123 protein-coding genes, 1 tRNA gene, 3 riboswitches and 2 other annotated features (1 of these 129 running past the window's edge) are annotated in these 115,343 nt (G+C 38.0%); of the genes, 63 read left to right on the top strand and 61 right to left on the bottom strand.

The window, feature by feature from the left end:
• Positions 1-360 carry the start of a ribosome small subunit-dependent GTPase A gene (gene rsgA / locus CIL03_RS08135; protein WP_094885337.1) on the bottom strand. 702 nt of this gene lie to the left of the window's left edge, so 360 of the gene's 1,062 nt are visible here — the first part of the coding sequence; it begins with the start codon at positions 358-360; its stop codon lies off the left edge, out of view.
• A gap of 279 nt (positions 361-639) precedes the next feature.
• On the opposite strand from rsgA, the gene CIL03_RS08130 reads away from it, so the two are divergent.
• Entirely contained in the window at positions 640-1,626 is a 987-nt protein-coding gene (locus CIL03_RS08130) for a diaminopimelate dehydrogenase (protein ID WP_094885336.1), read from the top strand.
• A gap of 47 nt (positions 1,627-1,673) precedes the next feature.
• On the opposite strand, the gene CIL03_RS08125 is transcribed toward CIL03_RS08130, so the two are convergent.
• The 3 genes from CIL03_RS08125 to CIL03_RS20370 all read right to left on the bottom strand — a co-directional run bounded on the left by CIL03_RS08125 (position 1,674) and on the right by CIL03_RS20370 (position 4,523).
• Complete coding sequence (locus CIL03_RS08125) at positions 1,674-2,546, bottom strand: GNAT family N-acetyltransferase (RefSeq protein WP_094885335.1); 873 nt, start codon at positions 2,544-2,546, stop codon at positions 1,674-1,676.
• A 30-nt stretch (positions 2,547-2,576) separates the two neighbouring features.
• The gene (gene abc-f, locus CIL03_RS08120; RefSeq protein ID WP_094885334.1) at positions 2,577-4,205 is read right to left on the bottom strand and encodes a ribosomal protection-like ABC-F family protein; all 1,629 of its coding nucleotides are present in this window, start codon (positions 4,203-4,205) and stop codon (positions 2,577-2,579) included.
• Between the two features lie 222 nt (positions 4,206-4,427).
• On the bottom strand, positions 4,428-4,523 hold the full coding sequence (locus CIL03_RS20370) for an RAxF-45 family protein (protein WP_420855401.1): 96 nt from the start codon (positions 4,521-4,523) through the stop codon (positions 4,428-4,430).
• A 187-nt stretch (positions 4,524-4,710) separates the two neighbouring features.
• Here CIL03_RS20370 and CIL03_RS08115 point away from each other — a divergent pair, with 187 nt between their 5' ends.
• On the top strand, positions 4,711-6,456 hold the full coding sequence (locus tag CIL03_RS08115; RefSeq protein ID WP_094885333.1) for a methyl-accepting chemotaxis protein: 1,746 nt from the start codon (positions 4,711-4,713) through the stop codon (positions 6,454-6,456).
• A 71-nt stretch (positions 6,457-6,527) separates the two neighbouring features.
• Here CIL03_RS08115 and CIL03_RS08110 read toward each other — a convergent pair whose 3' ends face one another.
• Genes CIL03_RS08110 through CIL03_RS08100 form a run of 3 tightly spaced genes read right to left on the bottom strand, consistent with a single transcriptional unit; the run spans position 6,528 to position 8,450 of the window.
• Positions 6,528-7,094 carry a DNA-3-methyladenine glycosylase I gene (locus CIL03_RS08110; protein WP_094885332.1) on the bottom strand — a complete coding sequence of 189 codons (567 nt, stop codon included), beginning with the start codon at positions 7,092-7,094 and terminating at the stop codon, positions 6,528-6,530.
• A 1-nt stretch (position 7,095) separates the two neighbouring features.
• A complete protein-coding gene (locus tag CIL03_RS08105) occupies positions 7,096-7,938 on the bottom strand; it encodes a sulfurtransferase (RefSeq protein ID WP_094885331.1) in 843 nt (280 codons plus the stop codon).
• Positions 7,939-7,940: 2 nt separating this feature from the next.
• The gene (locus tag CIL03_RS08100) at positions 7,941-8,450 is read right to left on the bottom strand and encodes a GNAT family N-acetyltransferase (RefSeq protein WP_338061884.1); all 510 of its coding nucleotides are present in this window, start codon (positions 8,448-8,450) and stop codon (positions 7,941-7,943) included.
• Between the two features lie 110 nt (positions 8,451-8,560).
• On the opposite strand from CIL03_RS08100, the gene pepT reads away from it, so the two are divergent.
• From pepT to CIL03_RS08085, 3 genes are all read left to right on the top strand, one after another.
• A complete protein-coding gene (pepT, locus tag CIL03_RS08095) occupies positions 8,561-9,790 on the top strand; it encodes a peptidase T (RefSeq protein WP_094885329.1) in 1,230 nt (409 codons plus the stop codon).
• A gap of 659 nt (positions 9,791-10,449) precedes the next feature.
• Complete coding sequence (locus CIL03_RS08090; protein WP_094885328.1) at positions 10,450-10,797, top strand: CotD family spore coat protein; 348 nt, start codon at positions 10,450-10,452, stop codon at positions 10,795-10,797.
• A gap of 452 nt (positions 10,798-11,249) precedes the next feature.
• On the top strand, positions 11,250-12,287 hold the full coding sequence (locus CIL03_RS08085) for a D-alanyl-D-alanine carboxypeptidase family protein (RefSeq protein WP_165767919.1): 1,038 nt from the start codon (positions 11,250-11,252) through the stop codon (positions 12,285-12,287).
• A 66-nt stretch (positions 12,288-12,353) separates the two neighbouring features.
• On the opposite strand, the gene CIL03_RS08080 is transcribed toward CIL03_RS08085, so the two are convergent.
• The 5 genes from CIL03_RS08080 to CIL03_RS08060 form a co-directional block, all read right to left on the bottom strand.
• On the bottom strand, positions 12,354-12,887 hold the full coding sequence (locus CIL03_RS08080; protein WP_094885327.1) for an HD domain-containing protein: 534 nt from the start codon (positions 12,885-12,887) through the stop codon (positions 12,354-12,356).
• 196 nt (positions 12,888-13,083) lie between these two features.
• Positions 13,084-13,536, bottom strand: coding sequence for a DUF2269 family protein (locus tag CIL03_RS08075; RefSeq protein ID WP_094885326.1), 453 nt, complete (start codon positions 13,534-13,536; stop codon positions 13,084-13,086).
• Between the two features lie 205 nt (positions 13,537-13,741).
• A complete protein-coding gene (locus tag CIL03_RS08070) occupies positions 13,742-14,443 on the bottom strand; it encodes a metallophosphoesterase (protein WP_094885325.1) in 702 nt (233 codons plus the stop codon).
• 387 nt (positions 14,444-14,830) lie between these two features.
• Positions 14,831-15,085: an amino acid decarboxylase gene (locus tag CIL03_RS08065; RefSeq protein WP_094885324.1), complete on the bottom strand. Its 255-nt coding sequence runs from the start codon at positions 15,083-15,085 to the stop codon at positions 14,831-14,833.
• Positions 15,086-15,194: 109 nt separating this feature from the next.
• On the bottom strand, positions 15,195-16,232 hold the full coding sequence (locus tag CIL03_RS08060; RefSeq protein ID WP_094885323.1) for a PTS sugar transporter subunit IIC: 1,038 nt from the start codon (positions 16,230-16,232) through the stop codon (positions 15,195-15,197).
• A 407-nt stretch (positions 16,233-16,639) separates the two neighbouring features.
• Between CIL03_RS08060 and CIL03_RS08055 the strand changes: the two genes are divergently transcribed.
• Complete coding sequence (locus CIL03_RS08055) at positions 16,640-17,200, top strand: nitroreductase family protein (protein WP_094885322.1); 561 nt, start codon at positions 16,640-16,642, stop codon at positions 17,198-17,200.
• Positions 17,201-17,753: 553 nt separating this feature from the next.
• Here the strand turns inward: CIL03_RS08055 and ddlA are convergent.
• Positions 17,754-18,857: a D-alanine--D-alanine ligase gene (gene ddlA, locus CIL03_RS08050; protein ID WP_094885321.1), complete on the bottom strand. Its 1,104-nt coding sequence runs from the start codon at positions 18,855-18,857 to the stop codon at positions 17,754-17,756.
• A 302-nt stretch (positions 18,858-19,159) separates the two neighbouring features.
• Here ddlA and CIL03_RS08045 point away from each other — a divergent pair, with 302 nt between their 5' ends.
• Positions 19,160-19,582 carry a cupredoxin domain-containing protein gene (locus tag CIL03_RS08045; RefSeq protein WP_165767918.1) on the top strand — a complete coding sequence of 141 codons (423 nt, stop codon included), beginning with the start codon at positions 19,160-19,162 and terminating at the stop codon, positions 19,580-19,582.
• A 51-nt stretch (positions 19,583-19,633) separates the two neighbouring features.
• On the opposite strand, the gene CIL03_RS08040 is transcribed toward CIL03_RS08045, so the two are convergent.
• The 3 genes from CIL03_RS08040 to CIL03_RS08030 are packed head-to-tail and all read right to left on the bottom strand — an operon-like array spanning position 19,634 to position 23,088.
• On the bottom strand, positions 19,634-20,302 hold the full coding sequence (locus CIL03_RS08040) for a response regulator transcription factor (RefSeq protein ID WP_094885319.1): 669 nt from the start codon (positions 20,300-20,302) through the stop codon (positions 19,634-19,636).
• 5 nt (positions 20,303-20,307) lie between these two features.
• Positions 20,308-21,681 (bottom strand): sensor histidine kinase, encoded by a 1,374-nt coding sequence (locus CIL03_RS08035; protein WP_094885318.1) that lies wholly within the window; start codon positions 21,679-21,681, stop codon positions 20,308-20,310.
• Between the two features lie 45 nt (positions 21,682-21,726).
• Complete coding sequence (locus CIL03_RS08030; protein WP_094885317.1) at positions 21,727-23,088, bottom strand: VWA domain-containing protein; 1,362 nt, start codon at positions 23,086-23,088, stop codon at positions 21,727-21,729.
• Between the two features lie 190 nt (positions 23,089-23,278).
• Positions 23,279-23,524, top strand: a binding site (T-box leader).
• A 50-nt stretch (positions 23,525-23,574) separates the two neighbouring features.
• Positions 23,575-23,883: a binding site (T-box leader), on the top strand.
• A 64-nt stretch (positions 23,884-23,947) separates the two neighbouring features.
• On the opposite strand from CIL03_RS08030, the gene trpE reads away from it, so the two are divergent.
• The 7 genes from trpE to trpA are packed head-to-tail and all read left to right on the top strand — an operon-like array spanning position 23,948 to position 30,341.
• Positions 23,948-25,351: an anthranilate synthase component I gene (gene trpE, locus CIL03_RS08025; protein ID WP_094885316.1), complete on the top strand. Its 1,404-nt coding sequence runs from the start codon at positions 23,948-23,950 to the stop codon at positions 25,349-25,351.
• On the top strand, positions 25,335-25,937 hold the full coding sequence (locus tag CIL03_RS08020) for an anthranilate synthase component II (protein WP_094885315.1): 603 nt from the start codon (positions 25,335-25,337) through the stop codon (positions 25,935-25,937). Before trpE ends, CIL03_RS08020 begins: the two co-directional genes overlap by 17 nt.
• Positions 25,921-26,946 carry an anthranilate phosphoribosyltransferase gene (gene trpD / locus CIL03_RS08015; RefSeq protein WP_094885314.1) on the top strand — a complete coding sequence of 342 codons (1,026 nt, stop codon included), beginning with the start codon at positions 25,921-25,923 and terminating at the stop codon, positions 26,944-26,946. Before CIL03_RS08020 ends, trpD begins: the two co-directional genes overlap by 17 nt.
• The gene (gene trpC / locus CIL03_RS20065; RefSeq protein WP_240508026.1) at positions 26,947-27,732 is read left to right on the top strand and encodes an indole-3-glycerol phosphate synthase TrpC; all 786 of its coding nucleotides are present in this window, start codon (positions 26,947-26,949) and stop codon (positions 27,730-27,732) included. It abuts the gene before it with no gap.
• 3 nt (positions 27,733-27,735) lie between these two features.
• A complete protein-coding gene (locus CIL03_RS20060; protein WP_240508025.1) occupies positions 27,736-28,374 on the top strand; it encodes a phosphoribosylanthranilate isomerase in 639 nt (212 codons plus the stop codon).
• A complete protein-coding gene (gene trpB / locus CIL03_RS08005) occupies positions 28,352-29,557 on the top strand; it encodes a tryptophan synthase subunit beta (protein ID WP_094885313.1) in 1,206 nt (401 codons plus the stop codon). The genes CIL03_RS20060 and trpB overlap by 23 nt, the downstream gene beginning before the upstream one ends.
• Positions 29,550-30,341, top strand: coding sequence for a tryptophan synthase subunit alpha (gene trpA / locus CIL03_RS08000; protein WP_094885312.1), 792 nt, complete (start codon positions 29,550-29,552; stop codon positions 30,339-30,341). Before trpB ends, trpA begins: the two co-directional genes overlap by 8 nt.
• 76 nt (positions 30,342-30,417) lie before the next feature.
• On the opposite strand, the gene CIL03_RS19810 is transcribed toward trpA, so the two are convergent.
• A complete protein-coding gene (locus CIL03_RS19810) occupies positions 30,418-30,576 on the bottom strand; it encodes a hypothetical protein (RefSeq protein WP_165767917.1) in 159 nt (52 codons plus the stop codon).
• Positions 30,577-30,662: 86 nt separating this feature from the next.
• Positions 30,663-31,262: a TetR/AcrR family transcriptional regulator gene (locus tag CIL03_RS07995; protein ID WP_094885311.1), complete on the bottom strand. Its 600-nt coding sequence runs from the start codon at positions 31,260-31,262 to the stop codon at positions 30,663-30,665.
• A gap of 409 nt (positions 31,263-31,671) precedes the next feature.
• A riboswitch (TPP riboswitch) is annotated at positions 31,672-31,778 on the top strand.
• Between the two features lie 136 nt (positions 31,779-31,914).
• On the opposite strand from CIL03_RS07995, the gene CIL03_RS07990 reads away from it, so the two are divergent.
• From CIL03_RS07990 to CIL03_RS07975, 4 genes are read left to right on the top strand one after another with little or no spacing between them, the layout of a single operon-like run.
• A complete protein-coding gene (locus CIL03_RS07990) occupies positions 31,915-32,523 on the top strand; it encodes a YkoF family thiamine/hydroxymethylpyrimidine-binding protein (RefSeq protein ID WP_094885310.1) in 609 nt (202 codons plus the stop codon).
• Entirely contained in the window at positions 32,507-33,094 is a 588-nt protein-coding gene (locus tag CIL03_RS07985; RefSeq protein ID WP_420855398.1) for an ECF transporter S component, read from the top strand. The genes CIL03_RS07990 and CIL03_RS07985 overlap by 17 nt, the downstream gene beginning before the upstream one ends.
• Positions 33,091-34,761 carry an ABC transporter ATP-binding protein gene (locus CIL03_RS07980; RefSeq protein ID WP_094885308.1) on the top strand — a complete coding sequence of 557 codons (1,671 nt, stop codon included), beginning with the start codon at positions 33,091-33,093 and terminating at the stop codon, positions 34,759-34,761. The genes CIL03_RS07985 and CIL03_RS07980 overlap by 4 nt, the downstream gene beginning before the upstream one ends.
• Complete coding sequence (locus CIL03_RS07975; RefSeq protein WP_094885307.1) at positions 34,742-35,521, top strand: energy-coupling factor transporter transmembrane component T family protein; 780 nt, start codon at positions 34,742-34,744, stop codon at positions 35,519-35,521. The genes CIL03_RS07980 and CIL03_RS07975 overlap by 20 nt, the downstream gene beginning before the upstream one ends.
• 202 nt (positions 35,522-35,723) lie before the next feature.
• Here CIL03_RS07975 and CIL03_RS07970 read toward each other — a convergent pair whose 3' ends face one another.
• The 3 genes from CIL03_RS07970 to CIL03_RS07965 are packed head-to-tail and all read right to left on the bottom strand — an operon-like array spanning position 35,724 to position 36,509.
• A complete protein-coding gene (locus tag CIL03_RS07970; RefSeq protein ID WP_338061880.1) occupies positions 35,724-36,068 on the bottom strand; it encodes a hypothetical protein in 345 nt (114 codons plus the stop codon).
• 16 nt (positions 36,069-36,084) lie between these two features.
• Positions 36,085-36,246: an HAD family hydrolase gene (locus CIL03_RS20340; protein ID WP_338061879.1), complete on the bottom strand. Its 162-nt coding sequence runs from the start codon at positions 36,244-36,246 to the stop codon at positions 36,085-36,087.
• A 41-nt stretch (positions 36,247-36,287) separates the two neighbouring features.
• Positions 36,288-36,509, bottom strand: coding sequence for a heavy-metal-associated domain-containing protein (locus CIL03_RS07965; protein ID WP_094885306.1), 222 nt, complete (start codon positions 36,507-36,509; stop codon positions 36,288-36,290).
• A gap of 315 nt (positions 36,510-36,824) precedes the next feature.
• Here CIL03_RS07965 and CIL03_RS07960 point away from each other — a divergent pair, with 315 nt between their 5' ends.
• Positions 36,825-37,127, top strand: coding sequence for a DUF2642 domain-containing protein (locus CIL03_RS07960; protein WP_094885305.1), 303 nt, complete (start codon positions 36,825-36,827; stop codon positions 37,125-37,127).
• A gap of 13 nt (positions 37,128-37,140) precedes the next feature.
• Positions 37,141-37,356 carry a hypothetical protein gene (locus tag CIL03_RS07955; protein ID WP_094885304.1) on the top strand — a complete coding sequence of 72 codons (216 nt, stop codon included), beginning with the start codon at positions 37,141-37,143 and terminating at the stop codon, positions 37,354-37,356.
• A gap of 213 nt (positions 37,357-37,569) precedes the next feature.
• Here the strand turns inward: CIL03_RS07955 and CIL03_RS07950 are convergent, their stop codons facing one another.
• The gene (locus tag CIL03_RS07950) at positions 37,570-38,508 is read right to left on the bottom strand and encodes a Gfo/Idh/MocA family protein (protein WP_094885303.1); all 939 of its coding nucleotides are present in this window, start codon (positions 38,506-38,508) and stop codon (positions 37,570-37,572) included.
• Between the two features lie 137 nt (positions 38,509-38,645).
• Between CIL03_RS07950 and CIL03_RS19970 the strand changes: the two genes are divergently transcribed.
• The 3 genes from CIL03_RS19970 to CIL03_RS07940 are packed head-to-tail and all read left to right on the top strand — an operon-like array spanning position 38,646 to position 41,346.
• A complete protein-coding gene (locus CIL03_RS19970) occupies positions 38,646-39,569 on the top strand; it encodes a glycosyltransferase (protein ID WP_206207679.1) in 924 nt (307 codons plus the stop codon).
• A 15-nt stretch (positions 39,570-39,584) separates the two neighbouring features.
• Positions 39,585-40,265 (top strand): N-acetyltransferase, encoded by a 681-nt coding sequence (locus CIL03_RS19965; protein WP_206207678.1) that lies wholly within the window; start codon positions 39,585-39,587, stop codon positions 40,263-40,265.
• A gap of 58 nt (positions 40,266-40,323) precedes the next feature.
• Positions 40,324-41,346, top strand: coding sequence for a D-glucuronyl C5-epimerase family protein (locus CIL03_RS07940; RefSeq protein WP_094885302.1), 1,023 nt, complete (start codon positions 40,324-40,326; stop codon positions 41,344-41,346).
• A 128-nt stretch (positions 41,347-41,474) separates the two neighbouring features.
• Here CIL03_RS07940 and wecB read toward each other — a convergent pair whose 3' ends face one another.
• Complete coding sequence (gene wecB, locus CIL03_RS07935; protein ID WP_094885301.1) at positions 41,475-42,557, bottom strand: non-hydrolyzing UDP-N-acetylglucosamine 2-epimerase; 1,083 nt, start codon at positions 42,555-42,557, stop codon at positions 41,475-41,477.
• Positions 42,558-42,815: 258 nt separating this feature from the next.
• Between wecB and CIL03_RS07930 the strand changes: the two genes are divergently transcribed.
• Complete coding sequence (locus CIL03_RS07930; RefSeq protein WP_094885300.1) at positions 42,816-44,054, top strand: glycosyltransferase; 1,239 nt, start codon at positions 42,816-42,818, stop codon at positions 44,052-44,054.
• A gap of 231 nt (positions 44,055-44,285) precedes the next feature.
• On the opposite strand, the gene CIL03_RS07925 is transcribed toward CIL03_RS07930, so the two are convergent.
• Both CIL03_RS07925 and CIL03_RS07920 read right to left on the bottom strand, forming a co-directional pair.
• Complete coding sequence (locus CIL03_RS07925; protein WP_094885299.1) at positions 44,286-45,266, bottom strand: NAD-dependent epimerase/dehydratase family protein; 981 nt, start codon at positions 45,264-45,266, stop codon at positions 44,286-44,288.
• A gap of 26 nt (positions 45,267-45,292) precedes the next feature.
• Complete coding sequence (locus tag CIL03_RS07920) at positions 45,293-46,048, bottom strand: SDR family NAD(P)-dependent oxidoreductase (RefSeq protein WP_094885298.1); 756 nt, start codon at positions 46,046-46,048, stop codon at positions 45,293-45,295.
• Positions 46,049-46,504: 456 nt separating this feature from the next.
• Here CIL03_RS07920 and CIL03_RS07915 point away from each other — a divergent pair, with 456 nt between their 5' ends.
• From CIL03_RS07915 to CIL03_RS07895, 5 genes are all read left to right on the top strand, one after another.
• Positions 46,505-47,698, top strand: coding sequence for a glycosyltransferase (locus CIL03_RS07915; RefSeq protein ID WP_165767916.1), 1,194 nt, complete (start codon positions 46,505-46,507; stop codon positions 47,696-47,698).
• A 28-nt stretch (positions 47,699-47,726) separates the two neighbouring features.
• Positions 47,727-48,953 carry a glycosyltransferase gene (locus tag CIL03_RS07910; RefSeq protein ID WP_094885296.1) on the top strand — a complete coding sequence of 409 codons (1,227 nt, stop codon included), beginning with the start codon at positions 47,727-47,729 and terminating at the stop codon, positions 48,951-48,953.
• Positions 48,954-49,008: 55 nt separating this feature from the next.
• Entirely contained in the window at positions 49,009-50,016 is a 1,008-nt protein-coding gene (locus tag CIL03_RS07905; protein WP_094885295.1) for a glycosyltransferase family 4 protein, read from the top strand.
• A gap of 141 nt (positions 50,017-50,157) precedes the next feature.
• Positions 50,158-51,459 carry a nucleotide sugar dehydrogenase gene (locus tag CIL03_RS07900; RefSeq protein ID WP_094885294.1) on the top strand — a complete coding sequence of 434 codons (1,302 nt, stop codon included), beginning with the start codon at positions 50,158-50,160 and terminating at the stop codon, positions 51,457-51,459.
• A gap of 19 nt (positions 51,460-51,478) precedes the next feature.
• Entirely contained in the window at positions 51,479-52,603 is a 1,125-nt protein-coding gene (locus CIL03_RS07895; protein ID WP_094885293.1) for a DegT/DnrJ/EryC1/StrS family aminotransferase, read from the top strand.
• Positions 52,604-52,687: 84 nt separating this feature from the next.
• Here CIL03_RS07895 and CIL03_RS07890 read toward each other — a convergent pair whose 3' ends face one another.
• Positions 52,688-53,971 carry a glycosyltransferase family A protein gene (locus CIL03_RS07890; protein WP_240508023.1) on the bottom strand — a complete coding sequence of 428 codons (1,284 nt, stop codon included), beginning with the start codon at positions 53,969-53,971 and terminating at the stop codon, positions 52,688-52,690.
• Positions 53,972-54,029: 58 nt separating this feature from the next.
• Entirely contained in the window at positions 54,030-54,653 is a 624-nt protein-coding gene (locus CIL03_RS07885; RefSeq protein ID WP_094885291.1) for a CotY/CotZ family spore coat protein, read from the bottom strand.
• A 104-nt stretch (positions 54,654-54,757) separates the two neighbouring features.
• Between CIL03_RS07885 and CIL03_RS07880 the strand changes: the two genes are divergently transcribed.
• The gene (locus CIL03_RS07880; RefSeq protein ID WP_094885290.1) at positions 54,758-54,943 is read left to right on the top strand and encodes a hypothetical protein; all 186 of its coding nucleotides are present in this window, start codon (positions 54,758-54,760) and stop codon (positions 54,941-54,943) included.
• Positions 54,944-54,955: 12 nt separating this feature from the next.
• Here CIL03_RS07880 and CIL03_RS07875 read toward each other — a convergent pair whose 3' ends face one another.
• Positions 54,956-55,138, bottom strand: a complete 183-nt coding sequence (locus tag CIL03_RS07875; RefSeq protein ID WP_094885289.1) for a hypothetical protein — start codon at positions 55,136-55,138, stop codon at positions 54,956-54,958.
• 130 nt (positions 55,139-55,268) lie between these two features.
• Between CIL03_RS07875 and CIL03_RS07870 the strand changes: the two genes are divergently transcribed.
• Positions 55,269-55,604, top strand: coding sequence for a thioredoxin family protein (locus CIL03_RS07870; RefSeq protein ID WP_094885288.1), 336 nt, complete (start codon positions 55,269-55,271; stop codon positions 55,602-55,604).
• Positions 55,605-55,631: 27 nt separating this feature from the next.
• Complete coding sequence (locus CIL03_RS07865; RefSeq protein WP_094885287.1) at positions 55,632-56,180, top strand: nucleotidyltransferase family protein; 549 nt, start codon at positions 55,632-55,634, stop codon at positions 56,178-56,180.
• Between the two features lie 5 nt (positions 56,181-56,185).
• Here CIL03_RS07865 and CIL03_RS07860 read toward each other — a convergent pair whose 3' ends face one another.
• Genes CIL03_RS07860 through CIL03_RS07835 form a run of 6 tightly spaced genes read right to left on the bottom strand, consistent with a single transcriptional unit; the run spans position 56,186 to position 61,361 of the window.
• Positions 56,186-57,520, bottom strand: a complete 1,335-nt coding sequence (locus CIL03_RS07860) for an ABC transporter permease (RefSeq protein ID WP_094885286.1) — start codon at positions 57,518-57,520, stop codon at positions 56,186-56,188.
• Positions 57,517-58,209 (bottom strand): ABC transporter ATP-binding protein, encoded by a 693-nt coding sequence (locus CIL03_RS07855; protein ID WP_094885285.1) that lies wholly within the window; start codon positions 58,207-58,209, stop codon positions 57,517-57,519. Before CIL03_RS07855 ends, CIL03_RS07860 begins: the two co-directional genes overlap by 4 nt.
• 16 nt (positions 58,210-58,225) lie before the next feature.
• On the bottom strand, positions 58,226-59,443 hold the full coding sequence (locus CIL03_RS07850) for a hypothetical protein (protein WP_094885284.1): 1,218 nt from the start codon (positions 59,441-59,443) through the stop codon (positions 58,226-58,228).
• A 15-nt stretch (positions 59,444-59,458) separates the two neighbouring features.
• Complete coding sequence (locus CIL03_RS07845; protein WP_094885283.1) at positions 59,459-60,289, bottom strand: hypothetical protein; 831 nt, start codon at positions 60,287-60,289, stop codon at positions 59,459-59,461.
• Positions 60,286-60,975: an ABC transporter ATP-binding protein gene (locus tag CIL03_RS07840; RefSeq protein ID WP_094885282.1), complete on the bottom strand. Its 690-nt coding sequence runs from the start codon at positions 60,973-60,975 to the stop codon at positions 60,286-60,288. The genes CIL03_RS07845 and CIL03_RS07840 overlap by 4 nt, the downstream gene beginning before the upstream one ends.
• Entirely contained in the window at positions 60,972-61,361 is a 390-nt protein-coding gene (locus CIL03_RS07835) for a GntR family transcriptional regulator (protein WP_094885281.1), read from the bottom strand. Before CIL03_RS07835 ends, CIL03_RS07840 begins: the two co-directional genes overlap by 4 nt.
• A 308-nt stretch (positions 61,362-61,669) precedes the next feature.
• On the opposite strand from CIL03_RS07835, the gene CIL03_RS07830 reads away from it, so the two are divergent.
• Together CIL03_RS07830 and CIL03_RS07825 are read left to right on the top strand one after the other, a co-directional pair.
• A complete protein-coding gene (locus CIL03_RS07830) occupies positions 61,670-62,440 on the top strand; it encodes an exodeoxyribonuclease III (protein ID WP_094885280.1) in 771 nt (256 codons plus the stop codon).
• A 72-nt stretch (positions 62,441-62,512) separates the two neighbouring features.
• A complete protein-coding gene (locus CIL03_RS07825; protein ID WP_094885279.1) occupies positions 62,513-62,905 on the top strand; it encodes a hypothetical protein in 393 nt (130 codons plus the stop codon).
• A 41-nt stretch (positions 62,906-62,946) separates the two neighbouring features.
• On the opposite strand, the gene nagZ is transcribed toward CIL03_RS07825, so the two are convergent.
• Complete coding sequence (nagZ, locus tag CIL03_RS07820; RefSeq protein ID WP_094885278.1) at positions 62,947-64,629, bottom strand: beta-N-acetylhexosaminidase; 1,683 nt, start codon at positions 64,627-64,629, stop codon at positions 62,947-62,949.
• 133 nt (positions 64,630-64,762) lie between these two features.
• Between nagZ and CIL03_RS07815 the strand changes: the two genes are divergently transcribed.
• Complete coding sequence (locus tag CIL03_RS07815) at positions 64,763-65,158, top strand: VOC family protein (RefSeq protein WP_094885277.1); 396 nt, start codon at positions 64,763-64,765, stop codon at positions 65,156-65,158.
• Between the two features lie 46 nt (positions 65,159-65,204).
• On the opposite strand, the gene CIL03_RS07810 is transcribed toward CIL03_RS07815, so the two are convergent.
• From CIL03_RS07810 to CIL03_RS07795, 4 genes are all read right to left on the bottom strand, one after another.
• Positions 65,205-66,152, bottom strand: a complete 948-nt coding sequence (locus CIL03_RS07810; protein WP_094885276.1) for an MBL fold metallo-hydrolase — start codon at positions 66,150-66,152, stop codon at positions 65,205-65,207.
• A 104-nt stretch (positions 66,153-66,256) separates the two neighbouring features.
• Positions 66,257-67,561, bottom strand: coding sequence for an alpha/beta hydrolase family protein (locus tag CIL03_RS07805; RefSeq protein ID WP_094885275.1), 1,305 nt, complete (start codon positions 67,559-67,561; stop codon positions 66,257-66,259).
• 138 nt (positions 67,562-67,699) lie between these two features.
• The gene (locus CIL03_RS07800; RefSeq protein WP_094885274.1) at positions 67,700-69,052 is read right to left on the bottom strand and encodes a tripartite tricarboxylate transporter permease; all 1,353 of its coding nucleotides are present in this window, start codon (positions 69,050-69,052) and stop codon (positions 67,700-67,702) included.
• A gap of 2 nt (positions 69,053-69,054) precedes the next feature.
• A complete protein-coding gene (locus CIL03_RS07795) occupies positions 69,055-69,324 on the bottom strand; it encodes a hypothetical protein (protein ID WP_094885273.1) in 270 nt (89 codons plus the stop codon).
• Positions 69,325-69,509: 185 nt separating this feature from the next.
• Here CIL03_RS07795 and CIL03_RS07790 point away from each other — a divergent pair, with 185 nt between their 5' ends.
• A complete protein-coding gene (locus CIL03_RS07790; RefSeq protein WP_094885272.1) occupies positions 69,510-70,127 on the top strand; it encodes a spore coat protein in 618 nt (205 codons plus the stop codon).
• 215 nt (positions 70,128-70,342) lie between these two features.
• Here CIL03_RS07790 and CIL03_RS19805 read toward each other — a convergent pair whose 3' ends face one another.
• On the bottom strand, positions 70,343-70,519 hold the full coding sequence (locus tag CIL03_RS19805) for a hypothetical protein (RefSeq protein WP_165767915.1): 177 nt from the start codon (positions 70,517-70,519) through the stop codon (positions 70,343-70,345).
• A gap of 18 nt (positions 70,520-70,537) precedes the next feature.
• Complete coding sequence (locus CIL03_RS07785; RefSeq protein WP_094885271.1) at positions 70,538-72,490, bottom strand: aconitate hydratase; 1,953 nt, start codon at positions 72,488-72,490, stop codon at positions 70,538-70,540.
• 134 nt (positions 72,491-72,624) lie between these two features.
• On the opposite strand from CIL03_RS07785, the gene CIL03_RS07780 reads away from it, so the two are divergent.
• The 3 genes from CIL03_RS07780 (at position 72,625) to CIL03_RS07770 (ending at position 74,270) form a co-directional block, all read left to right on the top strand.
• Positions 72,625-73,422: a TIGR00266 family protein gene (locus CIL03_RS07780; protein WP_094885270.1), complete on the top strand. Its 798-nt coding sequence runs from the start codon at positions 72,625-72,627 to the stop codon at positions 73,420-73,422.
• Positions 73,423-73,498: 76 nt separating this feature from the next.
• Positions 73,499-73,672 carry a YfhD family protein gene (locus tag CIL03_RS07775; RefSeq protein ID WP_094885269.1) on the top strand — a complete coding sequence of 58 codons (174 nt, stop codon included), beginning with the start codon at positions 73,499-73,501 and terminating at the stop codon, positions 73,670-73,672.
• 154 nt (positions 73,673-73,826) lie between these two features.
• Complete coding sequence (locus tag CIL03_RS07770) at positions 73,827-74,270, top strand: YueI family protein (RefSeq protein ID WP_094885268.1); 444 nt, start codon at positions 73,827-73,829, stop codon at positions 74,268-74,270.
• Between the two features lie 41 nt (positions 74,271-74,311).
• On the opposite strand, the gene CIL03_RS07765 is transcribed toward CIL03_RS07770, so the two are convergent.
• Complete coding sequence (locus tag CIL03_RS07765; protein WP_094885267.1) at positions 74,312-75,802, bottom strand: BCCT family transporter; 1,491 nt, start codon at positions 75,800-75,802, stop codon at positions 74,312-74,314.
• Positions 75,803-75,996: 194 nt separating this feature from the next.
• Here CIL03_RS07765 and CIL03_RS07760 point away from each other — a divergent pair, with 194 nt between their 5' ends.
• From CIL03_RS07760 to CIL03_RS07730, 7 genes are all read left to right on the top strand, one after another.
• Positions 75,997-76,245: a DNA alkylation repair protein gene (locus CIL03_RS07760; protein WP_094885266.1), complete on the top strand. Its 249-nt coding sequence runs from the start codon at positions 75,997-75,999 to the stop codon at positions 76,243-76,245.
• Between the two features lie 174 nt (positions 76,246-76,419).
• Positions 76,420-77,319 (top strand): ABC transporter ATP-binding protein, encoded by a 900-nt coding sequence (locus tag CIL03_RS07755; protein ID WP_094885265.1) that lies wholly within the window; start codon positions 76,420-76,422, stop codon positions 77,317-77,319.
• 21 nt (positions 77,320-77,340) lie between these two features.
• Complete coding sequence (locus CIL03_RS07750; RefSeq protein WP_094885264.1) at positions 77,341-78,087, top strand: ABC transporter permease; 747 nt, start codon at positions 77,341-77,343, stop codon at positions 78,085-78,087.
• Positions 78,088-78,119: 32 nt separating this feature from the next.
• Positions 78,120-78,569 (top strand): LytTR family DNA-binding domain-containing protein, encoded by a 450-nt coding sequence (locus CIL03_RS07745; RefSeq protein WP_094885263.1) that lies wholly within the window; start codon positions 78,120-78,122, stop codon positions 78,567-78,569.
• 1 nt (position 78,570) lies between these two features.
• A complete protein-coding gene (locus CIL03_RS07740; protein WP_094885262.1) occupies positions 78,571-78,981 on the top strand; it encodes a DUF3021 domain-containing protein in 411 nt (136 codons plus the stop codon).
• Positions 78,982-79,054: 73 nt separating this feature from the next.
• On the top strand, positions 79,055-79,579 hold the full coding sequence (locus CIL03_RS07735) for a type 1 glutamine amidotransferase domain-containing protein (RefSeq protein WP_094885261.1): 525 nt from the start codon (positions 79,055-79,057) through the stop codon (positions 79,577-79,579).
• A gap of 105 nt (positions 79,580-79,684) precedes the next feature.
• On the top strand, positions 79,685-81,664 hold the full coding sequence (locus CIL03_RS07730; RefSeq protein WP_094885260.1) for an acetoacetate--CoA ligase: 1,980 nt from the start codon (positions 79,685-79,687) through the stop codon (positions 81,662-81,664).
• A gap of 61 nt (positions 81,665-81,725) precedes the next feature.
• Here CIL03_RS07730 and CIL03_RS07725 read toward each other — a convergent pair whose 3' ends face one another.
• Positions 81,726-81,890 (bottom strand): hypothetical protein, encoded by a 165-nt coding sequence (locus CIL03_RS07725; RefSeq protein WP_165767912.1) that lies wholly within the window; start codon positions 81,888-81,890, stop codon positions 81,726-81,728.
• Between the two features lie 192 nt (positions 81,891-82,082).
• Here CIL03_RS07725 and CIL03_RS07720 point away from each other — a divergent pair, with 192 nt between their 5' ends.
• Entirely contained in the window at positions 82,083-83,003 is a 921-nt protein-coding gene (locus CIL03_RS07720; RefSeq protein WP_094885258.1) for an SDR family oxidoreductase, read from the top strand.
• Between the two features lie 14 nt (positions 83,004-83,017).
• Here the strand turns inward: CIL03_RS07720 and panF are convergent, their stop codons facing one another.
• Both panF and CIL03_RS07710 read right to left on the bottom strand, forming a co-directional pair.
• Entirely contained in the window at positions 83,018-84,451 is a 1,434-nt protein-coding gene (gene panF, locus CIL03_RS07715; RefSeq protein WP_094885257.1) for a sodium/pantothenate symporter, read from the bottom strand.
• Positions 84,448-84,717, bottom strand: a complete 270-nt coding sequence (locus CIL03_RS07710) for a YhdT family protein (RefSeq protein WP_094885599.1) — start codon at positions 84,715-84,717, stop codon at positions 84,448-84,450. The genes panF and CIL03_RS07710 overlap by 4 nt, the downstream gene beginning before the upstream one ends.
• Positions 84,718-85,157: 440 nt before the next feature.
• Between CIL03_RS07710 and CIL03_RS07705 the strand changes: the two genes are divergently transcribed.
• Positions 85,158-86,246 (top strand): hypothetical protein, encoded by a 1,089-nt coding sequence (locus CIL03_RS07705; protein ID WP_094885256.1) that lies wholly within the window; start codon positions 85,158-85,160, stop codon positions 86,244-86,246.
• Positions 86,247-86,293: 47 nt separating this feature from the next.
• Here the strand turns inward: CIL03_RS07705 and CIL03_RS07700 are convergent, their stop codons facing one another.
• Both CIL03_RS07700 and CIL03_RS07695 read right to left on the bottom strand, forming a co-directional pair.
• Positions 86,294-89,995 carry a 5'-nucleotidase C-terminal domain-containing protein gene (locus tag CIL03_RS07700; RefSeq protein ID WP_094885255.1) on the bottom strand — a complete coding sequence of 1,234 codons (3,702 nt, stop codon included), beginning with the start codon at positions 89,993-89,995 and terminating at the stop codon, positions 86,294-86,296.
• A gap of 195 nt (positions 89,996-90,190) precedes the next feature.
• Positions 90,191-90,514 (bottom strand): DUF4870 domain-containing protein, encoded by a 324-nt coding sequence (locus tag CIL03_RS07695; protein ID WP_094885254.1) that lies wholly within the window; start codon positions 90,512-90,514, stop codon positions 90,191-90,193.
• 141 nt (positions 90,515-90,655) lie between these two features.
• On the opposite strand from CIL03_RS07695, the gene CIL03_RS07690 reads away from it, so the two are divergent.
• Positions 90,656-90,728 (top strand) — tRNA-Ala (locus CIL03_RS07690).
• A gap of 147 nt (positions 90,729-90,875) precedes the next feature.
• Positions 90,876-91,814, top strand: a complete 939-nt coding sequence (locus tag CIL03_RS07685; RefSeq protein WP_094885253.1) for a DUF4030 domain-containing protein — start codon at positions 90,876-90,878, stop codon at positions 91,812-91,814.
• A 137-nt stretch (positions 91,815-91,951) separates the two neighbouring features.
• Here CIL03_RS07685 and CIL03_RS07680 read toward each other — a convergent pair whose 3' ends face one another.
• Positions 91,952-92,461 (bottom strand): hypothetical protein, encoded by a 510-nt coding sequence (locus CIL03_RS07680; RefSeq protein ID WP_094885252.1) that lies wholly within the window; start codon positions 92,459-92,461, stop codon positions 91,952-91,954.
• 52 nt (positions 92,462-92,513) lie between these two features.
• On the bottom strand, positions 92,514-93,434 hold the full coding sequence (locus tag CIL03_RS07675; RefSeq protein WP_094885251.1) for an aminoglycoside phosphotransferase family protein: 921 nt from the start codon (positions 93,432-93,434) through the stop codon (positions 92,514-92,516).
• A gap of 155 nt (positions 93,435-93,589) precedes the next feature.
• On the opposite strand from CIL03_RS07675, the gene CIL03_RS07670 reads away from it, so the two are divergent.
• A complete protein-coding gene (locus tag CIL03_RS07670) occupies positions 93,590-94,366 on the top strand; it encodes a DUF4181 domain-containing protein (protein WP_165767914.1) in 777 nt (258 codons plus the stop codon).
• An 80-nt stretch (positions 94,367-94,446) separates the two neighbouring features.
• Here CIL03_RS07670 and CIL03_RS07665 read toward each other — a convergent pair whose 3' ends face one another.
• Both CIL03_RS07665 and CIL03_RS07660 read right to left on the bottom strand, forming a co-directional pair.
• Positions 94,447-94,773: a hypothetical protein gene (locus tag CIL03_RS07665; protein ID WP_094885249.1), complete on the bottom strand. Its 327-nt coding sequence runs from the start codon at positions 94,771-94,773 to the stop codon at positions 94,447-94,449.
• Positions 94,774-94,814: 41 nt separating this feature from the next.
• Positions 94,815-95,795, bottom strand: a complete 981-nt coding sequence (locus CIL03_RS07660; RefSeq protein ID WP_165767913.1) for a LytTR family transcriptional regulator DNA-binding domain-containing protein — start codon at positions 95,793-95,795, stop codon at positions 94,815-94,817.
• A gap of 171 nt (positions 95,796-95,966) precedes the next feature.
• Positions 95,967-96,083, top strand: a riboswitch (TPP riboswitch).
• A gap of 85 nt (positions 96,084-96,168) precedes the next feature.
• On the opposite strand from CIL03_RS07660, the gene thiW reads away from it, so the two are divergent.
• The 5 genes from thiW (at position 96,169) to thiE (ending at position 99,715) form a co-directional block, all read left to right on the top strand.
• Positions 96,169-96,654 carry an energy coupling factor transporter S component ThiW gene (gene thiW, locus CIL03_RS07655; protein WP_094885247.1) on the top strand — a complete coding sequence of 162 codons (486 nt, stop codon included), beginning with the start codon at positions 96,169-96,171 and terminating at the stop codon, positions 96,652-96,654.
• A 1-nt stretch (position 96,655) separates the two neighbouring features.
• Positions 96,656-96,758, top strand: a riboswitch (TPP riboswitch).
• 70 nt (positions 96,759-96,828) lie between these two features.
• A complete protein-coding gene (gene tenA, locus CIL03_RS07650) occupies positions 96,829-97,515 on the top strand; it encodes a thiaminase II (RefSeq protein ID WP_094885246.1) in 687 nt (228 codons plus the stop codon).
• Positions 97,515-98,336: a bifunctional hydroxymethylpyrimidine kinase/phosphomethylpyrimidine kinase gene (gene thiD, locus CIL03_RS07645; RefSeq protein WP_094885245.1), complete on the top strand. Its 822-nt coding sequence runs from the start codon at positions 97,515-97,517 to the stop codon at positions 98,334-98,336. The genes tenA and thiD overlap by 1 nt, the downstream gene beginning before the upstream one ends.
• Positions 98,317-99,111 (top strand): hydroxyethylthiazole kinase, encoded by a 795-nt coding sequence (thiM, locus tag CIL03_RS07640; RefSeq protein ID WP_094885244.1) that lies wholly within the window; start codon positions 98,317-98,319, stop codon positions 99,109-99,111. The genes thiD and thiM overlap by 20 nt, the downstream gene beginning before the upstream one ends.
• Positions 99,092-99,715 (top strand): thiamine phosphate synthase, encoded by a 624-nt coding sequence (gene thiE / locus CIL03_RS07635; RefSeq protein WP_094885243.1) that lies wholly within the window; start codon positions 99,092-99,094, stop codon positions 99,713-99,715. Before thiM ends, thiE begins: the two co-directional genes overlap by 20 nt.
• Positions 99,716-99,839: 124 nt before the next feature.
• Here the strand turns inward: thiE and CIL03_RS07630 are convergent, their stop codons facing one another.
• Positions 99,840-100,577: a MerR family transcriptional regulator gene (locus CIL03_RS07630; protein WP_094885242.1), complete on the bottom strand. Its 738-nt coding sequence runs from the start codon at positions 100,575-100,577 to the stop codon at positions 99,840-99,842.
• Positions 100,578-101,295: 718 nt separating this feature from the next.
• Positions 101,296-102,777 carry an MDR family MFS transporter gene (locus CIL03_RS07625; protein ID WP_094885241.1) on the bottom strand — a complete coding sequence of 494 codons (1,482 nt, stop codon included), beginning with the start codon at positions 102,775-102,777 and terminating at the stop codon, positions 101,296-101,298.
• 476 nt (positions 102,778-103,253) lie between these two features.
• On the opposite strand from CIL03_RS07625, the gene CIL03_RS07620 reads away from it, so the two are divergent.
• Both CIL03_RS07620 and CIL03_RS07615 read left to right on the top strand, forming a co-directional pair.
• Positions 103,254-103,667: a hypothetical protein gene (locus CIL03_RS07620; RefSeq protein WP_094885598.1), complete on the top strand. Its 414-nt coding sequence runs from the start codon at positions 103,254-103,256 to the stop codon at positions 103,665-103,667.
• A gap of 105 nt (positions 103,668-103,772) precedes the next feature.
• Positions 103,773-103,976, top strand: coding sequence for a hypothetical protein (locus CIL03_RS07615; protein ID WP_094885240.1), 204 nt, complete (start codon positions 103,773-103,775; stop codon positions 103,974-103,976).
• A 147-nt stretch (positions 103,977-104,123) separates the two neighbouring features.
• On the opposite strand, the gene CIL03_RS07610 is transcribed toward CIL03_RS07615, so the two are convergent.
• From CIL03_RS07610 to CIL03_RS07595, 4 genes are all read right to left on the bottom strand, one after another.
• On the bottom strand, positions 104,124-104,306 hold the full coding sequence (locus CIL03_RS07610; protein WP_094885239.1) for a DUF5957 family protein: 183 nt from the start codon (positions 104,304-104,306) through the stop codon (positions 104,124-104,126).
• A gap of 1 nt (position 104,307) precedes the next feature.
• Complete coding sequence (locus CIL03_RS07605; RefSeq protein ID WP_094885238.1) at positions 104,308-104,703, bottom strand: DUF6220 domain-containing protein; 396 nt, start codon at positions 104,701-104,703, stop codon at positions 104,308-104,310.
• Positions 104,704-104,864: 161 nt separating this feature from the next.
• A complete protein-coding gene (locus CIL03_RS07600; RefSeq protein ID WP_094885237.1) occupies positions 104,865-105,548 on the bottom strand; it encodes a response regulator transcription factor in 684 nt (227 codons plus the stop codon).
• A 2-nt stretch (positions 105,549-105,550) separates the two neighbouring features.
• Positions 105,551-106,639 (bottom strand): sensor histidine kinase, encoded by a 1,089-nt coding sequence (locus tag CIL03_RS07595; RefSeq protein ID WP_094885236.1) that lies wholly within the window; start codon positions 106,637-106,639, stop codon positions 105,551-105,553.
• Positions 106,640-106,843: 204 nt separating this feature from the next.
• Between CIL03_RS07595 and CIL03_RS07590 the strand changes: the two genes are divergently transcribed.
• Together CIL03_RS07590 and CIL03_RS07585 are read left to right on the top strand one after the other, a co-directional pair.
• Positions 106,844-107,635 (top strand): polyphosphate polymerase domain-containing protein, encoded by a 792-nt coding sequence (locus tag CIL03_RS07590; protein ID WP_094885235.1) that lies wholly within the window; start codon positions 106,844-106,846, stop codon positions 107,633-107,635.
• Entirely contained in the window at positions 107,604-108,281 is a 678-nt protein-coding gene (locus CIL03_RS07585) for a DUF4956 domain-containing protein (RefSeq protein ID WP_094885234.1), read from the top strand. Before CIL03_RS07590 ends, CIL03_RS07585 begins: the two co-directional genes overlap by 32 nt.
• A 162-nt stretch (positions 108,282-108,443) precedes the next feature.
• Here the strand turns inward: CIL03_RS07585 and CIL03_RS07580 are convergent, their stop codons facing one another.
• The 3 genes from CIL03_RS07580 to CIL03_RS07570 form a co-directional block, all read right to left on the bottom strand.
• The gene (locus tag CIL03_RS07580; protein WP_094885233.1) at positions 108,444-109,991 is read right to left on the bottom strand and encodes a BCCT family transporter; all 1,548 of its coding nucleotides are present in this window, start codon (positions 109,989-109,991) and stop codon (positions 108,444-108,446) included.
• A 235-nt stretch (positions 109,992-110,226) separates the two neighbouring features.
• Positions 110,227-111,057, bottom strand: coding sequence for an STAS domain-containing protein (locus CIL03_RS07575; RefSeq protein WP_094885232.1), 831 nt, complete (start codon positions 111,055-111,057; stop codon positions 110,227-110,229).
• A 140-nt stretch (positions 111,058-111,197) separates the two neighbouring features.
• The gene (locus CIL03_RS07570) at positions 111,198-112,019 is read right to left on the bottom strand and encodes a squalene/phytoene synthase family protein (RefSeq protein WP_094885231.1); all 822 of its coding nucleotides are present in this window, start codon (positions 112,017-112,019) and stop codon (positions 111,198-111,200) included.
• A 363-nt stretch (positions 112,020-112,382) separates the two neighbouring features.
• Here CIL03_RS07570 and CIL03_RS07565 point away from each other — a divergent pair, with 363 nt between their 5' ends.
• From CIL03_RS07565 to CIL03_RS07555, 3 genes are all read left to right on the top strand, one after another.
• Positions 112,383-113,537: an MFS transporter gene (locus CIL03_RS07565; RefSeq protein ID WP_094885230.1), complete on the top strand. Its 1,155-nt coding sequence runs from the start codon at positions 112,383-112,385 to the stop codon at positions 113,535-113,537.
• 128 nt (positions 113,538-113,665) lie between these two features.
• The gene (locus CIL03_RS07560) at positions 113,666-114,010 is read left to right on the top strand and encodes a PadR family transcriptional regulator (protein WP_094885229.1); all 345 of its coding nucleotides are present in this window, start codon (positions 113,666-113,668) and stop codon (positions 114,008-114,010) included.
• Positions 113,997-114,755 carry a DUF1129 family protein gene (locus CIL03_RS07555; RefSeq protein WP_094885228.1) on the top strand — a complete coding sequence of 253 codons (759 nt, stop codon included), beginning with the start codon at positions 113,997-113,999 and terminating at the stop codon, positions 114,753-114,755. Before CIL03_RS07560 ends, CIL03_RS07555 begins: the two co-directional genes overlap by 14 nt.
• 277 nt (positions 114,756-115,032) lie before the next feature.
• Here the strand turns inward: CIL03_RS07555 and CIL03_RS07550 are convergent.
• On the bottom strand, positions 115,033-115,343 hold a 311-nt coding region (locus tag CIL03_RS07550; protein WP_133087817.1), incomplete at its 5' end, for an RNA-guided endonuclease InsQ/TnpB family protein.

Below are 115,343 nucleotides of genomic sequence, written 5' to 3'. Positions count from 1 at the left end.
ATTCAAGTCATAATTCAGTGAATTGACAATAAAAACGGTATCTATATTAGATGCTACGATTTGGGCGTCTGTCCTCGTTCCGGCAGCCTGGCGCACAAACTGGCTTTTACGGGGCAGCACCTGTTTAATTACTGCCTTTTGTTCATCCTGCAGCTTCTGCACCTCTACCCAATCACCTACTGCCGGAAAATCAAGTGAGGTCATTGCTTGGTTCAGGAACTTCCCACTCAAATGGGCCAAATATTCTTCAACGCCATCTGCTATTCGATAGCTGTTTTTTTGAACCGTAATAACACGTGCTGCGTTTTCTTTTTCAATTTGGATGGAGTCGTCCCATCCAAGCTTTTCAATATAATCCAATACTATTTTCCTCCTAGTTTTTGGAGGAAAAGTCAACGTTAAACCGACTGTTCCTCCATTTTGATTCCAGTGCTTTGGTTAAATAAAATTTGATTAAATACAGTCATACTGCACCACTCCTTCCAAAATGAATGAACTTCAGTTATAGTTTACTACAATTCATATAGCAGATACCATCTTTTTTTGATATTTTAGAAAATAACTCGTGAGAATTGCACATAAAAATTAAAAAAGGTAGTATTAAAAAATAGAAACTTTATCTTAAGTGGAGGGGAAAAAATGGCAGGAAAAATAAGAATCGGTATTGTAGGATATGGAAATTTAGGCAGAGGTACCGAGGCGGCTGTTATGCAGCAATCTGATATGGAGCTTGTTGCTGTTTTCACACGAAGGAATCCTGACAGTGTACAGGTAATCAATGAAGGTGTAAAGGTAGTACATACTGATGAGGCGAAAAATTATACTGATAAGATAGATGTAATGATTTTATGCGGCGGTTCTGCTACGGACCTCCCGGAACAGGTCCCTCATTTTGCTAAAATGTTTAATACAATAGACAGCTACGACACCCATGCAAAAATTCCTGAGTACTTCGCTTCTGTTGACAAGGTCGCACAGGAAAGTGGAAAAACAAATATTATTTCAGTCGGCTGGGATCCAGGGATGTTTTCCATCAATCGGGTAATGTCTGAGGCACTTTTGACTGAAGGTGAAACCTACACATTTTGGGGCAAAGGATTAAGCCAAGGCCATTCGGATGCGGTAAGAAGAGTGGAAGGTGTTAAAAATGGTGTTCAATATACAATCCCTTCCGAAAAAGTGATTGAGCAGGTAAGAAATGGCGAAAATCCAGCAGTATCCAAGAATGACCGCCATGTCCGTGAATGCTATATTGTTGCAGAAGATGGTGCAGATCAGCAGAAAATTGAACAGGAAATAAAAACAATGCCTAATTACTTCGCAGATTATGAAACAACAGTTCATTTTATTTCAGATGAGGAATTGAAACAAAACCACTCCGCTATGCCACATGGTGGATTTGTCATTCGCAGTGGTAAAACTGGAGAAGGCAATAATCAGATTGTTGAATACAGTTTAAAACTGGACAGTAACCCCGAGTTTACTGCTAGTGTACTGACAGCCTATGCACGTGCTGCTCACAGATTAAATAAAGAAGGACAAAAAGGTGCAAAAACTGTTTATGATGTTGCACCAGGATATATTTCACCGAAGTCAGCTGCAGAACTGCGCAGAGATTATTTATAATAAATCAAGGAATCCCGTGTTTGTAAGGATTCCTTGTTTTTATATTATCACTCTTTTGTAAAATAATGCAGCCTGTGCTCTACCTGGAATCCTGCCGATTGGTACAATTTAATCGCACCTGGATTATCATCCGCTACACACAATGTAATTGTATTAATCGAACCAAAGCTAAACAGCCATTTCACAGCTGCAGTTAAAAGTTTCCTTCCATAGCCTCCCCCACGCATCAAAGGATCAACTGCTATAAATTCTATGGAAGCATCACCAAACTCTGGATCTGCTTCTGCATAAACATAGCCTGCCAGTCTTCCTGAATCTTTCATTACAAACACCTTTTGCGTATCGTTTATTCTCTCAATTATTTCCTGTCCATCATAATAAGTGTCCGGGAAAGCAATATCATGCAAGGATTTAAATAGCTTATGATCTGCTTCCATCAACTCTTCATGCTGACCATCATAAGTCAGAGCCTGAGACTCAGTGATTGAGAGAATGATTTGATCTGTTTGTTGTTCAAATTGAAGTATCTCCGCAAATGAGCTTACAAGTTTATTTTCGAGATTCGGAAAAAGAATGAAGTGTTTAACAGCACCTGGCAATAACTCCAGAAGCTTCTCCCACATTTTTAGTGCGACATCAACAGCCTGTGATTCGTCAACAAAGGGGCCCCAAACTTCAGCACTTCCATCCCCCAGGTCAACATCTGCACCAATTAATCCAACTAATTCTCCATTTACAGTTGCACCTATAAAGCTATCTTTGTAAGTAATGTCCTCCAAATCTTCCTGAATCGATTTGGAGATTTCCTGTATATCTGTACCACAAAATCCAATATGATGTGTTTTCTTCTGGTTTAATCTTGAAATGAAATTTGCTGCATTTGTTATCGCGAGGTCTTTTCCGCTTATTAGTTTAAACATATTCTGCTCCTCTCAGGTTTTTATAATTGCTTAGATCTCTATCCACTTCTCCCGGATAAACGTATAATTCCCTTCATATCTTTTTAGAGTCTTACCTGAAAGCAGATACGTAACAGGGAAAATTCTGTCCAGGAAATACCGGTCATGGGAAACAGTTATAATTGTTCCGTCAAATTGTTCCAATGCCTCTTCCAGAACTTCTTTAGACTCAATATCTAAATGGTTGGTAGGTTCATCTAGGACTAATAGATTATGGTTCTGATGAACAAGTTCTGCCAATCGCAAACGCATCCGCTCTCCACCACTTATACTGCTAACCTTCTGAAAGACGGAACTCCCATAAAAAAGAAACTTAGCTAAAATTCCTCTTGCATCCCCTTCAGTAACATGTACATACTTCCTGAATTCATCCAGAACAGTTTGATCACCATCCATCTCCAGCATATGCTGGGAAAGAAATCCAATCGACAGGCCGCTCCCCAGCTTTACTATTCCTTGATCTTCCGTTACCGTCCCTAATATCATTTTTAATATCGTCGACTTACCAGTGCCATTTTCACCAATGATCGCAATCCGTTCTTGAAATCTAACATGTAAATTCAAATGATCAAACAACTTTTTATCCTTGTATTGCTTACTGACCTCTTCCATTATAACGACATCTTTCCCACTGCGTTTGTTCATATGAAAGTCGAGGCTGATCTTTTTTTGTTCCAGAATTGGCCTCTTTAATGTCTCTATTCTGGCTAAAGCCTTTTCCATACTTTTCGCACGTCGGTGTAATCCATCATTTGGGGGATTTGCCTGGTTCGCCCACTCTTTTAACCGTTTGATAGTTTCTTTCATTTTTTTAATCTTCTTTTGCTGATCCTGATATTGCTGAAACTCCTGAAGCAATCGTTCTTCCCGTTCTTTTACATAATTCGTATAGTTTGTATGGTATCTAATTAATTCACCTTGATCTATTTCTGCAATTGATGAAACTGTTTCGTCTAAAAAATAGCGATCATGTGAAACGATAACTACTGTTCCATCATACTGATTTATGAAATTTGTCAGCCATTCTATTGCCAGAAAGTCTAAATGATTTGTCGGTTCATCAAGCAATAATAAATCCGGCGCTTTCAATAACAGTCTTGCCAGGCCAACCTTTGTCCGTTCGCCACCACTTAATTGCTGCCATTTTTTAAGCGCCAATTCCTCCATCTGCAAACCGCTCATGATCCTTCTTACCTGTGCATCGATTTCATAGCCGCCATCCTTTTGAAACTTTTCCTGCAAGTCACCATATTTTTCTATATACCTGCTTAGTTTCTCCGGATTTGTCTCGCTTGCCATTCTCCTTTCCAAGTCTGTCATTTTTACCCGCAAATAATTTAATAAAGTAAAAACATCAAAAAGTAATGCCTCCACTATTTTTTCATCTTCAACATCTGGGCTTTGTTCAAGCAATCCAGTGGTCAATCCTTTTTTCCAAGTAACCTTTCCTGCTGAAGGTTCCGTTTTTCCTGCTATTAAATCTAGCAGGCTTGATTTTCCTTCACCATTTCTTCCAATTAAACCAATTCGTTCGCCATGTTTAATTTCACAAGTAATATCATTAAAAATTGTATTTGCACCAAAGGTTTGTGCAACATTCTGTATACTGCATATAATCATTTTCCTCTTCCTCCGATATAGAAGAGACCATCTTTCCTTTCAGTGCATAAAAAAAGACGCCAAGAGATAAACCCCTGACGTCCACTATTAGAAAACTTGGCATTCGCCAGGCCTTTGGGCGATGCCTTAGTTGCACTTATGCAGAAAGAAATATGGATATACTTTCTTTACTGCAAAATATATTCCGATAGCAGGCAGATGTCTCTTACTGGTATTTTTCCATTAATTTGTATTAAAAAAGGGCAGACTTCCCCCTTGGACAAAAATAGTGGAAAAAATCGCATAACGAATACAGAGATATTCTCTGAATTTTGTCATGCTACCAGTATGATTCATCTAACCCACCTCCTCATTTCAATTAATTTTATTTTATTGGAATTTAGAGATATAGTCAATATCCAGAATTATATTATTTTCAGTTTTTACAAAAATAAAAAAATAGTTCTTAATTCTTACAAATATATGCCGATATAAGAAAAAAGACTTTCTATTTCGGGGGATACATATGAGAAAAAATAAAATAAAAAAACTGAAAAGCCGGAAAGCTTTATTCAGCTGGAGAAATATTAGGATAGGTCCGAAATATTTAACAGGATTTTTTGCTTCAGCCGTACTTATAATAATTGCAACTGTTGTCGTATTTCTTCAATTAAATGCGGGTCAAAAAGGAATAGACGCTGTCGAGCAGCAAAGCAAGCGCTTCAGTGATATGGCGGAACTTGCTTCAATCGTTCAAATAAAAGATGTCCAAATTGCCGATTATCTGCTGACAGGCAGCACAAGATATGTGGATGCATTTACCGAATATCAGCAAGAATTTGATGCGTTGACAGAAAAACTGGCATCAACTATGAATTCAGAAAAGCAAACATCATTATTTAATACGATTATCGAAAATGACAACAAGACAAATGATCTATTTTTTGGCGAAATTAGTGAAGCAGTTGAAAGTGATCAGCAGTATATGGCTGCTTCCATAAGAAATCGTTCTTCTGAATTAAGATCTGAGACTGTAGGATTTGTAAATGAATTAATGCAGGTTATTAGAAATGAACAAGCGGATACCGTACAAAACTCAAAAAGCAGTATAAATTCTAGTATAATTATTTTAACTATAGCCAACATTTCTGCTATTATAATTGGGATCATACTTATGATTTTAATCAGCCTGAGAATTTCATCAGGGTTAAAAAATATAGTAAACACAACATCACAACTGGCTGAAGGAAATTTAAAGGTTAAATCTGTAAACTATGAAGGAAGAGATGAGATTGGCCAATTAGCATCTGCTGTTAACCAGATGAAGGATAATATTCATGGTGTTCTTTATAAAGTCGCCTCTGCTTCAACTTCTGTACAGAAGAAAAGTGATGAATTAAAACAATCAGCAAATGAAGTAAAAGAAGGTAATGAACAAATAGCAACGACGATGGAGGAAATTTCTACAGGCGCGGAAACTCAAGCCAATAGTGCTTCTGACCTTGCTGAAAGTATGAATGATTTTGTACAAAAAGTTCGAACTTCGGAACAAAATGGTCAGGTAGTTTCCGTTAGCTCAGATGCGGTTCTTTCTTTAACTGCTGATGGTACAGAGCTTATGAAAAAATCAGTAGACCAAATGAAGCGAATTGATTCGATTGTTGCTGAATCCGTACAAAAAGTTCAAGGATTGGATAAACAATCGGCAGAAATTTCCAAACTAGTACTTGTTATCAAAGATATTGCCGATCAAACAAATTTATTATCATTAAATGCCGCAATTGAAGCAGCAAGAGCCGGTGAACATGGAAGAGGATTTGCCGTTGTAGCTGACGAAGTAAGAAAGCTTTCTGATCAGGTAGCATCTTCCGTTGGAGAAATTACTTCTATTGTAAAAAATATTCAGTCCGAAACAGATCAGGTGGTTGGTACCTTAAACAAAGGCTATAGTGAGGTTCATGCAGGGACTACCCAGATCGAGGAGACAGGAAGAAGCTTTGAAACAATAAATGATTCTGTTACAGAAATGATTAATAAAATTACTTTAATCTCAACAAATCTTAAGGATATCACTGAAAATAGTGTGAATATGAATAATCTGATTGAAGAAATTGCTTCTGTATCAGAGGAATCTGCTGCTGGGGTTGAACAAGCCGCTGCTTCTGCACAGCAAACCTCAAGCTCCATGGAGGAAGTTTCCTACAGTGCGGATGATCTCGCAAAACTAGCTGAACAGCTGCATGAGGAACTAAAAGCATTTAAGTTTGTATAGAACAGTGAAAAGCAGCTGCCGGATTTGAGCCGGCAGCTACTTTTCTTTATGCTGCAGATTTCTCAACAATTTCATTGGTTTCCAGGATGTAAATAGCAATTCCTGATATGATCATTAACCATGCCTGTCGCCTGCATAAATGCATAACAAATCGTCGGTCCGACAAATTTAAATCCTCTTCTTTTCAAGTCTTTGCTCATTTGCTCTGATTCTTTTGTGGCGGCAGGTACTTCTGCGTGTGTTTTCCAATCATTTACAATTGGTTTTCCATCAACAAATTGCCAGATATATGAATCAAAACTGCCGTATTTTTCCTTCACCTGTAAAAAGGCTTCAGCATTCGTGATGACCGAACGAATTTTAAGCCTGTTTCGGATAATACCTTCATTTTGAATCAGTTCTTCAAATTTCTCCTCATCATATTTATAGATGATTCCAGGATCAAAACCATCAAAGGCTTTCCGGTAATTATTTCTTCTTTTAAGAATTGTAATCCAGCTTAACCCTGCTTGGGCGCCTTCCAGTGACAGCATCTCAAACAGTTTTCGGTCATCATGGGTCGGTCTTCCCCATTCATTATCATGGTAATCAATATAAATTGGATCCCCTGTGACCCATTCACAACGCTTTTGATTCATTCTACTCTTCCTTTGTCTCTACTTTATTATCTTCATAAGAAATCCAATCACTAAAACTGCCTGGATACAGCTTTACATTTGAATAACCTAATGATTTTAATGCAAGGATATTCGGGCAAGCGGATACACCCGATCCACAGGAAACAATGATTTCTTTGTCCTTTGGCAGGGATGAGAAATTTTCCTCGAGTTCTTCTTTTTTCTTCCAATTGCCATCACTAGTTAGGACATCCTTCCAAAAGAAGTTTTTTGCACCAGGGATATGCCCTGATTTTCCATACAAAGGTTCTGTTTTTCCAAAGTACCTTTCTTTCGCTCTGGAATCAATTAAAAGTGCTTGTTCTTCACCAAGCTTTTCCTTCAATTCTTCAATGTCCACGATATTGTCTTCGTGAAACTCAGCCCTGAATTCCTTAGCCTCAAGCTCCGGAATTTCATCTGTGGCTTTGTTTCCTTCTTCAACCCAGCGATTGTAACCGCCGTCTAATACATATACTTTTTCGTGCCCCAGACTATCGAGCAGCCACCACAGGCGGGCAGAAAACATGTCATTGGCCTGATCGTAAATAACTACTGTCGTATCATGGTCAATGCCGATTTTCCCCATCTTCGCCGTGAACATTTTCATATCCGGAAGTGGGTGGTTTCCCCCATGCTTTCCTGGGGGACCGGATAAATCCTTGTTCAAATCCATATAGACTGCTCCGGGTATATGATTATCTAAATACGCTTTTCTTCCAGCATCCGGATCATTTAATTGAAACCTTACATCCACGATCACTGTATTATTTTGATTATTTTCCAGCCTTTTTTTAAATCGGTTAACACTAATTAAGTAAGTCATTCTTACGCCTCCAGTAATTTGCTCATAAAATATTCATCATAGTATCTCTCATACATATACAGGGAATTTCTTTTCACACCTTCTATTTCAAAACCTGCTTTTTCATATAATTTAACACCTGCAATATTTTCAGTAATTACTGTTAATTCTAAACGATGTATATGTTGTTTTAAAGCCCAACACTCGAGTTTTTCAAATAACCCTGTGCCAATACCCTGCCTTTGAAATGAAGCTAGTATTCCAATTACGATGTAAGCACTATGCCTATTTTTAATTGCTGTTCCACCGATTGCATAAAGATAGCCGGCCAAGTGATTATCTATCTCTGCAACCAAAACTGCAGAGTTTCGCTGACCAGTTAGTTCTTCAATCATTTTCTTCATACTTTCAGGAGTTGGATTTCTCTCCCCTGCCCCATAAAGCATGTAATTACTTTCACTCTCCACTTTCTTCATTAATTGTGCTAAATCACCGGCATCCTCCAGATCTGCTTCTCTAAACAAAATAATCACTCCTTCCATATATATTCGATACGTACATTCTAATTCCTTTTCTAAAATTTTTCGTATCCCGATATATTTGTAGTAAAATAAAGTTAAAAACATAGGAGATGATGACGACAATGAAAGAAGACATAATCAGACGCTTTACTACATACGCAAAAATAGATACACAATCCAGTGAGGCCAGTGAATCAACACCATCAACCCCCGGTCAGTTTGAACTGGCAAATTTACTTATTGATGAATTAAAGAAAATCGGGCTGGATGATGCTGCAGCTGATGACAATGGATACGTTATGGCAACACTTCCGGCAAATACAGACAAGGACGTTCCAACAATTGGATTTCTGGCACATGTGGATACAGCCACCGATTTCACCGGTAAAAATGTTAATCCGCAAATAATCAAAAATTTTGATGGAAATGATCTTGTTCTGAATAAAGAGTTGAACGTGATATTGTCTGCAAAGGATTTCCCTGAGCTTCCAGGCTACAAAGGTCACACCTTGATTACCACAGATGGGACAACATTGCTTGGTGCAGACAACAAAGCTGGAATCGCAGAAATTATGACGGCAATGGATTATTTAATCAAACATCCTGAAATCAAGCATGGAAGAATTCGTGTGGCTTTTACTCCTGATGAGGAAATTGGCCGTGGTCCACATAAGTTTGATGTAGACCGGTTTGATGCCTCCTATGCTTATACGGTTGATGGTGGTCCGCTGGGTGAATTACAATATGAGAGCTTTAACGCTGCAGCCGCCAAGGTCATTTTCAAAGGAAATAGTGTTCACCCAGGAACTGCAAAAAATAAAATGGTTAATTCAGGGAAAATGGCTGCAGAATTTATTAATAAATTTCCGAAACAGGAAACACCTGAGCACACGGAAAAGTATGAAGGATTTTACCATTTAATTTCAGTTAACGGAGATGTGGAAAGAACAGAAACAACGTACATTATTCGGGACTTTGACAAAGAAAGCTTCAAGAAGCGAAAACAAACAATCGAAAAATTCACAGCAGAAATGAAAGAAGCCTACGGCGAGGACAGTGTCGAACTGGAAATGGCAGATCAATACTATAATATGAAAGAGAAAATTGAACCTGTTAAGGAGATTGTTGATATTGCCCATCAAGCAATGAAAAATCTTGATATCAAACCAGATGTAAAACCTGTACGCGGCGGAACCGACGGATCCCAGCTTTCTTACATGGGACTTCCAACACCGAATATTTTTACAGGCGGAGAAAACTTCCACGGTAAATTTGAATATATTTCCGTTGATAATATGGAGAAAGCTGCAAATGTGATTGTGGAAATTTGCAGGTTATTTGAGCAAAAGTAAAATCGCTCTAAAGGCTATCTTTTTGGAAAGTATCCTAAAGAAGACTATGGGATTAAAGTAAAGTTTGATCAAAAATGGATTCTTTACAGTTAGATTAAAGTTCCATTTTTGATCATTTTTCTATCTATGGTTTTCATTATCATGACCTATTCCTGAATAGAATTCGTTATGTTTTTTCCTTAACAATTTGAAAAGTCACGCCGAATTGATCCGTTCAATTTCCGAATGCTGGGCTAAAAGAAGTTTCCCCCAATGTTTGATTTACTTTACCGCCTTCTTGTAAATCATCAACTTTTAACAAAGCGTGCGCCACATGTTCCGCTATTACATTCTTAAGTTCACTTTACCATAAAACTATGGAAGAGAATTCCTCTAGCAGTTATCTTGAATATTGACGCAACATTAGATTCACCTTCAAAAGGGCAACATTATTCCGTTGCCAATATAAGAGACGCGCTTATTCAAACTGTATGCCAGATACTCCCACATCTTTAACTTCTTGTAAATTTAACTTTATTTTTATTCTTCACTTTCTTTTTACTAACTGTTCATCAAACCAGTGCAAAATGCACATTTTTTTCCAGTTAGTGATATCAACTAGGACAAACTTTTTTATGCTGCATACAATATACCATTAAGCGGGAAAGGGGGGATAATCTATGAAACAACATCGTTGCAAATCATGCCAGAATAATAATTCAGTTTCGCCTGCTCAAGACAAAATGATTGTAAATCCTACTAAACGGGTGAAAAATATTAGAACAAATCACCGCGTTGTAAAGAATATCCATCCAACTGAAGTAGTAAATGTTAATCGAACCGTCATTAGGAATGAGAATTATTTTCCAGTCACTAATTCTGATGTAAATGAAACAGTTGTGGAGAATTATAATTGTGGAAGTGATGTAAACTCTCCAAATTGTCGAAGAGTTAGTCCGGCAAATAATAATAACAATAATAATAACCAGCATCATAACTGTAGGTGTAAAGGATGGAGTTGGATATAACCTAAAAAACCGCCGCAAATACAATGGCTCTAGCATTCTCTTTCCTATAATTTTCATTATAAGTAGGTACCATTTTTTGGGACAAACCACCATACAAAAGAAAAGGATGTTCTGCCCAAATACCGTCAATTAATTAAACACTTCCCATGATAAAAGCGCCTTATGCTAATGCATATAGGCGTTTTATTGTATCAAGTTTGTTGTTAGGAAATGGTGAATTGTAATTTCATTCTTAAAATGCGGAAAATCGATGGACAGACAATCCTTTATCCGTGATTGAAAGGATAACTTCCCCTTTTTCCACGGTTAAAGGGACACACTAAATTACACCACATAAGATTAACACTACAATGAATTTTCTGGCGACTTATCAAACATAAAATAACCATTGCTCTTCTTATTATATCTATGAGAAAATAGAGATTGCGAATATACACGAGGAGAGTACCAAATTGTTTAAAAAAGGGATAACTACTATTCTTGCGTTGTTTCTTATCTTATTCTTTATCACAGCATGCAGTAAAGAAAATACGGATGAGACCGGTACTCAAGATACAAATACATCAAATAATGAACCTGCCCCAACTGAATCTGAGGAACCAGCAGAAGATGAAGCCATACAGATTCCTGAAGCAGGATTACAAAAAAAAGATAGTGGCGATATGGTACAAGTGCTTCAAGAAGCATTAAATCATATTGGCTATTCATTTGAGATAAATAGTTCTTTTGACGAAACAACCACCTGGGCTGTTACCGATTTACAGCTGCAGCATGAAATGCAAGCAACAGGTGTCTACAATGAACAAACAAAAAGCCTTCTGGAAGAACTTCTGGCAGCCGGTGAATCGATTAAGCCCGGAGCTGGTCTGCCGAGGGAAACGGAAGCCAGTACAACAAACGATGGCGTAAATATTCTTTTTAACCCATATGATCAGCTTGCACTTGTAAATAAACAACACGCATTGCCGGCAGATTATGTTCCAGAGGATCTTGTTGTTCCTGATATCCTCTTCCCTTTCAATGAGGACCTGCCAAAGAAAAAGATGCGTAAAGTGGCAGCAGTGGCATTGGAAAAATTGTTTCAGTCAGCAGATGAAGCCGGGCTCAAATTATATGCCCAATCTGGCTATCGCTCTTATGATACTCAGGTAATGCTTTTCAACTCTTATGCAGAAAAAAACGGTGAAGAAGCTGCCAATCTATTTAGTGCACATCCTGGTGAAAGTGAGCATCAATCGGGGTTAACGATGGATGTGACCAGTTCGGATGTTGACTTTATGCTAACAGAGGACTTTGGAGAAACAGATGAAGGAAAATGGCTGGTTGAACATGCGGCTGAATATGGCTTTATTATTCGCTATCCCAAAGGAAAAGAAGATATTACAGAATACCAATACGAACCATGGCATTTACGCTATGTTGGTACAAAGGCTGCAAAGGCAATCATGTCTGAAGAAATTACTTTAGAGGAATATTTAGAATCAGATTAACAGATAATCCTGTCCCGTTTTGGGCAGGATTTTTAATTTTAATAATTGTTCCATCATATCGGAAGCTTAGACAATTTTTTCTGATTCTGCCTTAATTTCCATATTGATTTGTTTGTCTAGTGCACGGATACGTTCTAGTGCTGATGTCTCTGATATTTCTTTATAATGATGATTTCCGCCTGTTTCTTCATCTGCTTCATCTGCCAATGTTACGACCTGCTGCAGCGGCTCTAATTTAAGTTCCCCCTTCGGTAAATAGGAGTCTGTATGGAGCAGGATAGCCACAGCAATTTTCTTTGCCACATGACGATCTTCACCAATACGGATTAATAGCTTATGTGCCCGGCTCGCTCCTTTAATCGCATGAATATCATTTTCTTTATACAGATCATAGTCCCATTCTCCATCCCGGTACCATGTATAGTGACCAACATCATGGAGCAGTCCAGCCTTTGTCGCGTGATCCGAATCAATATCGAATCGCTTGGCAAAAATATAAGCATATTCAGCCACAGCAACAGCATGCGCTATGCCAGATCTTTTCAAATACTTTTGTGTAATCGGGTGAGTAAAAACCTGTTCCAATGTGACTTTTCTCATGTGAAACCTTTCCTTTCTGAAATTAATTTTACTGACTATACCATGTTTTTTATACCTTTGCAATGGACAATTGCCAAATTTTTATAACCTTAAACCTGCAGACATGGTGAAAAGTGAATTTGGACAGGTGCCTGTACTTTAATTTAATATTATAAAAACGCATTTCTGCTTTGATGCCAGAAATGCGTTTTTCTATCTAAAATGGTTTTGTAATCATCAAAGCAATAACAATCAAAAATAATACATTTTCGATCCGCTCAAAAAAGAATAACTTTTTGGAAAGCATAAAATATTCTTCTGGAATTTCGTCACCTTTATATTCCTTGAGCAATGACTTAATTGGTTTCGATCTTGGTGACAGAACAATTGGCCCAAAAGCAAGGCCGGTTAAAAACAGGAATAAACTAGTAATATACCATCCTTGCGAGAAAAGATATGGGTTCAGCAGCCCCATCCACAATCCTGTAATTAACAGCAATGTGCCGCCAACCATTACAAAAATATGTAATCTGTTTCGAATGATGTATGCATGTTTCAGCTCAGTCATTGTCGTTGCTTTTGTAACAATATAAATCATTACAAATCCCGGGCCAAGACCAAGTATTGCAGAAAAAACATGAATAAAAACAAGTGTATTATATAAAGTCACGGATCCTACCCCCAAATAATAAAATCCCTTGCACCATCATCATACACTATTTAGGTATATCCTTGACTGTGACTTTCCACACATATTTTATATAAATTTCATCAAAATCGTGACAAATTTATCCCGCATCTAACAACCAATGAAAGATAAAAGATCCCCACTAATTGAAGTTTCTCTGCTTCAACAGCATCCTAAGTCTTTACCTTTACTTCTCAATGCTATGTACAGATATATCCCCATTCATATTGCACCTGAAATATCGGTTTCTTTTAACTTCTATTAATGCCAATGCAGCAGCATCGTTTTCCAGCACACTAATTCCAAGATCGCAGTTTACAAACCCTTTTTCCAATTGCACTTTGTAAGATGGATTATGTCCTCGATAAATCAGCTTCCCTTTACTCCAATTATGTACATTCTGTTCGTCAAGCTGCATTAATTCCTTCTTATTCATCCAGATAATTTCCCGCGACTGATTTTCTGTATCATTATCCAGGTCGATTCCAGCATGTGTATAAATTCCATTTTCATCCTCATAAACCAATGGCAGGGTTTCCAGCCAGGAAGCGTAATCTTCGGCCATGTCCCAGCCGTTTTCACTCCCGTAGACCTTTTTGAAACTACCTATTGTTTCATCCCCTCCAAATTCCATCCATATCGGGGATAGTTCGTTTATAAACCAGACCATCATTTCTTCATGATTTCCTGCTAAAATATGTACAGTATCCGGATAGCTTTTATTATGATCTCTTGCCCATTGCAGCATAGGTGCACTTCTGGGACCCATATTAATCATGTCACCGCCAATGATGAGCTTGTCATTTCCAGGGGAAAATTTAACATGATCTATTAATTTTTTAAACGCACAAAAATTCCCATGAATATCGCTTATAAAAAAGGTGCGCATTTCAAAAAACTCCTTTTTTACACATTATTTTAGAACAAAGGTGCAAGCGGCCGTTTAGCAACGTACAAACTGGAGCACTTTGGGACTGCACTCCGTTCGCCCCACCAAAAGATCTGCTAGTTGCTGGGCGCTGGAGCCGGACGTGGCTGATTCAGTCGTTCAGTTATCCACAGCTTGCAAATTTTATAAATTCTAAGCTATTAGAAAACTTGGCTTTTCGCCAAGCCTTAGTTGTTCTTATACTGGTTTCCATAAAAAGTTATTCATTCCTATCAGTATAAAAGTGTACTACTCTTTTACTAGTTCGTAAATGATACAAAATATCCATTTTTATGAAAATTAAAACAGCTATTCAGGAAATTTGCAACGAATAGCTGTTTTAATTCTTTATATTTCTTCCAGTTTTGCTGCGACCAGCATATAATGGGCCGGCCCAATTTCATTCACAATAACATTCAAACCAAAGCTTTCCAGCCCATTCACTAATGGCTGTGCTCGTTTTGGTACATGTATTTCAAAAATAGTCCCTATCGATGCTTGTTTTACATATTCAAAAATCTCATTTCGAGGATGTTCCCCGTTTAATATCCTTTCACGCACATCAATCACAGCTTTTTTTCCTTCAAATTTTACGTCCAGCAATATTTCCATCCCCTTTTAATAAACTGATCAATTTAATTGAAATTCAGTATTAGTATAATCGAATTAATGCAAGGAAAATGTGATGTGAATCACGATTGGATTTGTGTCCCTATTCATAATTAATTTTCATATCGCCTGGTTTAATCCAGCCTTTTTTCCGGAACCATTCAGCAATTACCAGGCTGATTAATGCTGGGGCAATAAAATGCAAAATTAAAATACTCCAAAATATACTCATCGAAAATCCCATCGATTCCAATGTCATAATCTGCCCAACAAAGCCGCTTGTCCCCATTCCAGCACCTGAAGCGTTGTTAGTCAATTCCAGCCAAACAGTGGCAAAAGGGGCAAGTACTGCTCCAGCGATCGTTGGGGGTAAAATGATTAAAGGCTTTTTTAGTATATTTGCTACTTGAAGCATGGAGGTGCCGACCCCCTGGGCTAAAAATCCGCCAATCCCATTGTCACGGTAACTTGCTGCTGCAAAGCCAATCATCTGTGCCGCACAGCCTATAGTTGCTGCACCAGCAGCAAGTCCATCCAGTGAGAGCATAATTGCAATTGCTGCTGAGGAGATTGGTGCCGTCAAAGCAACACCCATAAGGATTGCGACAAGGATTCCCATAACCAATGGCTGCTGTGCAGTTGACCAGTTAATAACCTCCCCAAACCAGAGCATAAACGTATTAATAGGCGGTCCGATAAATTTCCCTGTCAAAAAGCCAATAATTATTGTTACAAGTGGTGTAACGATAATGTCAACGCGTGTTTCTTTATACACCAGTTTTCCAAACTCAGTTGCCAGAAGTGCGGTGATATAGCTTCCTGCAGGACCGCCTAGCTCTGCTCCAAATGCTCCAGCAAATAATGCAGAAAATAACACTAATGGCGGAGCCTTCAAGCCATAAGCTATTGCAACTCCGATAGCCCCTCCCATTATTTTTGTTTCCATTGCAAAGCTTCCCATTTCTATTAATGACTCTCCAAGTATTGGAGCAAAATTGATTACGATTTCCTCACCAGCCGTTTTAATTATCAGTCCAATGATTAATGATGAAAACAGCCCTAAAGCCATATAACTTAATGCTGTAATCAAATATTCCCTAATGGAAAGTGATACCCCTTTTCTTTTGAAAAACGCTTTCATTTTTAACCTCCCACTTGTGCATAAATTCACAAATCACTTAATAATAATCCATCATTTTCACCAACTTCTATTATTACGTTATTTATCCAGCATATCAAGTGTTTTTATAAAGTAAAACTCCATTCAGTGAGGTTTCCCTTCCACCTCTACTGAATGTTAGTTGAACAGAATCAGGAAATTTACGGGCTGTTTATCCCCCACCTTCACGTTTGGGAATTCTCACGCTTGGAGGTGGGGGTATTAAAGCCCGTAAATGCGTGACAAATATTTTTGCTGAATAGTAAACTGATTGATGAGCAGGACTGCCCTATCCAATTGCTTTTTGTCAGTTAATAAGCTACAATTTAATTGATAATAGTTATCAATTAAATATATATAAATAGATTGAGCAATGGGGAGGAATATCAATGGAACAAGTAAAACAGCAATCTGAATTGGCAAGAATCATTCGGGAACGACGTGCAGTAAAAAAAGGATATAATGATAAAGAGGTAACTGAAGAAACAGTGAGAAAATTATTGGATGATGCAATTTGGGCACCAACTCACGGAATGCGACAGCCATGGCGTTTTATTTTTGTAGGGGCAGACCAGAAAGAAAACTTTGCAAAGCAAGTTGCAGCAACATATCCCGAGGAAAGGCAGCAAAATCGTGAGGCATATTTAAATGAACCTAACGCATTTCTAATCGTACTTATGGAAGAACCTGAAATACAGAAGCAATGGGAAGAAAACTTCGGTGCAGTTGCCACAATGATTCAGAATTTCTGGCTGCTTGCATGGGAAAAACAGCTTGGGGTTGTATGGAAAACAAATCCGCATATTTATGATCCTAAGGTAAAAGAAATTTTGAACGTTGGCGATAATGAAAAGATAGCAGGCTTCGTTCATCTTGGCTATTTTGATAAAAAGCCGATTAAGAAGGACCGTGTCTCGATTGATGATAAATTCACAAGATTTGAAGGATAAGAACAAAAGCGCAAGCGCCCGTTTAGAGACGTACGAACTGGACTGAGCCGTAGGAGATTCACTCCAAAGTATAAGGTTCACTAGGCTTTCACCTTATGGGCGACAAGCCAGTTCACCTAAAAGGAAACATGCCCCTTTTCAAAGGGCTATGCCGACGTTGGCGAAGCCGCTTTTAGTAGGCCCTCCTTAAAACCAGAGTCGGTGTTGACTTATCGTACGGAGGTGAAGGAAGTTCGCTAGTCTCTGGGCGCTGGAGCTGGACGTGGCAGTTTATGTCCAAGAATGAATTGCTGCAAAATTTATGCTTTCTTTACCTATAAAGAAAGTCGCGCGAACCCGATAGGAAGTTGTGCGACCCTGACTAAAAGTTGAGCGATATTCAATTATAGCATTGCTATCGCGCGACTTTTAATGGAGGCCGCTCGACTTTTAATGGTGATCGCACGACTTTCCACGAGTGTGGCACGAGTTTAACACGGAGTTCGCACGACCTCTGCAGACATTTTCTGCAAAAAATAATCGTTTGAAAACCTGGCATTCTCAAGGCTTTTTATTAGTCATCCCATACTGTACTTCTTAATGAACTATCCCTTTCATGACGCTCGATTGCAAGTTCAATCAAACGTTTGATCAAATCCGGATAGCTGATTCCGCTTATCTCCCACAGTTTCGGATACATGCTTATTTTCGTGAACCCAGGCAATGTATTTACTTCATTTACATAGATATCCCCAGCTTTGGTCAGAAAGAAATCTACTCTTGCAAGTCCCTCACACTGCAGTGTTTCGAATGCCTTGACGGCAGCTTTTTGCATTTCCTTTGTAACTTCATCTGAGAGTTCTGCAGGTATGGCAAGCTCGGCACCTTTTTCATCAATATATTTAGATTGATACGAGTAAAATTCCGTATGCGGTAAAATTTCACCTAGCTGCGAAGCCTTGGGGTCCGTATTCCCCAGCACGGAGCATTCGATTTCCCGTCCAACAATGCTTTCCTCTACGATAAGTTTATGATCATATTGAAAGGCAGACTCGATTCCTGCTTCAAATTCCCTCTTAGTGGATACCTTGCTTACACCTACGGAAGAGCCCTGATTTGCCGGTTTGATAAACATGGGTGTTCCTAAATAAGCTGCCGCTTCCTCATAGCTGACTTTATCCTTCCTAGCACTTGTATATGTCAGTCCTTTGGCTACATTTATTCCCGCATCTTTCAGAAGACGTTTGGCAATATCTTTATCCATACAAATCGATGAACTCAGAACACTTGGACCAACAAACGGAAGATTAGCCAAACGCAGCATCCCCTGCAAACTTCCATCCTCTCCTAAAGTTCCATGTACAATTGGAAAAACAACATCCAATTGTTCCAGCTGCCTAGCATTTTCAGCATGAATCATCTGTTTATCCATTTCCCCCGGGACAATTGCAATTGGATCATTCGATTTATTTAATTGAATCAGTTTTGGATTTTCAGCATTCAGCAGATAGGATGATTGATCATTTAAATGCCATTTCCCATTTTTATCAATGCCTATTAATATAACATCAAATTTCGATTTATCGATTGCTTCAACAATATTTTTGGCAGACTGTAGAGAAACTTCATGCTCTGCAGACTTTCCACCGAAAATAATTCCAACCTTCTTCTTCGCCATTTTCTGACTCCCTTTCTTAGCCTTAAAAAATCTATATATTAAAGATAGCATAAAACTGCTTGCTTTAAGAAGAAAAAAACTATTCAGGATGGACAAAACTTTTAAAAATAATGTTCATCTTTCTGTATTATTTTCTCGATAAAAAATGCACAATTACTCCCTATAATTACTATTGAAAAGGTATTTAAGAGAAAAGCCTTATTTATTTTCACCCCATTACTTAAGGTTTTTCTTATATAAACACCTTAAAAATATTTTACTTTTGCTGAAATAATGGCAAAAATAAATGGGAGGGACTTATTTTGAAGAAAAGTCTACTGGCAGTATTATTTTTTAGTTTAATTTTATTCCTTGCAGCATGTGGCGGTGACAGCAGTGATGCATCTTCTGACACAGCAGATACTGACGAAAGTGCCACTGAGGAACAAGCTGATGATACAGAAGCAGCATCTGATCAGGAAGCAAGCAATGAAGTGAATGTTGTTGCAACCAATTTTGATTTAGGTCAGGATGAATTTGTTGTAAAAGCCGGGGAAGAAGTTACTTTAACACTAACCAATGAAGAAGGAAACCATGGAATATCCATTGATGAGTTCGATGTAAACCTTCAATCTGAAGGAGAAGTAACATTTATTCCAGAAGAGCCTGGTGAATATACTATTTACTGTAATATCTTCTGTGGTGACGGCCATGGTGATATGACAGCAACATTGGTTGTAATTTAATAAATTTAAAAAGGCTGTCTCCCAAAAGTGTTAATTGGGAAACAGCCTTTTTTAAATTATCCATTTATACCCGACACCCCAAACGGTTTTGAAGTGATCGTCAATTGGAAAGCCAGCCCGTCTGATCTTATCCCTCATATTACGAACATGCGAATCAATCGTCCTGCCCTCTGTTTCTGAATCAATCCCCCAAATTAAATCGATCAGCTGTTCACGGGAAAATACCTGGTTGGAATGTTTCATTAAATGCCCTGCCATCGTAAATTCCTTTGGAGTCAGTTTAATCGGCTTATTTTTAAAGGTAAGCTCATAGCGCTCCTCATCCCATAATAAACCATTTGTTTCAATTTGATTCCCCCTTGCATTTCTGCGCAGCAAGGCTTCTATTCTTGCCAGTAATTCCCCTTCATCAATAGGCTTTGTAATATAATCATCTGCACCTAGTTTCAGCCCTTTAATGATGTCTTCCTTTTCTTCACGTGCTGATACCATAATGATTGGCACATTGGAAAAACGCCTGATTTCCCGACAAAGCTCCCAGCCATTCATCTCCGGCATCATGATATCCAGCAGTACAATATCGAATGTTTCTTCTCGTATATATTCAAGTGCTTCATTTGCTTGCTGTACTTTTATGCAATCATAATGATGCGGCCTCAGGTATAATGCAAGCAAATTCAGCATTCGTTTTTCATCATCTATCAATAAAACCTTTTTCAACAAAATCACTCCATAGGCAGCTTTATTATAACGGTAGTTCCTTTATTCAGTTCGCTTTCTATTTGTATTGTTCCCCCATGGGCTTCCACAATCTCTTTGGAAATAGCTAATCCTAACCCGGTTCCTCCACTATTCCTTGAACGGGATTTTTCAACACGGTATAGACGATCGAATAGAAATGGAACATCTTTTTCGGGTATTCCATCACCTTGATCAGAGACAGTGATTTCGGTACTTTCCGCAGATTGACATACCTCTAAATGAACAGAACTGTCTTCAGAAGAATATTTCAAAGCATTATCCAGAATATTTATCAGAACCTGTTCAAAACGCTCAGCATCAATGTATACCAATATATCATCAGGACACTGCCAGGAAAAGGCAATCCCCTTCTCTGCAAATACAGTAGTTATTCGATGTGCGATAGAATTGATCAGAACCTGCAGATGTATTTGCTTGCGTTCGATCGAAAACTTATTCTGATCCATTTTTGCCAATTCAAACAGATTCTTAATCAGCAAAGTTAAATGTTCCGTTTCTTCCCGGATAATTGCGGTATATTCTTTTATTTCATCCTTCGAGAGATCCTGCCGATTAATAATGTCCGCATAGCCCTTAATATAGGTTAACGGTGTTCTCAGCTCATGTGAAATACTTCCTAAAAAGTCATTTCTGGCGGTCTTCAAATGCTCCAATTCACTGGATAAATCAGCAATGGATGCTGCTAATTCTCCAAGTTCATCCTTTCGTTCGGTGTAAAGTTCAACACGTTGTCCACTGCTAAGCTTTTCGGTAGCATCCTTCAGTCGAATTAATGGCAATGTAATAAATCTCGACAAAATAAATGTAGTAATAATCGTTAAAACAACTGTAATAAAGAAGATTACCGCGAACTGGCCACTTAACTTTTCAATAAGTTCTCTAACACTGTTTGTATCAGCAAACATATATACATAACCAGTGGTATTTCCATTGATTATTATCGGACTGGCAGAAGCAATATACCGTTCCTGCTGCCAGTCCCCTTCTGCAATCCCCCCCGTAGACGGTTCTGTTTCATCATACCTATTTTCCATAATGCTTTTCATTTCATCATCAACCGGATCAGATGAAGTGATAATAGCACCATTTCCATCTGTAATGACTACCGTATATTCTGAAGCAGATTCCATTCGCGCAACATGTTCCAGCGTTGTCTCCTCATAGTAATCTTCCAGTACTGCACTGTGTGAATTCCCGCGGGAAAGCAAATTGTCTTTAACACTATCAACCCGATCACTCGCCAGGGTTGTATATAAAATAAAAAAGAGAAGCAACTCTATGACTAAAATGAATACAAAAAATAGAAATCCCGTTTTTAGTGATAGTTTGTTAAACATAAGCAACCTCATTATATAACTGTCATCTTTTTTGTACATCCTCTATTAATTCATTTTATTATAATACTCAGTCCACTTCTCATTGCCTGTTTCATAAAAATATCGCCATGCGTCATTTCCGTTTTCATATGCCTCCCCCCAATTTTTTGTCTGATTATCATAGCCGTAGCTCCAAATGGAAGTAGAGCGTTCATAGAACTTGCTCCAAAGATTATCCGCATTGGCCATTTCGAGTTCACTTGTCAAATAATCGATCAGTTCTTCAGCCCGCTTAAATTCCAAATCAGATTTATCCATAATAGATTTACCTGTTTTATCGGCTTGCTCCATAAGTTCCTTCGAAATTTCATCAGCTTTTTTCATTCCTTCCCGCTGCCATTCTTCCCAAGCTGATTGCATGCGATCATATTCTTTCTGCCAGTAATCATCCAGGTCCTGTTTATTGCCGGCATAGGTGAATTCACCCTGCCCTGCTTCAGCGACCTGTTTTAATAGCTTTTGTGCCTCATCATCAACCTGAAACCCAATAATATTAATTATTGGCTCCACTCCCTGTTTATTTAATTGTTCAGCTTCAGCAACCGTGTCACCATCGCATGTTTCGATTCCGTCACTTACAACATAGACTATTGCATTTGATGCAGCATCAGGGATATCCTTTTCCGATTCTTTCAATGCATTGGCAATAGGTGTCCATCCTGCCGGAGTAACCCCTTCAAGTGCATTTGAAAATTCTTTCTGGTCCATCTCCCCATTATATAATGTCTCAGTTGACTTACAAGATTTTTCTTTATCCTCGTCTGTTCCTGTTCCCTCATGTCCATATACACGCAGTGAAACGGTACTGTTTTCCGGTAAAATTTCAATAAAATCATTAATTGCCTCTTTTGCGAGTTCCATTCTGGACGTTCCATCACTTTCCGCATTCATACTCCCGCTGGCATCCAGCAAAATAGCAAAATGAGTGGTCGACATAGCAGTCTCTGCAGTTGGCTTTTCCACTTCTTCATTTGGGCTGTCCTGATCAATTTGTACAGTAGGATCAAAAGTTACAAATGTTTCTACTTCCTGATGATAGTCTTCGCGAATTAATTGTAAAATTGCCGATTCAAGCTCTTCCTCATTAACATCAACAGGCAGTTCATTCAACTTTTCCTTTGCAGCAGCCACGTCATAGTTATCCCCGCTGTACATTCCTTCTTTGATTACCAATTCTTGTTCTAAACCTTCTAATTCACGAGGCAAATCTGCTAACTGGTAGGTTTCTGCTTCTTCCTCCCACCAGTTGGTCTCCACTGTTTCTTCCTTTTCAACTGGTTCTTTTTTATCTGTTTCTGCTGGTTCCTCTTCCCCGCAGCCGGCAGCTAAAACAATACTGCTGAATAATAAAATGATTACTTTTTTCATATGTACTCCACCTCACATGGATTTTCACTACTATAATAATAGACTATTAGATTGAATAATATCAACGGATTATCGAAAATGGTCATTATTTATTTTCTTCAGAAACTAAAACTAAAAAAAGATAAATTCTCAAGAAAACACTTGACTTTTATTTCAGACTCTTCTAATATTAATTGCAATAACTTAATTAATTTGAGCGTTGACGAAGAAGAGTAATCTATTTGAACACTAAAGAGAGCTGGTGGTTGGTGTGAACCAGTGTGATACGGATAGATGAATGGGCTTCTGAGCTTCCAAACCGAACCATAAATACAGTAGGCTTTGGCGAACAGGTCTCATCGTTATACGAGACGAATATTAGGCATGATTGTCTGATATTGCTAAAGTGAGCTGTTTTCAGCTAATAAAGGTGGTACCACGGTCCCTCGTCCTTTTCGGATGCGGGGCCTTTTTGTATTCTTTTGGATTGTGTCTAAAATTTAATAAGTAAAATCGCTTGAGTAAGAGGAGTAAGCATTAGGTGAAGCGTTAAAGAGAGCTGGTGTTGGTGAGATTCCAGTACGTAGAGCAATGCTGAATGGACTTACGAGAGGTTTCCTTAAATGAAGCAAAGATTAACGTTCAAAAGCAGAGTAGGGAAACACGGAATTCCGCCGTTATACGGATAGGACATCGAGAAAAATAGGAGCATCAGCTGAATTGTCTCCTAAAGGTCTCCGTATCCGAATAAGATGAAAAGAATTTACATTAGTTCTTTTCAAAAGAGGTGGCACCGCGGATATATTCGTCCTCTATAAACACAAGTTTCAACGTGTTTATAGAGGACTTTTTTATCTTCTGTAAAAGAAAGGAGAAAATAATGAAAAACAGCCAGGCAATTCCCTATAAATTTATCAAATTGAACGCGGACACGTTAACTCCGATTGGGATTTTTCAAAGCTTAGCAGGGAATAAAAAGTTTCTATTGGAAAGCACCTTCCAGCATGTGGAAAAAGGCAAATATTCATTTATTGGATCAGGGCCTTATCAAGAGGTAATCGGGGATGGAAATAACACGATTATTAAAAACCCTGAAAGTGGCCATACAGAGTACCGTAGTCAGAACGCACTTGATTATATGAGAGAACATTTTCCAAAGCTTGAAATTGATCTCCCCCTCCCTTTTCATGGTGGAGCTGTTGGATACATCGGCTATGATACTATTCGGCAGTATGAAGATATTGGGCTTTCCCTAATGGACGACCTGAATATGCCTGACATCCATTTTATGGTTTATAAAGATGTCATCATTTTTGATCATTCAGAGGAAACAGTGTTTGCAGTCGTTACAAACCCGGATCAACAATCCGAATTTTTGCTGGATGAAAGGCTGAAATTTTTGCGAAACAACATAACCACAAAACCTGATCCAGCGGAAGAGAATCCATCCAGCATTGATTTTGAACCGGAAATGACTGAAGCGCAATTTATTGAAAAGGTCAAGATAGCCAAAGAAAAAATTCACCAGGGAGATATTTTCCAGGTAGTCCTATCACAGAAAATGAAAGCAAAAATGAATGGAGAACCGCTTTCCTTTTACCGAAGGCTTCGAAGGGCAAATCCTTCACCATATATGTTTTATATCAATTTTGAAGAATATCTGGTTTTGGGAGCATCTCCGGAGAGTTTGATCCAGACAACTGGAAGGGATGCTGTTACAAATCCGATTGCCGGCACTCGGGCCCGCGGGGAAACAGCCCAGGAAGATGAAGCACTCATAAAGGATCTTCTTGCAGACGAAAAGGAGATTGCCGAACACCGGATGCTGGTAGATTTAAGCAGGAATGATCTTGGCCGGGTCTGTGAGATTGGCAGTATTACCATTCCAACCTATATGAAAATAGAAAAATACCAGCATGTCATGCACATTGTTTCTGAAGTGAAAGGCAGATTAAAAGAGAATCAATCAGGCTTGGATGCTTTGATTTCCTGCTTGCCGGCCGGAACTGTTTCAGGGGCACCAAAAATCCGGGCAATGCAAATTATTAATGACTTAGAAGAAAAGAAACGTGGTGTTTATGCCGGTGGAATTGGCTATATCAATTTCAACCATGATTTAAATATAGCACTTGCCATCAGATCACTTGTTATTAAAGAAGACTGCGCATATCTTCAGGCCGGTGCTGGGATCGTTTATGACTCGGTACCGGTGAAGGAATATCAGGAAACACTGCAAAAAGCAAAATCCCTTATGGAGGTGTACCAAATTGATTCTGTTAATTGATAACTTTGATTCATTCACATTTAATATTTATCAGTATTTTTCCGAGGAAGGTATTGAAGTTGAGGTGATCCGGAACAATCAGTTGTCCCTTGGGCAAATTGAAGCACTTCAGCCAGAGGCAATTATTATCTCGCCAGGACCGGGATTACCCGAGAAAGCCGGAATATGCATAGAACTTGTCAAAGCATTTTACAAGGATATTCCAATTCTCGGCATCTGTCTGGGGCATCAGATTATTGGTGAGGCACTGGGCGCTGAACTAAGAAAGGCAAAACAGATCAAGCATGGAAAAACCTCACTTATTACTCATAATGGCCTGGGGATTTTCAGTTACCTATCCCAGCCTCTTGAGGTAATGCGCTATCATTCCTATGTCATTGATAAGCTGACGCTGCCGCATGAGCTGGAGATAGCAGCAACGTCATTGGAAGATAATGAAATTATGGCAATCAAACATCATTCTTACCCTGTATATGGTGTACAGTTTCATCCAGAATCGATTGGAACAAAAACAGGCAAGCAAATTATTCGAAATTTCTTAGAGGAAATTGGAAGGGAGATCCATCAGAATGAAAAATTATCTTGAGAAATTAATCAGGCAGGAAAATTTGACCGTAGAGGAAATGAAGGATGCAACAAAATACTGCTTTACAGATGCTATAACGGAATCAGAAATTGCCGCTTTCTTAACGGCATTGCAATCCAAAGGTGAAACTGCAGATGAAATAGCCGGAATGGTTGATGTTATCCGATCCCAATCAATGTTTCAGACAACAGCTATAACAAATGCAATGGATAATTGCGGTACGGGAGGAGATCAATCTTACAGCTTTAATATCAGCACAACATCTGCATTCGTCATCGCTGGTGCAGGGATAACTGTTGCCAAGCATGGAAACCGCAGTATTTCAAGTAAAACAGGAAGTGCAGATGTACTGGAGCATTTAGGTGTGTCCCTTTCATTTACAAATGATCATGTGGAAGAAATGCTGAATGAAAATAAAATTGCCTTTTTATTTGCTCCACATGTTCATAAAGCATTAAAGCCCTTTTCCAAGGTTAGAAAAGATCTGGGATTGCCAACTATTTTTAATGCAATTGGTCCATTAACAAATCCTGTCCCATTGGATTCACAGTTACTTGGTGTTTACCAGCGAGATATGGTGCAAATGCTCGGAGAGGCACTAAGAAAATTAGGTAGGCGCCGTGCAGTGGTTGTAAATGGAGCAGGGTTTATGGATGAAGCATCACTTGCAGGTGTAAATCATCTTGTCATCCTTGATGAAGGTAAACTGACACCATTTACATTGAGTCCGGAAGAGATTGATTTGCCAGTCTACCAAAATGAAGAAATCCGCGGCGGTGATGCAAAAGATAATGCAGTAATCTTACAGGGTGTATTAAGCGGGAAAAAGGGTGCTTATTTTGACACTGTACTTTTAAACGCTGGACTTGGTTTATTTGCCAACGGTGCAGCGAAAACGATTAAATCCGGCATCCAAATGGCAAGAGAAAGCATCGAATCTGGGGCAGCGATGGAAAGATTACAGAGACTGATAGAATACAGCAGAAAAATTCCTAGTGGGGTGTTATAAATGTCAATTCTTAGGAAAATCCTGGTGCAAAAGGAAAAAGAAGTCGCACAATTAGTTAATCAAACGTTTGATCAATTCTTAAACAAAAAAAATATAACCTTTAAAGAAAGAGTAAAATCTTCCCGGAATATAACGGTTATTTCTGAAATCAAACGATCCTCCCCCTCAAAAGGAGCAATTGATATGAAGGTTGATCCTGTAGCACAAGCTAAAAAATATGAGGCATTGGGTGCCGGAGCCATTTCTGTATTAACGGATAAAACCTTTTTTAATGGCTCAATGGAGGATTTAAAAGCAGTAAGAAATGCAGTCGATCTGCCTATCTTGTGCAAAGATTTTATTATTGATCCCGTTCAGATTGATCAAGCCAAAGCAGCTGGCGCCAATATTATTCTGCTGATCGCCGCAGCTTTATCCGATACCGAATTGAAAGGACTATATGATTATGCAGAGAACCGTGAACTGGAAGTTTTATGTGAAGTTCATAATGAAGAAGAGATGCTGCGTGTACTAGAACTTAATCCGGACATTATCGGCATCAACAATCGAAATTTAAATACATTTGATGTCAGTCTGGAAACAACCAAAAACCTAGCCTCCATGGTAACAAATAAAGAAACAATTCTAATCAGTGAAAGTGGAATAAAAACGCAAGATGATGTTGTGCAGGTTAGAGAAGCTGGGGCAGATGCCATATTAGTTGGGGAAACATTGATGCAATCAGCTGATTTATCCCAAACCTTTCAGGATTTACAAATCCCTGCATTTACGAAAGGAGCGAATTAGAGGATGCTTACTAAAATTTGTGGAATTAAAAACGAAGATGCTGCAATAACTGCTGCTCAGGCCGGTGCAGACTATATTGGTTTTGTTTTTGCATCTGGAAAACGTCAGATTGCACCTGAAGATGCTGCGAAAATAGCGGAATCGCTCCCCTCTTCTGTTCAAAAGGTTGGCGTTTTTGTAAATGAAACGGTGGAAAGAATGCTGGAAATTGCTGAAACAGCAGGATTGGATCTTATTCAGCTCCATGGTGATGAGCCACCTGAGGTTGCAGAAAGTCTGCCATACAAAATTATTAAAGCATTTCCGATGGACCCTGACCGTCTTACAAATATCCAGAAATACCCATGTGATTATTATCTGCTCGATAGCCCTTTCGGGAAAAACCGCGGGGGAAATGGTACAACATTTGATTGGAACTTGACCGAAAAGCTGTCACTTGATCCATCAAAATTATTATTAGCCGGGGGACTTTCCCCGGAAAATGTAACAAAGGCTATGAAACTTGTAATGCCAGCTGGTGTTGATGTATCCAGTGGTGTGGAAACGAATGGCGTGAAAGACCTCTCGAAGATTAAGAGATTTATTAAAACTGTTAAAAGCTTTGGAAAGGATGAGTCCATTGACAACATATACAATGCCTGATGAAACAGGAAGATACGGTGATTTTGGCGGCCGCTTTATACCAGAATTATTAATGCCTGCCGTAATCGAACTGGAGAAGGAATATGATAAAGCAATAAATGACCCTGAATTTATAGAAGAGCTAAATTATTATTTAAAGCAATATGTCGGCAGGGAAACCCCTCTTTATTATGCAGAAGGAATCTCAAAGGAAATCGGTGGACCTGACATTTATTTGAAACGGGAGGATTTAAATCATACAGGTGCCCACAAAATCAATAACACCATTGGTCAGGCACTGTTAACACGGAGAATGGGAAAGAAAAAGGTAGTGGCGGAAACAGGAGCCGGTCAGCATGGTGTCGCAACCGCTACTGTCTGTGCATTGCTTGATCTGGAATGTGTGGTATTTATGGGTGAGGAAGACATCCGCCGCCAGAAGCTGAACGTTTTTCGCATGGAACTGCTGGGAGCAGAGGTTCGAAGTGTATCTCAGGGAAGCGGAACATTGAAGGATGCAGTAAATGAGGCGCTTCGTTACTGGGTCAGTCATGTAAATGATACCCACTATATCCTGGGTTCTGTTGTAGGTCCGCATCCCTTCCCTAAAATTGTCCGTGACCTGCAAGCTGTGATAGGAAAGGAAACAAAAAAGCAAATCACAGAACAGACTCAGAAATTGCCAGATGCAGTTGTAGCCTGTGTTGGCGGCGGGAGCAATGCAATGGGTATGTTTTATCCATTTATCGAGGATGGAGATGTGAAGCTATTTGGAGTTGAGGCTGGTGGCGCCGGTTTGGAAACAAACAAACATGCTGCAACATTATCCAGTGGAAGTGTTGGTGTATTACATGGCACATTAACACATTTACTGCAGGATGATCATGGTCAAATTGAAGAGGCCTTTTCAATCTCTGCAGGTTTGGATTATCCTGGTGTAGGTCCCGAGCACAGTCATTTACATGATTCAAACAGGGTTACTTATACATCCATCACTGATCAGGAAGCATTGGAAGCCTTTCAATTTTTATCAAAGACAGAAGGAATTATTCCCGCACTTGAAAGTGCCCATGCAGTAGCTTATGCCGTAAAGCTGGCTAAGGAAATGAAACAGGGCGAAACACTCGTCATATGTCTTTCCGGCCGTGGTGATAAAGATGTCGAACAAGTAAAAAATGTACTGGAGGGAAAATCACATGGGTAAGGAAAAATTGGAACAGGCATTTCATAACAAGCAAACAGCCAATGAAAAATTGTTTATTCCATATATCATGGCTGGCGATGGCGGGCTGGAAGTTTTAGAAGAACGTATAACATCTTTGGAAGAATGCGGTGCTGCAGCGATTGAACTTGGCATTCCATTTTCCGATCCGGTCGCTGATGGCCCAACTATACAGGAAGCAGGAATTCGAGCATTGAAAAATGGAACAACATTGGCCGCAGTATTAGATCAGCTAAAAACCTTTCAGGAAACACGAAACATTCCAATCATTTTAATGACCTATCTAAATCCGATTTACAGCTATGGGGTAGAAAAATTTGCAGCTGACTGTCAGAATTCAGGAGTTGACGGCATCATTATTCCTGATTTGCCGATGGAAGAAGAAGGCATAGTTGATGGTGCATTAAAAGAAAATAATATCGCTTTTATTCGCCTTGCTGCAATGACTAGTCCCAAAAACAGACTCGAGGAAATCTCAAAACGAACCGAAGCCTTTCTTTATGCGGTTTCAGTGACAGGCACAACTGGTGTACGCTCCATTCATGATGAAATTGTAAAAGACTATCTCCAGCTGCTGAAAGAAAACAGTTCCGTTCCTGTACTGGCAGGTTTTGGTGTTTCCAATATTGAACAGGCTCATAGTCTTGGAGCACACTGTGATGGTGTCATTGTCGGAAGTAAAATAGTTGACCTCTTGCACCAAGGTAAAGAAGAGGAAGTCAGGGACTTAATTAAAGGAAGTATTTCTGCTGAATTTGTTTCATAGTAAAAATGCTAGAGGCCGTTTAGTGATGTATAGAAAAACCGGTTGTCTCAAATTTCAGGGAGACAACCGGTTTTCATTATCTTGCAAACGAACGAATAAAATCGTAATCTAATGCTGTTTTTTCTCTTTGAAGCTGTTCTTCATTTTTCTGGTAGTAATAATCTCTTGATTTTTGAGTGTTCAGCGCTGATAGTTTTGCATGGTTTTTTTTACTGTTCAGTTTTTTTAATTTCATGGTTTTGCACCTTCCTTTTTTGTTTTAAAATGACTAGTCAGTTTATATATATATGATATTGTATTTTCTTTGACTGTAGTTTTGTTCTAGGTCAAATATGCAAGCAATGCTGCTTCCATTTCTTTGATTCGTTTTTCCACCTTGTCTTCATTATAGCCGATTGTTGCATGCAGCCAGATTCCATCATGCAATTCCCAAAACAGCGCGGATGCTTTCTCAGGATCTGTATCCTGTTTGAATTCGCCTGCTTCTATACCCTGCATAATGATATCTTTCGTCATTCCAAACAAGATATCAAAACGATCCGTCAGAATATGCTGCACATCCGGTGAGTCGGTTGAATAAAGCCAAAATTCGATATGGATTCGCATCATCTTTTTCTTGTTTAGGTCATACGGAATATCTGAGTTAATCCAATATTTCAGTTTTTCCATTGGGCTATCAATCATATTCAAACTTGTATTAAGTTTTTTGAGAGACTCTTCTCTTTGCTTTTTCAGGAGATTTATAAATATATCCTCCTTACTTTCAAAGTAATTATAAAAGGATCCTTTGCTTAATTTTGAATAGCTTACAATATCATCTACAGTGGAAGCATAATATCCTTTTGCAGAAAAACACTCCAATGCAGCCTGAAGTAATGTTAGTTTTCTTTCTTCTTTTGCTTCATCTGAAATTCTTGGCATTTCCTGCACCTGCCCTTTTTTGTAGAATAAAACTGACTGGATAGTTTATATAAATTGTAGTCGATTTTTACACAATTTACAACCGATGTGCTCACATTTATTGTTACGATTTAATGACGGAATATAAAGTGCTTTATTATCCTTCTATTTAAAAAAACATATATTATTGGTACTGCACACCATGTATGCGCACCACAGAAATTTTTGGAAGCAGTGTTATTGCTTTTAGAACCATGCTACGTGACCTTTCTGCACAATCAAGTGGAATTTTGGATCATAGAACAATTTTTTTCACAGTTTACATCAACTCCCCGGTTTAAAAAGCAGCTTTCTAATGTGGTATTTTTAAATAAAGCCTTTACATAAATTTAATTCATGTTACGATAGACGTAGAAAAACTGCATAGCAACGTGAGCACTAGGGGAGCTGTTTTAGCGGCTGAGAAGAACTGATTTGTTCTGACCCTTTGCACCCGAACTGGGTAATACCAGCGTGGGGAAGTGTGGTCGAAACATGTATTAAAGTTTACTTTCCATAACTATACATACAATCAGACTGCATTCCCCCTCGGAATGCAGTTTTTTTATGGCAAAAAATAATGTTCGGCAAACCAAGGGCTGGCCAGGCCTCGTCGAAACAGGAGGAATTTTCTATGACAGGAGAGTCTTGTGCAAAAAGTAATATTGCTGGAGTCAGTTTTTCGATTCACCCTATGAGTGACAATTTCATTGAAATTATTAAAGGTGCTATCAATGAATCAGACATTTCAAAGGTACACGTAAAAACAGATGATGTTACAACAACCATCCGTGGAAAACTGGTTCATGTATTTGACGCAGCAAAGGCAATCTTTATACATGCGGCTAAAACCGGAGTTCACGTAGCGTTTCAGGCAACCTATTCCTTGGGATGCCCAGGAGACTCTACAGGGGATGTTTATATGGCAGAAGATGATAGTCCGTTAAACGCTGAGCAGGTAAAGGACATTAAACAGTATGCTGCGGCCAAATTTTCACTCTACCCTCTTGGCGGTGGAAATTATATGGATATTATTTATGAGCAGATTGAAGCAATGAAAAAACATGTTGCTGTCTCCCCTGCTCATTATTCGACTCGCCTCGAAGGTGATGTCATCGGAATATTTAATGGCCTGGAACAAGTATTTAAAGCGACTGTTGAGGGAGGCTCCAGCCACACAGTAATGACTGTATCCATTTCAGCAAATAGTCCTTCACATAAGGGAGATGATCCGATTGAGTAACTGGCGTTTTAAAGAAATTGTTGTTTTGACAGCATTGTCCGTAGTTTTTGCTGTTGTTTATCTTGCCTTTTTACCTGTAGGAAAAATACTTGTCGGCCTCTTTGGACCAATAGGCTATGATCTTATTTTCGGAATTTGGTTTATCGTTTCCATCATTGCTGCATATATTCTCCGGAAGCCTGGCGCAGCATTTCTGTCAGAAACTATTGCTGCAATGGTAGAAGTTTTAATTGGAAACGCTGTTGGTCCAATGCTGATTGTTTCCGGCATGATACAGGGACTTGGCGCTGAGGCTGCCTTTGCTGCCACCCGTTGGAAAAACTATTCTGTTTGGGTGCTTATGGCTGCTGGTGCCGGATCAGGTATAACCAGTTTTGCTTACGGCTATTTCATGAGTGGTTATGCTGCCCTGTCTACCGGATATGTCGTGGCAATGTTTGCAGCACGTGTGATTAGCGGGGCTCTGATTGCCGGATTATTAGGAAAAGCCTTAAGTGATGGTTTGGCCAAAACCGGTGTCCTCAACAGCTATGCTTTAGGAAAAGAATATCGAAGGAAAAATGCCTCATGAAGGCTTTTGTAGAAGTCGATCACCTCTCTTTACAGTTTGACAATCAGCCAGAAAAGAACATTCTTTCAGATGTCAGCTTCCAGCTAGATCAAGGAGAAAGCTTGTTACTGCTCGGACCAAGCGGCAGTGGTAAAAGCACATTGACTTTTTGTTTGAATGGAATTTATCCCAAGGAATTGGATGGAAATTTACAAGGGGATGTTTGGATCAATGGTAAACAAACAGCAGATTACCTCCCCGGCCAGCTGAGCCAGCAGGTCGGAGTTGTATTTCAGGACCCGGAAACGCAATTCTGCATGCTTACGGTAGAGGATGAAGTTGCTTTTGGCCTTGAGAACATTAGCTTTCCTCCTTCACTGATGGAGTCTAGGATCAACCAGGTACTGGAAATGGTTCATATGCTGCCATTAAAAAAAGAGAAGATTCACTCGCTTTCCGGCGGGCAAAAACAAAAACTGGCACTCGCCTGTGTTCTTGCCCTTGAACCAGCTTTACTTATTTTAGACGAACCAACAGCAAATCTGGACCCTGTTGCAACAAAGGACTTAATTCAAACAATTCACAATGTAAAACAAAAAAACAATTGTTCTGTTATCATCATTGAACATCAACTGGATGGCTGGACTGCAATTGCTGAAAGATGTCTGCTTCTAAATAGAAATGGTCAGATTTTTTATGATGGAACGTTACGAAATGCGATAAAAGATCAAATTCACCAGCTTGATTCAGAAGGTATTTGGCTTCCTAAAATTACGCAGTACCTATTGCAGCATGCACCAAAAGTAATACAAAATCCCCCGTTAACGATAGAGGAATTCTCTAATCAGGAATTTCTGTGGAGTCAGACGGAATGGAAAGACATGAAGCAAGTCCGTTCATTACGCTCAAATGTTTTATTGGATGCTTCAGATATTAGCTTGTCTAAAAACAACAAAAAAATTATTAAAGCTATTTCACTTACAGCCTATGAGGGAGAATTCATTGCAATTGTTGGTGCAAATGGCAGTGGTAAAACATCCCTTTCCCGGTTAATGACGGGAATACAAAAACCCTCATCAGGCACCATTCTAGTTAAAGGCAAACCAATTAAAAATTGGAGAGAATCTGATTTACGTAAAGAAATCGGCTATGTTTTTCAAAATCCGGAGCATCAATTTATAACAAATTCTGTCTTTGATGAGGTAGCTTTTGGTTTAAGGATACAGAATAAAACAGAGGAAGAAATCAAGAAAAATGTCCATTCTATTTTGAATATCTGTGGAATTCCTGAGTACGCAAATGAACATCCTTATACATTGAGTCAGGGGCAAAAACGCCGCTTAAGTGTGGCAACCATGATTATAAATAATCAGCAGCTGCTTATTTTGGATGAGCCAACCTTTGGCCAGGATGCGCACTCCAACTTGGAATTAATGAAGCTTCTGCAGGAACGCTACGCTAAGGGAACAACCATCATAATGATTACACACGACATGGAGCTCGTAAACAACTATGCAACAAGGGTTATTGCAGTGGATAAAGGAGAAATTGCAGCTGATTGCACTCCAGAGGAATTATGGAATAAAGCACCAGAAGAACTGAACCAATGGCAACTGGAAATCCCTATACCAGTACAGCTTAAAAAAAGATGGGAAAAGGGGCAAAACTATGTTTCTACATCATCTTAATCCAAGTATAAAGGCATTAACCATTGGACTGATTGTTATCTTGCTTGCCCTCATTTTTGATCCTGTTACACCATTTATTTTATTGTTATTTACAATCAGTCTTACCTTTATCGGCGGCAGGGTTGATGTAAAAAAATATCTGTTATATTTCATCCCATTTTCTATTCTTGCATTTGGAATGTTATGGACCACCATTGTTTTCGCAGATACACCGAAAAACCCGGAAGATATCATTTCCGTTTTAGGTATGGAATATCCCAGGGAATCCCTTCTGACAGCAATAGCACTTTCATTACGGGTATTAAGTGTAGCTTCTTTGTCTTTGCTGTTTATCTTCACGACAAATATTGTTGATTTTATTTTGAGTTTGATTCAACAGCTGAAACTGCCACCCAAAATTGCCTATGGAGTCCTTGCCGGCTATCGGTTTCTGCCAATGATGAAGGATGAATTAGCAGTCATTCATGCAGCACATCGAATACGTGGCGTTAATCAAGTGCTCACTTTAAAAGAAAGGTTAAAACAATATAAACGCTATTCAATCCCATTATTGGCCAGTGCCATCCGTAAAGCTGAAAGAACTGCAATTGCCATGGAATCAAAAGGCTTTACTGGAGATAAAAGCAGGACTTTCTATAGGCGCTTTACCATTACATCCAAAGATTGGCTATTCATTATCATTATGTTAGCCGCTTTTACGACAGCTGTTTATACATCAATAAAACTTGGCTACTTCAATTGGTATAATGGGGAGATATAGGATGACCAGGAGAGTCGGAATATGCATCTGTTTCATCAACTATTGCAAGAGTGTCATGCTAGTCGCTGGGCGTTGGAGCTGGGCATCTTGTAGATTTCTGAACATAGCCTTATATACGCTTTACAATTCACAAAAAACAGGCAAGCTTAGTAGCAGCTTGCCCTTTTTTTATCCAAAGGAGTATGGGTAAATTTTTCTTTTACTAGTTAGTCCCAGGTATTACTAGTTTCATTTCTTTTTCACCATCTACCCCACGCTGCTTATATCTCACCAAACGGATTGCATTTAAAATTACAATCAACACGCTAAGCTCATGAATCAGCATTCCAGATGCAAGGAATATTTTCCCTAATAATACTCCTGCCAAGAGCAATGCTACAGTTCCAACTGCAAAAAACATGTTTTGCTTCATATTGCGGACAGTTGCTTTCGCCAGTGAATGAGCATATGGAATTTTGTTAAGTTTATCAGCCATTAGTACAACATCTGCAGTTTCCAATGCGGCAGCTGTTCCCGCTGCACCCATTGCCAGCCCTACATCTGCCAATGCTATTGCAGGTGCATCATTGATACCGTCCCCCTACCATTGCAACACGGTACCCTTTAGCCTTCAATCGTTTAATATGGTTAACCTTATTTTCTGGCAGCATTTCTGCAAAAACCTGGTCGATCCCAAGTTGTCCAGCCACTTTTTCAGCGGTATGTGTATTGTCCCCTGTCAGCATGATTAATGAGCTGCTCCTACTGCCAGTGCAGCTCTGATTACCTATACAATCTTGCTTGATAGTACTGGATATCCCAGCTTTTCTATTGTTTTCTGTAACTCTTCAGCTGTTACCTGTTCTGCATCAAAGGTTGCTTTTACTTTGCTGGAGTTAAACATTACTTTTGTTTCACCTACTCCATTCATTTTTCCTAATTTACCTTCAATCTTTTTAATACAAGATGGACAAGTTAGTGGTTCTAATTGGAATTTAACTGTTTTCATTTGTCATTCTCTCCTTTGTTTTGTTCTATCTTCATTATAGATGCCTTTTCGAATCGATTCCTTAACGCAGGTCAAGATTTAGAACCTTTATTTTAAGGGTAACAGGTAGCTAAAATTTCCCGATTAGAATTTAAGGGTAGTCACATTATCTCTCTTTTCCAGCTCAGCTATTACACTATTAAAACTTTCCTGTCTATGTAAACCCTTTAATTATAGGTTGTTTCTTTAATTTCGAGAACTCTAGTGAATGTGTACAATCTGCTTGGTAGAAAAAACCATAAGTTATCGTATAACGCAAAAGAAAGGAGTGTTAATATGGCTTCATACAGGCGTTACGGTAATGCTAATCCCTTTAACAAGAAAAGCTACTATAAAGACGGGCCAGATACCAAAAGTAAATGTCATTCAGGTGATAGGGTACCATACCCGCCTTTTCCCACAACACTTAGGGAAGTATTGTTATCTTTAATAGGTGAACAGGTGGCTATCACAGTTCCCTATGGAGTGGTAGACGGTACACTGATAGCTGTACGAAGGGATTATATTTTGCTTGTTGAACCCACTGGAAATCAAGTTCTGATCCGGATTGATAAAATAGAACTGGTCAGTGAATTGTAAAGGAGGAATGTAAATGTTCAATGAAACTTTTGCCGCTGAATTAGCCAGACGCATCGGTTCATTTGTTGAAGTAACAACGGATAATAATTTGATAGAAGGAATCCTCACAACAGTCACTCCAGAATTAGTTCTAGTAATTGAGGTTACCAGTGGATACGGAGACAATGTGAAAATGTATATATCAATAGACGCAATTAACTTTGTACGTTTTCCTACGGCAGTTGTATAGTTTTACCACCATTTAGGGATAGCAAGATATAAATTACTCCGGCTCAAGTCCGGAGTTTTTTTATAACTTTTAAATGCCACTGCAGATAATTTGTAATAATAAATATAAAAAAACATATACATAGCAAGTGAAACAAATCCCCAAATTCGCTCATTGACGTGGGATAAAAAAGAATGCACGTGTTTAATTCAAAACGTGTGCATTCGAAGAAATTTAGATATTTTTATTGATTAAATCATTAATCTTCTTGATAGTCATCAGAACCTTTAACCCGTCTTCACCTGAAACAGAGGGGGCTATTCCATGTTGGATACAATTTATAAAATCCAATAATTGAACACGTAACGGCTGTACGGAATCATCAATTTGGATCGTTTGCCTAACAGGTACCTTTGCTTTAGTTGAATCCTCAATCATTGATTGCGTTATTTCGACTTCCCTATTTAGGATATCTGTTTCAATTAAAGCTTCTTCGGTAAGGATTTGAATTTTCCTGATTTTCCTTTTTGATTTAAAACTTGCGGTCAATTGTGCAGTAACTCCCAATGCTGATTTTGTAATAACCACTGCATGTTTTGTTGTGCCATCAATTGTTTTTCCAAGACCATATAATTCTACTATATCATCCTCCAGAAGTTCATATAAAATATAGATGTCATGAATCATTAAATCCTTTACAACATCAACATTTTGCATTCTCTCATCATATGGACTCATTCTATGAAAGGCGACTCCAATAATATTTTCATTTTCTATTTCCTTCGTAAGCAATTGGATTAACGGATTGAAAAGCTCAATATGTCCCACTTGAAGGATAACTCCAGCGTTACGGGCTTTGCTGATTAACTTTTTGGCCTGGATGACAGTACTGGTAATTGGTTTTTCCATCAACATGTGGACCTTATGCTGAATACATTTAATGCCGATTTCATAATGAAATTCTGTTGGTACAGCAATGCTAACGGCATCAACTGATTTAAGAAGCTCATCGACCGATTGAAACTGTTTTACGTTATACTTTTTAGCAATCGACTGCCTTTTTTCTTCATCATTATCATAGATGCCAATTAACTGGCATCGATCTTGTATTGATAGGTATGTTCGTACATGGTTTTCTCCCATATTTCCTGTCCCAATCACACCGACTCTCATATTATTTCTCCTCACTCAAAATAAATTACTAATTTATAATATGCGTCAGTATTAAAAAGAGATAGACTATCATAACGACATAATAAATTTGGCGTTTGTCTGCTGGACTAATTCTTTCTAGCTATGGAGGTGAGGAAATGATTAATGTACTGTTTATTTCCGAGGATACATCAAGAATGCTGACAAAAAACTATTTTTACCTGGAAAATGAACTGAAGAAGCTGGTAAATTTGATGATATGGCGGAAATCGGGGCATATTAGCTATATTTTAAATCAATTACCTGCCCGTCCCAATTTTATTTTATTGTTAAATGATTTAGACAGGCAAATGGCACCAATGATTAAAGGACTTTCTAACATCAATATTCCCACAGGCTTGTTTGTAAATGACGTTCACCGATTTCTAAAACTCAGAAGGGACTATATAAATAAAAACAAGATTCCATACATATTCACCGTTGTCCGAGATAAATCCCTAAGTATTTATCCAGAGTTTAAAAATAATATGGAATGGTTCCCGAATTTTTTCAGTGATGAATTACATAAGGACTATGGTCTAAAAAAGGATATCAATTTATTAATGATGGGGGCGGTTAATGACTATTATCCACTGCGGCAAAAAATAATCCATGCGTATTCAAAAGACTCGGATTTTGTTTATCATAGCCACCCAGGTTATCGAGAGTTCAGTAAAAAGGAGGAAAGTCAAAGTTTTATCGGTCACACTTATGCCAAAGAGATCAACCGTGCAAAAATATTCTTTACCACCCCCTCCATTCTGAAATACCCTGTCGCTAAATATTTCGAAGTACTTGCAGGCAAAACGCTTCTGCTCGCTCCTACTTTCAAAGAACTGGAGGATCTCGGATTTATCCCCGGATTTCATTTCGTGCAAATAGATGAAAATAATTTTAAAGAAAAAGCTTCTTATTACCTGGCAAATGAATCAAAAAGACAAAAAATTGCTGAACAGGGATACCACTTTGTTCATTCGAAGCATACTGTTAAATTACGAGCTCAACAGCTTGTAAAAAAAATCAAAACTATCATTCGTCAATAAGGAGGAGATTTTCACTTGTCTACCATTCCTGAAAGTGCACAAATAGGAAATCATGCAGTCATTGAAGAGGATGTTAAAATCGGGGAAAATGTTGTGATTGGCCATAATACAGTTATTTTAAAAGGCACCCAAATAGAAGATGATGTCACCATTGGCTGTAATTGCGTGTTAGGTATAAAACCGGCTGTAAATCCTAGAATGCGAAAGGTTTCCAAAGCTGATAGTTCACTAGTCATTCAAGCTGGTACAAGGATTGGACATTTGGCTTCCATCTATTCTGGTACTCAAATTGGAAAAAATGTATTTGTTGGAGATCACGCAAGTATTAGGGAAAATGTGAATATAGACGAGGAGTCAGTGATTGGAAGGGCAGCTATCGTCGAGTTGAATACAAAGATCGGGAAATCATGCACCATTCAAACTCAAGCCTACGTAACAGGTGATACTACATTGGAAGACCACGTTTTTATCGGTCCATGTGTATCTATGTCCAATGATAAATATATGGGAGCCGCGGCATTTTCTTTAAAAGGAGCATATATTAAGAAGGGAGCGAAAGTCGGAAATAATGCTTCATTGCTGCCAGGTATTACCATTGGCGAAAACACCATCGTCGGCGCGGGTGCGGTTGTCACAAAGCATTTAGAAGATAATATAGTTGCTGCAGGTGTTCCGGCTAGGAATATTAAATCTTAACCCCCTATTTTGGCCGTCTAAATGTGTATAAAGATCCAAATGTGAGAGGTGTAGCTACTTGGAACCAAATACAAACGATGATATTAAAGTGGTGATGCACGACCAGTTTAAGGCAACGGGAAAGAAAATAGGAGATGAATTTTTTATTCCATTTTCTTTATTAGAAAAAGGTTACAACTCTGAAAAAGAATGGATAGAAACAGAGAAAACTTTAAAGGTTCACGTGACTAAAGCAAAGTTTTTGGAAATTGATCAATATGATTATAAAGGAAATTATCTGCATTATGATAAAAACAAGGTAGAAAATTGGAATGTTGAATTTGACAATAATGGAATCCCAAAAACAATTTATTCTTTTGGAAAATACTATAACCCTTCTACAATCGCTCATTACGGCCTTCAGCATTTTAGCCTATTTTTAAAAAACAATGATACAACCAGTAAAAATAAATTCTTAATAGTCGCTGATTGGTTTTTAAATCATCAAGATCGTAAGGGCGGTTGGAGTTATTCTTTTGATCTTGATTTTTACCCCAGCAGACTCACTAAACTAAAAGCCCCATGGTATTCAGCGATAGGATTAGGGATGGCGATGTCCGTTTTGTCACGTGCATCCTACCTAACGGGTAATAGTAAATATTGCAACAGTGCATTAAAATCACAATGGATATTTAAAACACCGTCCAAAAAAAGTGGCATTCTAAGCAAATTTGAGAATAAGTTTTCATTCTATGAAGAATGTCCAACAGATCCTCCAAGCTATATTCTAAATGGTTTTATGTTTTCCTTAATTGGATTATACGATTTATATAAAGGTACAAACGATAGAACTACGAAAAAATTGTATGCAGAAGGCATTATTTCATTAAAAAGAATGCTTCCATTATACGATTTAGGAAATCGAACGGCGTATGATCTTACACATTATACAACTGATGGAGGTTACCCAAATGTAGCAAAATGGGGATATCATATTACTCATATTCATTTACTTGCTGCATTATATTCCATTGAAAAAGATCCAAAAATGAGGGAAACTTTAATAAGATGGAAAAATTATTTAAAAGGGAAAGAAAATTGACACCATAGAATTTCCAACCTAAATTCCCATCTATTCTATCTTTTTAGCTATAAGGGGTGAGATAAACTCACCCCTTATAGCTAATTGTACATTTTTTCTTGAATAGAGCATGAAATTAAGAATATATGCTATTTTTCATCAAATGCTTGCTCCAGAATCTCCTTTATTTTTTGTGCTGTTTTTCCATCTCCAAAAAGTGGAGGGTATTTCTTAGGGACTTGAATCGCCTTTACAGCATTTACTATTTTTAGTGTATCAGCGCCTGCCAAGTAGTTCCAGCCAGATTGTACAGTTTCAACCCATTCTGTTTCATCCCTAAGTGTAATACATGGAACTTGCAGCATATAAGCTTCTTTTTGTAAGCCCCCAGAGTCAGTTAAAATTACTTTTGCTTCTGAAACTATCGTCAACATATCAAAATAGTTTAAAGGTTCTACTACCTTGATATGTGGTACAGAAATTAAATCCGTTAATTTATAATCTTTTATTCTATTTTTGGTTCTGGGGTGTAATGGAAGAACGATTTCCATTTTTAATTGCTGAAGTGCTTTAAGAATCGATTTTAAACGATCGGGGTTATCCGTATTTTCTGCCCGATGAATGGTAGCAAGATGATAATTATTTTTTGAAAGCGAAAGCTCCTGTAGAATAGTGGATTGTTGTAAAGCCTGAGGTTTAAAATGAAGAACAGAGTCATACATGATGTCTCCTGTTTGATAAATCTCTTCAACAATACCTTCCCTTTTCAGGTTTTTAACCGCAGCCTGTGAGGGACAAAATAACCAATTGGAGAGATGATCTGTGACTAAACGATTAATTTCTTCTGGCATTTTTTTATTAAAACTCCGTAACCCGGATTCTACATGGGCTATTGGAATATGAAGTTTGGATGCAGCTAGGCTTCCAGCAAGGGTTGAGTTTGTATCCCCATATACTAATACAAGATCCGGATTTTCAGAAATCATAACTTTTTCTAACTCTGCCAACATTTTTCCCGTTTGTTTTCCATGAGATCCTGATCCTATTCCTAAATAGTAATCTGGTTTGGGGAGATTCAATTGTTTAAAAAAAACAGAAGACATATTATCATCGTAATGTTGTCCAGTGTGTATGATAACCTCCTCTATTTCTGAATTAGATTTTAAAACCTTAGACAACATGCTTGCTTTTATAAATTGGGGCCTCGCTCCTACAACTGTTAAGATTTTCATTTCTTTCTCCTTTCTTGGAAAAGTTTGATTTATCGCTTCGAGTCGGAAGCTTTAACATTCCTTCTAAGATTAACCATAGAATTTATGCTTTCTTATGTTAAGAAACGATTAATCCATTATATTCGTAATGTTTAATTTTTGGTTTGGCTAATAGCTATTGATTTTAGCTTTTCATCATTTTCCAAACATGATTTCATCTTAATGTAAATATCATAGAAAGTATTAACAACTAACATTATTTAAAAAAGGAGCAGTTTAATGTCTAAAAAGGTATGTATGCTCGTAGCTGAACACCCATTTTTAGATTCGAGAGTTTTCAAGAAGGAAGCAAAAAGTTTAAAAAAACTGGGATACGATGTAACTATGATTGTCCCAAGAAAAAGTGGATTTCTGTTTGATATAGATGGCAGGCCATTCAAAGATCAATTTCTAAATCAAACATTTAACCATGAAGGGATTAACATAGTGACATATAGTTATGAAGATAGTAGAAACCCATTAAATAAAGTGTTGTCCCGTACAGACCATTGGGAAAGGGAGGGGTTTAAAAACGCTTTAACAGAACTGGGAATACTGCAGGAAGCAGATATTTATCATGTACACGAATATCTATCTCTTTTTGCCGGTATTGGAGTAAAAAGGATGTTAAAGAAAAGAAACAAGGATGTAAAATTAGTGTATGACAGCCATGAACTGACTCCAGACCCCTTTGATTCAAGAATTCCAGAGAAATTAAAAAATAATTTAAAAGAAAAACTACTGATTATGCTAAAAGAGGTTGATCATATCATTACTATCTCTCACTCAATAAAATCATGGTTTTTGTCTCAAAGTCCCACAATACCTGTTGATGTTGTTTATAATTCACCGCCACTAACAAAGGATTATCAACCAAAGAGTTATCATGAAAATGGCCTGGTGGCATGTTATGAAGGAAACATTGACTATAAAAGAGGCAGTAAAGATAAAATCATTCAAATCACAGAAATCTGTTCAAAAGAAATTGATTTTCAATTTAAGGTCATTGGAGGAACGCGATATGGTGATTCTTTGAATCTTCCAGACCAACTAAAAAATAAAATCCAACAAACAGGCTGGGTGGATTATTACTCTATTAGTAAACATATGAAAAATGTGGATGTAGGTTGGATTGATTATGAGGAGCTACAGTTTTCCCTTAACCGTACTTATGCTATGCCAAATAAATTTTTCAGTTACCTAAATAATGGTATTCCAATTTTGGTTAACCGGTGCCATGAAATGGAATCCTTTATACGAACACATCGATGTGGCTTAATTATTGATAAAACCGAAGCTACGGCAAAGGACTATGCAAACGCCCTACTTTATCTCAATAAAAATAAACCTCTTCTAAAAGAAATGAGCTTGAATGCCCGAATGGTAATGGAAGAAATCTATTGCTGGGAGAAGATGGAGGTAAGGTTAGAGAAAGTCTATCATCAATTGACCAATAAAGAAGTACTGTTTTCTACTTAACAGTATGTTTCATAACTCACCCCATAAAAATGTCCCTTCCTAGAACTGCCCCCAAAAGTTAGAGGGAAAATCTAACCTTTAGGGGCAAATATTTTAAGCAATGGGGATTCACTTTATTTAACTTTTATGGACATTATATACATCCGCATTCAGTTTTAGAGCTTTCAACTTATTAGTAAATAAATTATTTCACTTATGCTTGTTGATAGTGTTCCACATATTTAACACTAATTATGGTTTATTTATAATATTTTTTGTGTTTTTAACCCAATTTACAGTATTTATTATCCCATCTTTAAAAGGTGTTTTAGTATAATGGCCGACCATCTTTTCTAACTTTTTTACCGATCCCCTATGGCTAATAACATCTGCTTTTCGAACAGGTAATCTTTGAGCCTTCCCTTTATAATTCATAACGTCCATTATCGTTTGAACTACACTCTCAATTGATAATTGCTGGTCTGTACAAATGTTTACACAATCACCGGGAGGTATAATAGGAAAAACCTTTGTTACCATATCTACAGCATCTTTAACATAAATAAAGTCCCTTGTTTGCTTACCGGATCCATTAATCACAGGAGCATCTCCATCTGCTATTTTTTTAATTGTGATGGGGATTACACCAGCTAGATCTCCTTCAAAACTTTGTCTGGGGCCATAATTATTAAAAGGTCTTACAAGAAATGCATCCAAATCAAACATTTTAACATATGACTGTAACATTAAATCAGCCGAAGCTTTTCCTGCAGCATATGTTGTCTCCGGTATAAGTGGATGTTGTTCGTCCATTGGCTGATACTGAGATGAACCGTACGCTTCTGATGAGGAGAAATGACATAACGTTTGAAATGCATTCTTTCTTTGGAGCTCTAATAGATTCTTCAAGACGAAAACATTTGTCATAAAAGCATTAGAAGGATTTAAAAAGGAATAATTTAATGCTTTAGTGGCACAGTTAAATACTATGTCAATATCATACTTTTCCATGATATAGTTGAGTGTCTCTTGATTCTCAGCATTATCCACATGAAGGACCGCACCATTTCTTAATGCATTTTTTATATTTTCTTTTTTCCCAGTAAAGAGATTATCAACAATGATAACTTGGGCTGCCCCTTCTGCTACTATTTTGTCTACCAAATGACTTCCAATAAAACCAGCCCCTCCAACAATTAAAACAGTACTGTTTACAAGTGATGGTCGTTTCAACTTTATCCATTCCCTTCCGCTAATAATTAAAAGTTTAATCGAGATTGCCCGCCATCAACAGTAACGGTAGACCCCACAATCCAGGAGGCTTTATCGGATGCTAAAAATACTGCAACATTTCCAATCTCTTCTGTCTTCCCTAGCCGACCCGCCGGAATCCTATCCCGAGCATATTTTTCCAAAAAGTCGGGATCATGAGCTAATCGGCGACTCCATTCTTTATTTGGATGGAAGATAGCACCTGGTGCAATGCCAATTACGCGAACATTATCTTTTATTACCTCAGAACTAAAAGATTTTGTAAAACTAATCAAGGCAGCTTTCGAGGCATTATAAGAAGGTAAACCACCTGCTTCTTTTCCGTATATGGAAGAAATATTTATGATTACTCCTTGCCCTTTATTTATCATCTGTTTACTAGCTAACTGGCTTAGATGAACAGCAGAGAGGAAGTTAAGATCCATTGCTTCTTCAAAAATTCTTGGAGGTGTTTTTAAAACCCCTTCGCCATGGCTTGCCCCAACATTATTAACAAGAACATCGATGGAGTTAAAATCACCTAAAAATTCACTTATCAATTGTTCTCTGGCATCATGTTTTGCTAAATCTTTTGGATAAATTTGCACACCCAAATCTTTTTTCATTTTTAAAAGTTCAGTATTACTTCTTGCTGTAATTCCAACTTGAGCTTCTTCTTTTAAGAAAGATTCAGTTATAGCCTTACCAATTCCCTTTGTTCCTCCAGTTACCAACACCTTTTTTCCTTTTAAATTTAAATCCAATTCTTATCTCCCCAGTACATTCATTGTAATCTTACTATTTATTGCAGTAGAGAAATTTTAAAAGGCTCTATCTACAAAGTTTGTTGTTTTTAATGGAAAAGTGTAGCCTTTGTAGGATTATGAATGCTCACCAACAGTATAAATATGTGAGATGCCCTTAAAAATGCATACCATTTCCCACGAAAATATAATTCTGCCGAAGATTTCCTTGTCCCGCTCGGAAGTATAAGTGAGAAATTCTTGAGCAACGAGGGACTAGCTAAGAAGACTTGCAGGACCGTAGAAAGTGAGTATATTTTCACGGAGATATGATACAGCCAAAATAGCAACAAGCTTTTATAAAACACATTTACCTTATTTGTATGAATAATTCCATAAGAATGTTAATACTTTATTAGAGTAATAAAATAGTTAGGGATCATACCAATGGAAGAAATATAGATGGAGGGATTAAAATTGAAACAAAAGGTCTGTATGCTCTTATGTTATCTTCCCTTTTTAGATGCACGTATTTTTGAATGTGAGGCTAAAAGTCTTCTCAAGCATGGTTATGAGGTTACCATAATAGCCCCTCGAAAAAATGGTTATTTATTTGATATAGATGGGAAGCCATTTACGGATCGTTTTAGAAGAAAAACCTTCCATTATCAGGGAATTAAGATAGTAACCTATGATAGTGAAAAAAGAACAGAAAATCCTTTATTAGACCCCCTTTATCAATTAGGGCTAAAAGAAAATGCTGATTTTTATCAAGCTCATGAATTAAATTCTTTTTTTTATGGGAAGGAAATTAAAGTTGTATTACGGAAACAAAAGGGGAAAAACGCTAAATTAATTTATGACAGCCGGCAGCTCATACCAGATTCATTTTCATTGAATATAAATGAAGAAACAAAGCAAAAATGGAGAAGGATGCTGCTTGAAAACTTAAAAGAGGTTGATTATATCCTAACGGTGTCCGACTCTATTAAATCATGGTATTTATCTATAGATCCATTACTTTCCGTGGAGGTCATCCATAATTCTCCACCACTCACCCCAAGCTTTAAAGCAAAGGGGGAACATACTGACCGGTTTGTAACAGCACATGAAGGGAATTTATCAAAAGCAACAACCCAAAAGATTGTTTCAATTACTGATTCCATCAGCAGGGTCACCGACTTCCAATTTAAGATTATTGGTGGACCAAGGTATGGTGAGTCAATTTCGATACCAAAACATTTACAGACTAAAGTAAACCTTTCCGGCTGGGTTCCTTATCATTCTCTTCCAGCTACATTATCGGATGTGGATATCGGTTTGATTGATCTAGACCCCTCTCATTCACTTAACAATGCTTTTTCGATGCCAAGCAAATTTTTTAGTTTTCTAAACAATGGCATCCCGGTTGTTGTGAACAAATGCAGTGATATGGATAAATTTGTAAATACTCATCAGTGCGGGATTGTTATCAATCAATTAAATCCTGCTCCTGCCGATTATGTCAAAGGAATAATGCATCTTTATAAAAATAAACAACAACTAAAACAGATGAGTATAAATGCTCGAAAAGCAATGGTGGATGTATACAGTTGGATCCATATGGAGAATCGGTACATTAAGGTTTATAAGTCATTTTTGACTAACAGAACCCAATACCTTTTACGATAGGCCGATTTTGCAGCGGGGAGGATAATAAATGGGGAAAAATGTTTGTTTTTTAGTAACAGAACATCCTTTTTTGGATGCACGTATTTTTAAAAAAGAAGCCAAAAGCCTGATGAAACAAGGATATGAGGTAACCATGATCGTCCCTAGAAAAAATGGTAATCTATTTGATGTGGACGGCAGTGTCTATAGGGATAGCTTCCAATCACAGACATTTATCTATGAGGGAATCAGAGTAATCACTTATGAACAGATAAATCCTGAAAAGAATATCAAAAGCCTTCATTACAACCTTCAAACTGGAAAATTTACTCGTTTTACCGATCCGTTAACAACATTAGGGATCGCTCAACAAGCGGATTTCTATCATGCTCATGAATTTTTTTCGCTTTATTCAGGCATTGGAATCAAGCGTGCTCTAACCTCAAAGGGAAAACATATCAAATTAATCTACGACAGTCATGAATTAGAACCTGATCCATTAAGTTTACAGTCCCACAAAACAAAAGTAGTCAAAATGCAGATGCTCGAAAAAATGCTAATAGAAACAGACTGCGTCATAACAGTATCGGAATCGATTAAATCATGGTACCTCTCCATAGATCCGCAGCTCCTTGTAGAAGTGATCTACAACTCCCCACCATTGGCACCTAAATACAAACCAGTTCAAGATAAAAAATCTGATTTTCTTATTGCATATGAAGGTGTCATGAATCGAAAAAGAGGGAATTTCAGTAAATTAATGGAGGTATTGGAATTATGTAATCAAAAGTTTGATCTAAAAGTCAAAATAATTGGTGGACAGATTAACCCGAAACAGGACTTCACTCATACAATACCGCAACACTTACAAGAGAGCGTTATTTTTTCTGGATGGCTAGATTATCATACAATTCCTAATGCTTTACAGGATGTTGATTTGGGGTGGGTAGATTTAGACGCACTCCATTCCCTGAATAACCGGTTTGCAATGCCTAATAAATTCTTTAGCTATTTGAATAATGGTGTCCCTGTTTTAGTGAATCAATGTAAAGATATGGAACATTTCATTCAAAGATATAAATGCGGATATACCGTCAAAAAGATGCAGGCTACTGCTCAGGATTATTTTCAAGCGCTCCAATTTCTCCATTCCAACAAAAACAAACTCCGTGAGATGAGTCTCAATGCACGAAGGGTAATGGAATCGAAATTTAGCTGGGAACACATGGAAAAAAGACTATTCACCATTTATAAGCGGTTAGCCAAAATCATGTGAAACGTTGTAACTGGAATAATCTATTGATACCAAAATCCGGAAAGGGGAAAAACCTTTGAAAGTACTTCATATTCCTTATGGATCTCCCATGATTGAATTATGCCGAGCATTACGGACAAAAGGAGTTGATGCCACTTCCTGTCACTTTGATGAAAATAAATTCAACTTTAAACCTGATATGTGTTTAAAGCTTAATTTGCTTTCTAGACAGGAAAGAGAGAGAAAAATAAAGGACTTCTTTGAAAAAGTCATTCACGAATATGACATTTTCCATTTTCACTTTGGTGAAACATTTTTTCATGATAAAAGGGACTTAGACTTGTTGAAAAACGCAGGTAAAAAAATGGTGGTTCATCATCACGGTTCAGACATAAGATTACTGTCAGTTGCTAAAGGTTATAATAATCCCTTCATTCGTGTAAAGCCTGAATGGACAGAGGAAAGAATTTCTAAAAACATCTCCCTTCTATCAAACTATATCGATCATGCAATTGTTCAAGACTATGAATTGGAAGGATATATTTCAAATTCATATAAGTACACTCACGTGGTCCCTCATACAATCGATGTAAATCAATTTAAACCACAATATTTAGATATAGGATCGTCTAATCCCCTCATCGTACACGCTCCAACTTCACGTAACCTTAAAGGAACAGAATTCATTTTAAAAGCAGTAAATGAACTGAAGCGTTCAGGATTACCATTTCAATTTAAGTTAATTGAAGGCCAATCCTATGAGGAAACAAAACTGCTTCTTGCCCAATCGGATATCGTCATTGACCAGTTACGAATTGGTTCATATGGTTATATCAGTTCAGAGGCAATGGCTTTTGGAAAACCAGTTATTTGCTATATTAGGGAGGATTTAGTGAATAAATATCCAGCGGGGTTCCCTGTGGTAAATGCAAATCCTACCAATATAACAAATGTATTAAAAAATCTTATACAAAATCCGCAAAAGCAGAAAGAACTTGGAATAAAAGGAAGACAGTATGTTGAAACGAATCATCATATTCCTGTAGTAGCGGAGCGCTACATCAAAATTTATAACAATTTATAAAGCCCTTTACATTGAAGCAAAGTTTTTATTTTCATCTTCGAACTATTGAATGATAATGTAGAAAAAGCACAGTCACTTTGATTTTATCAACATAAATTATGACATAACCGTCTTAATTACTATAGAAATGAGGTTGATTATATGTTGATAGAACAAAGCCCATCACTACCAACTGTTGCGGTTGTTGGCCTCGGGAAAATTGGACTAACTTTAGCTGCTGTTTTTGCCAATAATGGATATAGGGTTTTCGGTGCAGACATTAACAAAGGTGTCGTAAAAACAATAAACCAGGGAAAATCCCATATACGAAATGAGCCTGGACTAGATCATTTGATACTAACTGCTCAAACAAATAAAACATTATCAGCAACTACATCAACTTCCGAGGCAGTTGCCCGAGCGGATATTATCGTTGTGATTGTTCCAGTCTTAGTTGATGACCAAAACAATATAGATTACCAATTTATTGATGGAGCGGTTCAAAATATCGCCAACGGATTAAAAAAAGGATCATTGGTAATTTTTGAAACAACACTTCCACCGGGAGACACAAAAAATAGGTTCGGGAGGAGAATAGAAGAAATTTCAGGTTTGAGATTGGGAAGGGATTTTCACCTTGCTTATAGTCCTGAGAGAGTGTATTCAAATCGGATTCTCCAGGATTTAAAGAACTATCCAAAGGTCGTCGGCGGATTAGATAAGAGAAGCCTTGAACTAGCATCAAACTTTTATAAGCAAGCAATCGGCTGCGAATTGATTGAAGTAAGTTCCTTAGAAACTGCTGAATTCTCTAAGGTGGCTGAGTGTGTGTATCGTGATGTAAATATCGCACTTGCTAACGAACTTGCCCAGTTTGCAGAAAAAAAAGACGTCAATATGTCCGAAGTAATAGTGGCAAGTAATAGTCAACCTTATTCCCATTTACATTCTCCAGGCATTGGCGTTGGGGGCCATTGCATTCCTATCTATCCATATTTTTTTATAAATAAAGGATTGAATCAAGGGCTGACCCCTTTGTCCAGAAAAATTAACGACAACATGGCTGAATATGCAATTTCTAAGATTGAAAGAGGAATAGAATCATTTGTTGATAAAAACATTTTAATTTTAGGTTTATCCTACAGGGAAAACGTAAAGGAACCGACAAAATCAACAGCATTGCTATTAATAGAACAACTTAGGAATAAAAAGGCAAATCTATTTGTGAACGACCCACAGTTTACGGAAAGTGAAATAACCAAATATGGTGTTAAACCAATATCCCTGAATGACAAAGCAGTTTCCACAATAGACGTGGTCATCCTCCAGGCATTCCATCAAGAATACTCAAAGATTGACTTCAGCCAATTTAGTAATTGCAAGTTTGTTTTGGATGGACGGAACAAATTAAATAAAGATGAAATATCCCAATTAGGTATTAAATATGAAGGGATTGGACTTTAAAGGGGGTGTGTTAAATAAAATGTCAACCAACAAGCTTAATAAGATACCAATGGTAGATTTACAAGAAGAATTAAACCTGCTGAGAAAACCTATATTAGAAATGCTCATAGAGGTTCTGGACAGCGGTGAATATATATTGGGGGAAAAAGGTGAAAAGTTAGAAAAACTAGTGGCGCAATATGTAGGTGCTTCCTTTGCACTTGGAGTTGCTAATGGTACAGATGCTTTATTATTATCGCTTCAAGCATTAGACATTGGACCAGGTGATGAAGTGATCACAACACCATTTACATTCATTGCTACTGGGGAAGCAATTGTCCAAGCAGGTGCAAGGCCAGTTTTTGTTGATATCGAAGAAGATACCTATAATATAGATCCCTCCAAAATTGAGGAAGCTATAACCCCACATACTAAAGCTATAATGGTAGTACACTTGTATGGTAAAGCCGCGAATATGAGGGAAATCATGAAAATCGCAAAAAATAATAATCTGAGAGTTATAGAAGATGCGTGCCAAGCTATTGGAACCCAATATAACGGTAAAAGGGTTGGAGCAATCGGTGATATTGGCTGTTTCTCTTTCTTTCCGTCCAAGAATCTAGGCGCATTTGGTGATGCCGGGCTTATAACAACAAATCAAAAGGAAGTCTATGAAAGGATCTATAAACTTAGGAATCATGGGTCTGAAGCAAAATATCACCATTCCCTTATTGGTATGAACAGCAGACTTGATGAATTCCAGGCAGCAATTTTACTGGTTAAATTATATTACTTGGATATTTTTCTGCATAAAAGAAAAGAAGTCGCTAAAAGATATACGGAGCAACTTACTTCATTCTTAAAAACTCCGTCAATTCCAAAAAACCGGGAACACACCTTTCATCAATATTGTATTGAATTAGATAAAAGAGATGACCTTGCCGCAAAACTAAAAGGTAATGATATTGCCTCAGCTATTTATTATCCCATCCCCCTACACCTGCAGAAGGCTTTCAAGTACCTTCGTTATAAAGAAGGTGATTTCCCTATTGCTGAGAAAGCAGCAGCCAGAGTACTGGCACTTCCTATTTTCCCAATGCTGTCATATCAAAAACAGGATCATATTATTTCAACAATTAAAGATTTTTTAAAGGATGCTCCATAGGGATTTTCTCCAGAACAAAGGCCAGTTAAGAAATTGCTCTTTACTGGCCTTTAAATTCCAATATAAAGAAATATGCTTCCTTGGTTACTTTAATGTTTTTAAAAAGTCATTCCAGTTTGCAGGATGACTTTTTGTAATACTTTCTTTGTGTTCTCGTACATTATATACTGTAAAATCACGGTACAACAATCTGGAACCCTTCTTTAATAATCGATGCAATACACTTACATCTTCATAAAGCCTCCCATCTTCAAACTCACTAACCGGAAATCCTCCTGCGCTTTTTAATGAAACTGTCCGGTAAATCCTTGGGCAAAGCGGAAAACGATATGTGAGTAAGTCCCTTTTCCCATTGATGACAGTTCCTTTCGCTATCCCTTTAAAAGCGACATCCGTTCCTAACTGTTTCCACTTTCTAAAATTCCCGTATAATACTGATGCATCATCAGGCAGAACTGATAAATGTTTTTTAATAATGGAAACAGCATCCGGATCAAGCCAATCATCAGCATCAAGCTCCAATATAAAGTCTGAAGTAACATGTGGCAATAAATCATTTAAAGCCCTTGCCTTCCCTTCATTCTTTTTATTTAATACCATTATCCGCTCCTCATTATTCCATCGCCTAAGCTTTTCTAAGGAGTTGTCTGTAGATCCATCATCCATAATCAAAATCTGTTCCAATTGTTCATTTTGCAGCAGGCATGAAGTAATGGCTGTTCCTACATACTTTTCCATATTATAATTTGAGATAATAACGGAAAGGCTTGGATGATTTGTTTTTACTTTTTCAAGCTGATATTTCTGTATAAACTCATTTCTCTTTAAAGTATTTATTGAACTATTTTTTCCTAATTGCCTAACAAAACCATTTTTAAAGGTTTTATTGGAGTTATCGATACTTGAAAGCCAGGCTGATAAAAGTGACTCTTTGAATGGGACCTCGTAATCAGGTAACAAGTTTCCCTTTTGAAGGTATGAGGTAAGAACGAGGAAAGGTCTCTGAATTGCTATGTTTTGATTGTAATAGGTCGTTCCTAAAATTGGTCTTTGATCTGATGGCAGCATGGAATCAATAACATCATATGATGATAGATAGTCAGTTTTTTCAAGAAATAATACGTATTTGCTGGTTATTTGCTGAATGATATTATTCAATGTTATCCCAATATCACTATGGTCGGCAATAATAGATTCGAATCCTTCTAACCATTCACATCCATCCGTACTGCCTAAGGGTATTTGCCTTTCCTGAATGACAATTACTTTCTCCAGCCTGGAACCGATTTGTTTTAAAGAGGTTAAAGCCTTGTTCAATATAGGCTGATTAGAATAATGAACAAGAATGACCGTTATATCTTTCAACATTATTCCTCCGTTTTTTAAGTTAAAAAGCGGGCTATATTGCTATAGCCCTTTGACCTTACTAAGCCCTTTGGGAATGATGAGAAGAGCGATCTGCGTCAGCTGGGATTGGCGTAATCGGGTCAAGGCATGTCACTGCAAGAAAATGATTTAAATTGACTGTTATGCAAATACCTGTTGCCTGAAAACCCGTTACCGGATCATCTGTCGGGAAAAATTGGGAAATTGATCCACATTTGCATCCATCCAATGCTGGCATTAATACTTCACATTGTTCTGTAACCGGCAGCAGCAATTCTAACTTGACACAATTGTCACTATCTTTAGCAAAACTTTTCGCCCGGAAGATTGGGGTCTCCACACTCCCGAAGAAATTGTTGTTTCGCTTACAATTACCCATAGGTGCTTGAAATACTCCACTGCCTATAAATGGACTGCAGGAGGAATTGCAATAAAGAATAAATGGAATGGTTGTATGCTGGGGGGCAAGATCACTTTTTCGTTTTCTCAATTGTTTAATTGCACTTTCACAACTGGATACACAGCAGTCCTCTATTACTTCGTCTTGTGCTTTAATAATTCTTCTAACAGTGTCCGTCACACAATCATCGGCTGATTCCCTTATGGGTTCAGCTTTTTCTTCGGTTCTTGGTTTATCATAATTTCTTTTATAGTACTTACCCATAAAAACTCTCCTTTTGTAGTATTTATCACTTCCACTATATGCTTATTTAAGTACAATAGGTTGTATGGTAGTCTATTTCGCAAAAAATAAGCAGGCAGTCCATTGTGCTGGAAGAATGTGCAAACAGCTCAGGATACAAGCCGGCTCAATCTGGCTTTCGCTACATAAACATGTTAGTAATCGATGCAAGTCTTGTTGAGATTACACCCATAATTATTACTCCTGGTAAGCTGGCTGATCACCGGCTTTCCACTTTCCTCCTGCCAGGACTTTACATTGTGAAAGTTTAAAGGAGAGTTCTATTAATTTTTCTTATGCTTCCTTTCACTCTCTGAACCATCTTTCGTTTTCCTTTTCTTCTTTTCATCTTTCATTTCTATTTTCAGATCCTCAAGCGGTATATCATCCACAAATTTTTGTTCTTTGGAATCGTTCATATCTTTACGTTTCTCTTTATTCGGTGATTTATTATTTTTATTGGACATTTTGTTCACCTCAGTCTTCTTTTTAAATGTTTATCCTCTACCAATTGACAATAAACATTTCTTCGTGCTTGGCAGGTTATTTGATGATATTATATTAAGTAACAAAGGACTCTATATGGAGGGTTGTAGCATGAGAGAATTTAAAGAGCTAACGGATATGGAAATGACAGAGCGTTTCATTGAAGAAAACAAGCTTTCGTTTCTTTATATATCACGACCTGACTGCAGTGTCTGTCATAGTTTGCTGCCTCAAGTACAGGAATTAATGATGAAATACCCTGAAATAAAACTTGGTCATATTAACGCAGACGATGTACAGGATGTTGCCAGTCGCTTTTCCATTTTTACAGTACCCGTTCTCCTGCTCTTCGTTGAAGGAAAAGAGTATGTACGGGAAGCACGAATTGTCCACATGGATCTATTTGATGAAAAAGTTAATAAAATTTATGAAAATGTGGTCGGATAATCACTCAAAAATTCTAAGGAGTTATTAATGAAAACTACTATCAAAAAACTTGCGATTGAACTTAATAAAAGTAATATCTTGTGGGGATTAGGCGGCTCGGCAATGCTTTCTCATTATCAGAAAATCGATTCAGTCAATGACATTGATATTCTTATCGATGAACAGGATGCTGAAGAAGTTAAATCTATTTTCCATAAAGTCGCCAAAAAGGAAAAGGCAATCAGTAAAGAACCATTTGCAACCAAATATTTTTTCAAATATAAATATGGGAATAATTTTATCGATGTAATGGGCGGCTTCCAAATCTATCATGAAAAAGGATTATATACAATGGATTTCGATCAGGATTCCATAACCAATTATATGTATCTGGATGATATTTCTGTCCCACTTTCATCTCTTGAAGATTGGTATATCCTTTATGCATTAATCCCGGGAAAACAATACAAAGCAGAGTTGATTGAAGTCTATTGGAAAGAAAATGGCATTCGAAATCCAGCTATAATAAAAAGAGCATTACAAAAGCCTCTGCCTGGCTATTTAGTAAATAACCTGCAACGTTTTGCAATGCTGTAATTAAATTAAATTTCCCGTCTCATCGCCTTTAAAACATCAATTTGCGTAGCGCGTTTAGCAGGACGCATACCCGACAGAATAGTAACAATCAGACAAATCCCAACCGAAATGAGGATTAGTGTGCCTGGAATTGCTGAAAACTGTAAGCCATCCGGAAGCTCTTCTTTAAATACCATTTCAATAATTAATGGAAGTCCAAGGTTAACTAAAAAGCTAATTAAATAAGCTGCAGCGGTGCCAATAATTGCACCGATTATTCCTATATAGCTGCTTTCCAGCAGAAAAATCTGTTTTATCGTTTTTGGATTTGCTCCAATTGCTTTCATTATTCCTATATCAGGTGCACGTTCTGTTACAGCCATTGTCATGGTATTATAAATTCCAATTGAAGCAATCAAAATAGCAATCGTTCCTACCAAAATTAAACCTGCTTTTGCAATAGTAAAGAGCATGTTAATCTGCTCCATTTCACTGACAACAGAATAAGTAGCATAATTGGCTTTATCTAACTTGTCTGATATAGCTTTAACCTCTTCCAGACTAGTTGCATAGACGTTCACTACATCAAATGAATCTTTATAGGATTTATCTAGTTCTTCCTCTGCACTAGCTGCTCCTCTTATCATACCGGTAAATGCTTCTACTTCTGATAAAATACCTTGAGAAATATAAACATTTCGATCCTGCATCCATTCTCGTGCAGGTTCCTTCAAAATCCCCACTACTTTGAGCGGGGTGGTTTGAATTTCCTCTTCATTATCTTCAAGCTTCTTAACAGTCATATCGATCGTCTTCCCAATCAATTCGTCCTTGTATCGATATTCCTCTTTCAATTCACCTTGATCATCATATAGTTCTTCTTCTGCAGATTCTTCCATCAGACTATTGGAGAAGTGATAGCCTAACACAATCTCATCCGGACTTTGTGGTAATCTTCCGTCACTTAATTCAAGTCCTGATTCAATCTCAGATGGAAAGTGAGCTACAACTGTTTGTGCTTCTGTTTGAAAGTTGTCGATAGAATACACAGGGAACTGCCGCAGCTGTATTCTTCTCGTTACAGCATTAACTCCCTCTACTGATTCTAAATACTCAATATCTTCCATCGTCAATGAGCGGTAATTTCCATTTTCCTCTTCGTATCCATGTATATCAATTTTAGTGACTACCTGATCCTCTAACGTTTCATTCACTATAGACTGTTGAAGTCCATAACCAACAGATGCCAGCACTATAAGAAACGCACATCCCATTGCAGTTGCCAGTATTGTCATAAATGTTCTGATCTTATTCTTTTTAATATTTTGCCTGACAAATTGAAATTGGTCTTTTAATTTCATCGAACTGCACCACCCTCAACGAGTCTACCGTCATTTATAGTGATGGTGCGATTCCCAATTTTAGCAACTTCCTCATCATGGGTAATAATGAGAAATGTAATTCCCATTTCGTTATTTAATTTCTGAATAAATTCCAGCAGGTCTGCTTCCGTCTCACTATCTAGACTTCCGGATGGTTCATCAGCCAGGATAATTGGTGGCTTTAGCACTAAGGCTCTTGCAATACTCACACGTTGCTGCTGTCCACCGGATAATTCCCCAGGATAGTGATCCTGAAATTCAGCTATACCAACCTTTTTGAGCATTTCCATTGTTATTTGATTTCTTTCATTTTTGTTTATTCCTTTTAATGTTAGTGCCAGCTCAATATTTTGAAATGCGGTCATACTTGGGATCAGCTGGAAGTTTTGAAAAATAACGCCTACATGGTTCAACCTGTAATCAGCAAACTCCGCTTCCGTAAAGTCGGTTACTTTCTTATTATCTATCCAAATTTCCCCATCTGTTGGACGAATGAAGCCACTGATAAGATTCAGAAGTGTTGATTTACCAGAGCCGCTCTTTCCAACAACTGTAACAATTTCTCCTTTATCTACTTCAAATGATATATCTTTTAGAACAGGTAAGGTCGCTTTCTGACCCTTCTTTCCTAAAATAAAATGATGGTTTAACTTTTTTACATGAATCAAAACTTTTCCCCCATTTTTACTGTACCATTATCTCATTCAAGAATAATTCATAGCCAGGTGGTGCAGTCTTTAGATTTTCCACATTAATAAAACCTTCATAAACTATTTCCCCTGTATCTAACTCAATTACCGCAATTCCTCCATTAGTGTCTCTGTCGCTAAATAAATTTGCTACATACATTTTCCCCTCATGGATTTTCATCAGCAATCCAAAATCTTCTTGTTCTTTTGATAAAAGATCGATGGTTTGGTTGGAATCAATTTCTTCGCTATCTATATTATAAGCAATGAGCTCACCGCCAGCTTCAGAATCCTGCCCAAAATAAACCATCTTACCAATCAAAACAGCATTATGACTTTCTCCATTTATTTCATCAGGAAGTTCAGTACTTTTCATTTGCTTTGTTTCAAGGTTGTAGGTAACTAATTCTTTTGCTACCTCTTCTGAATAAATTTCCCCACCCTCGCCTTGCACGTCTTCCAATATCGTTTTTACAAAAGCAATATATTTATTTTCTTCTCCGGATGTGTTGCTGCTGGATATCAAGTCAGTGTAAGACCAGCCAGTATCATTTTCCTCTTGATACGAAGCAATTAGATCATCACTAATCAGCTTTTGTGCAGAAACATCAAAACGATACACGTGGAATTCATTTTGATTTTTCCGTTTTACGCTTTGACGGGTTATAACTTTTAATTCTTCATCCGCCATTTGCACATTTTCCACGTAAATATAGTCATATTTATTTTTTTCCGGTACTTCAAGTTCAAATGCTTCAGTTTCACCTGACTCCTTTTCTAAAACTTCAATGTCAAATGTGAAGTCTTGATCATTGATCATCGATCCCCAATCGACATCGGCATATACCAATAGTTTTTCATCTTCATAAAACGGAGCAATATTATTTTCCTTTCCGCGCATAAAACCGCGGTATTCCTTTTGCAGCCTTTTTATTTTCGGATTGATGTAATAAGGATTGATTAAATCTAGAAGGGAATTGTTATTTGAATAAGCCGTTCCAGTCGTTTGAATCGTTACATTCTGACCTTTCTCCCCTTCACCATAATAAGAACCCTGTAGCATTAGATTTTCCACCGCTTCTTCATCACCGCTTTTAATTGTAAAAGTGAAATCAGGAAAATTATTTTCCGCTAATGCTGATTGAATATAAAATGCCCCGATAGCAAGAATACTAATGATTGTAATCGAAATTATTTTCCAGTATCGCATCACTTTCTGTCCCTCCCCTTAAACCGCTATTTTTTTCTTTAATAGGAAATGGCTTGTCCAGATGGAAACGCTGATAAGCATCAATCCTAAGATAATTTCAAGAATAAATATTTCAATTGGATATAGATAATACGTCTGCATAATTTCCATGATCAGAATAGGTGAGAAAAAGACTAAAACTGTCATCCCAACAAAAATGGCACCTAATAAAACCCCTTTTAAACGAAAGCTTCTTTCAAATAGGATCGCGGTAAAAATTATAAATACTGCCATGATTCCCGCCCCGTAATAAAGTACAAATTCGATAAATGTACTTGGGATCAGGGTTTGTAAATAGGAGTTCTGAATGATCTCTCCAGCAGTCATATCAATACGATAATCCAGTGGCACAATCCATTTTAAAATCACGCTTTCAATCGGTAATAACATCAGCTGAATTGCTACAAAGCCGAAAACCATTAGCAGAATCGACACACCCTTAGAAAGGAATATTTGTATCCGTGCTGTCGGCAGCATCAGCAGACGGTAAATAAATGTATTTTTTCCAAACCAGTCACGGTACCAAATAAAGAAAATATAAAATATCAATGCTGCAATACATAATGCAATTGGCCCCATAAACCACAAACTTCTTGTGACTTGAAGCACACTCATTAATCCTTCTGTTGCAAAAAACTCCTCTTTCGGAACTAAATCTTCATAAATTGCCTCATTTGCCCTTGAAATATAGCTGTTCGATTTGATAATTACACCGGCAATCTGCGATATAATGGTTATTCCAATTAAAGCAAGATAAATTTTCATAAAACGTCCCAGCTCAAAATTAACTAACTTCAGAAATCGAGTCATGTACGATAAACCTCCCTCATTACATCAATTACAGACTTCCCTTCATTTTCACGAACCTCTTCTGTATTGAATTCTTTTATGACAGTACCCTCATCCAGCAATATAACCTTATCAATTAAATGCTCGATATCGTTGATTTCATGTGTTGTAATAATAACCCCGCGATCCTCAATTAGGTGGGATGTAAATACCTCTGCAATTTGTTCCCTGCTGAAAATATCAATCCCTGAAAATGGTTCATCCATTAATAAAAAATCCACATCCAATGCAAGGCCAAGCAAGAGATTTACTTTTGCCGTATTTCCTTTTGACAGGCTGGAAATTTTGTCACTTCCCTTTAGTTTAAAAAACCCCAGCAATTCCGTTGCTCTCTCCTGATTCCAGCTCTCATAAAAATCCTGCATGAATTGCATTGCTTCAGCAATTGTCATTTGTGGCAGCATCGTTATGGCATCAGGAATGAAGGTGATTTTTTCATAGCTTGCTTTATTTATTTTTTCATTGTTTATCAATATTTCACCACTATTTACAGGAGTGAGTGCCATAATAGCGTTTAATATGGTTGTCTTCCCAACACCATTGATCCCGATCAGACTGGTGATTTCTCCTTTATTTGCTGTAAAGGAAACTCCATTCAACACTTTCTTTCGTCCGTATTTCTTTGAAATGTTTTTTACTTCTATCATTCATAGCCCCCCTCTTCCTTGCTTTCCATCTCGTATTTGTCCTGTATCAAACCTACAATCTCATCAAGCGATACATTTATTGGACGTATTGCTGCAACAAAGGAATCAACTGCCCCAGCAATCAGCTCCTCACGTACTGCTCCCAATGTCTTTTCATTCCTTGTGATTTTACTTGGTAAATTCCTTTCCGTATGAATCAAGCCCGCCTCCTCCATCTCTTTGTACGCTCGTTGTGCAGTATTCGGATTGATCTTCAATTTATTCGCCAACTCCCTGCGTGACGGGATTTCCTGTCCTGGTTCCAGCATCCCTGTAGCAATTTGCTCTTTGAAATGACGGACAACCTGTACATATACGGGATCCCTGTTATTAAAATTCACATTCATAAGCACAGCTCCTATTTTTCACAGATGAACATCTTACAGTGTATTAACACCTTGATACACTGTAAGCAAAAAATATGTATTAATCGATTAATACACCCTGGTATGTATTATATGATTAATACACTTTAAAAGTCAACACTAAATATTAATCGACAAAAATCAACCAGTATCTACAATTTAATTTCCCGGGAAATATTTTATGACAATTTTCTATATTATCCTCGTTATCAGCAGCAAAAAGGAAAATGCAAACAGGATTTATGCTAAAATGAACATACAAATAGGTGCAAAAGGGGAATATTGTAAGGATGAAATTAGTATCTTGGAATGTAAATGGAATACGTGCATGTGTAAGAAAAGGATTTCTGAATTATTTCCATGAAGTGGATGCAGATATCTTCTGTCTTCAGGAAACGAAATTACAGGAAGGCCAAATAAATTTGGAGCTGGAAGGCTATCATCAATATTGGAATTATGCGCTCAGAAAAGGATATTCAGGCACAGCAGTTTTCACAAAGAAAAAACCATTAAGTGTTAAATACGGGTTAGGTGAGGTCGACACACAAGAGGAAGGCCGAATCATAACATTGGAATTTGAAAAATTTTATTTAGTTAATGTTTACACACCTAATTCCAAAAGGGATCTAACAAGATTGGAATACCGGCTTGAATGGGAAGACGAGCTATACAGTTATTTAAAAGAACTGGATGACCAAAAGCCAATCATCTATTGCGGCGATCTAAATGTTGCGCATCAGGAAATCGATCTAAAAAATCATAAAACCAATCACGGAAATTCTGGATTCACTACAGAGGAAAGAGGGAAAATGACACGGCTGTTAGAATCAGGATTTATTGATACGCTTCGGCATTTTCATCCCGATACTGAAGGAATCTACTCGTGGTGGTCTTATATGAAAACAATACGTGAAAGAAATGTTGGATGGAGAATTGATTATTTCATCGTATCCAGTAGATTAAAAGATTATCTGCAGAATTCTCAGGTTCATTCACAGGTAATGGGAAGTGATCATTGTCCAATTATGCTGGAAATCGATAGGCCAGATCAGCCTGTGTAATCAGCTGTTCATCTTCCATTCATAAAGATAATTTATACTAGGCTTATAGAATGATAAAAGGAGAGAATAATTTTGAATAATTACAGCAAAATACTACTGCGTTTTTCAGCGGTTTTCGCACTTATCGGTGCCTTTTTAGGTTCGCACATGGCAGGTGCCGGCGGATACGAATTCCGAACAGTTCATGCTCATATATTAGTTGTTGGCTGGCTGTCACTATTCGCTTGGGCTGTTTACTATAAAATCTTCACACCATCAAATAAAATTCTTGCGTCGTTACATGTCTGGACCGCAATTATCGGCGCAATTGGCTTAACAAGCGGAATGTGGCTGTATTACCTGCGTCCTTTTGATCTGGGTGAAACACTTACAACTGTATTTTTTATTGTTGGTGGAACCATTTTATTGTTAAGCTTTGCATTCTTTCTGATTTTAACGTTTTTAAAAACAGAAGATGAAAAGTAATAGCTAAAGAAACCGTCACCCTATAATGGATGACGGTTTCTTTAATTAAGCACATTTTTTATGGTTTGATTAAGTTTCTTTATGTCAATGCCCTTTACTTTTTCGTTATCCAGTTCATATTTCTTTTTCAGTTCTATGATCCGGCTAACACTTTCGTCAATTCTTTCTTCAGTTATTTCTCCATTTTTCACAGCTGCTTTAATTGCATCAATTACGGACACAATGTTTTTATAGTGATGTGCTACTAAAATAATATCACTGCCAGCTTTTACAGATTGGACGGAAGCACTTCCAATATCAAAATTATTTGTGATTGCTTTCATTGTCATATCATCCGTTATCACCACTCCATTAAAATCCAGATCCTTCCGCAAGATTCCCGTTATAATTTTCTCAGACATGGAAGCTGGAAATTCAGGATCAATCTCCGGCATAAGGATATGCGCAGTCATTACAACATCAGCTCCATTTTCAATCACATGTTCAAAAGGAATCAGTTCAAGCTCCTGCAATTCCTTCAAACTCTTATTAACGGTTGGCAGCTGTAAATGGGAGTCAACTTTTGTATCACCATGCCCAGGAAAATGCTTTATAACGGATATTATATTTTGTGATTGAATCCCTTTCATTGTTTCGATTCCGAAATTGCTCACAATTTCTGGATTTTCCCCAAATGAACGATCTCCAATTACCGGGTTATCCGGGTTGCTGTTCACATCCATTACTGGGGCAAAATTAAGATTAAAACCAAATGCTTGTAACTGTTTGCCTAAGACTGTTCCGATTTCATAAGAATACTGTTTGTCATTTTTCCTCCCAACTTCTCCACTTGCAGGAAGTGAAACGAGGTCTCCTGGAAGTTTGGAAACTCTCCCACCCTCCTGATCAACACCAAGCAATACTGGCAGTGAATTTTGTTTATTCGTTTGTTTGATTTGGTTTAGCAGGTCAATCGTTGATTCTGGGCTTTCCATATTATTCTCATATAAGATAAACCCACCAATGTTATAACCTGCTATTAATTTCTTTGTTTCCTTAGTTACTTCGATTCCGGAAACTCCACCAAAAATCATTTGTCCAATCTTTTCATCCAAACTCATCTTTTGAATGATCTCATCAGTCTCAGATTTATCATCATCCACTTGTGCAACTACTGATATATGATGAACCGGTGGATTTGATTCCTTTTCAGAAGGATTTGGCAGGATCCATTTTAACTGATATTCTGTTGTAAGCTGATACACAAGTATTACTTGATCATGCGCATCATCACTATAATATCGGATATCATCAGGCTCTCCTTTAAATTGTTTAATATCCTGAAAGTGAATGCCATGTAACCTGGAATCAAACGATCTTACATCAAATATAAGATTTCCCTGATAGCCAAAGTTAATATTGTGCTTAGGATATTCCGTGTAAATACCATTCTCAGACTTCGATGTTACTTCAGGTTTTCCCCATTGTTTCGTAACCTCTTCTATTTCCGTCTCTCCTGCAATAATTGCTGCATTTGGTATTTTCCCTTGTTCTGCCAGCACATAGACTTCATTCAGCAATATTTCTGCTTCGTCTGTTTGACCTTCTTCAGATTCAGAACCGCTTTCTATTGAATCAGAGGGCTGATTCAAATCAGGGGACTTTTCAGGTTTGTCAGTCAGAAGTTGGATTCCAATAAAAATAAGAACGATAAATATAACAGCATATCCTATTTTCTTTATCATTTTAACACACCCATTAATACGATCCTTTACAAATTTGACGCTCATACCCTATATTTGTTTCAGTTTACCCATTATTTTCTTTTGGTATTTATCTAATGTAAAATAGTAAACAAACAAAAGGAGGTTAATCATAGTGAAAAAGCTCATTCCTCACATTCGTATTGAAAACTGCAAAGAAGAACTGGATTATTATCAGAAGGTGTTTGGTGGAGATATTAAAAATACGCAACTAGCGGATGGCATCGAGATGTTTAAAGGGCAGGAAGGAAAATACATTCATGCTGAATTGCATATTAGCGATCAGTGTACTATTTTTTTCGCAGATACGTTGGACAGTAAGTTCGTAAACGGCAACAATATTCTGCTTGGGCCGGAGCTTGACAGTGAAGAGGAAATTACCCATGTCTATAATAAATTGGCTGAAGATGGGGAAATTCAAATGGAATTACAAGATACCTTCTGGGGTGCAAAACACGCGATTGTCAAAGATCGCAATGGTATTTCCTGGGAGCTTAATTATACGAAATAATAAAAAGGCACCAGTACTTTATCAACTAAAATACCAGTGCCTTTTACTATTGCTTTATCTTCTTAAAATAATCTATAATGCCGAGAGAGCTTACCTGCATGTCCAGATTAATTAAAATATATACTTCATGATCATCATTGATCCCAAGTTCCCGAAGGCGCTGTCTTACTCTTGCCAACAATCGGCTCGCAAGCTCATCATACCCTTTCTCTTCGGCAATTACCTGCTCTCCTTCTTCAATAAAAACATCCAGCCATTCAGAGACCTCACGAAGTGCCTCCTCTGTATGTTCTGTCATTCCAAAATGACCATAATAAATCTTGTCCAGTTTCATTTCGAGCATACGGTCAATGGAAGTCTGCATTGCATCAGGATCAAAATGATTAGGAGAAGTTGTAGGAAGAAACAAGTCGACACCATCACGAATTAGCTGTTCATAACGAATTCCCACCGTATCTCCAGTAAACATTCCATTACTGATTGGATCATATATACTGAAATGATGCTTTGCGTGTCCCGGGGTATCTAAAAATTGAAGTGTACAATTCGCTCCAATCTTCAATTTATCCCCTTCCCCTTTTATCAGCAGTCCCTCTTCTGGAACAGGAACAATCGGGTCAAACAGTTCTGAAAAGCTTTCCCCATAGACAGCCCTCGCTCCTGCTGCCAGTTTTTTAGGGTTAACCAGATGTCTTGCTCCACGTTCATGAACCACTACTTTGGCATTGGGGCATTCTTTCAGTAAAAGACCGGCACCACCTGCATGATCAAGATGAATATGTGTAACAATAATATACTTTACCTGAGTGAGAGTGAACCCCAATGACCCTAAACCCTTTTTAATGTATTTAATAGACGGGCTCGGACCAGTTTCCACAAGAGTCAGTTCATCTTCGTCAATAACATATGTACCAGTACGCTCAGGTACATCCAAATCGAAGCCATCAATTAAATGGATTCTGTTGTCTAGTTTGATTGGATTTTTCTCATGCATGATAATGTCTCCCCTCCCATTTCTTCCTTCCATGATAGCATATATACATAATAACAACTTCTATTTAGCAGGTAAACTTTCCTTCTTTACATGCAGTAAAAATGCTATCTATTTATAAAGTCACTTTCCGCCAGAAATCCTGTAATTTCTTTAATCAGTCCCTTAGCTAGCGGCAGGTCTGGATTTCCGTATGTCTGCAGGTTCCCTCCCCGGTCTTCTGGAGCTGCTTTTAAAACATGATTCATCTTCTCAATCACTACTAACTCTGAATCACCTTTTGCTTCGTGCAGCTTTTCCGCTTCACTGACCGGGACCTGCAAATCATTTTTCCCATTAACGATTAATGCTGGTATTTCTAATTTCTTTATTTCTTCTGTTGGACTATAATGCATCCAAGATGACAGGAAAGGCTGGACTGATGGACGAAATACACTTTGCAGTTCCTGACTGACATTATCTGCTGTATTTCCCTGTTTCAGCTGCTGTAATATTTCCTCGCTTTCCTTTAGTAATTCATCCGATAACTGCTCACTAAGCTGATCTGCTAAAACTTCATCAATCGGACTTCCCGCTCCTGCCAGCGAAACAAAAGCCTCAACATTCGTTTCTTGAGCAGCCAGCATTCCTACTAAGGAACCCTGACTATGACCGATGATTCCAATTGTTGAATAGTCCTTTTCCTTTTCTAAAAACTGGATCCAGGAAATAGCATCATCAACAAATTGGTCAAAATCCATTTCTTCCTCTAGAATGACAGCTCCCTGATTTCTGCCTGCACCACGCTTGTCATAGCGAAGGCTGGCTATTCCATGTTCTTCCAACCCTTCAGCTAAAAGCTTTAAGCTGTCATTTTGAACACCAGGGGAATTGCCATCCCGATCTGTTGGACCGGAACCTGGAATAATAATCATTATAGGAAAGGTCCCATCACTATCTGGCGTTTTCAATTCACCATAAAGTGTTCCACTCTTTGTCTCAACTTCAAGGAAATCTCCATCTTCTTCAGCTATTGGTTTGACTTCTCCTCTCGTCAGCTCAAAGGGAAAGGTTTGTCCATTCTGCGTAAATGTACCCGCAATTATCCCTTCATCTATAGTTCCATCAAACATAATGAACTGATTTTGAATTTCCATCGTAAATGAAAGCTTATTTTCCTCTACTTTTATATTAGAAAGTGGGTAATTCTGTACTCCTTGCACAGGAATACTAATCGTTCCTGTCAATTGATCATCTTTTTCAAATTCCACAGTTATATTCAACGGCTGATTTGGGATTTCAATTGCTCCTGACCAGGAGCCGTCAACTGTTTCCATATCCTCGCTCTCCCCTTTCGAAAATTCTTCATTATTATCCTTACAGCCAATTAACAAAATAAGCACAATAAAAATCCAAACCAGGCCTTTTTTCATAAATATGACCATTCCTTTCGCTGCACTCTATAACCTTAGTTATGATACGTTTCCAGTTTAAAAAAGATTCAATAAAAAAAGCACTACACGAGAAGTGCAAATGCTTTTCATATCACGTATTCTCTAATGCATCTCCGACTACAGCAATTGCATAACAATCCATGGAGCAGAATATAGTACCATAAACTGCACACCATAGTTGACACCCCAGCGGTGAAGAACCCCGGCAACTAATCCTACAAGAAGCACTCCGCCAATATTTATAAGGCCAGCATCTCTGTATGCAAGCATAATAACAAGCCCAAAAAACACACCAAGCAAGGCTTCATGCGGTATGTATTTAAATACAAATGTGCAGATCTGCTGGGAATATTTTATAGTTACAAAAAATGTCAGACTTATTGCTATAACTGCACCAATAACTGTTGCAACAACGAAATCACTCATTGATAAAATATGGTGCAAATTATGATCCTCTGTGAAGACCGGCGGAGCCTCAAATAAAGCTATTCCTGGTCCAATCGCTGTTGGTGATAATGGAAGTCCGATTGCGATTAAAGGAATTAACGTCCCCGCAATATAAGCAGAGTTTGTAACCCCGTCCATGCTTGAAATTGCTCGGGATGCCTTTTTAATCGGATCCTTTATACGGCTCGTAAGTACTTCTCCCAGGAAAATTGTCATTCCAACAGGGCTCATGAAAAACGTCCCAACTCCTAAAACGGAACCTGCAGCAGATGAACCAACTTCCTTTTTATCTAATAGCTTAAACGGATTGGGAAATCCCTTTAATTTTTTTTGCCGTCTTAATGCAATATTATTTGATTTCTGGCGTGGCAGGCTATTGCGAATTTCTTTATTCATCAATTCGAACAAACGCAAAATAATTGGCCCTAAAGTTATCCCAAGGAAAAATGACGTAAAAACAGTGAAGTCTTCTGGCACAGCATCAATGCCCCAGTATAAATGTCTTAACCCTTGTATAAGCAATGCAAAAGGGATAATGGACAGTAAAGCAAGCCAGCGGTTTTTCGTCATTAGTGCTAAAAATACTGCTCCACCAAAAAATATTTGATTGGAATATTCAGCTATAATGCCACCTACTGGGATTAACAAATTTGCTAACATTAAGCTTAACGGCACTGAGATAATTGTTCCAATGACAGATCCAGATGCCATTTTTCGAATACTCACATCAGGCAAGCCATATTTTTTCAGTACCATGGCATGCTCAACCATTGGAGCAGACATTACTCCACCTGGTATGCCTGCTATTGCTACAGGTATGGAATCCGTTAACTTTTTGGCTACAATTGCTGAGATAAAAAAAGCTAATATGACAATTGGTTCCATACCAGTCAGAACCAACACCAGCGTAACAGGTGCCAAAACAGCTGTTTCATCTGTTCCTGGTGCGATACCGATTATTGTGTATAATACTGCACCAAACATGGATGCTGCAATCATTTCTAAAATTAATGTTATATCCATTCTTACTTCTCCTCATCATCTATATAACTAATTGTTCGTTTTGGCTTGATAATCAAACTGCAAATTAAGAAACCTATAACTACACCTATTAATCCAAACATGAGTTCTTTCGATGGATCATTTGGGGCGATGAGGTAGCCTCCCAATGTAGTTATGGTACAAATTGCAATACTTATCAGCAGATCTTTAGGACTTACAATATCTTCCCAGACCTCAATATTATCGCCATCATTTTCTGTGTGATCTTTATTAGCTGGTGTTTGCTTAGACATGATACTACTCCTTTAAATTGTTTATAAAAATATATTATACAGCTTTTTTTCTTCTTTATAAAATAGAAGATATGGATAGAGTAACATTCAATTTTTACTGCTCCTGCCAGTTGTATATAACAGACGCATAACTTATTTATTTCTGCTCAGAATAGTAAAGACTAAATTTAATGGAGGTAATATCATTGCAAAATCAGCAGCAAAATCTAAATATGCAGAATTCAACCCAGATGCCAGCACAGCAAAGTCATGGCGGTCATGAACTTTTTGATTCACATGAAGCAATTTCAGGGTTAATCGGAGGTATGGAGCAAGGACTTTTATACGAACAGCATATTCAGGATCCAGAGTTAAAGACAATGATGCAGCAGCATAAGACATATTTAACTCAGCTTTACAATACGATTGTAGAAACTTTAAAAACTGGTCAGGAACCACAAGTTAAAACTCAAACCTACAATATGGCATCAGATAATAATGTCACATATGGAATGCAGCCATCACAGCCTAAAACTCCTGCCCAGTCTGTGAATGAATTGAATGATCAATGTATTTCCAGCTTCATGATGGCAAATCTGAAATCCTGTGCGTCATCTTTTACCATGACTTCACTTGAGGCAACGAACCCTGTTTTAAGAAGAGTGTTTGCAGATAGCATTCCAAACCTGATTGAAATGGCATATGAGATATTTCTATACCAAAACAAACACCAATATTATCAGGTACCTCAGCTAAAACAGGAGGATATGCAAATATATATGAACAGCTTTGCTCCAGTTCAGGGTGGTACAATGCCACATTAAAAAAATCGAGTTTACATTATCTCAGCAACATAAATAAATATTGCAACACTTCAGAAGCCTGGATAAACCTGATTTATCAGGCTTCTGATATTTTAATAATACAACTTATAAGGCAAATCCAAAACAGCAGATCGAGATTAAAATTTCCCAATCTGCTGCTGCATTATTAACATCTTAAAAGAAAACCGTTATGCTAATCAGCGGGACACCCTTATCTAATCCAGCAATCGATTATTTTCATCCACAGACATTACTCTTGCTGGTCTTTCAGCATCCACGCTGGCATAAATCCCGTCACCATTACAAACACTGCATTTATATTGCCACCCCTCATCATCTGCGAGCATTCCAGTTCCCTCACAGGCTTTACATGTATTTTCTCTGCTTGTCATTTGATAGCCTCCTTCTAATTATGATTTAATCTTTCGGTCTTTTACCCAGTTGATTATTCCGCCTTTTAACATGATTTCCGTTTGACGTTCCGATAATGTGTGCCTGACTTTTATTTGATGATTTTTTCCTTTTACACTGATAGTGAACTCATTTCCGCCACTAACCTTTGCTCTTAAATCCGTTGCCTCAAGGATATCTCCCTGCATAAGCAAGTCATAGTCTTCCTCATTGACAAAGGTTAGAGGAAGCACACCAAAGTTAACCAGGTTCTGCCAGTGAATTCGTGCAAAATCCTTCACCAAAGCAACCCTTAGCCCCAAATACCTAGGTGCTAAAGCAGCATGCTCACGGCTCGATCCCTGACCATAGTTAAATCCGCCAATTATCGCATGACCACCCTTTTCAACAGTTTCCTTACCCCGTTTATAGTAAGTGTCATCAATAATTTCAAAAGTAAATTTGCTGATTTCCGGAAGATTACTCCGGAATGGAAGTACTCTTGCGCCACCAGCAAGAATTTCATCCGTTGAAATATTATCACTCATTTTTAATAATACAGGGATTTCAATTTGATCCGGCATTTCGTCCATCTTTGGAATAGAAGCGATATTAGGCCCCTTATGCAAGGTTACATTTTTAGCTTCTTCATATGGCAATGGCTTGTCGAGTAAATTTTCATCCACCGTTGGATTTTTCGGGTCTTTTACTTTTGGATAATCTATATCCATTGTCCTTGGATCCGTAATAACACCAGTTAATGCAGATACAGCAGCAGTTTCCGGACCACATAAATAAACACTATCCTCTTTTGTTCCTGACCTTCCTGGGAAATTTCTTGGGGTGGTTCGCAAACTATTTCTTCCCGATGCAGGTGCCTGGCCCATTCCTATACATCCATTACAACCAGCCTGGTGCATCCGTCCACCAGCCTGAAGCATGCTAGCAATATGACTCTCTTTTACCAAATCCGTAAGCATCTGTCTGGATGTAGGATTAATATCAAATGAGACACCATCTGCAATATGACGATCTTTAACAATTTCTGCCGCTACAGCAAAATCACGGAATCCGGGGTTTGCCGATGATCCAATATAGGATTGATAGATTGGTGTTCCTGCTACCTCAGCAACCGGAACTACATTTCCAGGGCTTGAGGGTTTTGCGATCATTGGTTCCACCTCGGACAGATTCAATTCTTCATCAATATCATAAGTTGCTCCCTTATCTGCAACTAATTCAATCCAATCGTCTTCTCTCCCTTGCTCTTTTAAAAAACGCTTGATTTCTTTATCGGAAGGAAAAACAGTTCCTGTTGCTCCAAGCTCTGCACCCATGTTTGCAATAACATGCCGGTCCATTGCACTTAAATGTTTTAAACCAGGACCATAATATTCTATTACACGCCCAACCCCGCCCTTCACATCATGTTTGCGAAGGAGTTCCAAAATCATATCCTTTGCACTGACCCAGTCAGGCAGTTCACCAGTTAACTTGATCCCCCATACTTCCGGCATTTTCACATAAAATGGCTCTCCAGCAATAGCTAAGGCAACATCAATCCCCCCTGCTCCCATCGCCAGCATCCCCATACAGCCATTTGCGCAAGTGTGACTGTCTGACCCGAGCAATGTTTTTCCAGGCTTCGCCAAACGCTGCATATGAACGGGATGACTGACACCATTGCCAGGACGGCTATGATATAGGCCAAATCTTCTTGTGGCACTATGTAAAAATAAATGATCATCCGGGTTTTTACTATCTACCTGAATCAGATTATGGTCCACATACTGGGCGGATGCTTCCGTTTTTGCCCTCTCCAGTTCCATTGCCTCTAGCTCCAGCATTACCAATGTACCTGTAGCATCCTGTGTCAGTGTCTGATCAATTTTAAGTCCAATTTCAATTCCCGGTTCCATCTTTCCCGAAACCAAGTGATCTTTTATTAATTTTTGCGTTATATTTAATGGCATAAAAATTACCTCCTTATTTCTTAGTATATGAATAAAAGTGATAATTATTTGAAGGGAAATTAAGAAAAGAAGCGAATCTAATTCATAGGTACTAACGTACAAATAAGGAGTATAAAACTAAGGGAGCTGGAGAAATGAATAATCACGAAATTGACTACAAACTTTATGGGGATGACATGCAATTTGTGGAAGTTGAACTTGACCCGCAGGAAACAGTAATTGCAGAGGCTGGCAGCTTAATGATGATGGATGATCAGATTCAAATGGAAACCATCTTTGGTGACGGTTCTGAAAAACAAGGAAGTGGAATTATGGGGAAACTTCTTGGAGCCGGAAAGCGTGTGATTACCGGGGAAAGTCTGTTCATGACAACATTTACCAATGAAGGCGCAGGAAAAAAGCATGTTTCCTTTGCATCTCCCTATCCAGGAAAAATCATTCCAATGGATCTAAGTGAAATTAATGGAAAATTAATCTGTCAAAAAGATGCATTTCTTGCAGCAGCAAAGGGCGTCTCTGTTGGAATTGAGTTCCAGCGTAAAATTGGAACAGGCTTCTTTGGCGGAGAGGGCTTCATCATGCAAAAGCTTGAAGGAGATGGAATGGCTTTTGTGCATGCCGGTGGAACGATTCATAAAAGAGTGCTTGAACCTGGTGAAACATTACGAGTCGATACAGGGTGCCTTGTAGCAATGACTGGAGGAATCGACTATAACATTGAATTTGTTGGTGGAGTCAAAACGGCCCTATTCGGAGGAGAAGGTTTATTTTTCGCTACTTTAAGAGGCCCTGGAACTGTTTGGATTCAATCTCTTCCATTCAGCCGACTTGCAAGCAGAGTATTCGCAGCAGCTCCAGAAAGAGGCGGGTCCAAAGGAGAAGGAAGCATCGCCGGCGGATTATTTGATATTTTAGGCGGCGACCGGAAATAGCATTTTTTTCAAATAGTAAACGGCTCATTTATACACATACTAATTCTGCAATCTACTTTAAATGAGGTGGGATGACATGGGAAGAGATGAACACAGAAAGTCAAAAAATAACTTTCTTTCACAAACCCCTAAGAATCAGCTAACCGATGGCATTGATGTAGAATTTGCAGAGGAATTTGCCGACCATAATGATAAACAGGCTCAGGCAAGAAGCCGCGCAGCAGATAAACGGGCTAAACGCGGGAAATAGTTTTTATCAGAAGCGATTCATTGCGATGAATCGCTTCTGATGTTTTTGGTTTCGGACGGATATCTTTCACATTTAATACAACCTCATCATTTGCTTCCCATTAAACAAATTTGTACAATTATCCATAATACCAAGATAAAAGCGAGGAATTTTTATGAGCAAAAAAAGCGTCGATGATTATTTGACTGAAGGAATTTATGGTACAAGAAGGCCTAAGGAAGCAGAACGGGAACAATTTCTGGGAACACTGAGGGAGCGAATTGTGCTTGCTTTAACAAAGGGACAGGTAATGTCTGATAAGGGGCTTAATGCGCTGGAAGAAGCAATGAAGAAAAATAAAGGTGCCGAGCTTTTGATCAATGGTCAAGTTGCATATAAATTTTTAAAAGAAGAAAAGGCTCTGGCAAAAAAATACAATATTGCCTATACAACCATTACAGATAACGAAAATGAGACAGATATTGGGGCTGTATTAACCTATGATCATGCGATAGATAAAGAAGAAATTTTTATGAAGGAGCAAGAAACAGAAGAGTATGAGAAAGAGCCGGAAAAATCGGAGTCACTTCTATCTAAATTAAAAAACTGGCTCAGTTAAGTAAATGGACGAATACAGGATCTGTACTCGTCCATTTTTATTTATTTCTTCCTTGGGCCGTACTCCTGTCTTGCAATCTTGAAAAAGGATGCCCCCATTAGCAGTATGACGACCGAGAACGGCAATGCTGCTATGATGAGCATATTTTGCAGACCCTGTGTTCCACCAAAATAGACGATAATGGCAGCAACAGCCGATTGCACAATTCCCCATGTTATTTTTACTGTATTCGCCGGATTAATCTCTCCGTTCGTGCTGAGCATTCCCAATACAAATGTTGCCGAATCGGCTGATGTGATGAAGAAAATGGCAACCACAAATATGGTTATAATTGACATTAATGTTCCCAGTGGATATTCAGCAAGAACTCCGAAGGTTGAAGTCTCCAAAGAAAACTCAGAAATTTTTGCGATGCCATTTTGCTCCAGGTTCAATGCTGACACCCCAAAGACTGCAAAAAAGATAAAACAAACAATTGCCGGTACAAATAATACTCCAAGCATAAACTCCTTCACTGTACGCCCTTTTGAAATACGTGCAATGAAAATACCTACAAATGGTGCCCATGATACCCACCAGGCCCAATAGAATATTGTCCAGCCGTTAATCCAGCTTCTGTTATCTTCGTTAAGTGGCGCTAATCGCAAACTCATATCAAAAAAGTCGGAAACATAACTGCCGAGTGTTGTTGTAAACATATTTAATATATAAAGGGTTGGACCAACAATGAATAACAGCAGCAGTAATATAAATGCAAGTCCCATATTAATATTACTCAAATATTTTATTCCTCTGCCAATACCAGACCAGGCCGATCCAATAAATAAGACAGTGGCAACTACTAAAATGATTAATTGGTTTATAAAAGTTTCCGGTATTCCAGATAAAAAGGATATGCCGCCATTGATTTGAGCAGAGCCAAATCCAAGTGTTGCAGCTACCCCTATGACCGTAGCAAAAACCGCCAGCGTGTCAATCAATTTCCCAGGTATTCCACCCATGCTTTTTTCACCAAACAACGGGACAAGTGTAGCACTGATTAACCCTGGAGTATCGCGGTGAAATTTGAAATATGCTAATACTAATGCAACGATTCCATAAACTGCCCATGCATGTACACCCCAATGAAAAAAAGAATATTTCAGACTGTCTCTGATGGCAGCATCCGTTCCAGGTTCAGCAACCGGGGAGTCCAGAAAAGCATGCGAAATCGGTTCAGCGGTGGTCCAGAATACAAGCCCCATCCCCATTCCCGCACTGAACAGCATGGCAAACCATGAAAGCAAGCTAAATTCGGGCTTATCATTTTCCTTTCCTAATTTTACTCTGCCATATCGGGAAAATATTAAATAAACACAAAATGCCAGCATGAGTACAACAATCAGTAAATAATACCAGCCAAAATTGACAGATATAAGTGATGTTATATTTGCTGTAAATGCCTCCAGCTGCTCAGGTGCGATCGAACCCCAGATCACTACAGCCAGACATATAATAAGGGAGTACCAAAATACTCTCGTAACACTTTTCATATATTCACCCTCCTAAGTATTTTTTTGCTGAATCACAAGTTTTTAATAATGTATTTTATGTCTTGCTTATGTACTTATTTTTTTGAAAAACTATTTATAACACTAGCAAAGTTTTTACCCATATTTCAACAATTTTAAACAAATAATAATAAGTAACCAAATAACAGGGATAATAATTGTTGGAGGTGTTTGCAATGAATCAGCCCTATCGTTGTCCCAACTGTAAGACAAACCGTTCACGTTTTAACATTATCGAACAGATAGCAAAACCGGTCAAATTAGATAGTGAAACAGGTGAAATAATGGAAGACTACGCTGATGCAAATCTGGAAACTTATCATGTTTCTTATAATGGCCCCTTATATAAAATTCAGTGTGGAGTTTGCGGACTTGTTGAAAATGAACAGTCTTTCATTAAGTTTGCCGAATACCATCAAAATTAATGCATCAGAACAATAACATCACTCAACTAGCTGGGTGATGTTTTTGTTTTGATGTATTTATATACATACTTTTAGTGCTTTTAAACATCCATTTTTGTATGTTATACAACTAATACACTTTTCAGAATAATCCTTTGCCATAATAGAGGAAATTGGAAAGGAAGGTGTAATCCATTGCTAAAGATAAATAATGTAAAAAAACATTACGGAGAAATCCAAGCATTACATGAAGTATCTTTATTTATTCCTAAAGGAAGCTGTTATGGTCTTGTTGGTCCAAATGGTGCTGGTAAATCTACATTAATAAAAATTCTTGCCTCCATTATTCATGACTATAAAGGAGAGGCCCTCATTGATGAGAATGTTCTTAATCGAGGATTAAAGGAGCAAATCGGTTATATTCCACAGGATATTTGTTTGGAAGAAGACATCTCAGCAGCAGGGAATTTATATTTCTTTGGAAGACTGTATGGGATAAAGGGGAAGGTATTGCGGCAGCGGGCACAGGAAGTGTTGCAGCTTGTGGGACTGAGCGAACGAAGTAAAGATAAAATATCGACTTTTTCCGGCGGAATGAAGCGCCGATTAAATATTGGATGTGCACTTATGCATGATCCAAAACTCATCATTATGGATGAACCTACGGTAGGAATTGATCCACAGTCACGAAGGTACATTTTCCAAATGATAGAAGGACTAAAAAGTAAAGGCTGCACCATCATTTACGCCAGTCACTATATGGAGGAGGTTGAAAGACTTTGTGATCATGTTGCATTCATTGACAAAGGAGAAATTATAGAAAAAGGTTCTGTATCGGAACTGCTTCAGAAATTTGCAATACCATCAATTTTCATAAGAGGAAGTCATATCAATTCCGAAGTGCTTGAACAATATGGATCATTTATTAATAAAAATGACGGATATCTGCTATCAACACAAGAACCTCTAAACGCCATGGAAAACATCATTAAATATTGCCGTCAAAACAAGATTGATATCGATCGTCTTGAACTCGTCCACCCACGGCTGGAGGATGTATTCTTTACATTGACCGGCAGCAGTCTTCGGGAATAATTTTTATCAGGAGGAATAAAAATGAATGCTATAATGGTAATGGAATTAAAGAAACATGTTCAGGACAGAGGATTACTTTTTTGGATGCTGATTTTACCGATTATCTTTACGGTATTATTCATAGCCATGTTCACTGCAAATACGGATGATGCAACAAGGCAGCAAGTCATCCTCTCTATTGTTCCGGGGTATGTTGTCATGTTTGTATTTTTTATTATGATATCAATGGTTTCCGCATTTATTAAAGACAGAGATAAGGGGATGACGACGAGAGTTGCAAGCACACCTATCTCCCCTTACTTTTATCTGCTTGGCAAATGGATTCCATTTATGTGTATTGTTATAATTCAGGTTATTGTATTATTTTTATTTGGAAGGCTTGTCTACGACGTTCCACTAGGTCAACCTATCATTCTGCTGATTCTTTCCATATTTTTAACGTTTACAGTTACGGGAGTCGGATTGGCATTAGCAGTTATTGTAAGAACAGAAAATATGGGTATCGCCATTACACAAATTGTTGCTTTGGGTGGTGCAATGCTAAGCGGGCTATGGGTACCACTGGAAATGATGCCTGATTTCATGCAAGCGATTAGTCGTTTTCTTCCACAATATTGGGCACATCAGGCTTTTCAGGATGCCATGGCAGGTAATATCGTATTCACTGAACTAATGCAAACACTTCTTATATTATTTGGAATTGGTATTGCCGGGTTTGTTATAGCAATTCTTCGATATCCATTTTTCCTGAAGCGTGCCGTACATTAAAAGAGTTTGGGTTCTGTCCAGGGGGTTTGTACATGAAAGTAAACATTGATATTGATGAGAATTATGAGGAGGACTCCATAACCATAAAGGCAAAGGAATGGTCTGAGGAGCTGGAAGAGATTGTCAAAGTAATAAAAAAAAGAAAACAGCCTCGGCTTTTTGGTGTTGAATCTGATCAAACAGTTCTTCTCGCTCCTGAAGAGATTGATTTTATTTTTGCTGAACATAGAAAAATATTTGCAACTGTGAAAGATCGACAATTTGAAATAAAGATGAAGCTTTATGAAGTAGAAGATATTTTGATTCCTCATGAATTCATGCGGTTTTCGAAATCTGTTATCGGTAATCTTAATCGTATTGCACGATTTGAATTATCATTTAACGGAAACCTCTGTGTTTATTTTCACTCTGGAAATAGAGAATATATTTCGAGAAAATATGTGGGACCAATAAAAGAAAAACTGATTAAGGGAGGGCAATAATATGATTGTAGAAATACTTAAACGCAGCATGATTGGAATAGCCTTCGGTGGTATATTTACATTTATTGCCCTTACTATTATGAAATTCAGTGAGTTTGAATCAACTGTTTCAGAAATATGGATGCACATGGGCGCAAGTTTTTTAATAGGCATCTACTTTGGCATATCTTCCCTTATCTTTGGAAGCGATGGCAGCAATATGCTGCAAAAGACAATCATTCATTTATTTCTATCCCTTACAGTCTGGTATATTATTGCATTAAGTGTGGGCTGGATACCATTTACAATTGTATCCATTATTATTAGTACCTTAATATTCATAATTATGTACATGTTGAATTGGACTGGATATTATCTGTATTATAAAAAAGTGGAAGCTTCATTAAATGCCCATTTACAGAATAAGGAATAAAGCTGGCAGCATCAAAATCGAAATTGAACTTGAGCTCTGTTACACTTGATCTACTAGGTTAAGGAGGGATTTCATGCGTTTGGAAAATAAAAAGGTTATTGCACTTGTGGAAAACGACTTCGAAGACCTTGAGCTTTGGTATCCTGTTTTACGTTTGCAGGAAGAAGGAGCACAGGTAGATTTAGTTGGTAAAGAAGCAAATAAAAAGTATATCGGAAAATATGGAGTTCCCGCAGAATCGGCATATGCATTTACTGATATTAGTGCGGATGATTATGACGCCATCCTTGTTCCTGGCGGCTGGGCTCCGGATAAATTGAGGCGCTATCCCGAAGTGCTGGAATTCATCAAAAAAATGAATGATGCAAAAAAACCGATCGGACAAATCTGTCATGCTGGCTGGGTGCTTATTTCAGCAGATATTTTAAAAGGGAAAAAAGTGACAAGTACACCTGGAATTAAAGATGACATGGCTAATGCTGGTGCAACATGGAGCGACGAAGCTGTAGTAGTTGACGGTCACCTCGTATCAAGCCGCCGGCCACCTGACCTGCCGCCATATGTAAAAGCATTGGCGGATAAATTGGCTGTACAATAATACCCCACTCCCGCCAGTTTGCGGGAGTTTTTTAATTAGTTGCTTTACACAAAGAAAGCGATTTCATATACTAATAGTAATTATTAACTATTCAGGAGGGTAATGATGGAACAGATAAAAGAGGGTACTTTATTATGGAAACCAGATGAAAGCTGGAAGGAGCAATCAAATATTTATGATTATATGAAATGGATAAAAATACATAAAAATTTAAATTTCGAGGACTATCACTCGCTCTGGCAGTGGTCTGTCGAAGAAATAGAAGCTTTTTGGGAATCACAGTGGGAATATTTTGATGTACAATCCAAACAACCGTACAACATGGTCTTGAGCTCCCATCAAATGCCTGGAACTAAATGGTTTGAAGGGGCCGAAATCAACTATACAGAACATATTTTCAGGAATCGCCAAATGGATAAACCGGCAATTATCCATTCTTCGGAGAATCGTGATAAAGCTGAGATTACTTGGGGCCAGCTTTATGAAGATACTGCAGCTTTGCAGCAAACGCTAAAAGAATTGGGTATCGAAAAAGGTGACCGGATTGTTGCATATATGCCGAATATCTATGAATCTATTGTTGCCTTCCTTGCGTCTGCAAGTCTTGGAGCAATCTGGTCAAGTGCTTCCCCTGACTTTGGCACACAGAGTGTCATCGATCGATTTCAGCAGATTGAACCAAAGGTAATGATTACCGTTGATGGCTATCGCTATGGCGGAAAGGATTTTGACCGTACCAAGGTAGTGGAAAGCATTCAAACTGAGCTGCCAACATTGAAGGCAACAATTGCCATTCCATACCTTAATCAAAATTATCATTTCAGCCGGCTTAAAAATGTGAGACTTTGGAGCGAGGCAATAAAATCGGATAAACAAGTTCCACTCACATATGAACATGTCCCATTTAATGACCCACTGTGGGTGCTTTTCTCCTCAGGAACAACTGGAAAGCCTAAACCAATAGTCCAGAGTCAGGGCGGAATCCTGCTGGAGCATTTGAAAGCACTGACTTTCCACGCTGACTTAGGTGAAGATGACCGTTTCTTCTGGTATACGACAACGGGATGGATGATGTGGAATTTCCTTGTTGGTGGTTTACTTACAGGCAGCACCATCATTTTATATGATGGAAATCCAGCTTATCCGGATAAAAAAATGCTTTGGAAGTTTGCTGAAGAAACAAAAATGACTTTGTTCGGAACAAGTGCAAGCTATATTACAGCATGTATGAAGGAAGAGCTTAAGCCTGGTGAGGAATTTGACTTAAGTAATCTGAAGAGTATCAGCTCAACAGGATCTCCATTACCGCCTGAAGGATTCAGGTGGTGCTATGATAATGTGAAAGAAGATTTATGGATTGCATCAGTAAGTGGCGGGACCGATGTTTGCACAGCATTTATTTTAGGGGCACCGATTTTGCCGGTTTATGCTGGAGAGCTGCAATGCCGTGGACTTGGTGCTAAAATTGAAAGCTTTAATGATGATGGAGATCCAGAAATAAATGAAGTTGGTGAGCTTGTCTTAACGGAGCCCTTCCCTTCGATGCCGATTTACTTTTGGAATGACGAAGACGGCAGCAGAATGCATGATAGTTATTTTGATATTTTTCCTGGTATTTGGTGTCATGGTGATTATTTAAAAATTACTGATCGCCATACCTGTGTGATTTACGGACGATCAGACGCCACAATTAACCGCGGAGGGATTCGGATTGGCACAAGTGAGATTTACCGGGCAGTGGATCAGGTCAATGAAATTGCTGACAGCCTGATTGTCGATATACCAAAGGATAATGGAGATTCGCTGACCCCTTTATTTGTGCAGATGAAGGATGGATTTACACTAACTGAAGAAGTCGGGAAAGCTGTTAAAAAACAAATCCGAACACAATGTTCTCCAAGACACGTGCCAACAGGGATTTATGAAGTAACCGACTTACCTAAAACGTTAAACGGGAAGAAACTTGAAATTCCAGTGAAGAAAATACTTATGGGGAAATCTGTTGATAACGTAGTCAATAGAGGCTCATTGAATAACCCTAAATCGCTGGATTATTTTATACAGTTTGCTAAGGAACAGCTGTAGCTGAAAACAAATTAGTTTACTAGATTAAGTGGCGGGGGTTACTCCGCCACTTTTTTCATCCTTAAATGACTGGATAATATTGCTCGTAGACAGGATAAATGTAGTAGGGAGGCCTTGGTCCAATCACAGGTGCCGGAAATGAGTTTTGGACATAGTTGACTTTATATGTTTCCTCAGATTGATTGATCAATAAAAATCTCACTTCAGGATTGTAATAGTAGTCCACAATTTCTCCTCCTATTTGTAAAGGATATATCAGCCTATTCACAGAATGCTTAAATGAGCATGTACTTTTTAGAATCAAAATCTATTTCATACCTGTGGTTTAAGCATTTCAGGACTCTATTTTCACATGCACAGGCACTTTCCTTATCCAAATTACATAAAGTAATCCAAAATGTATTTCGGGAGGATAATCATGTCTAAAGACAAACAAAACTCACAGGAATATCCCATGTATCCTAATTACGGAAAAATAACCGAATATCAGGAAAAAGCCATCACTGTACCTGAGCAGCGTCAGTTTCGGCAGCCTGGTGTGGAAAGTTTAATGGTACCTAGACCAATTATCGAAAATCCAAACTATAAAGGAAGTGAAAAATTAAAAGACAGGATTGCACTTATTTCTGGTGGTGACAGCGGGATGGGTGCTGCAGCAGCAATTGCCTTTGCCAAGGAAGGTGCTGATGTTGCAATTTCTTATTTAGATGAGGAAGCGGATGCAAATCGAACGAAGGAAAAAATCGAGGAAGTCGGAAGGCGCTGTTTGTTATTGCCAGGGGATTTGAGAAAAAAGGAGCAATGCATCGACATCGTGAAAAAAACGATAGAGACGTTTGGAAAGCTCGATATCCTGTGTAATCATGTCGGGATTCAATTTCAGCAAACTAGTCTGCTTAATATTACGGATGAACAGTTTGATGATACTTTTAAAGTTAATATTTACTCCCATTTTTATACAACCAGGGCGGCGCTCCCCTACTTAAAAGCAGGAAGCTCCATTATTAATACATCCTCTGTTGTAACTTTTGATGGAAATGACCAATTAATAGATTATACAGCGACTAAAGGAGCTAATATTGGCTTCACCCGTGCCCTGGCCAATAGCCTAGTTAAGCAAGGAATACGGGTAAACGCTATTGCACCAGGGAAAATTTGGACACCACTGATCCCAGCGAGTTTCTCCGCAGATCAGGTGCCCCTGGCGGTTAATCCAATGGATCGGCAGGGGCAGCCTTTTGAAGTTGCACCGACATTTGTTTATTTAGCTTCAGATGACTCCAGATTTGTGACAGGGCAAACGCTTCATGTTAATGGTGGGCAAGTGCTGTCTTCTTAATATTTACTATACATCTATATTCCAGCGTTTTTCTTCTGTGTAGCGAGACTAACCATCACATAAGCTACAAATGAAAATACTACTGGCAGGACAACGGAATGCAGTCCAAGTGGCTGCGGGAAAAAGGTATCGGATAAAATATATAAACCAACACCAACAATCATTGAGACAAGAGCACCATACTTATTGCCTTTCCTCCAATAAAGCCCCATAACAATTGGCCAAATAAATGCAGCCTCCAATCCTCCAAATGCAAATAAATTTAACCATATAATTAATTCAGGCGGATTCAGTGCCATCAGAAATACAATTATACCCAAAACTGCTGTGATGCCAATACTCATTCGCTTCACCCTAGTATGTGAGGCCTTAGGCTGTATGTAATTTAAATAGACATCTTTAACAATCGTTGAGCTTACAAGCAGCAGCAGAGAATCCACCGTTGACATAATTGCCGCCATTGGAGCAGTTAAAACAATTCCGGCCAGCCAGGGTGGCATAGCTTCAAGAGCAATCAGCGGCATCACTTTATCTCCAACTTCGATCCCTGGCAAAATTGGTCTTGCAAATACACCTATTAAATGCATATTAAGCATGATAAAACCGACCACTATCGTACCAATAATTATCGCCCGGTGCATTGATTGCGAATTTTTATAAGACATTGCCCGTACAGCAATCTGAGGCAGCGCCACCACCCCAACCCCAACGAGGATCCAGAAGGAAGAAACATATGCCGGTGTCAAGGTCCCTTCAGCTCCAAATGGCGTTACCAAATTAGGATTTTCTGCAGTCAAATCGGCCATTATTTCTGAGATACCACCACCTGCAATAATTGTAGCAATCAGCAGGACTAGCGTACCCACAAACATAATCGTTCCCTGAATGGCATCCGTTAAAGCTACCGCACGAAAACCGCCAATCGTTACATAAACCAATACAGACAGTGCAAAAATGAATAATGCTGCTGTATAGGATAAGCCTGTGAGTGACTCAATTAATCTGGCTCCACCTATCCATTGTGCTGCCATCGCAGAAAATAGAAATATAATAATACTGATTGCTGAGAAAAGTACCACCCATTTGGATCTGTATCTTTCTTTTAAAAAATCCACCATCGTAACAGCATTGTATCTTCTAGTAACAATCGCAAATTTCTTCCCCAAAATCATCAAAACAAAATAGCCTGTAACTACCTGGGACATTGCCAGCAAAACCCAGCCTAACCCTTCATTATAAGCTACACCTGGACCTCCAATAAAACTGCTGGCACTCCCGTATGTAGCGGTCATCGTCATTGCTAAAACAAAACCACCCATACTCCTGCCGCCCAGAAAGTAATCATTCAAAAAATTACTCGAGGCTTTCAGATTTCTGCCTGCCAGCACTCCAACCACAAATATAATCACCAAAAATATAAATAACGGAATAATTGCTTCAAGGGTCATTTATTATCTCCCTCATCTTCAAATGGAATTTCCGTAAAAAATTTCCGTACAATGAACGTGACTAATACAGCCATAATAATAAATCCCAAAATACAGCTGTAAAAAAACCATGCTGGAAAGCCAAAAACATATGTATATTCTGCGGGGTCTTTGCTTCCGAGTCCATATGCAAAGGCAAACCACCAGATAAAATTAAAAACTACTAATCCGACACCTATTAATGCTTCCCGGTTTGCAATTTTAAAATGATAGTCATCCTTTTTCATCATCGGCTGCCTCCTTCAAAATACTTATAAACAAATATATCCTACTGACCATGAGAATGTAAACAGAAAAATCCGACGACTATTGGCATCATCAGATTTTTTTACTGTTATATCAGAAACGTAGCAGTTTATCTCATTCCATTCCCTTTTAATGTGTGTTCAAAAAAGGTGCCGAATTAGAAGCGAGAAGGTCGAGGCGGCGAAGTTTTGAGGACTAGACAAAGCTTCACTAATCATCGCACGCAGGAAAAGTGCTTTTCTTTTCCAAGGATCGGAACGTATGCAATTGATACGTGAGAACCGGAAAAACAAGCATTCGTGCGAGATTCGACGCTTATAATTTGGTGACTTTTTGAACATCCTCTTTTAATTATATATTGGCTCATGTATAATATAAAGGTTATTCTCTTTAACTTTCATTCTCTCAGAGGTGGATTCATTTGTTATATATTATTGGATTTATAATTATATTTTTCCTTTTATACTATCTCTTGAATAAAAAGGTTATTCTTGTGGAAACAGTGTCTTCCGCTATTGTGATGGCTGTAGGAGTATTCAGTTTAAATGTAGGCCCGAATTTTAATATTAATGCAATATGGTTTAAAATTATTGCATTAGCTGCCATATCTATCTGGGCGTTTTTTATGATATCCTATATTACTTCACTAATTTTAAAGAAATTTAATGCACTGCATTACGACCAATTAATTGGCCGGTTCAGGATTGGTACATGGGTAGCAAGCACTTCGGTTACTGTAATTATAATAAGCAAATACTTTCCTATGTTCGACCGGATAGTCCTTCCACTGGTGGTGATTAATTCGTTATTATGGCTATTCTTTTTTGCCATATCCATTAAAAGTATGCTTACTATATTTGTAGAGAAGCTTGGGAAAGATGTAAATGGCATTTTATTTTTAACAACCGTAAGCACACAGTCATTGGTTCTGATGTATAACAATGTCTGGGAAGATTTTAATCTTTATATTAATGAATTTCTGATTGCTGCTGGATTCCTGTTTTATTTTTTATGTATTTTTATGATAATAAAACGCTACACAAAATACAGCTGGAAATTGATTATTGATTGGAAAGCACCTAACTGTATGTTTCACGGAGCCCTCTCCATTATTGGTTCATCTGTTGTTATCTCAGGTGTTTTCAGTTCAAAACTGGTTCTAACATTTTGGGTCATCGTCCTGCTCATTTTTATTTGTCATGAGGTGGTTGAAATAATCCGGGGTGTGCTTAGAACAAAAGAATATGGATTTATTGAAGGGCTTTTTGTTTATGATCATTCGCAATGGTCCAGAATATTTACATTCTGCATGTTTTATACATTTACATTAAAGGTAAAATCTAATGTTGTATTTGAGGCTGCCTGGATTTCCTCCAGCCAGCAAGCAATTCTCAGCTATGGAAAATGGATAATCACATTGCTTCTGATTATTGAAATCTGTCTGCTGGTCAATTATTTGTTTTCTGCACAACATGAATCTGAGGCAACTGTCACATCGAGAATTTTATAATAAGAAAAACCGGGCAGAAATGAACTCCGCCCGGTTTTCTTATACTTTTAATCCTCTAAACTAACTTTCAATACTTTATCCGTCACATCAACCATCTCAATTGTTTTGGATATTGTTCCATTCGTTACAACCAAAGTTACTTCTTTCTCTTTCAATATATCAACTTGCTTTTTATTCAGCAATAATTTTCTTGGTTTTTTCTCATTGTAGATATTAATTACAACCCGAACACCATGTTCAAGAGCCTGCAAGTCTTTCGTATGAACAGTTGCTGTGCCATTATTTTTCTTAGGCTCAACTTCCACCTCTGGCTGTTCACCTTCTCCTGGATCACCAGGTTCCTCAGCCGTTTCAGAAATTCTGCCTTCCGCTTGATATTCAATCGGATTTGACTCTGAACTGTTCAAGCTTTTCACAAAATCAACAGTTGCATCAATATCAGCAGGACCCATGATTGGATTCTCTCCTAAATCCTTGATCGGACCATCAGAAGTCCCCATATAGTTATTAACCGTCAATGTGTAAACTTCATCCAAATCAACCGGGGTACCATCAGGGAAGGTAATATCCACAACTTCGTTTAATTCAGAGTTCCATGTGTAATGAAATCCACTAATACTGTAATCTGGTCCATAAATTGGTGATAATTGTTCATTAATAATTGGATAAAGATCTGCACCTGTCACTTCAACTGTCATTAATGTATTTCCAAATGGTTGGATATTGTAAAGGTCTCCCCAGGTTACTTCACCTGCAAGCAGATCGTCTCTGATCCCACCGCCATTCATCATTGCAAAATCACTATCCATCACCCAATTCATGCCATCTGCAATTAAATTGCCTAATCCATGATCACCATCATTCGTATAGTCACCTGTTAAATCCTGTGCATTAAAGCCAATTACTTCATTGATGATTGGAGCAATTCTGTTTTCGTATTTTTCCAAAATAGCTGCGACATTTGTATCTGGTGTATAATCTTCTTGTTTTACAAATACAACTTCTGCTTCTTTACTCACAATATCGCCTGTTGTACGGTCGATTTCTAAATCAACATCCGCAAAAGCTTTTCCATATTCATTTGCCTGTACAATTAATTTATTGTCAACTACTCCATCAACTACCTGATGGTTATGTGCTGCAAAAATCACATCTACTGCGTCATTTACATCTCTGGCAAGATCTGCTGCTTCGCCTGTCGCACCATCGCCAGATTGATCTGCAGGAATATGCGCAAGTACAACAATCGCTTCAACGCCCTGCAAAGTTAGTTCTTCCACTGCATTATTCACCGCTTCAGTCTCGTCTGTAAATGCAACACCTTCAAGCGAGGAAGGCATAACCATATCGACTGTGGCCTTTGTATTTACTCCGATGAAGCCTATTTCCACTCCATCAACCTCTTCGACGGAATATGGCGGGAGGAATGTTTCACCAGTATCCTCATGAACACAGTTTGCACATAGCACCGGGAAGTTCATGCCATCATAATCTTCAGTTCCAAGACCTTCCGGATGCTCTCCACCATCAACCATTCGCATTAACTCGTTGAGGCCTTCATCGAACTCATGGTTTCCAACTGTTCCTACATCAAATCCAATCTCTTCCATAATTTCAACAGTTGGTTCATCCTGGAGTAAACCAGAAACCGGAGAACTTCCGCCAATCATATCACCAGCATGTACGATTAACGTGTTTGGATTTTCTTGTTCACGTTCTTTCATAGCCGTGGCCGTAAAATCCATACGACCGTACATATCTTCCGCTCCGTCCCCATCTGGATCAAGCATGTATTCCTGATCAATTTTTCCATGGAGATCATTCAAGCTTAACAACTGCAATTCTAAAATGTTCTCATCCGGATTTTCTCCATCACCAGCTGGGTTGTAGCCATATGATTCCGCCTCAGCTGCACTGGAGAAGAATATTCTTTTCTCTACTGGAACATCTGCCCAATTATCAGGCACAACATATTCCATTGTGTCGGAATTTCCAACATATCTCAGGAAACCTTTTTGATCATCATTTGCACGGAATGCAAATGGAAGTTCAAGCAATGGATTTTCAGGATTCCAGATACCAATTCCAGCGTCTTTTGCTTCTTTTACTGCATTTTGATATTCAGGATATGTCGCTTCATCGTATGGAGCAATAAAATAAGTTGATGCATACCCCTGTTTGACCATTTCCAGATTAATGTTCATTCCGTCATCTTTGCGAATAACTTCAGCCAGAATTCTGCCATAATCATCTGTTGGCTGATCCCCAACCTTAAGCATAATTTCATCACCTGGCTGGATTAGCTCACTAATATAATCTGTTGCTAAATCACCATAATACTTTTGATTTGCATTTATTTCATCCCGTGCCGGATCATCATTATGGGCTGCATACGTTTCAGCAGTATCCATATTTACGAAACGCACCCTCTTTTCGCCAAACACCGGTGTTTCAACTCGAATCGTATCCCCATCCGTGATTCTTTCAACAGTAGTTTCATAGTATCCAGCTGCAGACGGGGGCTCCGGCTGTTCATCAGCTAACTGAATATCAGATTGCTCTGTTGGAATAAGCTGATAGCTGTCATATTGACTGACAATAGCTGTAACATCATACCAATTATCAGGTTCCACCTGAGAAATATCTAAGGCATTCTCCATAACGCGGAGTGTCGTTCCATTAAAGTCCCCATCAATTAAAGACACATTATATCCACCGCCTGCAGGACTTCCAGGTATATTATTAATATATCCATTCACTTGCACTAACTCGCCCTCATAAGATTCAGCAATTTCCGGATTCTGCAGATCCTCCAGTGTAATTTGCTGCACTTCCGGTAACGCTTGTCCTGTTTCCAATACCTCAATCGCTGCTGGTACAACTTCCTTTAATCCATTATAGGAATCCAGTTCCCCAGAAACTTTAACTAGATCTCCTTTTTGTAGGTCAGGTAATTTTCCTTGTTCATATGCAAACAGATTAATGCCGCCAGTTTCGTCTTGTATGTACGTGGTGAATTGGCCGCCATTGCTGATTGCAGTATTGTCTGCTGTTACAACTCCTTCAACCGTTACAACTGTACCGTCACTTAAATTACGGGCATCTGCAATGGACTGTGCTTCTCCAGGCTCTCCCGGTTCTTCGGGCGGATCTGTTGGATCAACCCCGTCCATTGTGTGGCTGCCAAGATAAGCAAATGTATCCTTTGCGTAATTCGCCCAGTCCGTACCATTATAAGTCGCAGCTGGTTTAGTTATAGAGGCATTTCTTACCATTGTTACGTCTTTTCCATATTCATCTCTTTCACCAATAATTCCTAAAACATCAATGCTGGTACCATTCTTCGCTAATGCAACTGCGTCATCTCCGTTAAAGTTGGCAACTGCTGAATTTTCCAGATCTGTCTGATTTAATATTTCCTGTGCTGAACTTGCGTGTGCAATTACAAATACATCACCATGATTCAATGTTCCTGATAATGTGATCGATTGACTCGCTTCAGCAGCACCATTGCTGTACAGTTGTACTTGATAGCTGGATAAGTCTACTGAATTGCCAGTACCATTATAGATTTCTATTGCCTTATTGAAGGAACCTCCCTCAATGTACTCGGAAATAAACAAATCCTCTGCCACAGCTCCACTTGATTCAGCTGAAGCGGTTGTTGCAAAAACGGCTGAATAATTCATAAAAACAAGCGTGAAAATAAGTAATAGATTCAGAGTCTTTTTCACAGTTGAATTCTTCATCGGCACCCTCCATTTTTAATAGTTTTGTATCCTATTAAATTAATAGGTCACACTATTAATATGGCATATAATGGCACCGCAAACAATTAAGTTTTTGTAAATTTCTGGTTATTTATAACTATTATTCGCTAAAACAGTTATATATGCCTATACTCATTATCTGCAAAAAAATAAGAGACCCTAAAAAGGATCTCATTATTTGATAAAGTGAAAAACCAATGGGAATCTGTATCTTTCCCCCTGATATGCTTTGACCGCTGCAATAATGGTAAATACAACTGTCATAATACCAACTGCAATAAGCATAAGTATTCCAATTAATACAATTACCAATATAGAACTGATGACACCATAAATAAAATAGGAAACTATGAAATTAAAATATTCCTTTCCATGATAATCCACAAATTCAGATTCCTCCCTTTTTAAAAGCCAGATTACTAATGGCCCCAAAACCGGGAACGGAAGACTTAGAATATAGATTAGCATGGAAAACAGTCGTTCGTCTTCTGATCGCATATGTTCTCTTTCCTCCTTTATGTACATTATTTATATCATACAAATACATTTATGTGAATTTATTATATGTTCGGCCTCTTTACTTTAAAACATATTACATTTGAAAATTAAGCAATTTACATATATAATATTTATTTGTACGGGGCATTAGCTCAGCTGGGAGAGTGCTTGCCTGGCAGGCAAGAGGTCAGGGGTTCGAGCCCCCTATGCTCCATAAGAACAAAAGGTTAGCAGAATAATATTCTGTTAGCCTTTTTTTGTTTTCATCAAACACTCCAATCACAGTAAAATCTGCATATTATTAAAAAGGAAACAAATACTAATTAATAAACAAATCCTGGCAGTAAATGGAGGAAATGGAATGAAGAGAACTTGTCTGACCCTTACATTTCTGATCTTTGCAATTCTAAGTTCATTTGGAGTTTTATTTTATACAACAGGCTCAGCAAATGCAGATAGCCTAACGGATAAAATTAAAGAAAGCATGGAGGAAACAGAAGAAAGAAAGCAGTTATTAGAACAATTTAATCTCGAATTAAACAATCGGTTTAAGGAAAGCGGCTTTAAAGGTGATATCAGTATTTCGGGTGAAGATTTTCCTTTTGGAAAGATTAATTTAAATATTGCAGTTAATGATAATAATTACAAAAAGGCCAATGAGAAGCAAATAAGAAAGTTAATAGAAAAAGTTCTCAGTGATTACGATATAAACGATATAGAAATTAATATTAAAGTTCATGAAAGTGCATCAGCCGAACGAACCGAAGAGGAGAAAAAACAGGCTGAACAATTTGATGATATTTTTACAATCGCAGAAAAGGAATTAACCAATAAGAACTATTTGATTGCCACAATGGGTATTGATTCTCAAGCACTGCATATTGAAATTAAAATTACCGGAAATAACAATTCCCTTAAACAGGATAAAGAAATGCTTGAAAAAAGAATTCATGATCAGATATTTTCCAAATACCAGATTGACTATACCATTACGATTAATACGAAGAGTGATGAAGAAATAAGGGAAGAAAAATGGCATCCCATTTTCACAACGATAAGGGAAGAGATGAATAAGCAATTTGATGAAGTAACAGGGTTTGCCCATTCCTTCCAACCAAAACCACTTCAAATTATTATAAAAACTTCATTACCTTCTGGAAATCAGGAATCCAAAAAGCTTGCCGGGAATATGGAAGCATATGTACATGGAATAATAAAGATAAAAAGCGGGGAGGCATCATTGGAAAAGGAGGCCTATCGCATTATTATTAAAAATAAGGACCAAGAAAAACTAAATTAATTAACCGAGCCTTTCAAAAAACGAAGCCATCTGTTATAAGCTGGCTTCGTTTAATCTATTAGGTGGGCATTTGGCTTAGTGGCTGATTGTACTTTTGAGGCATAACAAGAAGACTAGTTTATTGGAGCCAAGCCAGCTTATGATTTCATATGCATTTTGAACATATTGGTGTGTCTATCTAGCTGTAACTGCACCTGCTTAAAATTACTTCGGCTTTCTGTCATGAAATTATTAAGCTTTTCTTCCATACGATCCTGCTTTTCGGAAAACTTCGCTTGGTTTAAAGCTAGAAGTTCTAAACTTGATGTAAATTCTGCTTGGTTTAATATAAGTTTCTCCTGATTAAATTCAAGTTGTTTCTGATTTGATTCTAATTTTTCCTGACTAGACAGAAGTCGGGTTTGATTGGAATCTAATTTTTCTTGATTTGATCCTAATTTTTCTTGATTTAATTCTAGTTTTTCTTGATTTGATCCTATCCGGCTTTGATTGGTTTCTAGACGGCTTTGATTTGATACTAAAAGACTTTGATTGGTTTCCAGTTTTCCCTGATTGGATTCCAGCTTGTCCTGATTGGTTTCCAGTCTATCTTGTCCCTGTTTCAAATCATCCAAACGATCCAGAATAATATTTAGTTTCTCTTCCATTGACTAAACCTCCTTTCATTTTCTCATATTATACCACAGTATTCATGAAATTCTAGGCTTTATATACCCGTTTAACCAGGCTCTCAACATACAGGTCCATCCGTTCTACCATCATTTTATTCGTAAGTCCGGTTACACCAAATGCCACCCATCCTTGATACACTTCCGGAGGCCCAAAAAGCACATCAATTACGGAAACCAAATCCCAATATGGATCATATTTAAAAGCTGGTCCACCATGATTCTTGTATGCAGCCAGAAATCCATCTGCTGTTTCAACATCATACAGCATGGCCAAATTCCACCTGCAATGCCCTACATCAACTCCAGCAGGGCCTGCACATGCGTTTACCCAATCAACCACTCCACTCACAGAGCCATTCTCCCAAAGTACATTAGCAGGGTGGTAATCTCGATGAATGAAACATTCTCTTACTTTTGGGCGTGGACCTTTTACTATTTCAATTGCCTTTTTCCATGTGGCTGGAATAGTTGACCATACTGGTATTTCAACTTCATTTGCATCATTATAGCTAAAATATGACCACGGGAAATCCTCAGCATCAACAGCATGTATCTTTACAAGTGCTTCAGCAAGTCCATTAAGCCATTTATTCCTGTCAACTGGTTTCAGTTCAACGGAGCCCCTAAGCTTCGACATTAAAACTAATGGTACACCACTTACACCACCACTTTTATCATAAGCAATTATCTCAGGTGTAAACACGCCGGCATCTGCTGCTTTCCTAAGACTTTCCGCTTCATGTACAGCGAGATCTGGTTCCTCCTGCAGCCATTCTTTATTATCGAATTGTCGTATAACAACTTCCTTTACTTCTCCATCAGTTTCGAGTTTTATATTGTGCAATGTTGAAGACGTACTGCCTTTTAAACGATCTATTGATACTATATTTGCTTCAGCCCATACAGCATTAATTACCCAGTTCTGTATTTTTCCTGATAAATTAACCATATCTTCTTCCTCCAATCTGTTCTTCCATTATCTTATATTTCCTAGAATATTAAAGGTATTGGACTAGCTTTCATCGAAAAATAATATTATTAGGAATAAAAACTTAAGGAAAGTCCCTTGAGAGATATTGTTTATGAATGGTAAGGGGAGTTTTTATGGCAGCTGCAATATCACTTTTAGCGATTATACTACTCATCATGAACTATTTATTAAGCACTTGGTTATTTGGAGAAAAAAGAAACAAGATTTCTGATACAGATGGGGAGAATTTTCATCGTTGGGTACTTGTATTTATTGGTATTATCGTTTTAATTTTTTCCACCGTTATAAATAGGATAGATAGCAATTATGTAATTTGGTTTTTGCTAGGATTATTAGTGGTGATTTGTATTTTCCAATCCTTTATGGAGTGGAAGTATCTGAAGGAATCGAAACAATATGTCATCCCGCTTATTTTAATGGTATTTGGTGTAATTTGTGCAACAGGAATAATTGTCATAAATGAACAAATGAAATATACAACATTTCAAGAAGTTGTTTCTGATCAGCTCAATGAAGAAACTACTGTCAGAAGCATTTCTATTTATGTAAATGATTTTTCTAACAATGTACTAGAGAGAGAGGCGAAGACAACTATAAATGATGAAAAAATCATTGATCGTATCTTGGAAGACCTTTCAAACCTGGAATTAAAAAAAGACAATGACTTTCGCAATTATGGGGTCTATACTATAAGATTTGTTACTACTAACCAGGTGGAAGAGGATCATTATTCTACGGAGAGCTGGTATATCGATTTGACTGAAAATTACGCTATCATAACTGAAGGGTCTCTTGGAAGCTATGAAATAGTCAGTGAAACAGGCCATTTGAAAACCATTAAGTCCCTCATTGGAAGCGAAGAAGTTGATTGGGAATTTGAAGAGGAATGAGCTAATTCAATCAATGGGGGCTTTTCTTTGTGTTAACGATTATTCCTCTCTTATTCTAGGGGGATAGATTCCGTAACTGCTCAATCTGATATTTCCCAATCTACTGCAAATCTCCCTTCCACTTCATCTCCATGAAGAACAATATAATAACTTGCATTCTCGACAGTTTCGTATTCCAGACGTTCGCCACTTTCCTTCATAGGTAAATGATCACCTTTTTCATTTTCCAAATGGTATCCCCATCCTCCACCATTCTCATTATAAATTTCCACTTGAAATGTAAGAACTTCATCCTTTATGAGCTCAATTGGAATTTTATGTTCCCCATGAAAGTAATCAAATGACGATTCAAAGCTGGATGAATTTCTTTCTTCCACCCAATTTTGCTTTTCTGTAAAATCGACCATGGAAATAACGACAAATAAGATTGGTGTTACAATTGCGAAAATTATTGATATCCAGTGTAACTATTTCTGGTCCACGTTATTACTTCACGCACCTTTTGCAAATTTACGATGTAGGAACGATGACATCTGAAGAAACCATAAGGATGTAATCTTTCTTCCAAATTATTTAGCGTAAGTGTACTTGGGAAAGCATCTCCTTTTATGTAAATATTTGATTGCCCATCATTACTCTCAATATAATCAATTTCCGGAGGGTCAAATAAAACAATTTTTTCATTTACTTTTGTTGGGATTTTATTAAATTGAATTGGCTGAGTTTCTATCTCAGCTTCTGCCCCATCTAATTTATCTGCTTCATCGACAGTTTTTTCTTTATCTGTTTCAATTAACTTTAATCCACTTTCATCCAGACGATAAACAAAATCTGCCATTGTAATTGCACTTTCCATATTACCAGTCAGGATTAAAATACTTTTACCTTCTTGTTTTAGTTTATTTACTATATTTACCAGCACACGTTTTGTTTCAACATCGACATTTAGATCAGGTTCCTCAAAAATAAACAGACTTGGATTCTGAATAAGCAAACGTCCGTATTGTACACGCTTTTTTTCTGAATAAGATAAATCTTTCATTCTCTTGCTTCGTTTCTCTCCTAGCTGCGTCATTAAAAATAATTGATCAAACGTTTGATCAATTTGATACAAATCTTTATAAAACTTGAAATAGTCCCTTACAGTCAATCGCTCGTATAGTCCTTCTTCAAAAAAGCAGATTCCAAGCTGTGAATAATAAGTGGTTTTATTTTCTGCAAAGGTTACCCCATTCACACGAATTTCCCCACCTGATGTTGACGTTTCCCCTGTAAACATTTCCAAAAGTGTGCTTCGTGCATTGAGGGTGGAGTAAATTGCAGTTATTTCATGTTGTTCCACCTTTAAACTAAAAGGAGGAAATAAAACAGTGTCTTTACTGTGTTTTTCTATATTTTTAATCGTTAATATTGTCATTTTTTCACCCATCATTTCACTTTCTAGTTTTTCTATTTTTTAGTACCTTATTTATACCATTATATCCATGTCTATGACCACAGAATTTTTATGAGTTGTTTTAAGTCTTGATTACCATTTTTCACTTTCCTCCTGACAATCTCAGATTCTTCTGCTATGCTTGAAGGGTAAAATAATATATGAAGTAACTACTAGGGGTGCCCAATAATCGCGGGCTGAGAGGAAAGTGCGTAAAAGCTTTCCGACTCTTATGGACCTGATCTGGTTAATGCCAGCGGAGGGAAGTAGTCAGACAGATATACGTCTAATCTATTTCAACTTACAAAAGTCAGGTCCTATTAATGGGTCTGGCTTTTTTGGTGCACCTTCAGAAAGGAGGGAATCAATGAATCAAACACGTTTATTGACTACAATGGCAGTTTTTGTAGCAATTGGAACATTAGGAGCTCAAATCCTTTGGTTTCCGGCTGGCATTGCAAAGGCTTACCCAGTACAGCACGCCGTGAACGTTATGGCTGCAATTATGCTTGGCCCAGGCCCGGCAGTAGTAATCGCCTTTATGATAGGATTGCTGCGTAATTTACTAGGTCTTGGAACTTTATTAGCATTTCCAGGTGGTATAATCGGTGCATTCTTAGCTGGTTATCTTTATAAAAGGTTTGGCAAGAAAGCTTGGGCTGTAGTCGGAGAATCATTTGGCACAGGTATAATCGGTTCACTTTTTGCAGTTCCTTTTGCCAAAGTTCTCATGGGCAGCTCTATCGGGGCATTTGCCTTTTTACCATCGTTTTTAGTTAGCAGTATCACTGGTGCATTTATTGGCTGGTTTATTGTTTCACGAGTTAAATATGAAAAATTAGTACGAATATAAAGGAAACTGCTAGGGGCGCTTTACGGCTGAGAAAAGGAATTATCCTTAGTCCCTTGGAACCTGATCTGGATAATGCCAGCGCAGGGAAGTAGTCGAGGACTCTGCTATTACTTTCCTCTATTAATCTACTTTAATACTCCTAGTAGCTTCCGCCTATTAAAAGGAGGCTTTTCAATGACATTCACAGATAATTTGCGTAAAGAAAACGAGGATATTTTTCAACTTATATTTGAACATCCATTTGTAAAGGGAATTGGAAAAGGCGAGGTACCAGAAGAAGCGCTTGCCCACTACATTAAAGCTGATTTTGAATATTTAAATGCATTTATGCGAATTTATGGCATTGCACTATCAAAGTCAAAAAAACGGGAAGATATCAATTATTTTCATAAAAAGATTAACTTTATCCTGCATGACGAAATCCATCCACATCATAATTTTTGTGATCACATTGGTGTTGGCTATGAGGAGTTACAAGGTCATCCCCTTCCACCGACTGCTGATCACTATATTAAACATATGATGTACCATGCTCAATCCGGGACTCAAGCTGAAATATTGGCTGCCTTATTACCTTGTCCATGGACTTACTGGGAAATTGGTCTGGAGTTAATGAAACAATATAATCCAGCAAAAGATCATCCTTTTTACGACTGGATCAACTTTTATGCAGGTGAACGCTCTGAAAATACCACATTAGAATTACGAAGACGCCTAGATAAACTTGCGTCAGAAGCATCTACGGAAGAACAAATAAATATGAAGGATGTATTTAAGAAAAGTTGTCAGCTCGAATTAAAATTTTGGGAAATGGCTTATATATGTGAAGAATGGCCTTCAAAAAGGAAGGTGAACAACTGATGATACTAACCCCATGTGCACTTACAATTGCTGGAACTGACCCTAGTGGTGGCGCAGGTATACAAGCAGACTTAAAAACCTTTCAGGAATTAAAAAGCTTTGGAATGTCTGTCATTACGTCTGTTGTTGCTCAAAATACAACCGGTGTTCAAAGTGTCCATCATATACCACTTAAAATGATTGAACAGCAGCTTGAATCCGTATTTTCGGATATACCAGTACATGCATTAAAAACTGGAATGATTGCAAATGTTGATATGATGAAAGTTATAGCTGATAAAATCACTGGACTCAACGCACCTTATGTAATGGATCCTGTTATGGTTGCGACAAGCGGGGATCCTCTCATTGCAGAAAATGCACGTTATTTCCTGCGTGGAAATCTTTTGCCATTGACGACTCTTGTAACCCCAAATATTCCCGAGGCTGAATATCTCACAGGAGAAACAATTCATACGATTGATGACATGAAGCAAGCTGCTGTGCAGATTGTAGACCGTTTTAATGCAGGTGCTGCGCTTGTGAAAGGCGGACATATGCAAGGTGAAGCAACAGACTTTCTATATGATGGTTCAACATTGCACACATTTTCAGCTAAGCGCATTAACACAAAAAACACCCATGGCACTGGATGCACCTATTCTGCAGCAATTACTGCTTATTTAAGTCAAGGAGCATCATTATATGAAGCAGTAAAAAGTGCCAAATATTTTGTAACGAAAGCTATCGAACATTCATTTTCACTTGGATCCGGAAGTGGACCAACCAATCACTGGGCCACTAGAAAGGAGGGGATGAAGAATGAACTCTATCATCATTAATGACGTTCGCAAAAGGAGTCCATTAATTCACCATTTAACAAATCAGGTGGTTATGAATTTTACAGCTAATGGACTCCTCTCCTTTGGCGGCACACCAATTATGGCAAAAGCAGAGGAAGAAGCGAGTGACATGGCATCTATTGCAGATGGTGTGCTCATTAATATTGGCACCTTGAAACCAAGTGAGCTTCGGGCCATGATCCTTGCTGGCAAAGCAGCTAATAAAAAAGGAATTCCAGTGGTGTTGGATCCAGTTGGAGTGGCTGCAACTTCATTTCGGACTTCAGCTGTAAAAGAAATTTTGAATGAAGTGGAACTTACCGTTATTAAAGGAAATGCAGGTGAACTCGCCCAACTTGTACAAATTCCCTGGGAAACAAAAGGGGTCGAATCCATTGGCGATGGAAATGCTGAAGAAATTGCTGTTAAAGTGGCAAAAACCTATCAAACTGCTGCTATAGTAACGGGAAAAACAGATGTAATTTGTTCAGGTGAAACTATTTCCCTTAACGATACAGGTCATGCTCTTTTAACTAAAATTACTGGGGCTGGTTGTTTACTAGGATCTATTTTAACTGCATGCTTAACAACAAAACATTCAATAGAAAAACAGGCATTGGCTGCTGTTGAGTTTTATGGGCTGGCTGCGGAGTACGCGGCTTCCCAAAAGGAAGTCTTTGGACCAGGAAGCTTTTTGCCACGATTCATTGACGCACTTTCATTGGAAATTGATGTATTTGAGAGGAGAAAAGCGGATGACATTAGCAATAACTGAAACCCTTCGAAAATACTTTATCATGGGAAGTCAAAATTGCGACCGTGATCCAATAGAAATATTGAAAGTTGCAGCTGCAGCTGGAATAACAGCTTTTCAATTCCGGGAAAAAGGAGAAGGTTCGCTGACTGGAAATAAGAAATTAGAATTAGGAAAACACTTAAGGGAAATTTGCTGTGAGCATAACATTCCTTTTATTGTAAATGACGATATTGAATTAGTGGATCTACTAGAAGCTGATGGCGTTCACGTCGGACAAGATGATCAATCCGTGAAATATTTACGCAAGCTTTTTCCTAATAAAATCATTGGACTTTCTGTTTCGAATGCTAGTGAAGTTGCTAAAAGCCCTATTTCATTAGTAGATTATATTGGAGCAGGTCCTATTTTTGATACGGGCACAAAACCAGATGCTAAGACTGTTGTTGGTTTGGAATGGATTATAGCCTTAAGAGAACAGTTCCCGAAACTTCCTATTGTAGGAATAGGTGGAATCAGCCCCAAGAATGCTGCTACTGTCATTGATGCTGGCGCGGATGGTGTGTCTGTGATTTCTGCGATTACAAAGGCAGAGAATATAAAACAAGCAGTCTATAGCATTTGAAAAAGGTTCCTTTCAGAACTATAATCGAAATCAATACACTAAAATGGGGCAGGAAATTTCAAATTCCTTGCCCCAAACCTAATTCATTTTCGATTGTAGTTGTAGAAAGTACTTTCTACAACTATTATTTATTTCTGTCAGCATAGATTGCCATCGCGTCACGCATAAATACAGCAAGACCTTCACCAAATTGATCAATGTTTTTTGTGAAACGTTCATCATCAACATACATTTGTCCAAGCCCTTTAAATGCATCCAGAGAATAGTTGCCCATTTTGTTCAAGAAGTGATACCACACTTTGATGCCTTTTTGGGCTGCATCCGATTCTGGAGACTCATAACGAATCATCGCTAATTCTTTATAGATTGCATTAAATTCATCTTCCCATGCCTTTTTCTCTTCTTTGGAAAGCTTATTAATTTGAGCATTTGACTCATCTACTGCTTTGTCACCCCAGCGTTCACGTGCTTCCTGTTCGTAAGGGTTACTGCTAAAGTCAAAGCCTTCAAATTTTTCTTTATTACTCATCTCAATTTCTCCTTTCATGTGTTGAATTGTTTTATCAATTGTTTGTATCATATTATCCAGCCTGCTTCTTTTTTCCAGGAGCATTTTTCGGTGAATCTCCAATGCCTCTGTTCGGTCAAATGACGGACTGCTGATAATATCTTTAATTTTTTTCAAAGGGAAGCCCAATTCTTTAAAAAATAGAATTTGCTGCAATGTCTCGAGATCATTTTCAGAATAGATACGGTAACCAGATTCAGTTGTCTCTGCTGGGGTCAGTAACCCTATTTCATCATAATGATGCAGTGTGCGCACACTGATTCCAACTAAATCAGCAACTTCTTTTACTTTCAAAGCTCAACTCCCCCTTCACCAATTACTATAAAGTATAACGTAACGTTAGAGTCAACAGGATAATAATATTTTTTAAAAAGACTGCTTTCTTCTCCCGGCCTTCGCATTAGATGTAAATTGCGAACTAAAATAGCGATTATAATTCCATCGGCCACTCAGGAAATATAACCACACTTCCACCAGCATATCAGCCATCCACCGAAATATCTTCTATGTGACCAATAGCTACTTGTTTTCGGTTGTTTGGGCTCATAGAGGCGCTCTATGTGACCGATAGCTACTTGCTCCCGGTTGTTTCGGCTCAGAGATACGCTCTATGTGACCGATAGCTACTTGCTTCTGGTTGTTTCGGCTCAGAGATACGCTCTATGTGACCGATAGCTACTTGCTTCCGGTTGTTTCGGCTCAGAGATACGCTCTATGTGACCGATAGCTACTTGCTTCCGGTTGTTTCGGCTCAGAGATACGCTCTATGTGACCGATAGCTATTTTTTTCTATCAGTTGGGCTCAGAGAAGTACCCCAAATCCTGATAATCCGTTATAACCCGTGAAACATCCGCCCGAAGTTGAAATCAATAGAGCAGTTTCGTCACAGTCTATACCATCTGCTAATTTAATTTTCAATGGAACGGACATCTCGCATTCCAAGCTTATAAGAAAAACAGCCAAAATAAATAAAACCCACCTTATAGTATAAAACTTAAAGTGGGTCCCCAATTATTTTTCTTCAGATAAAATATTCTCTTCCTCCGGCGTGGCTCGATAAACAATGAATGCCATGATAACAGCAACAACTGACATAGCAAAAGCAATGAAGTAGACAAGCTCAACACCTGCGACCATCGCATGATTTATGGTTGCAGGATCTTTCGGTGTACTTGTGTTTTGCAGGAAATGAAGCTGTCTGGCATTCATAATACTGATAAACACAGAAACACCAATCGCACCTGCAACTGGCTGCAATGTAGTCATTACTGCAGTACCATGTGGATATAGGCGTTTAGGCAATTGATTTAATCCATTCGTCTCAGCAGGCATCATAATTGCCGAAACTGACAGCATTAATAAAATATATCCAACTACGACTACCCATAGTGCTGTGTCAACAGTTAGTCTGCTCATCATGAACATCGTACTTGCAAGAACAATGGTTGCGGGAATCATCAAGACCCTTGGACCGAATTTATCAAACAGATGTCCCATAAATGGTGACATGGCTCCATTTAAAATACTTCCAGGAAGCAGAACTAAACCGGCAGCAGCAGGAGCTAAAGCTAACGGACCCTGCATATAAATTGGCAAAATGATCTCTGAAGCAAACATCGCCATTATGATGATTAAAAACATCAGCACCGCATGTGTGTACATCGGATATTTAAAAACCCTTAAATCCATCACAGGTTCTTCCAATTTAAGCTGTCTAATTGAAAATAAGACTACTCCAACAACACCTAAAATGATCGTACCATACACGTTTGGACTGAAAAACCCATCTTCACTTGCCCCTGCAGCACTGAATCCATAAACAATTGCGCCAAATCCAATGGTTGAAAAAACAAGTGATAGTATATCAATTTTCGGCTTTGTCACTTCTGAAACATTGATCAGATATTTATAGGCAAATGCTATAGAAAATAAAGCGAATGGGATTACAGTAATAAATAAATAACGCCATCCTAAATAATCTACAATAACACCAGAAAGGGTTGGCCCTATAGCTGGAGCAAACATAATTACCAGTCCTATTAATCCCATTACTTTCCCACGTCTATGCGGTGGAAAAATCAATAAAAACACATTGAAAATAATTGGCATGAGCAGACCTGTTCCTACTGCCTGTATCAGGCGGCCGACTAATAAAACTGAAAATGTTGGTGCTATTGCACTTATTGCCGTACCTATAGTAAAAATCGTCATCGTACCAAGAAATAATTGTCTTGTGGTGAACCACTGCAGCAATAAGGCTGATACTGGTATAACAATCCCCATAATCAGCATAAATCCTGTTGCCATCCATTGCACAGTTGGCAAAGTAATATTAAATTCATCCATCAGTGTGGTTAACGCAATATTTAACAACGTTTCGTTCAATACTGCAAAAAATGCACCAATAATAAGTGACAGCATAATCGGCATTACTTTTACATTTGGGTTATCTGCCAGATATTCATATTTTTTCGGTTGATTATTATCTTTCATATGCAAAACCTCCTTTTCTTCACGATCCATTGCATTGGGACTCAACTTGTATGGCGGTGGAATAGGTAATTTTACTTCCCTAATTTGTTACATTTTAAAGAAAACAAAAAGAGAGAGTTACCCCTCCCTTTCTCATCTCACTTTATGGATTTTATAAAGGCAGACCAATTCCGAAAACTCTACACACGCAGAGCCCCCATTGCTATTCAATTAGCCAAGCAATATTAACGAGTTGCGGAATTTAAAGAATGCCATTTTAATAAACCCTCCGTTCAAAATTGTAGAGATTTATATTATCACGTCTTCTTACGATTAGCAAGAACTTTTTGATTCACATCGATGTGCCCATTCTTGTCTGAATCATTCCCAAACTGGACTTGTGCCCCATATAGTAATGAGAGCAAGTTTTTTAAGGGAGGAAAGAGCACGTGAATAATTATAATGATGGAAGGCAATTTAATTTACCCGGCTACTTAATGGGCCAATTTTTTGGAGGGGGCGGGCAACAATTTCCGGGAGGCGGTTCGACTGGCGGGCAGTTTCCAGGAGGCGGATTTCCTGGTGGTGGTTTCCCTGGCGGACCAGGCGGACCCGGTGGCCCTGGGCAGTCACCAGGTTTCCCTGGAGGCGGGCAGCCAACTGGTGCACCAACTACTCCACCACCCAGCTTCACACCGGAACAGCCGCAATTTCAAACCAAAGCAATAGATCCAGGAGGAATACGCGGCTGCTTGTTTCGATTCACCTATATCTGGCTAAGAAGAGATTCTTTCTGGTTTTTCCCAACGTTTGTAGGTAGAAATTCCATCGCAGGTTTTAGATGGAGTGGGTTCAGATGGGTATACTTTGGAATTGATTTGGACCGAATCGAATCTTTCCAATGCTATTAACGCAAGCGAATGAAGCTCCTTGTTCTGTATGAAAATAGCTGATAGTTGTTCATACAATCGCCAGATCCCCTTTATTCATAAATTATAAGTGAAGGAGGGATCAACATGAACCGATTTGCAGCACTTTTCCTATCTGCCATATTAGCAGGTTTTGCCTTAATTATCGTTACAGACCTCGCAGCCAGCTTTATAACCTCCGCAGCTATAGCAAATTTGCTAATTGCTGTTGGGGCGATTGCAGTAATTGTTTTCGCATTGGCTCTTCTGTATCTGGCGGTTCGAGCTCTTTTTAGAAAAGAATGGACTTAGCCAACAATAAGCGGCCGCGGGAAAGCGGTCGCTTAAATTTTGTATATACTTGAAACAAAAGATGAACTGACCAAAAACTGGTTGGCTTTCTATTTCTTTTGCGTTTATAAACTTACAAAATAACAGAATTCCTGCCAGTTCACAACTTTACTTTTTCGACCATAATGGTACAATAATGGCACAAATGATTGCTGTATAATAAGGCAGAAATTTTACTCCCATTGGCTTATCAAAAAATGTCATTCCAAAGATCCCGATAAAACTGGATAATGCTATACCAAGAATGAACCCTCCAACTAAACCTATCAAAATAGCTAAAAATGTTCTCATCTTATCTTTCCCCTTTTCCATTAATTGATTTAAGTGATTTGATTACAACTAGAAGTGCGATAATTAATAATACTGTTGCGATAACTGGATGCAGTGCGGCAATCCATGGAAGCTGCGGGGCCATATTTCCGGTAAAATACATGGCAAAGATCGAGACAAAATAACTTAATACCGACCAATACGCCCAGCGTGGCATTGCTCCCACAAATGCAAACAGCAGCATAAACAATGGAATATTAAATCCAAATAAATGAATAAAAGTCATATGCCGCATCCAGTGTACAGGGCTTATAAATATCGCCATCCCCGCCAAAAAAATCTGAACCGTTATACATAATAAAAAGATAAATGCTAATACCGAATAAATAATTCTTCCAGTTCGTTTTCTTACATTCACTTTAGGTCCCCCTCGTTAAATTGAACTTTCCTATCAAGCTATATTCCTATAATACAAACCACTTCTAAAATAACTCTTAGCTGATTATTAAATAATTATTAAATGTTTAAATAGACCGTTAACCAATAAAAATTGCCGAAGTTTGGAAACCCCGGCAATTTTTATTTAAAACGATATCCCACACCCCAGATTGTTTCAATGTATTCTGGTTCAGAAGGATTTATTTCTATTTTTTCACGAATCTTACGGATATGGACGGTGACAGTTGAAATATCCCCCATCGAGTCATAGCCCCAAATTCGTTCAAATAAATGATCTTTGCTGAATACCTGATTGCGATTTGAAGCTAAAAATATCAATAGGTCAAATTCCTTTGCAGTAAATAGCTTTTCTTCCCCTTCAATAAATATCCTCCGGGCGCGTTGATCAATGGTTAACCCCCTTATTTGAATATCCTGATTAGATTGCTCCCTATTCACGAGCCGATCATATCTTGCTATATGTGCTTTCACCCGTGCTACCAGCTCATTCGGATTGAACGGTTTGACAATATAGTCATCTGCCCCTCTATCAAACCCTTTTATTTTATCAATATCCTCTTTTCTTGCTGTTACCATTAATATAGGAATATCTTTTGTTTTTCTTATTTGCTGGCAAAGCTCAAAGCCATCAATTCCTGGCAGCATCAAATCAAGTAAAATCAAATCATAATTCCCTGAAATTGCCATCTTCATCCCTTCTTCACCTGTTCCAGCTATATCACTTGAAAATCCGTTAACCTCCAGATAGTCACGTTCCAATTCGGCAATTGCTTCTTCATCTTCTATAATTAAAATTTCCCGCATGCTCACACATCCTCTTTTGGTAAAGAAAAGTATACACTTGTGCCTTCACCCAATTTACTTTTTGCCCAGACCTTCCCGCCATGTTCCTCTATAATACTTTTTACAATTGCTAATCCCAAGCCACTTCCTCCAGTGCTTGAATTCCTTGATGTATCTGTCCGATAAAAACGATCAAAAATAGTTGAAGTAGCTTCTTCAGGTATTCCAATTCCATTATCTTTGATTCGCACTATAACATGGCCTGACTCTGCTCGAAGCAGCACACCGATTTTCTTTTCAGCTTTATCCATATATTTCAGGCTGTTTTGAATAATATTCATAACTGCCCGTTTCAATTGCTCACGATCTGCCTTCACCAAATAGCTTTCTTCTGAGTCCACTGCATACGCAACAGACCCGCTAGTCTCAATCAACTCATACTGTAATTCCTCGATAAAGTCATCCATAAAGACTTTTAGGTTTAATCTCTCAAAATGAAAAGGAACCTGCTGCAAATCAAGCTTTGAATACATAAATAGTTCATCAATCAGGTGATCCATATCATTTGCTTTTGTATAAATCGTTTCCATATAACGATCCATTTTTTCCGGGGTATTTGCTACTCCATCACGCACCCCTTTGACATAACCTTTAATGGAAGTCATCGGTGTTTTTAAATCATGAGAAATACTGGCAATCAATTCATTTCGATTTGCATCATAACGCATCTGCAGGTCCCGAGCTTCTTTGAGCTTCTGCCTCATCATTTCAAAGGTTTCCGAGAGCTGTCCTAGTTCATCCTTCCCTGTCGGCTTAATACTAAAATCAAGGTTTCCTGCACTTATTTCTTTTGCTGCTATTGAAAGCTCTTTGACAGGATTAATAATACTTTTCGCAACAAAATAAGTTAACAGGCCATTTGTGATAATCAAAACAATCATTAATCCCACAAATCTTAATGTAACAAACATATTTAAATCATTACCGTCAGGACTGCCGTCCAAAACCACAAACATAATGTATCCGATTATAACCTCAATTATAAAAAAAGCAGCCACTGGAATAAGTATCATCCCGATATTTGAAAGAATAAGCCGTTTCTTGATTGTCATATAAACTCCCACCTTATTTACTCCACATCTTTATTATCTATTATGAGTGATTTTCCTTATAAAGATCTAAAAAATTTATTAAATAATTATTAAGTACCACTTTTTCTTAGCATAAACACGGGGATTTCTCAGAAGATTCTAATCTGATTCACATCAGTATTTTACCATCCCCCTTTACTATTGAATACAGGGAGGATGAAAGTTATGGCAATTGAAATTTTTAGGAGAAAAGAACAAAAGTATCTAATTACCAAAGAGCAGTATCAGGAATTAACTAAACAGATCGCATCGTATATGCGGCCGGACAAATTCGGAATTGACGGAAGGTATACCGTCACAAGCTTATACTTTGAAAGCTCGGATCACAAAATTTATTTTGAAACGAAGAATAAATTAAAGTACCGGCAAAAGCTCCGATTGAGAGTATATAACGATACCGGCATTAATGGGACAGCTTTTTTTGAAGTAAAGCAAAAACATAAAAAAGTAGTGAATAAAAGAAGAATGCTGCTTCCGCTTAGTCAAGCATATCGCTACTTGAATGAAAAGGAAGACTCGCTTGAATACTATGAAACATCTAATCCACAGGTTTTAAGGGAAATAAATTATTTCCGTAAACTTTACCGGTTGGAGGCGGAGATGGTAGTCAGTTATGACCGGCATGCACTCCATTGTATAGATGATCCTGATTTGAGGATTACATTTGATTTAAACCTCAGGTGCAGGAATGATGATTTATTACTTGAACATGGTCCGCATGGTGAGTATTTTATCGATACCGATTTAGTAATTCTGGAAGTAAAAGTTAATGACAGTGTTCCATTATGGCTAACACGGATTTTACAAACTTTAAATTGTGAACAAAGAAGTGCATCAAAATTTTGCACGAGCTTGGAGCTTTTAAAAAATGAAGCTCTGCCAAATGGCATTGTGAAGGAAAACGTTCTAGTGGGAGGAATGCAAAATGGATATCATCAATCAGCTATTTATAATTAATGGGAATGAATCAACTATATTTATGAGTTTACTTGCAATGGCAATCGCAACAATTCTTAGTTTAGTTATTACAAAGCTATATCAAATTACATTTACGGGGGAAAGATACTCGCAAAACTTCGTGCACACCATCATTATAATGAGTGTTGTTGTATCAGTAGTGATGAATGTAGTCAGTGGGAATGCGGGTGTGGCTTTTGGGTTATTTGCAGTATTTTCGCTGATCCGTTTCAGAAGTGCCGTAACGGATGCGAAAGATATTGCGTATATCTTCTTTGGCCTCTCAGTCGGAATGACTAGTGGATTATACCAATTTGACCTGGCAATTGTCCTGACAGTATTTGCATGTATTCTTTTCTATCTGCTTTATAAATTTCAATACGGTAAAGGTAAGGATACGCAGGTTTTAAAGGTAACCGTTCCCGAAAATTTAAATCACGAAAACCTGCTTGATGATGTATTCCAGACTTTTACAATAAGTCATTCCCTTCGCCAGGTAGAAACTACTAATCTGGGAACCATGATTTTATACACGTATGCAATTCGTTGTAAGGAACATACGAAAGACAAGGAGTTGCTTGACCGAATTCGCGAAAAAAATGCCAATCTGAAAGTATCCCTGACCTATATGGATAATGATAGATAACATAGTTCCCGGTCATTCGTATGGAGATAACCGCCCGAGATTGAATATATCCTTTCATCATGCGAGGCGTGGGAAGTCGCACTACGGATCTAGCGCTGGAGCTGTATGCAGCTTCCTATAAAACAATAAGGGAACCTCCTCACAAGAGAAGGTTCCCTTTCATTATTTATTTACCTTTTTCCTCATTTCTCTTTCCCAAATCAGGCCTTGTTCCAATGCCATTTTTCTTGCTATCCTTGGTGCATTCCATAGCGGAGGCAATAATAACAGTGACACAGGTACTGCCGTTATAACGATTGAGTTCTGGATAGAAGAAATGCTGTCTTCACCAATCGAAAGTATCATGACAGTAGTAAGACCAAATATCATTGCCCAGAATACTCGCAGCCATCGTTTCGGATTATCATTACCGGTTAATGTAGCCGCAACTGTATAAGACATGGTATCTACTGTTGTTGCAACGAAAATTACAGACACAAGCAAAAATCCTAATCCCATCCAAACACCCAGTGGCATTTGATCCGTGATTGCCATTACTGCAGCTGGCATTCCACCTTCATTTAAGGCATTTGAAATCGAACCCGGATTTTCTCTTTCATAAAATACGCCTGTTCCTCCTACAACGGAAAACCAGAAGTTATTAACTAATGGGGCAACAATTGATACGGCAATAACCAGCTCTCTAATGGTCCTGCCACGGGAAATTCGGCTAATAAATACAATTAACATTGGAGCATAGCCAATGAACCAGCCCCAGAAGAAAATAGTCCATCCCCCAAGCCATGCATTATCTCCGCGAAATAAACTCATCGAGAAAAAGTTTTGCAAGTGAACGCCTGTACCACCAACAAATGCATCAATGATGAACATGGTAGGGCCGATAACAAGTGTCACAATTGCTAAGAAAATTGTAAACCCTACATTGTAGCGGCTTAGTGTAAGAATCCCCCGGTCGACGCCAGTTGCAGCTGAAATCGCAGCAACACCAGCAAGAATCAGTACAACAACTATACTTAATGTTAATGTATTCGGAATATCAAATAGATGATTGAGCCCATAGGAAATCTGTAATCCCAAGAAACCAAGGGGGCCTAATGTACCGGCAACTGTTGCTATAATTGAAAATATGTCCGCCGATGAGCCAAGCACACTATTCTTGTATATTTTTTCACCGAAGATTGGATATAACAAGCCCCTTGGTCGTAAAGGCAATCCTTTACTATAATGTACATACATCATGACAATTACAGCAAGTGTTCCAAGAATCGCCCAAGCAGTAAAGCCCCAGTGCAAGAAGCTCTGAGCAAATGCTGCATTTATATTATTAAACTCACCACCGCCGAACAGTGGAGGAGTGCTCATATAATGGTACATTGGTTCAGACGCTGCCCAGAATACACCTCCACTTGCCAATAATGTAACCAGAATCATGGCAACCCAGCGGAAATAACTATATTTTGGCTTGTCCTGTTTACCTAAACGAACTTTACCATATTTTGAAAACGCCAAACCAAGTCCAACGAAAAAGTTTCCCAGCAGCAGTACCTGCCAATAGGCACCAAATAAATCTGCAGAGTAATCAAATAATGTCGTAATTGTACTGCCAACTGCATCACTATTAATCAGCGACAATATAATAAATAAAATTAAAAAACCGCCACTTACTATAAATACAGGCCAATCCAGCCTCTTGCCCTTTTTTGAATCCACGCTGTTCCTCCTAATTTTGTTAGGAGCAAGTGTCTAAAATATAATGTTTCATTTTGTCATTTAAGACCGTTGGATGGAAGCTGATTATCACATTCTCTATCTTCCAGAATAACCATTGACGAAAAACCACCAGCTTGCTCGAATTTTTAACACAGTTATCTATTATAGGTACAATTCGATTTCCAGTCAAAGAATCGACCATTTATCAAAATTGGTCTCCCTATTATTCCCCTTATTAGTTTATTTGATTCGAAACATTCATATACATAGAAAGGGCCTGCTGCAAGGAACTGTGGGTTTTAATTTTGGCAAAATCAATTCCCAGACTCACCATTGTGTGGGAAACTTCCGGTCGAATTCCCGCCAAGACGGTTTCCACTCCTATAAGCTTCAGTGATTTTATGATCTTAAATATATGGTAGGCAACCATGGTGTCGACAACAGAAACCCCAGAAAGGTCTATGAACAGATAGTCCAATTCTCTTTGTCCTGCTTCATATAAAGCAGTTTTCATCAATTGGTCTGCACGTTTCTCATCAATCCCACCGATAATTGGCAGCACTGCAGTTCCTTTAAAAATTGGAACTACCGGAGCGGATAATTTTAAAAATTCATCTTCTGCTTTATCCAGATTTTCTCTGTAAGAGTTCATATATGCAGTACTGAGGGCAAATATCGCACGATCAAATAATGGGTCAAAAATATCCGCTACCTCCAGAACTGTATCAATTCGTGCCTCAAGTACCAATACTTGCTCTTTAATATGCTTCCACAGCAAGCGTCTTATGTTAGAAATCTTGTCAATTGATTCATCAAGTCTTGCGCCATTGTTTAAGGCAAACTCACCAATTCGCATTCCAAAATTCGTTACATTATCAAAGGCAGTTTCGTCATCCAGATCAAATTCTTTTAAAACTATTTCTAAAAACTCAATAATAATATCTTTTGCTTTATCTTCTTTTTCGAAAGAGATTGGCAGCTGATTAACGAAATCATACTTTGTTTCATTTAATTTATCAGCTATTAATCTAATTTCCCTGCTAACTTCAGACTGTTTTCCCGACATCCCCTTCACCCCTATTATTAGTATTTATTTTTATTATACTGTAAGTTTTTGAAAATTTAGCAGTTATTTCTAACTTTCAGCAAAAAAACACACGATTAGACCTGTCTAACCGTGTGTTTACTACTATACAAGTGATTTACTTATTCATTAATTATCCCATCAACTGTTTCTTCCACTTCATTTCGGGACATTTTTTCTTTTCCGCTTTTCATTGCTTTTAAGGTTCGTTTCGCCAGTGCTAAAGGAATTTTACAGAATAAAAGAATGTTTCGGGTATTAATATCTTTTATGTATTCATCTGCACTATTTAAGTTTTTTTCTGCATAGGAAAATAGATCATTTCTATTCCAGCCATCTGGAATAAAATTCACTCCTCTATCAGCATCTTCCTCCTGATTTCTCAGCATATTAACAGCCTGCAAGCCTCTTCCGTAACCAATTGCCAATTCCCGGTCCGTTTCTGTGCCGTCATACCATTTCCATATATCAGAAAGCATTACGCCAACCAGTCCAGCTACATAATATGTATAATCATCCAATTCTTCTTCCGTTTTTACCACCCAGTCCTTTTCAACCCAATCAGCCATCCCTTGAGCCATGACTGCCGTCGATTCTTTCACCTTATCAACAATTTCCTCCGGGCATATGGAAATCCAGTCACCCAGTCTTACGGTAACTTCCGGTAAAAGAGACTGATATGGCTTTATTAGTTCGTAATAGGCAATAGCATCGAATTGCTGATTTTTTAGCAGATCACTGACAGAACGGAGTAATTGCTGTTTAGACTCTGCATCCAATTGTTCATGATCTTCTATTTCATCAATTGCCCGCATGCATAAATACGCCGAGCCAACTGTCAGCCTTAATGTAGGATTAAGCAATTTAATGGGAATATAAAATGTCCTGCTTGTCAGCTTAAGCATGTGCATTGCTTCTTTTTGTAATTTAGATTGGTTGCTCAACGAGTTTTCCTCCTTCAAAACGTGAGGTTTATCTAATTATACCAAATACAAAAAAAAAATTCTTCTTTATTCAAGGAATAGTATCTGAGATGTTGATAGGGAGGGGCAACTTCCCGATAATGAGGAAAGTTACAATCGCAAAACATGTTCGTCTGGTTCAATTTGTCATTATTCGGTCTGAATTGTATCCTGTTCGGTCGAATCGTCTATATATCCGGTCTGCTCTGCAATGTATTCGTTCCTAATAATTATTGGCATATTTTTGATAAATTTATTATTTCCATTCAAGAAAATAGCCTCTTGTATTGCCGTGAAAATGAGAGTACTATTAGTAAGGTAACTCAACTAGAAAGGCGTTATATAATGGATAAACGTATATATTTACTAACGATTGTCGCGTTCATTGTCGGGATGGTCGAATTAATTATAGGTGGGCTGCTTGATTTAATTGCAGCAGATTTAGGTGTCAGTCTTGGACAGGCTGGACTTTTAATCACTATTTTTTCCGTCATTTTTGCAATTGGTGCACCAGTATTGCTTGTAGCAACAGCTAATATAGAACGAAAAAGATTAACATTAATCTCTTTATTTATATTTTTACTGGGAAATTTGGTTGCTGTTTTCAGTCCCTCGTATACAGTTCTATTTATCAGCCGGATTATTTCTGCAGCAAGTGCGTCCCTTTTGATCATTTTATGTTTAACAATTGCTGCAAACATTGGGGATCCCAAATACCGCGGCCGTTCAATCGGATTAGTTTCGATGGGAGTAAGTGGTTCACTTGTACTGGGAATTCCTTTTGGTTTAATACTTGGGAATATGTTTGGATGGCGCGCACCCTTTGTATTGATTGCAATTTTGACGCTTTTTTCTATGGCAGGTATATATTTCTTCATGGAAAAAGTTGCTCCAAAACCGCAACTTTCCCTTGGAAGGCAGCTAGCTACATTGAAAGACCGCAAAATACTATTTGCCCATCTGACAACATTTGTATTTCTGGCAGGACATTCGATTCTATATACCTATTTAACTCCTTTCGTTAAAACAACGATGGGGCTTGACGGGACATGGGTAAGCATCATTTACCTAATCTTTGGTATTGCGGCTGTTAGTGGCGGTGGAATCGGTGGTACATTATCGGATCGATTTGGCTCAAAACGGACAACACTTATCACAATTATTGCTTTTGGAATAGCACTATTCGCCATTCCTTATACAACATTTCTTCTGCCATTATTCCTGATTGTTATGGCAGCCTGGGGGTTGATGAGCTGGGCTATCACACCTGCCATTCAGAGCCATCTGATTGAATCATCACCGGAAACATCAGATATTCAGCAAAGCCTGAATAATTCAGCATTGCATTTCGGTATTGCATTTGGCTCATTGATTGGCAGTGTTGCAATCGAACAGGCTTCCGTTGAACAAAATCCAACAGTTGGCGGAATGTTTGTTATTATCGCACTTGGCACTGCACTAATTTCCATGGCGCGAGAGAGAAAAAGAGCTTATATTTAATTGGATATAAAGACCATGTGATAAATGATTCCACATGGTTTTTATATTATTTTCATTTAGTATCTTGCATAACACTATAGTGTATAGTAATATAGTGTTATAATAATTACAGGTCAGAGGTGAAACCCTTGTCCACAACAAGTCAAATGCTAAAAGGACTGCTTGATGGAAGCCTTCTCGCACTTATCGCAAAAGGAGAAACATATGGCTATGAGATTATTGAGAAGCTGCAATCACATAATTTCGCTGTAGTAAGTGAGGGCAGTATTTATCCAGTATTAATGCGATTACAAAAAAATAACCTTGTATCAACTGTTATGCGAAAATCGCCAAGCGGACCAAAAAGAAAATATTACACGATTACAGCAGAAGGTGAAGCCGAGCTTGAGAGATTCAAAGAACATTGGAACCAGCTGTCACAAGGAGTTTCATCACTATTGGGTGAAGGAGATGATGAGCGTGCTGTCAAATAAGTCTGAGGAATTTATTATCGAACTGCGAATGTATTTAATATCCAAAGGAAAAAATGATGATGAAATCAAAGAAGTAACACAGGAGCTTGAAGATCATTTGCAGCAGGCTGAAGCTGAAGGAAAAAGCGTGAAGCATATTACAGGTGAAAGTCCGAGAGATTATATGAAAAGTATCGGTAAAGAAATGGGCTTCGATTTTCGGCAAATTGCCACACTGGCGCCAATGACTGCATTGCTGATCATTGCATATTTCAGCTTTGCACCAGCAATTGAAGGTACTTTTTCCATTTCTAAAATGGGATTGGTAATCTCCATTTCTATGTTTGTAATCTCTTTTTTCGTATTTGGCTTTCTATTAGTCAATGTGTTGCCAAAGCTATTCCATTCCAAATGGTTCTATGGGGTAATCGCTATAGCCTACACCCTATTAACCGTGCTCTTTGTATTTATTTTCTTATGGGAGCATAAATCAAACAGTGAACCCTTTTTTACGGCAACGCCTTTGCAGAATAATTTAATTTTAATCGGATGTATTATATTTTTTATCATTTTTGCTATTTACTCGAAGTCATGGATAACGATATTGATTCCTTTCTTTTTATCATGGGGTCCGATAGCAAAAAGATTCATTCCTGATAATTTAAATAAGGATCCCGAACTAATATGGATTACCTTATTTGTATTAGCAGCAATTACTATCGGATTCCTTTACTTCATGTTTCGAAAAAGAAGAATACAGAATTGATGCAACTCTCATTGGGTTATTCTTTGGAAAATGTTAATGAAACATCTTGTAATGCGATTCTTAACCTTGATCAAACGTTTGATTGATTATTGCACCCTATTAATTGAGATTTGTACTCTAGTGAATGACCCCACCTTACCATTCTTCAAATGCTTGAAGATGGGGCTTCCTGTTTCACAGACCAGTGCATACCGGGGTCTCCAAGATGTCTTACACAGTCTCCGCAGGCTTTGTTTATACTGATCGGACACAACCTTGCCCTACAGTCATTCGGATACTAGATTTTTACTTGCAACTCGTCCAATTGTTCCAGTCCCCTCCGAAGGATATTCAAGCTGGCGTTATAGTCACGGTCGAGAATCGTTCCACAGCTGTTACAAATATGGGTGCGAATCGATAGGGATTTTTTTACACGAGTCCCGCAATTCGAACAATCCTGTGATGTGAATTCTGGATTGACCTTGATTAGTAATCCGCCATTTCTTTCACATTTATAGGAAAGCATATTTCGAAACATTCCCCAACCGGCATCAGAAACAGATTTGGATAATCGTTTATTTTTTACCAATTGGCGAATATTCAAGTCTT

This window comes from Virgibacillus indicus, assembly GCF_002266285.1.
Classification (GTDB): Bacteria; Bacillota; Bacilli; order Bacillales; family Amphibacillaceae; genus Virgibacillus_K; species Virgibacillus_K indicus.
Note: the sequence above shows the minus strand (reverse complement) of the source record. Positions and strands in the feature narration are given on the sequence as shown.

What these genes read in the sequence shown, in the direction of transcription:
- CIL03_RS08130 (WP_094885336.1), top strand. Translation starts at nt 640, where the DNA reads ATGGCAGGAAAAATAAGAATCGGTATTGTAGGATATGGAAATTTAGGC.
- CIL03_RS08125 (WP_094885335.1), bottom strand. Translation starts at nt 2,546, where the DNA reads ATGTTTAAACTAATAAGCGGAAAAGACCTCGCGATAACAAATGCAGCA.
- abc-f (WP_094885334.1), bottom strand. Translation starts at nt 4,205, where the DNA reads ATGATTATATGCAGTATACAGAATGTTGCACAAACCTTTGGTGCAAAT.
- CIL03_RS20370 (WP_420855401.1), bottom strand. Translation starts at nt 4,523, where the DNA reads ATGACAAAATTCAGAGAATATCTCTGTATTCGTTATGCGATTTTTTCC.
- CIL03_RS08115 (WP_094885333.1), top strand. Translation starts at nt 4,711, where the DNA reads ATGAGAAAAAATAAAATAAAAAAACTGAAAAGCCGGAAAGCTTTATTC.
- CIL03_RS08110 (WP_094885332.1), bottom strand. Translation starts at nt 7,094, where the DNA reads ATGAATCAAAAGCGTTGTGAATGGGTCACAGGGGATCCAATTTATATT.
- CIL03_RS08105 (WP_094885331.1), bottom strand. Translation starts at nt 7,938, where the DNA reads ATGACTTACTTAATTAGTGTTAACCGATTTAAAAAAAGGCTGGAAAAT.
- pepT (WP_094885329.1), top strand. Translation starts at nt 8,561, where the DNA reads ATGAAAGAAGACATAATCAGACGCTTTACTACATACGCAAAAATAGAT.
- CIL03_RS08090 (WP_094885328.1), top strand. Translation starts at nt 10,450, where the DNA reads ATGAAACAACATCGTTGCAAATCATGCCAGAATAATAATTCAGTTTCG.
- CIL03_RS08080 (WP_094885327.1), bottom strand. Translation starts at nt 12,887, where the DNA reads ATGAGAAAAGTCACATTGGAACAGGTTTTTACTCACCCGATTACACAA.
- CIL03_RS08070 (WP_094885325.1), bottom strand. Translation starts at nt 14,443, where the DNA reads ATGCGCACCTTTTTTATAAGCGATATTCATGGGAATTTTTGTGCGTTT.
- CIL03_RS08060 (WP_094885323.1), bottom strand. Translation starts at nt 16,232, where the DNA reads ATGAAAGCGTTTTTCAAAAGAAAAGGGGTATCACTTTCCATTAGGGAA.
- CIL03_RS08055 (WP_094885322.1), top strand. Translation starts at nt 16,640, where the DNA reads ATGGAACAAGTAAAACAGCAATCTGAATTGGCAAGAATCATTCGGGAA.
- ddlA (WP_094885321.1), bottom strand. Translation starts at nt 18,857, where the DNA reads ATGGCGAAGAAGAAGGTTGGAATTATTTTCGGTGGAAAGTCTGCAGAG.
- CIL03_RS08035 (WP_094885318.1), bottom strand. Translation starts at nt 21,681, where the DNA reads ATGTTTAACAAACTATCACTAAAAACGGGATTTCTATTTTTTGTATTC.
- CIL03_RS08030 (WP_094885317.1), bottom strand. Translation starts at nt 23,088, where the DNA reads ATGAAAAAAGTAATCATTTTATTATTCAGCAGTATTGTTTTAGCTGCC.
- trpE (WP_094885316.1), top strand. Translation starts at nt 23,948, where the DNA reads ATGAAAAACAGCCAGGCAATTCCCTATAAATTTATCAAATTGAACGCG.
- trpD (WP_094885314.1), top strand. Translation starts at nt 25,921, where the DNA reads ATGAAAAATTATCTTGAGAAATTAATCAGGCAGGAAAATTTGACCGTA.
- trpC (WP_240508026.1), top strand. Translation starts at nt 26,947, where the DNA reads ATGTCAATTCTTAGGAAAATCCTGGTGCAAAAGGAAAAAGAAGTCGCA.
- CIL03_RS20060 (WP_240508025.1), top strand. Translation starts at nt 27,736, where the DNA reads ATGCTTACTAAAATTTGTGGAATTAAAAACGAAGATGCTGCAATAACT.
- trpA (WP_094885312.1), top strand. Translation starts at nt 29,550, where the DNA reads ATGGGTAAGGAAAAATTGGAACAGGCATTTCATAACAAGCAAACAGCC.
- CIL03_RS19810 (WP_165767917.1), bottom strand. Translation starts at nt 30,576, where the DNA reads ATGAAATTAAAAAAACTGAACAGTAAAAAAAACCATGCAAAACTATCA.
- CIL03_RS07995 (WP_094885311.1), bottom strand. Translation starts at nt 31,262, where the DNA reads ATGCCAAGAATTTCAGATGAAGCAAAAGAAGAAAGAAAACTAACATTA.
- CIL03_RS07990 (WP_094885310.1), top strand. Translation starts at nt 31,915, where the DNA reads ATGACAGGAGAGTCTTGTGCAAAAAGTAATATTGCTGGAGTCAGTTTT.
- CIL03_RS07985 (WP_420855398.1), top strand. Translation starts at nt 32,507, where the DNA reads ATGATCCGATTGAGTAACTGGCGTTTTAAAGAAATTGTTGTTTTGACA.
- CIL03_RS07980 (WP_094885308.1), top strand. Translation starts at nt 33,091, where the DNA reads ATGAAGGCTTTTGTAGAAGTCGATCACCTCTCTTTACAGTTTGACAAT.
- CIL03_RS07975 (WP_094885307.1), top strand. Translation starts at nt 34,742, where the DNA reads ATGTTTCTACATCATCTTAATCCAAGTATAAAGGCATTAACCATTGGA.
- CIL03_RS20340 (WP_338061879.1), bottom strand. Translation starts at nt 36,246, where the DNA reads ATGCTGACAGGGGACAATACACATACCGCTGAAAAAGTGGCTGGACAA.
- CIL03_RS07965 (WP_094885306.1), bottom strand. Translation starts at nt 36,509, where the DNA reads ATGAAAACAGTTAAATTCCAATTAGAACCACTAACTTGTCCATCTTGT.
- CIL03_RS07960 (WP_094885305.1), top strand. Translation starts at nt 36,825, where the DNA reads ATGGCTTCATACAGGCGTTACGGTAATGCTAATCCCTTTAACAAGAAA.
- CIL03_RS07955 (WP_094885304.1), top strand. Translation starts at nt 37,141, where the DNA reads ATGTTCAATGAAACTTTTGCCGCTGAATTAGCCAGACGCATCGGTTCA.
- CIL03_RS07950 (WP_094885303.1), bottom strand. Translation starts at nt 38,508, where the DNA reads ATGAGAGTCGGTGTGATTGGGACAGGAAATATGGGAGAAAACCATGTA.
- CIL03_RS19970 (WP_206207679.1), top strand. Translation starts at nt 38,646, where the DNA reads ATGATTAATGTACTGTTTATTTCCGAGGATACATCAAGAATGCTGACA.
- wecB (WP_094885301.1), bottom strand. Translation starts at nt 42,557, where the DNA reads ATGAAAATCTTAACAGTTGTAGGAGCGAGGCCCCAATTTATAAAAGCA.
- CIL03_RS07930 (WP_094885300.1), top strand. Translation starts at nt 42,816, where the DNA reads ATGTCTAAAAAGGTATGTATGCTCGTAGCTGAACACCCATTTTTAGAT.
- CIL03_RS07910 (WP_094885296.1), top strand. Translation starts at nt 47,727, where the DNA reads ATGGGGAAAAATGTTTGTTTTTTAGTAACAGAACATCCTTTTTTGGAT.
- CIL03_RS07900 (WP_094885294.1), top strand. Translation starts at nt 50,158, where the DNA reads ATGTTGATAGAACAAAGCCCATCACTACCAACTGTTGCGGTTGTTGGC.
- CIL03_RS07895 (WP_094885293.1), top strand. Translation starts at nt 51,479, where the DNA reads ATGTCAACCAACAAGCTTAATAAGATACCAATGGTAGATTTACAAGAA.
- CIL03_RS07890 (WP_240508023.1), bottom strand. Translation starts at nt 53,971, where the DNA reads ATGTTGAAAGATATAACGGTCATTCTTGTTCATTATTCTAATCAGCCT.
- CIL03_RS07885 (WP_094885291.1), bottom strand. Translation starts at nt 54,653, where the DNA reads ATGGGTAAGTACTATAAAAGAAATTATGATAAACCAAGAACCGAAGAA.
- CIL03_RS07875 (WP_094885289.1), bottom strand. Translation starts at nt 55,138, where the DNA reads ATGTCCAATAAAAATAATAAATCACCGAATAAAGAGAAACGTAAAGAT.
- CIL03_RS07870 (WP_094885288.1), top strand. Translation starts at nt 55,269, where the DNA reads ATGAGAGAATTTAAAGAGCTAACGGATATGGAAATGACAGAGCGTTTC.
- CIL03_RS07865 (WP_094885287.1), top strand. Translation starts at nt 55,632, where the DNA reads ATGAAAACTACTATCAAAAAACTTGCGATTGAACTTAATAAAAGTAAT.
- CIL03_RS07860 (WP_094885286.1), bottom strand. Translation starts at nt 57,520, where the DNA reads ATGAAATTAAAAGACCAATTTCAATTTGTCAGGCAAAATATTAAAAAG.
- CIL03_RS07845 (WP_094885283.1), bottom strand. Translation starts at nt 60,289, where the DNA reads ATGACTCGATTTCTGAAGTTAGTTAATTTTGAGCTGGGACGTTTTATG.
- CIL03_RS07840 (WP_094885282.1), bottom strand. Translation starts at nt 60,975, where the DNA reads ATGATAGAAGTAAAAAACATTTCAAAGAAATACGGACGAAAGAAAGTG.
- CIL03_RS07835 (WP_094885281.1), bottom strand. Translation starts at nt 61,361, where the DNA reads ATGAATGTGAATTTTAATAACAGGGATCCCGTATATGTACAGGTTGTC.
- CIL03_RS07830 (WP_094885280.1), top strand. Translation starts at nt 61,670, where the DNA reads ATGAAATTAGTATCTTGGAATGTAAATGGAATACGTGCATGTGTAAGA.
- nagZ (WP_094885278.1), bottom strand. Translation starts at nt 64,629, where the DNA reads ATGATAAAGAAAATAGGATATGCTGTTATATTTATCGTTCTTATTTTT.
- CIL03_RS07810 (WP_094885276.1), bottom strand. Translation starts at nt 66,152, where the DNA reads ATGCATGAGAAAAATCCAATCAAACTAGACAACAGAATCCATTTAATT.
- CIL03_RS07805 (WP_094885275.1), bottom strand. Translation starts at nt 67,561, where the DNA reads ATGAAAAAAGGCCTGGTTTGGATTTTTATTGTGCTTATTTTGTTAATT.
- CIL03_RS07800 (WP_094885274.1), bottom strand. Translation starts at nt 69,052, where the DNA reads ATGGATATAACATTAATTTTAGAAATGATTGCAGCATCCATGTTTGGT.
- CIL03_RS07795 (WP_094885273.1), bottom strand. Translation starts at nt 69,324, where the DNA reads ATGTCTAAGCAAACACCAGCTAATAAAGATCACACAGAAAATGATGGC.
- CIL03_RS19805 (WP_165767915.1), bottom strand. Translation starts at nt 70,519, where the DNA reads ATGACAAGCAGAGAAAATACATGTAAAGCCTGTGAGGGAACTGGAATG.
- CIL03_RS07785 (WP_094885271.1), bottom strand. Translation starts at nt 72,490, where the DNA reads ATGCCATTAAATATAACGCAAAAATTAATAAAAGATCACTTGGTTTCG.
- CIL03_RS07780 (WP_094885270.1), top strand. Translation starts at nt 72,625, where the DNA reads ATGAATAATCACGAAATTGACTACAAACTTTATGGGGATGACATGCAA.
- CIL03_RS07775 (WP_094885269.1), top strand. Translation starts at nt 73,499, where the DNA reads ATGGGAAGAGATGAACACAGAAAGTCAAAAAATAACTTTCTTTCACAA.
- CIL03_RS07770 (WP_094885268.1), top strand. Translation starts at nt 73,827, where the DNA reads ATGAGCAAAAAAAGCGTCGATGATTATTTGACTGAAGGAATTTATGGT.
- CIL03_RS07765 (WP_094885267.1), bottom strand. Translation starts at nt 75,802, where the DNA reads ATGAAAAGTGTTACGAGAGTATTTTGGTACTCCCTTATTATATGTCTG.
- CIL03_RS07760 (WP_094885266.1), top strand. Translation starts at nt 75,997, where the DNA reads ATGAATCAGCCCTATCGTTGTCCCAACTGTAAGACAAACCGTTCACGT.
- CIL03_RS07750 (WP_094885264.1), top strand. Translation starts at nt 77,341, where the DNA reads ATGAATGCTATAATGGTAATGGAATTAAAGAAACATGTTCAGGACAGA.
- CIL03_RS07745 (WP_094885263.1), top strand. Translation starts at nt 78,120, where the DNA reads ATGAAAGTAAACATTGATATTGATGAGAATTATGAGGAGGACTCCATA.
- CIL03_RS07740 (WP_094885262.1), top strand. Translation starts at nt 78,571, where the DNA reads ATGATTGTAGAAATACTTAAACGCAGCATGATTGGAATAGCCTTCGGT.
- CIL03_RS07735 (WP_094885261.1), top strand. Translation starts at nt 79,055, where the DNA reads ATGCGTTTGGAAAATAAAAAGGTTATTGCACTTGTGGAAAACGACTTC.
- CIL03_RS07730 (WP_094885260.1), top strand. Translation starts at nt 79,685, where the DNA reads ATGGAACAGATAAAAGAGGGTACTTTATTATGGAAACCAGATGAAAGC.
- CIL03_RS07720 (WP_094885258.1), top strand. Translation starts at nt 82,083, where the DNA reads ATGTCTAAAGACAAACAAAACTCACAGGAATATCCCATGTATCCTAAT.
- panF (WP_094885257.1), bottom strand. Translation starts at nt 84,451, where the DNA reads ATGACCCTTGAAGCAATTATTCCGTTATTTATATTTTTGGTGATTATA.
- CIL03_RS07710 (WP_094885599.1), bottom strand. Translation starts at nt 84,717, where the DNA reads ATGAAAAAGGATGACTATCATTTTAAAATTGCAAACCGGGAAGCATTA.
- CIL03_RS07700 (WP_094885255.1), bottom strand. Translation starts at nt 89,995, where the DNA reads ATGAAGAATTCAACTGTGAAAAAGACTCTGAATCTATTACTTATTTTC.
- CIL03_RS07695 (WP_094885254.1), bottom strand. Translation starts at nt 90,514, where the DNA reads ATGCGATCAGAAGACGAACGACTGTTTTCCATGCTAATCTATATTCTA.
- CIL03_RS07685 (WP_094885253.1), top strand. Translation starts at nt 90,876, where the DNA reads ATGAAGAGAACTTGTCTGACCCTTACATTTCTGATCTTTGCAATTCTA.
- CIL03_RS07680 (WP_094885252.1), bottom strand. Translation starts at nt 92,461, where the DNA reads ATGGAAGAGAAACTAAATATTATTCTGGATCGTTTGGATGATTTGAAA.
- CIL03_RS07675 (WP_094885251.1), bottom strand. Translation starts at nt 93,434, where the DNA reads ATGGTTAATTTATCAGGAAAAATACAGAACTGGGTAATTAATGCTGTA.
- CIL03_RS07670 (WP_165767914.1), top strand. Translation starts at nt 93,590, where the DNA reads ATGGCAGCTGCAATATCACTTTTAGCGATTATACTACTCATCATGAAC.
- CIL03_RS07665 (WP_094885249.1), bottom strand. Translation starts at nt 94,773, where the DNA reads ATGGTCGATTTTACAGAAAAGCAAAATTGGGTGGAAGAAAGAAATTCA.
- CIL03_RS07660 (WP_165767913.1), bottom strand. Translation starts at nt 95,795, where the DNA reads ATGGGTGAAAAAATGACAATATTAACGATTAAAAATATAGAAAAACAC.
- thiW (WP_094885247.1), top strand. Translation starts at nt 96,169, where the DNA reads ATGAATCAAACACGTTTATTGACTACAATGGCAGTTTTTGTAGCAATT.
- tenA (WP_094885246.1), top strand. Translation starts at nt 96,829, where the DNA reads ATGACATTCACAGATAATTTGCGTAAAGAAAACGAGGATATTTTTCAA.
- thiD (WP_094885245.1), top strand. Translation starts at nt 97,515, where the DNA reads ATGATACTAACCCCATGTGCACTTACAATTGCTGGAACTGACCCTAGT.
- thiM (WP_094885244.1), top strand. Translation starts at nt 98,317, where the DNA reads ATGAACTCTATCATCATTAATGACGTTCGCAAAAGGAGTCCATTAATT.
- thiE (WP_094885243.1), top strand. Translation starts at nt 99,092, where the DNA reads ATGACATTAGCAATAACTGAAACCCTTCGAAAATACTTTATCATGGGA.
- CIL03_RS07625 (WP_094885241.1), bottom strand. Translation starts at nt 102,777, where the DNA reads ATGAAAGATAATAATCAACCGAAAAAATATGAATATCTGGCAGATAAC.
- CIL03_RS07620 (WP_094885598.1), top strand. Translation starts at nt 103,254, where the DNA reads ATGGGCCAATTTTTTGGAGGGGGCGGGCAACAATTTCCGGGAGGCGGT.
- CIL03_RS07615 (WP_094885240.1), top strand. Translation starts at nt 103,773, where the DNA reads ATGAACCGATTTGCAGCACTTTTCCTATCTGCCATATTAGCAGGTTTT.
- CIL03_RS07610 (WP_094885239.1), bottom strand. Translation starts at nt 104,306, where the DNA reads ATGAGAACATTTTTAGCTATTTTGATAGGTTTAGTTGGAGGGTTCATT.
- CIL03_RS07600 (WP_094885237.1), bottom strand. Translation starts at nt 105,548, where the DNA reads ATGCGGGAAATTTTAATTATAGAAGATGAAGAAGCAATTGCCGAATTG.
- CIL03_RS07595 (WP_094885236.1), bottom strand. Translation starts at nt 106,639, where the DNA reads ATGACAATCAAGAAACGGCTTATTCTTTCAAATATCGGGATGATACTT.
- CIL03_RS07590 (WP_094885235.1), top strand. Translation starts at nt 106,844, where the DNA reads ATGGCAATTGAAATTTTTAGGAGAAAAGAACAAAAGTATCTAATTACC.
- CIL03_RS07585 (WP_094885234.1), top strand. Translation starts at nt 107,604, where the DNA reads ATGGATATCATCAATCAGCTATTTATAATTAATGGGAATGAATCAACT.
- CIL03_RS07575 (WP_094885232.1), bottom strand. Translation starts at nt 111,057, where the DNA reads ATGTCGGGAAAACAGTCTGAAGTTAGCAGGGAAATTAGATTAATAGCT.
- CIL03_RS07565 (WP_094885230.1), top strand. Translation starts at nt 112,383, where the DNA reads ATGGATAAACGTATATATTTACTAACGATTGTCGCGTTCATTGTCGGG.